Source organism: Paenibacillus sp. LT-B23 (genome assembly GCF_059417685.1).
The window spans coordinates 55,009-170,351 of record NZ_JBSQBM010000012.1 but is presented as its reverse complement, the minus strand read 5'-3'; the positions used below and the strand labels follow the sequence as shown (position 1 = coordinate 170,351).

The 115,343-nt window shown below is 47.2% G+C and carries 114 protein-coding genes and 2 riboswitches (2 of these 116 only partly in view); of the genes, 34 read left to right on the top strand and 80 right to left on the bottom strand.

Translation table 11 applies throughout. The annotated features are described in order from the left end of the window. A protein-coding gene (locus tag ACWXW9_RS16715) for a chemotaxis protein CheX (protein ID WP_137060098.1) crosses the window boundary here: on the bottom strand, window positions 1-149 show its start. The gene continues 310 nt to the left of window position 1, outside the view; only the first 149 of its 459 coding nucleotides appear in the window; its start codon is at window positions 147-149; its stop codon lies off the left edge, out of view. A gap of 427 nt (window positions 150-576) precedes the next feature. On the opposite strand from ACWXW9_RS16715, the gene ACWXW9_RS16710 reads away from it, so the two are divergent. The 3 genes from ACWXW9_RS16710 to ACWXW9_RS16700 all read left to right on the top strand — a co-directional run bounded on the left by ACWXW9_RS16710 (window position 577) and on the right by ACWXW9_RS16700 (window position 3,204). Further along, window positions 577-1,479: a LysR family transcriptional regulator gene (locus tag ACWXW9_RS16710; protein WP_014277800.1), complete on the top strand. Its 903-nt coding sequence runs from the start codon at window positions 577-579 to the stop codon at window positions 1,477-1,479. 60 nt (window positions 1,480-1,539) lie between these two features. After that, the gene (locus ACWXW9_RS16705; protein WP_494930298.1) at window positions 1,540-2,349 is read left to right on the top strand and encodes a histidinol-phosphatase; all 810 of its coding nucleotides are present in this window, start codon (window positions 1,540-1,542) and stop codon (window positions 2,347-2,349) included. 114 nt (window positions 2,350-2,463) lie between these two features. Continuing rightward, complete coding sequence (locus tag ACWXW9_RS16700; RefSeq protein WP_494930297.1) at window positions 2,464-3,204, top strand: GTP pyrophosphokinase; 741 nt, start codon at window positions 2,464-2,466, stop codon at window positions 3,202-3,204. Window positions 3,205-3,465: 261 nt separating this feature from the next. Here the strand turns inward: ACWXW9_RS16700 and ACWXW9_RS16695 are convergent, their stop codons facing one another. Then, window positions 3,466-4,125: a hypothetical protein gene (locus tag ACWXW9_RS16695; RefSeq protein WP_494930296.1), complete on the bottom strand. Its 660-nt coding sequence runs from the start codon at window positions 4,123-4,125 to the stop codon at window positions 3,466-3,468. Window positions 4,126-4,257: 132 nt separating this feature from the next. Here ACWXW9_RS16695 and ACWXW9_RS16690 point away from each other — a divergent pair, with 132 nt between their 5' ends. Continuing rightward, window positions 4,258-4,494 carry a helix-turn-helix domain-containing protein gene (locus tag ACWXW9_RS16690; protein WP_494930295.1) on the top strand — a complete coding sequence of 79 codons (237 nt, stop codon included), beginning with the start codon at window positions 4,258-4,260 and terminating at the stop codon, window positions 4,492-4,494. Between the two features lie 53 nt (window positions 4,495-4,547). Beyond that, window positions 4,548-4,763, top strand: a complete 216-nt coding sequence (locus tag ACWXW9_RS16685; protein ID WP_137060105.1) for a helix-turn-helix domain-containing protein — start codon at window positions 4,548-4,550, stop codon at window positions 4,761-4,763. A gap of 223 nt (window positions 4,764-4,986) precedes the next feature. Here ACWXW9_RS16685 and ACWXW9_RS16680 read toward each other — a convergent pair whose 3' ends face one another. Then, the gene (locus tag ACWXW9_RS16680) at window positions 4,987-5,973 is read right to left on the bottom strand and encodes an Abi family protein (RefSeq protein WP_494930294.1); all 987 of its coding nucleotides are present in this window, start codon (window positions 5,971-5,973) and stop codon (window positions 4,987-4,989) included. A gap of 196 nt (window positions 5,974-6,169) precedes the next feature. On the opposite strand from ACWXW9_RS16680, the gene ACWXW9_RS16675 reads away from it, so the two are divergent. Further along, entirely contained in the window at window positions 6,170-7,057 is an 888-nt protein-coding gene (locus tag ACWXW9_RS16675) for an NAD-dependent epimerase/dehydratase family protein (RefSeq protein ID WP_494930293.1), read from the top strand. 142 nt (window positions 7,058-7,199) lie between these two features. On the opposite strand, the gene ACWXW9_RS16670 is transcribed toward ACWXW9_RS16675, so the two are convergent. Beyond that, a complete protein-coding gene (locus ACWXW9_RS16670) occupies window positions 7,200-8,651 on the bottom strand; it encodes an MFS transporter (protein WP_494930292.1) in 1,452 nt (483 codons plus the stop codon). A gap of 481 nt (window positions 8,652-9,132) precedes the next feature. On the opposite strand from ACWXW9_RS16670, the gene ACWXW9_RS16665 reads away from it, so the two are divergent. Then, window positions 9,133-9,537 carry a VOC family protein gene (locus ACWXW9_RS16665; protein WP_053325236.1) on the top strand — a complete coding sequence of 135 codons (405 nt, stop codon included), beginning with the start codon at window positions 9,133-9,135 and terminating at the stop codon, window positions 9,535-9,537. Between the two features lie 498 nt (window positions 9,538-10,035). Here the strand turns inward: ACWXW9_RS16665 and ACWXW9_RS16660 are convergent, their stop codons facing one another. The 9 genes from ACWXW9_RS16660 to ACWXW9_RS16620 form a co-directional block, all read right to left on the bottom strand. Next, window positions 10,036-11,301 carry an IS110 family RNA-guided transposase gene (locus ACWXW9_RS16660; RefSeq protein WP_494930291.1) on the bottom strand — a complete coding sequence of 422 codons (1,266 nt, stop codon included), beginning with the start codon at window positions 11,299-11,301 and terminating at the stop codon, window positions 10,036-10,038. Window positions 11,302-11,632: 331 nt separating this feature from the next. Then, complete coding sequence (locus ACWXW9_RS16655; RefSeq protein WP_494930290.1) at window positions 11,633-12,631, bottom strand: helix-turn-helix transcriptional regulator; 999 nt, start codon at window positions 12,629-12,631, stop codon at window positions 11,633-11,635. A 179-nt stretch (window positions 12,632-12,810) separates the two neighbouring features. After that, a complete protein-coding gene (locus ACWXW9_RS16650) occupies window positions 12,811-13,437 on the bottom strand; it encodes a GNAT family N-acetyltransferase (RefSeq protein ID WP_494930289.1) in 627 nt (208 codons plus the stop codon). 52 nt (window positions 13,438-13,489) lie between these two features. After that, window positions 13,490-14,230: a metallophosphoesterase family protein gene (locus tag ACWXW9_RS16645; RefSeq protein WP_494930288.1), complete on the bottom strand. Its 741-nt coding sequence runs from the start codon at window positions 14,228-14,230 to the stop codon at window positions 13,490-13,492. 92 nt (window positions 14,231-14,322) lie between these two features. Beyond that, the gene (locus ACWXW9_RS16640; RefSeq protein ID WP_494930287.1) at window positions 14,323-15,267 is read right to left on the bottom strand and encodes a metallophosphoesterase; all 945 of its coding nucleotides are present in this window, start codon (window positions 15,265-15,267) and stop codon (window positions 14,323-14,325) included. Window positions 15,268-15,346: 79 nt separating this feature from the next. Further along, on the bottom strand, window positions 15,347-16,156 hold the full coding sequence (locus tag ACWXW9_RS16635) for an AAC(3) family N-acetyltransferase (RefSeq protein WP_494930340.1): 810 nt from the start codon (window positions 16,154-16,156) through the stop codon (window positions 15,347-15,349). Window positions 16,157-16,329: 173 nt separating this feature from the next. Next, entirely contained in the window at window positions 16,330-17,097 is a 768-nt protein-coding gene (gene sdhB / locus ACWXW9_RS16630; RefSeq protein WP_014277823.1) for a succinate dehydrogenase iron-sulfur subunit, read from the bottom strand. A gap of 30 nt (window positions 17,098-17,127) precedes the next feature. Beyond that, window positions 17,128-18,873 (bottom strand): succinate dehydrogenase flavoprotein subunit, encoded by a 1,746-nt coding sequence (sdhA, locus tag ACWXW9_RS16625; protein WP_494930286.1) that lies wholly within the window; start codon window positions 18,871-18,873, stop codon window positions 17,128-17,130. Between the two features lie 107 nt (window positions 18,874-18,980). Further along, window positions 18,981-19,655, bottom strand: coding sequence for a succinate dehydrogenase cytochrome b558 subunit (locus ACWXW9_RS16620; protein ID WP_494930285.1), 675 nt, complete (start codon window positions 19,653-19,655; stop codon window positions 18,981-18,983). A gap of 226 nt (window positions 19,656-19,881) precedes the next feature. Between ACWXW9_RS16620 and ACWXW9_RS16615 the strand changes: the two genes are divergently transcribed. After that, window positions 19,882-20,787 carry a LysR family transcriptional regulator gene (locus ACWXW9_RS16615; protein ID WP_025685430.1) on the top strand — a complete coding sequence of 302 codons (906 nt, stop codon included), beginning with the start codon at window positions 19,882-19,884 and terminating at the stop codon, window positions 20,785-20,787. 6 nt (window positions 20,788-20,793) lie between these two features. Here ACWXW9_RS16615 and ACWXW9_RS16610 read toward each other — a convergent pair whose 3' ends face one another. Next, a complete protein-coding gene (locus ACWXW9_RS16610; RefSeq protein WP_431087077.1) occupies window positions 20,794-21,471 on the bottom strand; it encodes a potassium channel family protein in 678 nt (225 codons plus the stop codon). Between the two features lie 140 nt (window positions 21,472-21,611). Further along, window positions 21,612-22,952, bottom strand: a complete 1,341-nt coding sequence (locus tag ACWXW9_RS16605; RefSeq protein WP_494930284.1) for a TrkH family potassium uptake protein — start codon at window positions 22,950-22,952, stop codon at window positions 21,612-21,614. Between the two features lie 337 nt (window positions 22,953-23,289). Then, window positions 23,290-23,439, bottom strand: a riboswitch (cyclic di-AMP (ydaO/yuaA leader). A 263-nt stretch (window positions 23,440-23,702) separates the two neighbouring features. On the opposite strand from ACWXW9_RS16605, the gene ACWXW9_RS16600 reads away from it, so the two are divergent. After that, window positions 23,703-25,433 carry a CPBP family intramembrane glutamic endopeptidase gene (locus ACWXW9_RS16600; RefSeq protein WP_494930283.1) on the top strand — a complete coding sequence of 577 codons (1,731 nt, stop codon included), beginning with the start codon at window positions 23,703-23,705 and terminating at the stop codon, window positions 25,431-25,433. Here the strand turns inward: ACWXW9_RS16600 and uvrC are convergent. The 4 genes from uvrC to ACWXW9_RS16580 form a co-directional block, all read right to left on the bottom strand. Next, window positions 25,402-27,492, bottom strand: a complete 2,091-nt coding sequence (uvrC, locus tag ACWXW9_RS16595) for an excinuclease ABC subunit UvrC (protein WP_494930282.1) — start codon at window positions 27,490-27,492, stop codon at window positions 25,402-25,404. The genes ACWXW9_RS16600 and uvrC overlap by 32 nt on opposite strands. A 156-nt stretch (window positions 27,493-27,648) precedes the next feature. Next, a complete protein-coding gene (gene trxA, locus ACWXW9_RS16590; RefSeq protein ID WP_010347861.1) occupies window positions 27,649-27,966 on the bottom strand; it encodes a thioredoxin in 318 nt (105 codons plus the stop codon). A 119-nt stretch (window positions 27,967-28,085) separates the two neighbouring features. Beyond that, a complete protein-coding gene (gene dnaI, locus ACWXW9_RS16585) occupies window positions 28,086-29,039 on the bottom strand; it encodes a primosomal protein DnaI (RefSeq protein WP_494930281.1) in 954 nt (317 codons plus the stop codon). 308 nt (window positions 29,040-29,347) lie between these two features. Next, window positions 29,348-30,865: a replication initiation and membrane attachment family protein gene (locus ACWXW9_RS16580; protein ID WP_494930280.1), complete on the bottom strand. Its 1,518-nt coding sequence runs from the start codon at window positions 30,863-30,865 to the stop codon at window positions 29,348-29,350. Between the two features lie 347 nt (window positions 30,866-31,212). Here ACWXW9_RS16580 and hemQ point away from each other — a divergent pair, with 347 nt between their 5' ends. Beyond that, on the top strand, window positions 31,213-31,992 hold the full coding sequence (gene hemQ / locus ACWXW9_RS16575; RefSeq protein ID WP_494930279.1) for a hydrogen peroxide-dependent heme synthase: 780 nt from the start codon (window positions 31,213-31,215) through the stop codon (window positions 31,990-31,992). Window positions 31,993-32,145: 153 nt separating this feature from the next. Here hemQ and ACWXW9_RS16570 read toward each other — a convergent pair whose 3' ends face one another. From ACWXW9_RS16570 to ACWXW9_RS16555, 4 genes are all read right to left on the bottom strand, one after another. Beyond that, window positions 32,146-33,312: an ABC transporter permease gene (locus ACWXW9_RS16570; protein ID WP_494930278.1), complete on the bottom strand. Its 1,167-nt coding sequence runs from the start codon at window positions 33,310-33,312 to the stop codon at window positions 32,146-32,148. Then, on the bottom strand, window positions 33,309-34,646 hold the full coding sequence (locus tag ACWXW9_RS16565) for an HlyD family secretion protein (protein WP_494930277.1): 1,338 nt from the start codon (window positions 34,644-34,646) through the stop codon (window positions 33,309-33,311). Before ACWXW9_RS16565 ends, ACWXW9_RS16570 begins: the two co-directional genes overlap by 4 nt. 114 nt (window positions 34,647-34,760) lie before the next feature. After that, window positions 34,761-35,267: a MarR family winged helix-turn-helix transcriptional regulator gene (locus tag ACWXW9_RS16560; protein WP_494930276.1), complete on the bottom strand. Its 507-nt coding sequence runs from the start codon at window positions 35,265-35,267 to the stop codon at window positions 34,761-34,763. A gap of 166 nt (window positions 35,268-35,433) precedes the next feature. Continuing rightward, on the bottom strand, window positions 35,434-36,624 hold the full coding sequence (locus ACWXW9_RS16555; protein WP_494930275.1) for an NAD(P)/FAD-dependent oxidoreductase: 1,191 nt from the start codon (window positions 36,622-36,624) through the stop codon (window positions 35,434-35,436). A gap of 244 nt (window positions 36,625-36,868) precedes the next feature. On the opposite strand from ACWXW9_RS16555, the gene ACWXW9_RS16550 reads away from it, so the two are divergent. Next, on the top strand, window positions 36,869-37,873 hold the full coding sequence (locus ACWXW9_RS16550; protein WP_494930274.1) for an NAD(P)/FAD-dependent oxidoreductase: 1,005 nt from the start codon (window positions 36,869-36,871) through the stop codon (window positions 37,871-37,873). A gap of 160 nt (window positions 37,874-38,033) precedes the next feature. Here ACWXW9_RS16550 and ACWXW9_RS16545 read toward each other — a convergent pair whose 3' ends face one another. After that, window positions 38,034-38,177: a sporulation histidine kinase inhibitor Sda gene (locus tag ACWXW9_RS16545; RefSeq protein WP_007431918.1), complete on the bottom strand. Its 144-nt coding sequence runs from the start codon at window positions 38,175-38,177 to the stop codon at window positions 38,034-38,036. Window positions 38,178-38,459: 282 nt separating this feature from the next. After that, on the bottom strand, window positions 38,460-39,116 hold the full coding sequence (locus tag ACWXW9_RS16540) for a YheC/YheD family protein (RefSeq protein WP_494930339.1): 657 nt from the start codon (window positions 39,114-39,116) through the stop codon (window positions 38,460-38,462). A gap of 221 nt (window positions 39,117-39,337) precedes the next feature. Here ACWXW9_RS16540 and ACWXW9_RS16535 point away from each other — a divergent pair, with 221 nt between their 5' ends. Further along, entirely contained in the window at window positions 39,338-40,885 is a 1,548-nt protein-coding gene (locus tag ACWXW9_RS16535; RefSeq protein WP_494930273.1) for a Ppx/GppA phosphatase family protein, read from the top strand. On the opposite strand, the gene ppk1 is transcribed toward ACWXW9_RS16535, so the two are convergent. Then, complete coding sequence (gene ppk1, locus ACWXW9_RS16530; protein WP_494930272.1) at window positions 40,845-42,959, bottom strand: polyphosphate kinase 1; 2,115 nt, start codon at window positions 42,957-42,959, stop codon at window positions 40,845-40,847. The genes ACWXW9_RS16535 and ppk1 overlap by 41 nt on opposite strands. A 308-nt stretch (window positions 42,960-43,267) precedes the next feature. Here ppk1 and ACWXW9_RS16525 point away from each other — a divergent pair, with 308 nt between their 5' ends. From ACWXW9_RS16525 to ACWXW9_RS16515, 3 genes are all read left to right on the top strand, one after another. After that, window positions 43,268-43,513 carry a hypothetical protein gene (locus tag ACWXW9_RS16525; RefSeq protein ID WP_044645463.1) on the top strand — a complete coding sequence of 82 codons (246 nt, stop codon included), beginning with the start codon at window positions 43,268-43,270 and terminating at the stop codon, window positions 43,511-43,513. Window positions 43,514-43,774: 261 nt separating this feature from the next. Beyond that, window positions 43,775-44,434 carry a futalosine hydrolase gene (locus tag ACWXW9_RS16520; RefSeq protein ID WP_494930338.1) on the top strand — a complete coding sequence of 220 codons (660 nt, stop codon included), beginning with the start codon at window positions 43,775-43,777 and terminating at the stop codon, window positions 44,432-44,434. Then, a complete protein-coding gene (locus ACWXW9_RS16515; RefSeq protein WP_494930271.1) occupies window positions 44,435-45,289 on the top strand; it encodes a 1,4-dihydroxy-6-naphtoate synthase in 855 nt (284 codons plus the stop codon). 151 nt (window positions 45,290-45,440) lie between these two features. On the opposite strand, the gene ACWXW9_RS16510 is transcribed toward ACWXW9_RS16515, so the two are convergent. The 6 genes from ACWXW9_RS16510 to ACWXW9_RS16485 all read right to left on the bottom strand — a co-directional run bounded on the left by ACWXW9_RS16510 (window position 45,441) and on the right by ACWXW9_RS16485 (window position 48,847). Then, window positions 45,441-45,761, bottom strand: a complete 321-nt coding sequence (locus ACWXW9_RS16510; protein ID WP_014277849.1) for a hypothetical protein — start codon at window positions 45,759-45,761, stop codon at window positions 45,441-45,443. A gap of 312 nt (window positions 45,762-46,073) precedes the next feature. After that, on the bottom strand, window positions 46,074-46,364 hold the full coding sequence (locus ACWXW9_RS16505; protein WP_025682160.1) for a hypothetical protein: 291 nt from the start codon (window positions 46,362-46,364) through the stop codon (window positions 46,074-46,076). Between the two features lie 6 nt (window positions 46,365-46,370). Then, window positions 46,371-46,709, bottom strand: coding sequence for a hypothetical protein (locus ACWXW9_RS16500; protein WP_494930270.1), 339 nt, complete (start codon window positions 46,707-46,709; stop codon window positions 46,371-46,373). A 30-nt stretch (window positions 46,710-46,739) separates the two neighbouring features. After that, complete coding sequence (locus tag ACWXW9_RS16495) at window positions 46,740-47,084, bottom strand: YkvA family protein (protein WP_431087059.1); 345 nt, start codon at window positions 47,082-47,084, stop codon at window positions 46,740-46,742. Window positions 47,085-47,094: 10 nt separating this feature from the next. After that, the gene (locus ACWXW9_RS16490; RefSeq protein ID WP_494930269.1) at window positions 47,095-47,709 is read right to left on the bottom strand and encodes a hypothetical protein; all 615 of its coding nucleotides are present in this window, start codon (window positions 47,707-47,709) and stop codon (window positions 47,095-47,097) included. 199 nt (window positions 47,710-47,908) lie between these two features. Next, window positions 47,909-48,847 carry a DMT family transporter gene (locus ACWXW9_RS16485; protein WP_494930268.1) on the bottom strand — a complete coding sequence of 313 codons (939 nt, stop codon included), beginning with the start codon at window positions 48,845-48,847 and terminating at the stop codon, window positions 47,909-47,911. Window positions 48,848-48,999: 152 nt separating this feature from the next. Between ACWXW9_RS16485 and ACWXW9_RS16480 the strand changes: the two genes are divergently transcribed. Beyond that, complete coding sequence (locus ACWXW9_RS16480; protein ID WP_494930267.1) at window positions 49,000-49,878, top strand: LysR family transcriptional regulator; 879 nt, start codon at window positions 49,000-49,002, stop codon at window positions 49,876-49,878. Between the two features lie 714 nt (window positions 49,879-50,592). On the opposite strand, the gene ACWXW9_RS16475 is transcribed toward ACWXW9_RS16480, so the two are convergent. From ACWXW9_RS16475 to ACWXW9_RS16465, 3 genes are all read right to left on the bottom strand, one after another. Then, window positions 50,593-50,964: a hypothetical protein gene (locus ACWXW9_RS16475; RefSeq protein WP_494930266.1), complete on the bottom strand. Its 372-nt coding sequence runs from the start codon at window positions 50,962-50,964 to the stop codon at window positions 50,593-50,595. Window positions 50,965-51,386: 422 nt separating this feature from the next. Continuing rightward, window positions 51,387-52,160: an S-layer homology domain-containing protein gene (locus ACWXW9_RS16470; RefSeq protein WP_494930265.1), complete on the bottom strand. Its 774-nt coding sequence runs from the start codon at window positions 52,158-52,160 to the stop codon at window positions 51,387-51,389. A 239-nt stretch (window positions 52,161-52,399) separates the two neighbouring features. Further along, on the bottom strand, window positions 52,400-52,759 hold the full coding sequence (locus tag ACWXW9_RS16465; RefSeq protein WP_014277861.1) for a HesB/IscA family protein: 360 nt from the start codon (window positions 52,757-52,759) through the stop codon (window positions 52,400-52,402). A 372-nt stretch (window positions 52,760-53,131) separates the two neighbouring features. On the opposite strand from ACWXW9_RS16465, the gene mqnE reads away from it, so the two are divergent. Next, on the top strand, window positions 53,132-54,238 hold the full coding sequence (gene mqnE / locus ACWXW9_RS16460; protein ID WP_014277863.1) for an aminofutalosine synthase MqnE: 1,107 nt from the start codon (window positions 53,132-53,134) through the stop codon (window positions 54,236-54,238). A gap of 269 nt (window positions 54,239-54,507) precedes the next feature. Then, window positions 54,508-55,575, top strand: a complete 1,068-nt coding sequence (locus ACWXW9_RS16455) for an NAD(P)/FAD-dependent oxidoreductase (protein WP_494930264.1) — start codon at window positions 54,508-54,510, stop codon at window positions 55,573-55,575. A 120-nt stretch (window positions 55,576-55,695) separates the two neighbouring features. On the opposite strand, the gene ACWXW9_RS16450 is transcribed toward ACWXW9_RS16455, so the two are convergent. Beyond that, window positions 55,696-55,953: a YuzB family protein gene (locus ACWXW9_RS16450; protein ID WP_044645448.1), complete on the bottom strand. Its 258-nt coding sequence runs from the start codon at window positions 55,951-55,953 to the stop codon at window positions 55,696-55,698. An 87-nt stretch (window positions 55,954-56,040) separates the two neighbouring features. Here ACWXW9_RS16450 and ACWXW9_RS16445 point away from each other — a divergent pair, with 87 nt between their 5' ends. Continuing rightward, window positions 56,041-56,286 carry a NifU family protein gene (locus ACWXW9_RS16445; RefSeq protein WP_025684715.1) on the top strand — a complete coding sequence of 82 codons (246 nt, stop codon included), beginning with the start codon at window positions 56,041-56,043 and terminating at the stop codon, window positions 56,284-56,286. A gap of 92 nt (window positions 56,287-56,378) precedes the next feature. Here ACWXW9_RS16445 and ACWXW9_RS16440 read toward each other — a convergent pair whose 3' ends face one another. The 8 genes from ACWXW9_RS16440 to ACWXW9_RS16405 all read right to left on the bottom strand — a co-directional run bounded on the left by ACWXW9_RS16440 (window position 56,379) and on the right by ACWXW9_RS16405 (window position 64,466). After that, window positions 56,379-57,143 carry an SDR family oxidoreductase gene (locus tag ACWXW9_RS16440; protein ID WP_494930263.1) on the bottom strand — a complete coding sequence of 255 codons (765 nt, stop codon included), beginning with the start codon at window positions 57,141-57,143 and terminating at the stop codon, window positions 56,379-56,381. A gap of 144 nt (window positions 57,144-57,287) precedes the next feature. Beyond that, complete coding sequence (locus tag ACWXW9_RS16435) at window positions 57,288-58,130, bottom strand: MetQ/NlpA family ABC transporter substrate-binding protein (RefSeq protein ID WP_494930262.1); 843 nt, start codon at window positions 58,128-58,130, stop codon at window positions 57,288-57,290. A gap of 75 nt (window positions 58,131-58,205) precedes the next feature. Then, window positions 58,206-58,874 (bottom strand): methionine ABC transporter permease, encoded by a 669-nt coding sequence (locus ACWXW9_RS16430; RefSeq protein WP_134912822.1) that lies wholly within the window; start codon window positions 58,872-58,874, stop codon window positions 58,206-58,208. Continuing rightward, window positions 58,871-59,893, bottom strand: a complete 1,023-nt coding sequence (locus tag ACWXW9_RS16425; RefSeq protein ID WP_494930261.1) for a methionine ABC transporter ATP-binding protein — start codon at window positions 59,891-59,893, stop codon at window positions 58,871-58,873. Before ACWXW9_RS16425 ends, ACWXW9_RS16430 begins: the two co-directional genes overlap by 4 nt. A gap of 137 nt (window positions 59,894-60,030) precedes the next feature. After that, a riboswitch (SAM riboswitch) is annotated at window positions 60,031-60,170 on the bottom strand. Between the two features lie 129 nt (window positions 60,171-60,299). Further along, on the bottom strand, window positions 60,300-61,019 hold the full coding sequence (locus ACWXW9_RS16420; RefSeq protein WP_494930260.1) for a Cthe_2314 family HEPN domain-containing protein: 720 nt from the start codon (window positions 61,017-61,019) through the stop codon (window positions 60,300-60,302). Between the two features lie 53 nt (window positions 61,020-61,072). After that, the gene (locus ACWXW9_RS16415) at window positions 61,073-62,839 is read right to left on the bottom strand and encodes a UbiD family decarboxylase (RefSeq protein ID WP_494930259.1); all 1,767 of its coding nucleotides are present in this window, start codon (window positions 62,837-62,839) and stop codon (window positions 61,073-61,075) included. Window positions 62,840-62,969: 130 nt separating this feature from the next. Then, window positions 62,970-63,902, bottom strand: coding sequence for a COX15/CtaA family protein (locus ACWXW9_RS16410; protein WP_494930258.1), 933 nt, complete (start codon window positions 63,900-63,902; stop codon window positions 62,970-62,972). 219 nt (window positions 63,903-64,121) lie between these two features. Then, a complete protein-coding gene (locus tag ACWXW9_RS16405; RefSeq protein WP_013311844.1) occupies window positions 64,122-64,466 on the bottom strand; it encodes a thioredoxin family protein in 345 nt (114 codons plus the stop codon). A 224-nt stretch (window positions 64,467-64,690) separates the two neighbouring features. On the opposite strand from ACWXW9_RS16405, the gene ACWXW9_RS16400 reads away from it, so the two are divergent. Further along, window positions 64,691-65,980 carry a DUF2515 family protein gene (locus ACWXW9_RS16400; protein WP_494930257.1) on the top strand — a complete coding sequence of 430 codons (1,290 nt, stop codon included), beginning with the start codon at window positions 64,691-64,693 and terminating at the stop codon, window positions 65,978-65,980. A gap of 28 nt (window positions 65,981-66,008) precedes the next feature. On the opposite strand, the gene ACWXW9_RS16395 is transcribed toward ACWXW9_RS16400, so the two are convergent. The 7 genes from ACWXW9_RS16395 to ACWXW9_RS16365 all read right to left on the bottom strand — a co-directional run bounded on the left by ACWXW9_RS16395 (window position 66,009) and on the right by ACWXW9_RS16365 (window position 75,154). Beyond that, a complete protein-coding gene (locus ACWXW9_RS16395; protein WP_494930256.1) occupies window positions 66,009-67,643 on the bottom strand; it encodes a putative polysaccharide biosynthesis protein in 1,635 nt (544 codons plus the stop codon). Between the two features lie 131 nt (window positions 67,644-67,774). Further along, a complete protein-coding gene (locus ACWXW9_RS16390) occupies window positions 67,775-68,254 on the bottom strand; it encodes a DUF456 domain-containing protein (RefSeq protein ID WP_025684726.1) in 480 nt (159 codons plus the stop codon). A 48-nt stretch (window positions 68,255-68,302) separates the two neighbouring features. After that, window positions 68,303-69,052, bottom strand: coding sequence for a Cof-type HAD-IIB family hydrolase (locus tag ACWXW9_RS16385; RefSeq protein ID WP_452510380.1), 750 nt, complete (start codon window positions 69,050-69,052; stop codon window positions 68,303-68,305). 82 nt (window positions 69,053-69,134) lie between these two features. Then, the gene (locus tag ACWXW9_RS16380; protein ID WP_494930255.1) at window positions 69,135-71,213 is read right to left on the bottom strand and encodes a peptidoglycan D,D-transpeptidase FtsI family protein; all 2,079 of its coding nucleotides are present in this window, start codon (window positions 71,211-71,213) and stop codon (window positions 69,135-69,137) included. A gap of 182 nt (window positions 71,214-71,395) precedes the next feature. Further along, the gene (locus ACWXW9_RS16375) at window positions 71,396-73,480 is read right to left on the bottom strand and encodes a peptidoglycan D,D-transpeptidase FtsI family protein (protein WP_494930254.1); all 2,085 of its coding nucleotides are present in this window, start codon (window positions 73,478-73,480) and stop codon (window positions 71,396-71,398) included. 20 nt (window positions 73,481-73,500) lie between these two features. Then, window positions 73,501-74,652 carry a transglutaminase domain-containing protein gene (locus ACWXW9_RS16370; protein ID WP_494930337.1) on the bottom strand — a complete coding sequence of 384 codons (1,152 nt, stop codon included), beginning with the start codon at window positions 74,650-74,652 and terminating at the stop codon, window positions 73,501-73,503. Between the two features lie 16 nt (window positions 74,653-74,668). Then, a complete protein-coding gene (locus tag ACWXW9_RS16365; protein WP_476126070.1) occupies window positions 74,669-75,154 on the bottom strand; it encodes a hypothetical protein in 486 nt (161 codons plus the stop codon). Window positions 75,155-75,367: 213 nt separating this feature from the next. On the opposite strand from ACWXW9_RS16365, the gene ACWXW9_RS16360 reads away from it, so the two are divergent. The 3 genes from ACWXW9_RS16360 to ACWXW9_RS16350 all read left to right on the top strand — a co-directional run bounded on the left by ACWXW9_RS16360 (window position 75,368) and on the right by ACWXW9_RS16350 (window position 77,289). Beyond that, entirely contained in the window at window positions 75,368-76,537 is a 1,170-nt protein-coding gene (locus tag ACWXW9_RS16360) for an MFS transporter (protein ID WP_494930253.1), read from the top strand. A gap of 145 nt (window positions 76,538-76,682) precedes the next feature. Then, window positions 76,683-76,781, top strand: coding sequence for a sporulation protein YjcZ (locus ACWXW9_RS16355; RefSeq protein ID WP_494930336.1), 99 nt, complete (start codon window positions 76,683-76,685; stop codon window positions 76,779-76,781). Window positions 76,782-76,947: 166 nt separating this feature from the next. Next, window positions 76,948-77,289 carry a toprim domain-containing protein gene (locus ACWXW9_RS16350; RefSeq protein WP_494930252.1) on the top strand — a complete coding sequence of 114 codons (342 nt, stop codon included), beginning with the start codon at window positions 76,948-76,950 and terminating at the stop codon, window positions 77,287-77,289. Between the two features lie 102 nt (window positions 77,290-77,391). On the opposite strand, the gene cyoE is transcribed toward ACWXW9_RS16350, so the two are convergent. Continuing rightward, entirely contained in the window at window positions 77,392-78,336 is a 945-nt protein-coding gene (gene cyoE / locus ACWXW9_RS16345; protein ID WP_149094658.1) for a heme o synthase, read from the bottom strand. A 204-nt stretch (window positions 78,337-78,540) separates the two neighbouring features. Here cyoE and ACWXW9_RS16340 point away from each other — a divergent pair, with 204 nt between their 5' ends. Continuing rightward, window positions 78,541-79,524 (top strand): metal-dependent hydrolase, encoded by a 984-nt coding sequence (locus tag ACWXW9_RS16340; protein ID WP_494930251.1) that lies wholly within the window; start codon window positions 78,541-78,543, stop codon window positions 79,522-79,524. A gap of 263 nt (window positions 79,525-79,787) precedes the next feature. On the opposite strand, the gene ACWXW9_RS16335 is transcribed toward ACWXW9_RS16340, so the two are convergent. Continuing rightward, complete coding sequence (locus ACWXW9_RS16335) at window positions 79,788-80,009, bottom strand: alpha/beta-type small acid-soluble spore protein (protein ID WP_134912799.1); 222 nt, start codon at window positions 80,007-80,009, stop codon at window positions 79,788-79,790. Window positions 80,010-80,129: 120 nt separating this feature from the next. On the opposite strand from ACWXW9_RS16335, the gene ACWXW9_RS16330 reads away from it, so the two are divergent. Continuing rightward, a complete protein-coding gene (locus tag ACWXW9_RS16330; protein WP_014277888.1) occupies window positions 80,130-80,297 on the top strand; it encodes a hypothetical protein in 168 nt (55 codons plus the stop codon). 46 nt (window positions 80,298-80,343) lie between these two features. On the opposite strand, the gene trpS is transcribed toward ACWXW9_RS16330, so the two are convergent. Then, window positions 80,344-81,333 (bottom strand): tryptophan--tRNA ligase, encoded by a 990-nt coding sequence (trpS, locus tag ACWXW9_RS16325; RefSeq protein ID WP_134912797.1) that lies wholly within the window; start codon window positions 81,331-81,333, stop codon window positions 80,344-80,346. Between the two features lie 458 nt (window positions 81,334-81,791). Between trpS and ACWXW9_RS16320 the strand changes: the two genes are divergently transcribed. Next, the gene (locus ACWXW9_RS16320; protein ID WP_494930250.1) at window positions 81,792-82,757 is read left to right on the top strand and encodes an aldose 1-epimerase; all 966 of its coding nucleotides are present in this window, start codon (window positions 81,792-81,794) and stop codon (window positions 82,755-82,757) included. Between the two features lie 90 nt (window positions 82,758-82,847). Further along, complete coding sequence (locus tag ACWXW9_RS16315; protein WP_044645425.1) at window positions 82,848-83,087, top strand: alpha/beta-type small acid-soluble spore protein; 240 nt, start codon at window positions 82,848-82,850, stop codon at window positions 83,085-83,087. Window positions 83,088-83,211: 124 nt separating this feature from the next. Here the strand turns inward: ACWXW9_RS16315 and ACWXW9_RS16310 are convergent, their stop codons facing one another. Together ACWXW9_RS16310 and ACWXW9_RS16305 are read right to left on the bottom strand one after the other, a co-directional pair. Further along, the gene (locus ACWXW9_RS16310) at window positions 83,212-83,613 is read right to left on the bottom strand and encodes an O-methyltransferase (protein WP_044645424.1); all 402 of its coding nucleotides are present in this window, start codon (window positions 83,611-83,613) and stop codon (window positions 83,212-83,214) included. A gap of 259 nt (window positions 83,614-83,872) precedes the next feature. After that, window positions 83,873-85,660, bottom strand: a complete 1,788-nt coding sequence (locus ACWXW9_RS16305; RefSeq protein WP_494930249.1) for a M3 family oligoendopeptidase — start codon at window positions 85,658-85,660, stop codon at window positions 83,873-83,875. A gap of 96 nt (window positions 85,661-85,756) precedes the next feature. Here ACWXW9_RS16305 and ACWXW9_RS16300 point away from each other — a divergent pair, with 96 nt between their 5' ends. Then, a complete protein-coding gene (locus ACWXW9_RS16300; protein WP_014277894.1) occupies window positions 85,757-85,927 on the top strand; it encodes a YycC family protein in 171 nt (56 codons plus the stop codon). Further along, a complete protein-coding gene (locus tag ACWXW9_RS16295) occupies window positions 85,924-86,160 on the top strand; it encodes a hypothetical protein (protein WP_082067120.1) in 237 nt (78 codons plus the stop codon). Before ACWXW9_RS16300 ends, ACWXW9_RS16295 begins: the two co-directional genes overlap by 4 nt. 90 nt (window positions 86,161-86,250) lie before the next feature. Here the strand turns inward: ACWXW9_RS16295 and ACWXW9_RS16290 are convergent, their stop codons facing one another. Together ACWXW9_RS16290 and ACWXW9_RS16285 are read right to left on the bottom strand one after the other, a co-directional pair. Then, window positions 86,251-86,961 carry a DUF2225 domain-containing protein gene (locus tag ACWXW9_RS16290; protein ID WP_494930335.1) on the bottom strand — a complete coding sequence of 237 codons (711 nt, stop codon included), beginning with the start codon at window positions 86,959-86,961 and terminating at the stop codon, window positions 86,251-86,253. A 42-nt stretch (window positions 86,962-87,003) separates the two neighbouring features. Continuing rightward, window positions 87,004-87,381, bottom strand: a complete 378-nt coding sequence (locus ACWXW9_RS16285) for a globin domain-containing protein (RefSeq protein ID WP_494930248.1) — start codon at window positions 87,379-87,381, stop codon at window positions 87,004-87,006. Between the two features lie 412 nt (window positions 87,382-87,793). Between ACWXW9_RS16285 and ylbJ the strand changes: the two genes are divergently transcribed. Together ylbJ and ACWXW9_RS16275 are read left to right on the top strand one after the other, a co-directional pair. Then, the gene (gene ylbJ / locus ACWXW9_RS16280) at window positions 87,794-89,131 is read left to right on the top strand and encodes a sporulation integral membrane protein YlbJ (protein ID WP_494930247.1); all 1,338 of its coding nucleotides are present in this window, start codon (window positions 87,794-87,796) and stop codon (window positions 89,129-89,131) included. Window positions 89,132-89,197: 66 nt separating this feature from the next. Continuing rightward, the gene (locus ACWXW9_RS16275; RefSeq protein WP_134912782.1) at window positions 89,198-90,001 is read left to right on the top strand and encodes an NAD kinase; all 804 of its coding nucleotides are present in this window, start codon (window positions 89,198-89,200) and stop codon (window positions 89,999-90,001) included. A gap of 137 nt (window positions 90,002-90,138) precedes the next feature. Here ACWXW9_RS16275 and ACWXW9_RS16270 read toward each other — a convergent pair whose 3' ends face one another. Both ACWXW9_RS16270 and lipA read right to left on the bottom strand, forming a co-directional pair. After that, complete coding sequence (locus ACWXW9_RS16270; RefSeq protein WP_494930246.1) at window positions 90,139-91,023, bottom strand: YutD family protein; 885 nt, start codon at window positions 91,021-91,023, stop codon at window positions 90,139-90,141. 24 nt (window positions 91,024-91,047) lie between these two features. Then, entirely contained in the window at window positions 91,048-91,950 is a 903-nt protein-coding gene (lipA, locus tag ACWXW9_RS16265) for a lipoyl synthase (RefSeq protein WP_283653212.1), read from the bottom strand. A 249-nt stretch (window positions 91,951-92,199) separates the two neighbouring features. Between lipA and ACWXW9_RS16260 the strand changes: the two genes are divergently transcribed. Further along, entirely contained in the window at window positions 92,200-93,303 is a 1,104-nt protein-coding gene (locus ACWXW9_RS16260; protein ID WP_494930245.1) for a M23 family metallopeptidase, read from the top strand. A gap of 28 nt (window positions 93,304-93,331) precedes the next feature. On the opposite strand, the gene yunB is transcribed toward ACWXW9_RS16260, so the two are convergent. The 13 genes from yunB to ACWXW9_RS16195 all read right to left on the bottom strand — a co-directional run bounded on the left by yunB (window position 93,332) and on the right by ACWXW9_RS16195 (window position 106,914). Then, entirely contained in the window at window positions 93,332-94,138 is an 807-nt protein-coding gene (gene yunB, locus ACWXW9_RS16255) for a sporulation protein YunB (RefSeq protein WP_494930244.1), read from the bottom strand. A gap of 143 nt (window positions 94,139-94,281) precedes the next feature. Continuing rightward, window positions 94,282-95,214: an aldo/keto reductase gene (locus tag ACWXW9_RS16250; RefSeq protein WP_494930243.1), complete on the bottom strand. Its 933-nt coding sequence runs from the start codon at window positions 95,212-95,214 to the stop codon at window positions 94,282-94,284. Window positions 95,215-95,322: 108 nt separating this feature from the next. Next, window positions 95,323-96,012, bottom strand: a complete 690-nt coding sequence (locus tag ACWXW9_RS16245; protein ID WP_494930242.1) for a DNA alkylation repair protein — start codon at window positions 96,010-96,012, stop codon at window positions 95,323-95,325. A 19-nt stretch (window positions 96,013-96,031) separates the two neighbouring features. Next, window positions 96,032-96,649, bottom strand: coding sequence for a DNA-3-methyladenine glycosylase family protein (locus ACWXW9_RS16240; protein WP_494930241.1), 618 nt, complete (start codon window positions 96,647-96,649; stop codon window positions 96,032-96,034). A gap of 71 nt (window positions 96,650-96,720) precedes the next feature. After that, the gene (locus tag ACWXW9_RS16235; RefSeq protein WP_494930240.1) at window positions 96,721-97,539 is read right to left on the bottom strand and encodes an SPL family radical SAM protein; all 819 of its coding nucleotides are present in this window, start codon (window positions 97,537-97,539) and stop codon (window positions 96,721-96,723) included. A gap of 2 nt (window positions 97,540-97,541) precedes the next feature. Then, entirely contained in the window at window positions 97,542-98,057 is a 516-nt protein-coding gene (locus ACWXW9_RS16230) for a methylated-DNA--[protein]-cysteine S-methyltransferase (RefSeq protein WP_494930239.1), read from the bottom strand. Next, window positions 98,038-98,643: a bifunctional transcriptional activator/DNA repair enzyme AdaA gene (locus tag ACWXW9_RS16225; RefSeq protein WP_494930238.1), complete on the bottom strand. Its 606-nt coding sequence runs from the start codon at window positions 98,641-98,643 to the stop codon at window positions 98,038-98,040. Before ACWXW9_RS16225 ends, ACWXW9_RS16230 begins: the two co-directional genes overlap by 20 nt. Before the next feature lie 160 nt (window positions 98,644-98,803). Then, window positions 98,804-100,294, bottom strand: a complete 1,491-nt coding sequence (locus tag ACWXW9_RS16220) for an alanine/glycine:cation symporter family protein (RefSeq protein ID WP_494930237.1) — start codon at window positions 100,292-100,294, stop codon at window positions 98,804-98,806. Window positions 100,295-100,509: 215 nt separating this feature from the next. Beyond that, a complete protein-coding gene (locus ACWXW9_RS16215; protein WP_494930236.1) occupies window positions 100,510-102,399 on the bottom strand; it encodes a beta-glucoside-specific PTS transporter subunit IIABC in 1,890 nt (629 codons plus the stop codon). Window positions 102,400-102,649: 250 nt separating this feature from the next. Continuing rightward, a complete protein-coding gene (gene licT, locus ACWXW9_RS16210) occupies window positions 102,650-103,480 on the bottom strand; it encodes a BglG family transcription antiterminator LicT (protein WP_149094648.1) in 831 nt (276 codons plus the stop codon). Window positions 103,481-103,754: 274 nt separating this feature from the next. Then, the gene (locus ACWXW9_RS16205) at window positions 103,755-105,194 is read right to left on the bottom strand and encodes a 6-phospho-beta-glucosidase (protein ID WP_494930235.1); all 1,440 of its coding nucleotides are present in this window, start codon (window positions 105,192-105,194) and stop codon (window positions 103,755-103,757) included. A gap of 228 nt (window positions 105,195-105,422) precedes the next feature. Further along, window positions 105,423-106,211, bottom strand: coding sequence for a TrmH family RNA methyltransferase (locus ACWXW9_RS16200; RefSeq protein ID WP_494930234.1), 789 nt, complete (start codon window positions 106,209-106,211; stop codon window positions 105,423-105,425). A 40-nt stretch (window positions 106,212-106,251) separates the two neighbouring features. After that, window positions 106,252-106,914, bottom strand: coding sequence for a potassium channel family protein (locus ACWXW9_RS16195; protein ID WP_494930233.1), 663 nt, complete (start codon window positions 106,912-106,914; stop codon window positions 106,252-106,254). A 164-nt stretch (window positions 106,915-107,078) separates the two neighbouring features. Here ACWXW9_RS16195 and ACWXW9_RS16190 point away from each other — a divergent pair, with 164 nt between their 5' ends. After that, a complete protein-coding gene (locus ACWXW9_RS16190; protein ID WP_044648543.1) occupies window positions 107,079-107,312 on the top strand; it encodes a small acid-soluble spore protein SspI in 234 nt (77 codons plus the stop codon). Between the two features lie 146 nt (window positions 107,313-107,458). Here ACWXW9_RS16190 and ACWXW9_RS16185 read toward each other — a convergent pair whose 3' ends face one another. The 3 genes from ACWXW9_RS16185 to ACWXW9_RS16175 form a co-directional block, all read right to left on the bottom strand. Further along, window positions 107,459-109,039: a peptide chain release factor 3 gene (locus ACWXW9_RS16185; RefSeq protein ID WP_014277971.1), complete on the bottom strand. Its 1,581-nt coding sequence runs from the start codon at window positions 109,037-109,039 to the stop codon at window positions 107,459-107,461. A gap of 309 nt (window positions 109,040-109,348) precedes the next feature. Beyond that, a complete protein-coding gene (gene zwf, locus ACWXW9_RS16180; protein WP_494930232.1) occupies window positions 109,349-110,905 on the bottom strand; it encodes a glucose-6-phosphate dehydrogenase in 1,557 nt (518 codons plus the stop codon). A 186-nt stretch (window positions 110,906-111,091) separates the two neighbouring features. Beyond that, window positions 111,092-111,862, bottom strand: a complete 771-nt coding sequence (locus tag ACWXW9_RS16175; protein ID WP_494930231.1) for a YwmB family TATA-box binding protein — start codon at window positions 111,860-111,862, stop codon at window positions 111,092-111,094. Between the two features lie 67 nt (window positions 111,863-111,929). On the opposite strand from ACWXW9_RS16175, the gene ACWXW9_RS16170 reads away from it, so the two are divergent. After that, window positions 111,930-112,580, top strand: a complete 651-nt coding sequence (locus ACWXW9_RS16170; protein ID WP_494930230.1) for a hypothetical protein — start codon at window positions 111,930-111,932, stop codon at window positions 112,578-112,580. 146 nt (window positions 112,581-112,726) lie between these two features. Here ACWXW9_RS16170 and ACWXW9_RS16165 read toward each other — a convergent pair whose 3' ends face one another. The 4 genes from ACWXW9_RS16165 to ACWXW9_RS16150 all read right to left on the bottom strand — a co-directional run. Continuing rightward, on the bottom strand, window positions 112,727-113,377 hold the full coding sequence (locus ACWXW9_RS16165) for a response regulator (protein WP_025686553.1): 651 nt from the start codon (window positions 113,375-113,377) through the stop codon (window positions 112,727-112,729). Next, window positions 113,355-114,434, bottom strand: coding sequence for a sensor histidine kinase (locus ACWXW9_RS16160; protein WP_494930229.1), 1,080 nt, complete (start codon window positions 114,432-114,434; stop codon window positions 113,355-113,357). The genes ACWXW9_RS16165 and ACWXW9_RS16160 overlap by 23 nt, the downstream gene beginning before the upstream one ends. Before the next feature lie 15 nt (window positions 114,435-114,449). After that, a complete protein-coding gene (liaF, locus tag ACWXW9_RS16155; RefSeq protein ID WP_494930228.1) occupies window positions 114,450-115,097 on the bottom strand; it encodes a cell wall-active antibiotics response protein LiaF in 648 nt (215 codons plus the stop codon). A 147-nt stretch (window positions 115,098-115,244) separates the two neighbouring features. Next, window positions 115,245-115,343: the 3' portion of a PspA/IM30 family protein gene (locus ACWXW9_RS16150; protein WP_494930227.1), read on the bottom strand. 606 nt of this gene lie beyond the right edge of the window; 99 of the gene's 705 nt are visible here — the last part of the coding sequence; its start codon lies beyond the right edge, outside the window; the stop codon is at window positions 115,245-115,247.

The following is a 115,343-nucleotide window of genomic DNA, read 5'->3' as shown; positions in this document are numbered from 1 at the left end:
CCGGTCATCCCGATCATTATCCAAATATGGTCGTCTACCAGCTCGACATTTTTCACACCGAGATCGCCGGGTGAGGGAGAGATTTGGATCAATTGTTCAATGACCCGCCGCGCCGACTCCAAAAAAGGATTTATCACTTCTGCCTTCACGATCATTGCGCCCCTTTACGATGGGCTTTTAGACACACAACAAAAGTCCCATTTTAATTAGAATTTTATTTTTCAAAATGATGCATAACGAATCAACCTTCAGTAAAATACTCTCTCTATCACTTATCGACAGCTATCCAGCAATTTTTTATAGCCGAATCACAAAAAATGTGAATAATGTCCTATTCCATCGCTTTCCATCGAATTCAAATGGGTTACTTTTGATGTATAGCAGGACTTTAGTCTTTATTTTCCAATATACCATACTTTACGGTGTTCTGCTTCGATTCATTGCCCTTCCCGCTCGAATAACCTATAATTTAATGAAATAAGCATAACGATGGTTTTACATATGCACATGTGGATTTGTGAAAAATCCTCAGGCTGTACTGCTGCGACAGAATTAAGAAAAGAGAGGAGGAACTTCATGAACATCAGTCAACTTGAAACACTTATCATGATTTCCAAAACGATGAGCTTCCGCAAAGCCGGAGAACTTCTCAATTTGACGCAGCCGGCGGTATCCGCCCAAATCAAAAGTCTGGAGGACGAGTTCAAGACCATTCTGATCGACCGCAACCAACCCGTCACCCTGACCGACCGAGGGGCTGTTTTTTTGGAACATGCAGAGCGGATCTTGAGTGTTGTCGAGGAACTACGGCAAAAATTGTACGATCTGAACGAAACGCCGCAGGGTCATATTGCGCTGGGCACTACGACGTCCATCGCCATTCAAATTTTACCGCGTGTACTTTCCTACTTTCAGGATCAATTCCCGCTCATCAAAACCTCCATTCAATCCATGGCTTCCTCCATGATTTATCAGCAGGTGGAAAACGGGCTTATTGATGTTGGCATCGGTTACTTGATCGAACGTAATCCAAATTTGAGCACTTCGATTTTGTATTACGATTCCTTTGAGCTTGTCGTATCGCCCACTCATCCGCTGGCCTCCCAACCGCATGCTACCATTGAAGCCCTTCGGGAAATTCCACTTATTCTGCTCTCACCCGATACGGTAGGACGAAAATTCGTGGACGATGTATTTAAAAAACACCAAATTGTGCCTCATGTCGTGATCGAATTGTCCAGCAGCGAGGAAGTCAAACGGATGGTCGAGATCAATCTGGGCGCTGCCATTATATCCAGGCTGTCGGTCACTCCCGAGCTACGTGCGGGTACATTGAAAATGATCCAGATTACCGAGCTGGAGGTTAGCCATCCGGTAGGGGTCATTTATAAATCCGGCCGATATCTGAACTCCGCTATGCAGCAGTTTCTAAGCGATCTAAAGGGTATGCCGGAAACCAATTTTATCAGTTCTGAATAGCGCACTCCGCTAGGAACACCATACGAAATACAAACGTTAAATACGAGAGGACGACATCCTATGAAATTTGATCTGCACACCCATCATTTCCGCTGCGGTCATGCAGACGGCAATATTCGGGACTATATCGAAGCAGGCATTCAGTCCGGTTTACAGGCAATTGGTATTTCAGACCACTCCCCCTTCTTATGCAGCGAGCAGGATCAGGCTTTTCCGAAAATTTATATGGCGAAATCACAGCTTGCCGAGTACGTAGAAGAGGTACAGCAGCTACAGAAGGAATACGAAGGCCGTATTGACGTGCTGCTCGGATTGGAAACGGATTATTTCCCTGATTTTGCAGAACTGTACCGTTCCACCCTGGCCCCTTATCCGTTCGACTACCTCATTGGTTCGATCCACAACGTTGAGGAAGACAGCATTTTTAATCGCAGCCGTTGGAATGACGTAAGTGATGCACGAAAAATCGAGGTCAAACAAGCTTACTATGCGCTCATTCAGGAATCTGCGCGGAGCGGTATGTTTCAGATTTTGGGTCATATCGACGCGATGAAGGGGAATTTCCCGGCTTTCTCAGATATTCCTGCCGATGAAGCGATTGATGAAACCTTGAAAGTGATTGCAGAATCCGGTGTTGCCATTGAAATTAACACATCAGGCAAAACCAAGCTCAGTGGCGGATGGTATCCATCAGTCTCCATTTTGGAAAGAGCGCATCATTTTGGCGTAGAGGTCACTTTTGGTTCAGATGCCCATAAACCTGCTCGGGTAGGAGATGATTGGGACGAAGTGAAGGCGATGCTGAAGGATATTGGCTTCCGCGAATGGGTTTATTTTAAACAAAAACGTAAAATTTCGGTGCCGCTTTAAAATTTGTTTAGGGTGGGAATTGCCGCTTCGCTGCCAACCACCTTAAACCGCACGGCTCCATTATTTTAAATATTATTTACATTTTACGACATCTATGTGTGAGGAGAATTACATATGTATCCGGAAGACCCGATGGACAAGATCAAAAAGCTAAAACATGATATCACGCGTTTTATGCTGATCTATAAATTTGCGCTCGACGAGATGGAAACCAAGATTGAAATACTAAAGCAGGAATTTCAGGCGTTGCACGATTATAGCCCTATTGAGCATACCAAATCGCGCCTCAAATCCCCTGAGAGCATCATGAACAAAATGTTTCGTAAAAATAGCGAGCTTTCTCTTGCTGCCGTCAAGGATCACATTAAGGATATCGCGGGACTACGCATTACCTGCTCTTTTATTTCGGACATTTATGATGTAAGTGACATGTTACAGAGACAAAGTGATTTGAAGGTGCTGGAGGTCAAAGATTACATCAAAAATCCCAAACCAAACGGCTACCAAAGTCTGCATCTGTTGATCCAGGTTCCTGTATTCATGTCCGACTGCCAGGAGCTGGTCTGCGTAGAGGTACAAATTCGGACAATTGCGATGGATTTCTGGGCCAGTCTGGAGCATAAAATCTTTTATAAATACAACCAGTCCGTACCTGAAAGCCTGACACGCGAATTAAAAAATGCGGCAGATTCAGCCAATGCGCTTGACCTCCAAATGGAACGTCTCCACCGAGAAATCAAGGAGATTAAAGACGCCCAAGGTGAAGAAGACTCTATTGAAGAGATTCGGAAGATTATCATTAATGATCAGCAATTTTCGGTGCCAGCCAACTTTTTGAAGCTGCTTGGGGAGTAAGATTAGGTAGTGATCCACCGCTACGCAAATGATTTGATCTTACGTTCGCTGTTGCAACGGGATTCTCAGGATGGTATAAACCCTTTAAAGGGTAGAATCCCATTGCAAAGGCGAACGCTTACGCATATTCGACACCTCTATAAAATTGATTATCAATGAGCATCTGTAGGCTGATCCAATCACCTCCAAGTGTCTTTAGAAACAGTTTGCCGTTAATTAATCTTCCTGTTCTGTACATACACACTCCTCCTTAGTAAACAGTTAATAACCGGATACATAGCGGTCGACTTCGTCCTCAGCCCTCTCAATCGCTTGAATCAAAGTTATTTCAGGTTCCTCCTGTTTATATTGAATAGCCTTCTCACACGTACCTCCTACCCCTGCCCACTCCCAATACAGATGGATGTCTACGGACTCCAGAAAATATACAGATAAGGCTTCAACAGGATTTGCAACATACAAGTCCATAAATTCCTCGTCTGTAAGCTGATGATACCGAAGATATTCACCCTTCATATTGCAGAGTAGATTAAAAGTGTCTTGTTCGTTAATATAAATAGAACGGGCAATGAATTCATTGCGCCTTTCAACCGAGTTCAGTATGATTTGCATAGCGTTACGGATGTGCTCATCTTCGGGGCTGATATGAAACATTTGAATGAGATCGTTCGTGCTCATTTTGGGGTTAAACGGGGCTGGCTTTATGATTCGTGTCCACATATCAGTCTTTCCTGTCTCAAACACTTCAATAGCGTCCGAGACATTATAGCCAATCGTTTGCCATTTACGGTTCAGAGCATCAGTGATGTGATAATAATGTATCTCTTGGTCATCGCTTCCCACTTCTTGCGGCCAAACTGGTTCCATGCGAACAATGTCCAGAATGTGCTGTTTGTTGAGTTTGTTGCCTAGTGTAGTCATATGTATTTCCCCCGATTCTTTTTGGTAAAATGGCAATAGCAAAGGCAAGGATATGATGCATATCTCCTTGTTAAGATAAATAGTATGTAAATCATTATTATACTATCCTTAGTATATACTAAGGATAGTATAATGTCAATGGAGGTTTTAGGTTTGCTGAAGGTTAAATTGAAGCTACATATCGTTATGAAAAATAAAGGAATTACTCAGACAAAGCTGTCTCAGTTAACAGGAATTCGCCAAGCTACGATTTCTGATATGTGTCGTAATGCAAGACAGGAAATTAGCTTTCCTGTAATCGAAAAAATCGCCCATGCTTTAGAGATTACTGATTTATCGGAGTTGATCCAGTTAGAAGAAGAGAACTGATTTCAACTTTTGAAAAATAATATTTGCAACAAAATCCCGGAGGCATCTATTTAATGTTGAAAATCAAAATTAAGCTAAAGGAAGTATTAAAAACAAAAGGAATCACTCAAAAAAACTTAGAAGCTATGACAGGAATACCCCAATCCAGAATATCTACTCTTTGTAGCGGTAATCGACAAGAAGTTAACCTACTCATGCTAGAGAAAATCGCTCATGCTTTGGAGATTACAGACTTATCCGAATTAATTCAGTTAGAAGAAGAGAACTGAAAAGAGAAAGATATTGGGGTGGGTATTATCAGGAATTGATTAAGGAAATAGGGGTGAGAAAAGGCTTTGGAGACAGTCCATCACATCTGAAATGAGGAGGTTAGTTTATAAATATAAAAAAGGAACCGGACGCATCCGATTCCTTTAGGTGGTAGTCCGAAGACAGCCACCGCTATTCGATATATATATTATACACTTAAACAGCATTGTAAACAAGAATTTTTCATTTAATAAAATCCTTCAGCAATTGCAATTTATTTTTTGTATCGGTCAGAAAAATTTGATTGTATATAGTGATAGGAATCTGAGCCCTGATTTGATTAGTTGATGCTTCAAATTTAGCTATTATTTTTCCGAGTTCTGTTTTTGATAGATGAAAGTTTTTAAGCAAATAAATGACTAATATAAAGTAATCTGCAATAGTATTAAAGGTTATGTTAGGAATCTTCGTGTCTAATTGTAAACAACTTATTAAGGAATTGTTGGGCTTACCACTCTTAAAACGGGTATCAAAGATAACGTCATTGTGAGCAATGGAGTTCCTAAGGTCTTTTAAGATGTATATTATGCTCTCAGTCAGCTTTCCATTCGCATCACATGACTGATTCAAATTGAGAGACTTGGACGTGTCTCTTTTGATATTACCATTAGCTGCTGCGACAAAATTCCCAAATTCACCAAGCGTAATAACTTCAAAAATTGCCCAAATAGGTACATGCTCATCTTTCTGATAGAAATGTTGAACCACCTTTTTATTATTCGTAAAACTTCGTGTCAGCGTATTATAAAATTTCTCCCTTACGCCAAGTCTTTTACTGAGTGCAACCTTGTAATTTTGAGAGCCCACTTGAAATGTCTTATAATTAGTTAAAACTGCATCAAAAATCACATTAAAATTGTCCGTTTTACTTTGATCAAGAACGATTTCGAGAACATAATTTTTCAGTGCTGTTTCGATGAACATGATATGGGGATAAAAAATTGATTTTAGTTCCATATCAAAAGAGTTAATAGCTAAAATTTGATTGAAATCAGTATAGAGAATTGGCTTTACTGTATTTCCCGGTGTAGATATGTATCGGTAGCCTTTAAAGCCATGATAATAACCAATATTACGAAGTCTTCTTTTTTGTACACTCCCTTCTATCGCTATATTGTGTGTATTTCTTAGATGTCTCATTAGTGAATCAATATTTTTCACCTCTGACACTATGACACCTCCTCTCGGGCATTATATCATGTATTTTAGACAAATTACGATTGCTCCTGATGAATTTAGACTTTTTACTACATTGTGTGTACATTGGAATGCATATGCTAAAATAATCCTTTCATCGTTCCGTATCCTTTGAGATCGTTATTCCGTTTACCCTAATAAAACCAATCCCTTAAGGAGTGATTAACAAATGAGAGAGATACTTGTATTAGGTGGAACGCGCTTTTTTGGAAAAAAGCTGGTGGAACGTCTCTTGGAGGCTTCCGAGAACAATGTTACGATCCTCACGAGAGGTCAAACAAGCGATTCGTTTGGTGACCGCGTCCAACGGATTATTACAGATCGTAACGATGCGGAAGCGTTGGCTGAGGCGGTAGGTGAGCAGGTTTGGGATATTGTCTACGACAATATTTGCTTTTCTCCAGATGAAGCCAGAGAAGCCTGTCGCATTTTTGATACTAAAGCCAAACGGTATATTCTGACCTCCAGTCTATCCGTTTATGATCCAAGTCCGGAAGTGCTGACCGAGAGTGTCTTCGACCCCCAGGCTTACCTGGTTCGCAAAGGCAGACAGAACGATTTTACATATCAGGAGGCTAAACGGCAGGCAGAAGCGGTTTTCATGCAACAAGCTACGTTCCCGGTTGCCGCTGTTCGTTTTCCGATTGTATTAGGAACAGATGATTATACGAGAAGACTTCATTTTCATATTGAGCATATTCGCAATGGAATAGAAATCGGCATACCGAATCCGGCAGCGCACATCTCGTTTATCCGTTCTGACGAAGCCGCAGATTTTCTGCTTTGGCTTGGTCAATCTCATTTGACAGGACCCGTAAATGCTTGCTCGGATGGTACTGTGAAGATTGGAGAACTCGTTTCCACCATTGAACAGGTAACTGGAAAACAAGCCGCGATTCAAGAAAAAACAGCCGACGAGCATATGTCTCCATTCGGTATTACACAATCGTGGTACATGGATACAACTAAAGCCCGATCAGAGGGGTACTCCTTTCTTTCCCTGACCGAATGGCTTCCTGAGCTGATAAGTGACCTGAACCGTACCTATGAATCTTAATAGTAACTTGTAAATCGCACGTAGCTACAATAAAACAAGACAAAAAAAAGAGGACCCGAAGCTTCGGGTCCCAGCAATATATATGAATCAAAAGGGGGTCATGTCTATCTTTTACCCGTCCTATGTTAGAGTTATTTTACAGTTATGTTTCATCTTTGTAACAAAATAAAATACAAACAAAACCAACCAAGTCAAGAAGTCCACTCGCTGCAACAGAAATCGAAAATGCCCTGATATAATCCGACAGATGCGCTTCTGAAAGTGTATGCCTGAGCGAAGAAGAGAACAAAATACCGATTGAAGCAACGCCCAACGAATTAGCCAAATACATAGAGGTCGTGAACAAGCCTGAGCCTGTCCCTGCATCTTCAGCCGCTACTGTACCAAGTACAACTTTGGCCAGAGGTGTTGTAGCCATCCCCAGACCCAGACCATATATGCCTAATATCATGATGTTTTGAATATGAAAGAAATGAATAGCATCCATATGCAACGATCCAATAAGTAAAAAGCTGCTAACCCCCATCGTCAGCGTACCTGATTTCAGCACCGCGTTCCCCCATCTTTTAACCAATCTGGATGACAACAGTGAGGTAAGAAAAAATCCAACACCCAGCGGTAAAAAGACCATACTCGTGGATTGAACACTGTAGTGCAAACCGGATTGTACATAGTAATTCAATATAAAGAAGAATGAGAACATACTAAGATAAATCACGATAACCGTCACCATACCTGCGCTGAATGAACGCTTTTTAAAAATAGACAGACGAATGAATGGCGAGCCACCCTTCTTTTGCCTCCCCATTTGTACAACGATAAAAGCTACCAACACCAGAATGGATATCAGCAGACACCCCCATGTCCATAAGGCCCAGCCCTGCTTTTGTCCGGCTGTTAACGGATAGACAAACAGTAATAAACCAAGGGCCAATAGAAAAGCACCTGTCCAGTCCATGTGGGGTACCGACTTGCCATAAGATTCTGAAATAATAGGAGAAAAGAGAAGTACCAACAGCCCAAAGGGCACGTTAAAAAAGAAAATGATACGCCAGCTCAGGCCAAAAAGATTCCAGTCTACCAAAAATCCGCCCAGGATTAAGCCAAGTGTAAATCCAACGCCAATGACCGCTCCGTAAATAGCAAATACCATCCCTTTTTCCCGGGGAAGAAAGCTGCTCTGCATCATAGTTAAAACCTGCGGTTGAATCATGGCAGCAGATAACCCTTGAACCACACGGATCATAATAAGTAACGTAGGCTGCGATATGATTCCCCCTAGCAAAGCCATCAATGTAAACCCCATGACCCCGATAAATAACATCCGTCTTCTACCATACATATCTCCAAGTTTGCCGCCCACGATCAAGGCCACAGCCAACCCCAGAGAATACCCCGTAAATATGAGCTGCGCCTCGGAAAAACTGGCATGCAGGTCCGCTTGCATCATGGGAAGAGCCACCTGCATCATATAATTGTTCAATGAAATCAACAGCGTAGGAAGCAAAATAAGAGCTAATGCATACCAGCGACGCGGGTCTACCTGCTGCACTGCTTGTTGATTAGTAGTGGATATAGCCATACGAGCATTCATTCTATTTTCTCCAACTCCTTAGCTGTCATCATGGGTGCTTTCTTTATTTCTCACCTCAACTGATCCTAATTATCATCTATCAAGAAAATGGGCTCTACCTGCGAAGGTATTTTCTTTCCCTATAGAAGGAGCACAAATCAAAAAATCCTCCAAAACATGATTTATGTCAGAAGAAAATAAAGTATTAGACTGAAAAATAAAGTGTTAGACTCGGAAAATAAAGTTGTAGACTGAGAAAATAAAGTTGTAGACTGAGAAAATAAAGAATTAGACTGGCGGGTGCTTCATTACGCTAACGGGCAGAATATATAAACGGGTATCAACTTTAGCAGAGAGAATACCCGAAAATGTTAAAATGCTACTGACATAACGTTGTCAGTAGCGTTAGTTTATTATCGATTAGGTAAACATAATGGGGTGGATAGCTTGTTCTTGCCCTGATAAGATACTGTATCATTTATTATAGGAAGGATGGTATTTTATGAATTTTGCTTCTGTACGTATCATTACCGACGATGTGGATCGTCTTGTTGAGTTCTATGAGAGAGTCATGGGTGTTTCAGCGGAACGTCCCGCGGCAGCCTTTGCCGAACTCGTTGTGCCATCGTGCACCCTGGCGATCGGTCACTCCCATACTGTGCCGCTGTTCGGCATTGGTTCCGCAGTGGCGGCCGACAATCGCACTGTCATACTCGAGTTCCTCGTCCATGATGTCGATGCCGAATACGAGCGCTTGAAGCCGTTTGTCGACGAGTGGGTAAAGGAACCGACCACGATGCCGTGGGGGAACCGTGCTGTGTTGTTCCGTGATCCCGACGGCAACCTCATTAACCTCTTCAAGCCGGTGACCGAGGAAGCGATCAAAAGGTTCAGTGGTAGGGGGTGACTCATGGGGAAACAGTTTTGCCTCTCCTTATAGCCTCACTCACTGTGAAATTGAGACTGGCCCTTGTAGCGCGGTACCTAGAAAGGTTATCTGTTTAGAAGGGAGGAGGTTCCTTTGATTCACTAAACTCCCTCAATATGATTTAGTTTTCTCCCTCTGGCTCATGAATTCGCAGGATTTCACCCTTAATTAAGTGTGAGAGGAGAAGGTTCACAGAGGGGCCGGTGGCTTGGAGTAGTACAAAGGGCATGCGGGAACAAGGGTGAGGAGTATTCACCCAGTTTATCCCATATTATGCACGTCTCCAAGTCGCCCCTAGCGATTCTCACTCCCATGTCTCAACGGGTCTAAGCCCTTTCATTCCTTCGTCACATCTAACTAAGGGGTGGAGTTCGGTTTTTCTAACGGAACGGGTCCGAGCCCTTTTGTTTAATGCCTCCCGATACTCCGTGCTTCTTGTCCATCCTGCGAATGCATGAGCTGGTGAGAGAATGCTGCTTAAGCTGCTTGCGGAGACACTTTAGTCGAATCGTAAGCTTCGCTGCTCTTGGCCAGACTGACAAGCATTCGGGCGACTTTACCGCACAATTTCATAATAGATTTCATTTTCTTCAATTTTTTCACGTTGACATTGTGGTGGTGCAGGGCTCGAATATCTGGATTGGTCATGACCATGCACATCGTTATGAGATAGAGAAAACGCCGGAGACGGGGGCGCCCGCGCTTGCTGAGCACCATTTTTCCACGCCACTTCCCCGAGCAGGCCTCAGCCAGATTTAAACCCGCATGTCGTAGTAATGCGTTTCCGTGCGCGTAGCCGCTCAGATCACCGGCTTCGCCTAGAACCCCAGCTAAACTCGTTGCATTTACGCCCCGAATGGTAAGCATTTTCTGAGCGTATGGAATACGCTCCAGGATGTGATGAAGCTCGTGTTCAATCTGCTCAAGCTGTCGCTGCGCCAAGTCGTATTCTTCAAGCAGTTGACCCAAGTGCAGCTTGTAGGCATGCAGCGCCTGCGTAACGCCCACGCTGCGTTTAGCCAGTGCAATAAGCTGCTCAGCCCGCTGCAAACCCGCATGACGCTTCACATATTGCTTCCAGCCAGCAATGACTTGCTCTGTCGTTAATCGGCTAATTTCCTTCGGGAGAGGAAACAGCCTTAACGTGGCAATGGCACTGGTACAAGTGAGGATTTTAAAGACATGCCGAAGTTCTGGGAAAACAATATCTACCCAGCGATGAATCTGGTTAACAGCGCTGTTAAGCCGTTTGGCAACCGTGTCGCGATTAGCCATGAGAATCCGAAGTTCCTCGTAGACTTCCGGATTAAAGCGTACAGGGGAATAGTATCCGTTTTTGACCATATCCGCGATGACAAGTGCATCTTTACGATCACTTTTGGATGGGGTATTATCTCGGTTTTCCTTGTTCTTTTTGACGAGATGAGGATTTACGAGAACAGCCTCAATTCCTTTGGCTGAAAGCCAACGAGCCAGGCTTAGCCAGTAGTGGCCGGTTGGTTCCATGCCAACGATGATTTTGTTCAGCTTGTACAACTTAAGCAGATCTTGAATCCAGCGGCTGAACAACTGAAAACCCTCGTCATGGCTGCCAAACTCGAGTGGAGATCCGAGAGCAATTCCTCGGTAGCTAACCGCACGAGCTACGTGAGCTTCCTGGGCAATATCTACACCAACAACAAGGTGGGATGGGGAAATGTTTTCAATGAGTTGATTTTGTTTGTCCTGGGCTTTAAACTTCATAGTAGAGCGACCTCCTGGATGGGCTTTTTGAGGCTATGACCTCGTGCGTAACCCCATCGTACCGAGGCGCTCGTTTTTATGCAAAGAGCAAATTATTTGTTTTACAGGAATTCTAACGGGGAACGTTAGTTCAATGAAATAGCGACAGTCTAGGACTTTATTTTCTCGTCCTTGGCTGTCGCTGTTCCAATTTTTAAGGTCAGTCTAAAACTTATTTTATGAAGTCTGGGGGGGTAACAATTCGAAAAGTCGCATGGAATACGGACACCCAGTCTAGTACTATATTTTCTTTTGACAATTTACACGCTTGAAGGATTTTTTGGATTAAGACTCAATTCGGAAATGTATCCCGATTCCGTATTCTTTTGATATATTCACTAGGATTGCAGCCATAATGCTTCCGAAAGGTTGTCGTAAAATTACTGGCATTGCTATACCCTAGGGAAAAGGCAGTCTCTCCGATATTTAATTGTTCAGCTTCCAGATGCCAGAGTGCTTTTTCCATTCTTTTCTTACGCACCAGCTCAAAAACGGTCATTCCGAATAACTCGGTAAATCCTTTCTTTAGCTTGAATTCATTAAGCCCGACCTTGCGGGCTAACGCTTGAATGGACAGTGGCTGTTCAATATGATGAATAACGAATTCACGAGCCATATTCAGCTTTGAAATATCTTCACGACTTATAAAATGACTTGCTCCCATCGGTTCATGTCCGTCCATCTCTCCAAATAGAGCAATAAACTCCATAGCCTTGCTTTCCATGTATAACCGCTTCATCGTCCCATTATAGGTGCAATTTATCATGTCAAAAACACATTTGTGCATCGCTGACGTAGCTGCGCATGAATGAATACTCCCTCTGTGACGCTGTAGCCATGTTTCCATCCTGTGCTTTTCTGTGATATCTCCGGCATAATGAAAAAGCTCTTGTGGCGATAACCGTATTTCCAGCATTTGATGGCGAATACCAGCCTTCTTTTCCTCATAAACCAGTTCATCCTCAAAAAACAAAACATTCCCGGTCCATGGATCGGTATGACTTTCTTTGCCGTTCCACTCACAATATATTTCGCCGTTTAAGCAATAGCTGAGTTCAAATAACGGACATGCCTCCTGAATATGAAGCTTCATATTCTGTTCAAAGGTTACATCTGTAACCACGATCTCCATGCCCGTGCGAATCCGTGTACGAGTCATATTTCCCTTACCTATATGTGAAGGAATAGCGAATTGTTGTTCCCATTCTTTATGATGGACACGACCACCCACAAGTTCATTGAATTGGTCAAACAGATGATGAATCTCGGTACTACATATATTCAAAGCCAATATCAGCCCTTCTTTCCTGTCCGGTCCCTATATGATAACAAAAAAAGAGGACCCGAATCATCGGGTCCCAGCAACATATATTATTCAAAAGGGGGTCATGTCTGTATTGTACCCGTCCTGTGTTAGAGTTGTTTTGCAGTTATATTTCATCTCTGTAACAAAATATTCCACTGTCGTTTCTACGCATAATCCCCTTGGGTAATCGAGAACACCAATACACTCGGCACTTCTCCTGAATGATCATAGGCACTGATTGTGCGCAGCAGGCGCATCTTATTTTTGATCAGCACACGCACGGAAGCCTGATTATCCTCTTGGCAACGACCTTCGATCCGCTTGAGCTTTAAAGCACCAAAACCAAATCTCAGCATTTCCTCCACGACCTCTGTAGCCAGCCCCTGTCCCCAGAAAGGACGGTCCAAAATATAGCCTAGCTGCGCCTCACCCGCTTTTTCATTCCATTGCTGAAAAGAAGCGATACCCAGCAGCGGCGAGTGGCTGCGTTCATTATGTTCATGGAGTTCGTTGAGTTGGCCGGGTTCGTTGTTTGCTGCTGTATTTCCCCCATGCCATTCCACCGCAAAATGCAGGGAATCCAGAGAATCCGCAGCTACTCTGATTTGCGCTACCAGACGCCGCATCCGCGCATCGACTGGCTTGCGAATCCGGTTCACATACCGGATAACCAATGGATCGGACAGCATCCGTTCCAGCGCGGGGTAATCCCCCGCTTGTAGCTGGCGCAACCGGACACGGTTAGTATAAAGCTCCGGCAGCCCTGAACGAAGCATTTCTCTGGTCAGCACAATGATCCCTCCTGCGGATGGATTAGCTTTTTGCAGCGAATAGGTTGCACAATCAATCCAGGTCCTGAATTCCCCGGTAAATGCCTGTGCGCAGCTCACGGATATAATACGGCAAAGAAGGTACGCCGGCTTCCTCTGCCTGTTTTACCGCCAGTTCTATATCGTAAGGCACACGTACAAATTGAATGGAAAAAGGTGCAGGCGTATCTTCTCCCAGGTTTCCCTCCAAAATGCAGTAAGAAGCCTGCGTTACATCCAGCGGATTCCCCACACTGCCGACATTAAAAAGCGTCTTGCCCTGGAAATGCTGAATAAAGGCATTATGCACATCTCCATACCCTACAACATCCGGGGCAAAAGCGGCCTTGCCATTTTCCTCAGCCAACGGGTCGAACATGGCGAGTCTTTTCTCCGGCTCATCCCATGGCTGCACGCGATGATATACACTTTGCGGCGAAGCATGCACCAGCCGGATACGGCGTCCGCTCATCCTGAAATCATAATGAAACGGCAACTGTGCCAAATATTGTAGCCGTTCTGTGCCCAAGCGCTCGGCTTGCCAGCTAAAATTGAGATCATCCGTAATGCTAACCAGCTCATCCCAATTGCCCCGCACGACCACCTCGCAACGTTGACGGACAGCCTCCAGAACCTCGCAAGGGCTAGGCCCTTTGCCGATCAGATCACCCAAACAAAACAAACGACTAATTCCTCGGGAAGCAATATCCTCCAGCACCGCCTCGCAGGCAGGCCAGTTGCCATGTATATCTGAAATGACAGCAATACGATCCATCTGAATATCACTCCTTTGTCCGAAACAGCTACACACTACACTAAACCCTTTTTATGTAGTTACAAGCCCATGCTGATGAAACATATAATAGCCTATTGACCGGATTTCAGTGTAATGACACTCAGCTCCGGCCTGCACAGCACACGAATCGGCAGCTTGGTCATACCAATGCCTCTGCTGACATACAGCGGCATTCTGTCGGTCCCTACATGAAATAATCCCTGAATGTACTTGCGTCCACCCGGAGGCGGCATCGGCGCTCCCATGACAGGCAAGCGCACCTGTCCTCCATGCGTATGCCCCGACAGCTGAAGATCAAAGGACATTCTCGCCGCCACATCCGCATAATCCGGCTCATGCATAAGCAGCAGCTTGCACATTTCATCAGACAGTCCGTGTATGGCACGCCGCGGATTGGGTTTGCCCATAATGTCATCCTCTAACCCAACAATCGCCACACGCTGCCCGGCTCGCTCTACAATCGCGTGTTCATTTCTCAGCAACGTAAACCCGGTTTTCGGATATAGCTCCTGTACTCCGGCTGGTAAACCCCGATAATCGTGATTGCCGAGAATGGCGAATTTACCGATTGTGGCGTGCATCGAAGCCATGACCGGAACAGCGGCTTTCATAGATACGGCATAATCATCTACAATATCACCTGTAAAACAAAGCAAATCCGGTTCCAGTCCTGCAATCCGGTCGGCAAGCTTCCGCAGGTCCTGCTCATCCATGTGAAAGCCCAAGTGTACATCACTAAAATGTACGACTCTGATACCGTCAAAAGCCGACGGCAGACGGGGCAAAGATAGCGTAAAACGTGTAATCTCCAAATGATTAGGCTCCCATAAGGAAGCGTACCCTCCGGTTAAAAGCGCGGTTCCAGCTGTCGCTAAAGCGGCTTTTTTCAAAAAACGGCGGCGCGAAGGATTGGCTGGCTCATTTGAAATGGAACGCCGCGAAGAACCGGGAGGGATAGCGGCCTCATCGTGTGGGCCATCCTGACTCTCGCGGCGGATTTGCGGCGTCTTCTCCATATGCGTGCCTCCTTGCTATCTATTCACTATTGTACAGTTTAGATATCTCATGGTTCAAATACCTCATGCTTTTAGCCCTCTAACGGTTGGTGGCTAACCATCGTTCTGCATAGTCTACCAAATCACGCTGCCTCGCTAAAAAACACGATGCATCCCCGATGTTCACCCGCGTAAAGGCTGCGGGACAATCCCGTTCAAAATCAAGCCCAAGCTTGTCAAAATCATCCGAGGATATATTAAAATCCTGAAAAGATACCCATGCTTTCTCCCCGTTCACCATCATCGCGGCCTGATGGGTCGTTTCTTCACGTCCATTGTACGCTGTGCGGTGTTCCGCCAAATGAAAGGACGTGTTGCTGTGATGTCCGCAGCCCAGCAACAGCACATAGGCATCTGCCTCATACAGCTTCGCCAGTGGCGATTGTTCACCCAGCCCGAAATCAAGCTCATGCCCTTCCAGCAAGCGTGAGGCCGCAGGTCCACGGGCCGCAAATGAAACATGCGGGTGTCCACTGCGCAGTGTTCCCGGCAGGCCACGAAACGTTTCCACAATAATACCCATCCCTCCGGTCAGCGTCCAGGCCGGATCATAGGCGGGCATTTCCTCGCGTACAAGTTCCCACCATGACTCATCCAGAGGCGGGTTCATCCATGTCGACGGATCGGTCAGATCATGGGACTGCGTCGGCGTGACCAGCGTTCCTTCCGGGCCAATCGCATCGGTTAATGCCAAAAGAATCGCAGAGGCCCCGCCCGGAACAAAACTGCCAAAGCTGCGCATCGACGAGTGCACAAGCAACGTCATGCCTTTTTGAACCCCCAGCTCCTTTAATCCTTTCAGCACATCCGACCCGGTAACGGGCCGACGCGTCATCGGTTGTACAGTCACCTGTCCAGCCTCCTTTTCTCCAAAAACGATACACAATACCATAATTATACCATAACCGCTGCCCCACTCTCCTCCCTCCATGGTAACTCCTATCTGTCCTGAGCACAAAAAAACAGGCTTTCTCCAGTTCAGGAAAAAAGCCTGTTTTAGTATAAAGCATTCACTGTCTAGTGCTATACGGTCAACCAGCGCTTGAACATATGCTTGGTCGTTTGCTTGTTCATTTCAGCAATGGAGGTTGTCAACGGAATGCCTTTCGGGCAGGAACGTACGCAGTTTTGCGAGTTACCACAGCCTTCCAGCCCGTCGTCCGTCATCAACGCATCCAGTCGCTCCTCCTGATTCATTTCCCCAGTTGGATGACTATTGAACAGGCGAACCTGAGATATCGCCGCAGGTCCGATGAACGTCGTCTTCTCATTGACATTCGGACAAGCCTCCAGGCAGACACCGCAGGTCATGCACTTGGACAGCTCATACGCCCATTGACGCTTCTTCTCTGCCATTCTGGGGCCGGGGCCCAGATCGTAGGTGCCGTCAATCGGAATCCACGCTTTGACCTTCTTGAGCGCGTTAAACATCCGGCTGCGGTCGATGACCAAATCCCGTACAACTGGGAACGTGCTCATCGGCGCAATGGTAATCGGTTGCTCCAGCTTATCGACGAGCGCTGCACAAGCCTGACGCGGCTTGCCGTTAATCACCATGGAGCATGCTCCACACACTTCCTCCAGACAGTTCGACTCCCAGCATACCGGGGCCGTCTCTTTACCATGACTGTCCACCGGGTTACGCTGAATCTCCATCAACGCACTGATTACATTCATCCCCGGTCGATAAGCCAACTCAAATTCTTCCGTATATGGATTCGCATTAGGTTCATCCTGACGGGTCACAACGAACTTTACGGTTTTATCCGATTTCACTGCTTGCTCCGACATCTCATACACTCCCTTCTGTATCTTCCTTAATTACTTGTTCTTGGAGTAATCCCGAATACGCGGCTTGATCAGCGAAACGTCCACCGCTTCGTAGGAGATTTGCGGTCCTTCCGGTGTCCAGTCCGCAATCGTTGTTTTCAGGAAATCCTCATCGTTACGGTCCGGGAAGTCCGGTTTGTAGTGGGCTCCACGGCTTTCGTTACGCAACAGCGCCCCTTTGGTCATCGCTTCGGCCAACTCCATCATATTCCACAACTGACGTGTGAACACCGCACCCGCATTGTTCCAGCGCGAAGCATCATTGATGTTAATGTTGGAATAACGCTCCTTCAGCTCCTTGATCTTGTGGATCGTAGCTTCCAGCTTGTCATTATAACGAACCACGGTCATGTTGTTCGTCATCCACTCGCCCAGCTCTTTGTGAAGGACATAGGCATTTTCTTTCCCGTCCATATGCAAAATACGCTCATACTTCTCTGTCTGCTGGTTGACCGCCGCATCGAACACGGAGGAAGCTATATCCTGTGCGGATTTTTTCAAGCCTTTGATATATTCCACAGCCTTCGGTCCAGCCACCATACCGCCATAAATGGCTGACAGCAGCGAGTTGGCACCCAAACGGTTCGCACCGTGATACTGGAATTCACATTCCCCGGCGGCGAACAGCCCCGGAATATTCGTCATCTGATTGTAATCGACCCACATGCCGCCCATCGAATAATGTACAGCCGGGAAGATTTTCATCGGTATTTTACGCGGATCGTCACCGACGAATTTTTCATAAATTTCAATAATACCGCCCAGCTTCACGTCCAGCTCTTTCGGGTCCTTATGGGACAGATCGAGGTACACCATGTTCTCGCCATTAATGCCGAGCCCATCATCGACGCATACACTGAATATTTCACGTGTCGCAATATCACGAGGGACCAGATTTCCATAAGCCGGATACTTTTCTTCGAGGAAATACCACGGCTTGCCGTCCTTGTACGTCCAAATACGACCGCCCTCTCCCCGTGCAGACTCGGACATCAGACGCAGCTTGTCATCCCCCGGAATAGCCGTCGGATGAATTTGGATAAACTCGCCGTTGGCATAGCGTACGCCCTGCTGATATACCGCCCCGGCAGCCGTACCGGTATTAATCACGGAATTCGTGGTTTTACCGAAAATAATGCCAGGTCCGCCCGATGCCAAAATAACTGCATCCGCTGCAAAAGTCTTCACTTCCATCGTGCGCAAATCCTGCGCACAGATGCCGCGACAGATACTCTCATCATCCAGTACAGCCTGTAAAAACTCCCAGTTTTCATACTTGGTCACCAAACCTTCGGATTCCCAGCGTCGTACCTGCTCATCAAGTGCGTACAGAAGCTGCTGCCCTGTCGTCGCTCCGGCAAAGGCTGTCCGATGATGCTGCGTACCGCCGAAGCGGCGGAAATCGAGCAGTCCTTCCGGTGTCCGGTTAAACATGACCCCCATGCGGTCCATGAGATGGATAATGCCCGGAGCCGCTTCGCACATCGCTTTTACCGGAGGCTGGTTGGCCAGAAAGTCACCGCCATAGACCGAATCGTCAAAGTGAATCCAGGGCGAGTCGCCTTCACCCTTCGTATTCACCGCGCCATTGATGCCGCCTTGAGCACAAACGGAGTGGGACCTTTTGACCGGAACCAAAGAAAATAAATGAACGTGAACTCCTGCCTCTGCCGCCTTGATCGTAGCCATTAGACCCGCAAGACCGCCGCCCACGACAATAATGTTGGATGCTGCCATTTCTGCTCACTCCTTTTTTTCAGGATTTTAGACAAATCCCCTTTTACCATAAGAAATAGAATCTGCAAACGATGTATTGCAAACACGTAAAGTGTGCATTGATTTTTTTACAGTAGCTGTTGAATAGCGTTGTATTGTACCCATGCGGTTGCTGTTTCCTGAAATTCCGCGCTGCGGAATGCCAACAGGGAAGCGATGAAGCCGATGGATACAACCACGAACAAGGTCATGCAGATATAGGAAGATACTTTTTGCGCACGTGGTCCCACCGTAATCCCCCAACTGACCATAAATGCCCATAGTCCGTTAGCAAAGTGAAAGGATGCCGAAACGACACTGATTAAATAAAGGATAAAATAGACTGGATTCGTCACAATGCCATGCATCACGCCGCCTAGCTGCTCATGTGTTACATGACCCAGAGCCACCTGAAAACGTGTATCGTATACGTGCCAGATAATGAACACGAACGTAATCACACCGGAAATGCGCTGAAACAGAAAGCGCCAGTTACGCGAATAGCCAAAATTTTTGACATTCGGATCAGCCTGGTAAGCGATATACAAGCCATAGATTCCATGGAACAGCAATGGCAAGTAAATAAATAACGTTTCAAGCACAATAACAAGCGGCAGACCATTCAGGAAGGCCACGCTGCGATTGAATCCTTCCTTGCCGCCCTCCACCGCTGTGAAGTTGGTCACCAAATGCTCTACAAAAAACAGAGCCAGCGGGATGACGCCAAGAAGCGAGTGCAGCTTTCTGGAATAAAATCCTCTCATCTAGGTAATGCTCCCTTCTCCCAATAATAGCGTTTTCAATAGTAATATAACATATAAAATGACAGTTTCCGACAGGAAATGTCCAACAAGGTGTTCCTTAAAAGGGAAAACAAAGGTGTGAACATCTTGTGTCGCTTTCATGTTACTCCTTTTCGGCTTATAATGGAATTGCAATATACGTATTAATTGTTATGTCTTTTTTGCATATAGAGAGGAAGTGGATGATTTGTTTGAGGATTTGAACGCTTTTGCCGTCATTGTCGAGCAATCCAGCCTGAATAAAGCCTCCAAGCTGCTTAATCTGTCCCAGCCCGCCCTGTCCCGCAAAATCGCCAAGCTGGAGGAGGATCTGGGCGTAAACCTCTTTGATCGACGGGGCAAACGACTCGAAATTACGTCGACAGGCCGATTTGTATATACCTTCGCACTGGAACAGCGGCAGCGCCAGCTTCGCTTTTTACAAAAGCTGTCCCAGCACAAAAATGAAGCCCAGAGTATGCTCACCCTTGGTGCAAGTCTGACGACACTCCAAACGACACTGCCTACTCTCGTCGAAGCTTTCATGAGCAAGCATCCCCAAACCGAGCTGAAACTGCTCACAGGCAAAACCCATGAAATCGTCGCTTTTGTACGCGACAAAAAAGCAGACGCCGGTATTGTCGGGTCTGCCATTCATGAGGCCGGCTTGCGTTGCATTCCACTGTTTGACGATCATTTGGAGCTAGTCGTTCCGATCGGACATGAATTAACGATGAAGACGGGAACGGCTTCGATGAAAGACCTGCAAGGATTGCCAATGATTATTTTTTCCAAAGGAACCTGGTACCGCAGTCTGACCGATGACCTGTTCCAGCGCAGCGGCATCATGCCAGATATCCGTATGGAAATTGACTCGTTCGAGGCGATTGTGCGCCTGCTGCCAACCTGCAAGGCTTCCGCATTGCTGCCCAAATCCTACTTGCGCAGCGAGCTGCTGCGGGATAATGGGCTAACGGCGCTGTACTTGCCTGATTTGAAGGAGACACGGCGCACCACCTCCCTTATCTACTCGGAGACGACCGATCTGGGGCCGACAGCACGGCGCTGGATCAGCGAGACACGTGCATCGTTTGCGGGCTATCGTATGGTGTAGAGGAGATCAGCCTTCCTCGTTCACGTTAACAACCTCGTCCTCGAAGCGGCCGATATTGTCATTGGAGCCGATGATAACCATAATATCGTCCGCTTTTAGCCGATCCATCGCTGTGGGTGCAATCAGGATACCATTCGCCGTATGAAGCGCTACGATGCTGCAACCAAAGCGAGTGCGGGCATTCAGCTCAGATAACGTTTTGCCATGCAGACATGCAGGAACGTTGAGTTCCACAATACTGTATTCCTTGGACAGCTCCAAATAATCAAGCAAGTTAGGCGTAACCAGTTGGTGCGCAACCCGTATCCCCATATCCCGCTCGGGATAAATGACCCGGTCCACACCGAGCTTTTCCAACGCCCGTCCGTGCAGCACAGAAATCGCTTTGGCAACGACTTTGCTCACACCCAGTTCTTTTAGCAAAATGGCAGCCAGGATGCTAACCTGAATATCATTCCCAATCGCAACAATGCCGCAATCGAAATTGCGAATGCCTAGCGATCGTAACGAATCCTCGTCTGTAGCGTCCGCTACGACGGTATGCGTCAACAGCTCACTCATACTATCCACAATATCCTCATTCTGGTCAATGCCAAGCACCTCGCATCCCATATCCACCAATTGCAAAGCCAGGTTTGAGCCAAAGCGTCCCAAACCAATAACCACAAACTGCTGCGTTTTCATATCTACTCGAAAACTCCCTTATCTGAATCAATTTCACAAATGATTAAGCCAACAAAATGTATACTACATATAGACAAATCAAACCATTTTGATCTATATGTACTCTTTATTAAAGCTACTGAGGGTATTATGAAATTGATTCATCCTATAATCATTTTGCCTTCCGGATGACGATATAATTCCTTACCCTTTTTCGGAGTCAGTGCATAAGCCAGTGTGAGCGGACCCAATCTGCCGGCAAACATCGTCAGGGTAATGACCAGCTTGCCTATAACCGTTAAATCAGGTGTAAGCCCCATAGACAATCCCACCGTACCAAATGCAGACACCGTCTCGAACAATATCATCAGAAAATGATGATCCTCGGTTGCTGACAAAATCATCGTCACCCCAATGACAAACAGCAGTCCCAGCAATGTAATGGTCAAAGCCTTGTAAATTCGCCCCTGCGCAAGCCGGTATTTGAACAGCACAATATCCTCCCTGCCCCGCAGCATCGAAATCACGGCTCCAATGAGCAACGCAAACGTTGTCGTCTTAATCCCGCCTCCCGTAGAGCCAGGAGAAGCACCAATAAACATCAATATAATAATGAAAAACTGCGTGGCCTGTCGCAAGCCAGCGATATCTAACGTATTGGCACCTGCGGTGCGGGGCGTTACGGATTGGAATAAAGATCCCAGCAGCTTCCCCCCCCAATCCAGCGAGCCCAGTGTCTTCGGATTAGTAAACTCGAATACAAAGATGACAAGCGTGCCGACTACAATCAGGGCAGCCGTCATACTGAGTACCACCTTGGTATGCAAGGAAAGTCTCCCGCGCTTGCGGTATTCTACCAGGTCCGACATCACCACAAAGCCGATGCCACCCGAAATAATTAGAAACATAGCTGTAAAATTAACAATAGGATCATACACATAACCTGTCAGGCTGCGAAAGTGACCGAATAAATCAAAGCCTGCATTGTTAAACATCGAAATCGCATGCCAGATCCCAAAATAAATCGCCCTGCCCATGGGCATATCAAAGGACCAGCGAATGGCGAATATCGTGGCGCACACGCCCTCAATGATTAGCGAGTACAGCAACACTCTGCGGATCAATCCGACAATTCCCTCAACAGAAGTCTGATTCATCGCTTCCTGCAAAATCAGGCGCTCCCGCAAGGAAATGCGGCGCTTGAACACCAGCGCAATCAAGGTAGCCATCGCCATAAAGCCGAGACCACCAATCTGAATCAGCGCAGCGATAACCACCTGACCAAAGGTGGTAAAGAAGATACCCGTATCCTTAACAACAAGACCTGTAACACAGGTTGCGGAGGCGGCTGTAAACAAAGCATCTATAAATGCAAGCGGCTTTCCCGTTGTATTGGAAATCGGCAGCATTAACAACAAGCTGCCTATAAGAATGATAATGGCAAAGCCCACAACGAATATCTGCGGTGGAGAAAGCCGAAGCCATCTTGCATTGGGATTCATCTATTTATCACTGCTCCTACTTGGTGAATTATGAGCATGGAGACGCTCCGGGTGCAGATTGTTCTTCCGATTGCTGTTACCCCCGGATTTTTTTCTGATTTTATAAGCCCTTTTAATGGTTAAAATCCGGTTATAAAGGCAAACGCTTCGCTTCTTCAGAACAATTCTGCCCCTCCGCTACTGCCAGCTCATAAAATCACCAATCTCTTTTCAGTTTCTTTAGTCCGTTTCTTTTAGAGACAACAGCGATCGGAAGATCAAATGGATCGCGAAGCGGACTTAACTCAGCTACGTTTTAATAACACAAAAAAAGACACCGGAAATCCGAGTGCCTGACTTGGTTCCTGCTCACAGCCTACGAGGTTAGCTGACGGATTCGGGCTGCACAGTATGCCCTATTCACACTTCCGGTCCGGGACCGGCTGTAAAATTCACCCCAGTAACATGGTTCCCCCGTTTTCCTATGGAAATTCGGCTCAAATGTATATCGTTACCTATATATTTCATATGCATTGTCTCAACAGATTATAATCCTTCTATATACAGAGCACAAAACCGATTTCTTCGAAATAACGTTAAATTAGCGGTAATTTGAGAATAGTCCACCTTTAATCGCAGCTTATCTTATTTTATTGAAACTTTATAGTGCTTTCACTCCATTTTCATGAATATCCTAGGTCTGTTGGCGGGAACCTGTGCAGTATGATATCTTTAATGGATGTTCTTATTTACAGATTAAGGAGGAAACTCATGAATCCTATCGGGAAACCGGTCGTGCTCACGGCCAACTTCAAAAGATTAGGCTTGCTGGGCGGGATTGGCCTGATTTGCTTTTTTGTCTTTCAATTGCTTATTCCCTCGTTTAGTAATCCGAATCCGGAAGCACTGACGAATGCCAAGGTCATCAGCAAGCAGGAAGCAGTCATACACGCGCTGGACTTCGCCCGCTCCGAGCTGGGCTATACCGAATCGCAGCCGGAAAAGCCTGTCGTGACCTATCAGGCCGAAACGGACCTGTACGGTTATTTATCCAGAGAAAAGCTGCTTCAACAGTATGACCGTACATGGAAAAAAAGTTATCCTTACGAAACCTTCCGGGTCGATTTACCGGAACCTTCTTCCAAAAGCAAAGTGCAAGTTCATGTGGATTTGTCCACAGGCAAAGTCGTCAGCTTTAAACGAATTACCTCCAGCACCAGTTACACACAAGCTGATATTTCTACGGATGAGCAAGCACGTAGCAGGCTTGTACGTGCAGCCGAGGGAGACATGACGCTGGAAGCAAAGGAGCAGGCAGCGGCAACCTGGGTAAAACGCTTTGGCTTTAAACCATCGGACTTGAAGCTTGCGACATCCGAAGGCGAGGGCGGATTGAAGTACACCGTAAACGACAAAAAAATTGGCTCCTCTGTGCTTACGCTGGCGTTTACGTTTGAAGACGGAAATGTTCGCTCGTTTACACAGAGCTTTTCCGCCCCATCGTCCTATACGGATTATGTCAAAAAGCAAACGTACTGGGCTAACTGGATGACCTACGCAGGCTATGCCTTATTTAGCTTGGTATTAGGCATACTTGCCATCGTATACGCCTCACTCACACGACGCCACACTTCCTTTGTACGTGGCATTGTGCTGTCCATTGTATATTTTGCTGCCAGTATGGCAGGGACATTTAACATACTGCCTATACTGCAAGCAGAAGCAGGCGGTCGGGGAGCACTTATATTTCTTATGATTTTGCAAGTTGTGGTTTCCTTCGTAATGGCTGTAGCGATCTACTTCTCCTTGGTCGGCGGTGACGGGCTGATGAGCAGGGTTGGACTGAATGCCTGGCCACGCGCCAAAGAGCCGGGCTACGGGCTGTATGTGCTTCGCAGTATGTATGTGGGCTACTTGTGGGCCTTTATTTTACTCGGTGTACAATCCATTTTGTTCTTTGTGCTGGAGCGTACGTTTAATACGTTCTCCACAACAGATGCCACACAATCTCCTTACAATATGGCCTATCCATGGTTACTGCCGATTATGGCATGGATGGCAGGCATTGGAGAGGAAGCCGTATACCGTCTGTTTGGTATCCCGATGGTGAAAAAGATGGTGAGAAATACTTTTGTTGCCTGTCTGATTACCACGCTGATTTGGGCATTGGGACACACACTGTATCCAATCTATCCGGTCATTTCCAGACCTATCGAGCTGACCTTCCTTGGATTGCTGTTCAGTTTTGTGTTTCTGCGTTACGGCTTTATTGCCGCCATGTTCAGCCACGTTATTTTTGACAGCATTCTGATGGGTCTTAGCGTGATGAGTCTGGGAGACATGGTAAACCTGACCGCAGGTTTGTTCTGGATCGTATTGCCGGCTATTGTGGGCTACATCATTTACTGGTTTAGTCCAAAGAAGCCAAATCGAGTCATGTTTGAGCCCATAAAAAAAGAAGAGCCGTATTCTACGACTCCTCCTCCCGAAGGGCAGCTATAATCTGACGCGCAAGCTTATCACCAATAGAGAGAGGCCGGAAGTCTTCGACGCTGGCCTCTCTTATTTTTTTAAGCGAACCAAAATGCTTAAGCAGCAGCTTACGCCGCTTCTCGCCAATTCCCGGAATCGAGTCCAAACGAGAGGTTACCATGGATTTGCCCCGTTGCTCACGATGGAATGTAATGGCGAATCGGTGAACCTCATCCTGAATCCGTTGCAGCAGGTAAAATTCTTCACTGTTGCGGGCCAGTGTCACGCCCTCGGGAGAATCCCCCACCAGTAGTTGAGAGGTTCTGTGCTTGGCATCCTTCACCAGACCACACACAGGAATGAACAAACCCAGTTCATTCTCCAACACATCCACAGCAGCTTTAATCTGTCCGCGTCCACCATCGACGACGATCAAGTTCGGACGCTCCAGATTTTCCTTGAGCACACGTTCATATCGACGCCGAATGACCTCACGCATCGTTTCATAATCATCCGGCCCTTGCACCGAACGAATTTTATATTTACGGTATTCCTTCTTGGCAGGCTTGCCATCAATGAACACAATCATTGCCGAGACTGGATCGGAGCCCTGTATGTTGGAGTTATCAAACGCCTCCACCCGATGCAGGCTATCCAGCCCAATCGCACGCCCCAGATTGCTTGCAGCCTTGGATGTCCGTTCCTCGTCCCGTTCAATCAGCTTAAACTTCTCATCCAAAGCGACCCGTGCATTTTCCGTAGCCATACCCGTCATTTGCTTTTTCAGTCCACGCTGAGGCACCAGTACCTTTACATCCAGCCATTCAGCCAGTGCGAGTGCCGCCGTAGCTGGTTCCTCCAGCCCGCCGGACAGTTGGGCTTCTGTCTGGTCCTGATCCGTTGCTTCTCCATAAGAAGCACGCTCTTCGGCCACCAGCAGTGCATCCGCGGAACGCTCGAACGGCTGCTCTTCATTTGGCACATCCGATAATGTCCCTGCTTCTTGTACAGCATTGTTACTAGTCTGTGCAGCTTCCTCGGTTGTTGAAGTGTGAGAAACAGCTTCCGTCACAGCCGATTGACCGACATCACCCTGTTCCGCCTGCTTCATCAGCTTCGGTGTATCCGGCAGCAATATTTCCTGCGGCACCGCCGGGTTATCACTATAATATTGCGTCACATAGGACATAAAGTCGCTGTAGGCCTCGCCGTAAAAAGGAAACGTAGACATATGCCGCTCGATCATTTTACCTTTACGAACATATAGGATCTGTACACACATCCAGCCCTTGTCTACCGAAAATCCGAATACATCGCGGTCCTTCGCATCGGCTGTCGTGATCTTCTGCTTTTCCATCATCGCGTCAATGCTGATAATCTGGTCGCGTAGCTCCTTGGCACGCTCAAAGTACAGTTCCTCTGCGGCCTCCTGCATTTTGCGTTGAAGATCCTTTTTGATTTCCTCATGCCCGCCACTCAAAAAAGAACCGATCTCCTGACCAATCTGTTCATACGTTTCCTTCGCAACCTCTTTCACACAAGGCCCCAAGCATTGATGCATATGATAATAAAGGCACACTTCCTTCGGCATCACACCGCACTTGCGTAACGGATACATGCGGTCCAGCAGCTTCTTCGTCTGATGTGCCGCGTAGGAATTAGGATAAGGGCCAAAATATTTTGCTTTATCTTTCAGAACGCGCCGGGTCACCTCTAACTTGGGGTGCTCCTCGTTCGTAATTTTCAAATACGGAAAAGTTTTGTCATCCTTCAACAGCACGTTATAGCGCGGCTGATGCTTTTTAATCAGGTTGCACTCCAGAATGAGCGCCTCCATATTACTGCCCGTAACGATATATTCAAAATCACGGATATCGGAAACCAGTCTTTGCGTCTTGCCGTTATGGCTACCTGTAAAATAGGAACGGACCCGGTTTTTCAGCACTTTGGCCTTGCCGACATAAATGATGGTGCCCTCGCTGTTCTTCATCAAGTAACAGCCCGATGCATCCGGCAGCAACGCTAATTTGTGCCGTATGTTCTCCAGCGCCTTCTCCTGATTCCGCAAGTCCTCCGCATAAGATTCCATTCGCCAGGTTCCTCCTTCCATTCTTAAATGACTTCGACTACTATATAATATGCAGGAATAATACACAAAAACGCCCCCGGTATTTACAACCGGAGGCATTGACCGTTCATGGCCGCTCCCCAAGCCCCCCGCAGGAGCATGGGTCACATGCGATGATTACTGGTGTTTGGTAAGCATGCTTTTCAGCGCTTCTTTGGAGTTCAGACCCACCACTTTATCAACGGGCTGTCCGTCTTTGAAGACGATCAGGGTAGGAATGCTCATAACGCCGAAACGGGAAGCAGACTCTGGATTTTCATCCACGTTCACTTTCGCGATTTTGACGCTGTCGCCAACTTCTGTGGAGAGATCCTCCAGAATAGGAGCGATCATTTTGCAAGGCCCGCACCATGGCGCCCAAAAATCAACTAAAACGGTTCCTGTACCTTCGACTTCTGCGTTGAAGGATTGGTCGGACACGTTAACAATTGCCATTGTATGTTCCTCCTTTATAGAAAAGTCAAGATTATTATAACCTGTAATTTCTTTTTTGACACCTTTTAATTATATCACAATAGTTTTTTAATTGTAAGATATCAAAATAGCAAATTGATTTACAATGATCCTCGCTGATTTTTCCCTTTAACGGTAATAACATCTACAAAAGGGCGAATCCGGTCCATCAAACGCTGTCCCTTGTACAATTCCTCACCGTCCTTGCTCGTAAAGCTCAGATGCTTCTCCAGTCCTTGCAACGAGTAATTCGAAGTATAAAAGGTAGGCTTGCGGTTCATTCGATAATTTAAAATCGAGCCCATCACATGATCCCGTACCCATGGACTCAAATTTTCGGCTCCAATGTCGTCAAATACGAGCAGATCACAATTTTTAAGCATTTCAGTCGTTTCCTTCAGCTTCTGCCCTTCCTGAATCATGGACTTTAAGTCCTCCACAAAATCAGGCATATACACAATCACACCGTTCAGTCCAGACAAGGCCAGCTCGTGCAGCAGATATCCCATTAAAAAGGTCTTACCCGTACCAAACGTACCTTCCAGGTAGAGTCCTTTTTTGGATAGGCCCTGGCTTTTCGTTTCTTCGATGTAACGGAATAGCTGTGTGACTGCGGGCATACGTTGTGCATCCTTACGTGCAATCTCAAGGGCATTATAGCCTTCCAAGAGCGCACGCTCATCCACATAAAAGCTTTTAATCCGCTGACGCACCCGCTGTTCGTGCTGTGAAGCTACCAGTTTGGCACAAGGGGTACGGATGTCCACCATTTCGGCTGTACCATTTGGGTATTCTACGCCCAGCTTGCAAAAATGTCCCTGAAAATCGTTAGGACACTGTTCGAGTCCCGGACAATTGTCGCAATTTCGACGATCCCGGGCATACTGAAAAAGCATACTCATGTTTAATCGCAGTTGTGTTTCGTCAATATCGGGATGCGCAGCACAAAATTCCTGCACCAGCGGATCATTGAGAACCTGATCGGCCACATTGCGCGTGCGCTGGCGAAACGAAGGGTTCTGCATCTGCTGTAGCAAATCGCCCAGTGATTCCAAGAACGCTCCTCCTTTCTAAAATGTGCAGAGTTATGGGGGAGAGACGCTTCGCGTGCAGATTGTTCTTCCGATTGCTGTTATCCCCGGATTTTTCCTATTGAAATAAGGATTTAAAGGTTAAAATCCGGGGATAAAGGCAAACGCTTCGCTTCTTCAGAACAATTCTGCCCGCTCCGCTGCCGACCGCCATTAAGTCGACACATATTTGAATTGGCTTCGCTTAATATTCTTTTATAGTACCTAATTAGTTTTGGCTTAAAACCAAAGTGTTGGTTTCATTTAAAACAATTTGAGCGTAGAGCTATCCACTACACCTTTTTTTGCTTGCCGGATTGCATCCGTTCGGCCAGGCGCAGCAATTCATCCAGTTCTTCCTCGGATACGGATTCCTCGGAGGGGTGATCCTGTACGATGGGAATGGATGGCTTGGATGGGCCGCTGTTTTTGGCATACGAACGGGAACGGCCTCCGGAAGGAGAAGCGGCGGACTGCTTGCCTTTTACCTTGGCTTGATCACGTATATATTGAACAGCCTTTTCGTAGGTACTTACCTGCTTTAACAGCATATTGGAAGCGACAGCCTCGACAAAGTTGCGGTTAATCCGCTGATCGCTTCCTGATACCAGCAGGGACATTAAATAATGGATAAGTACATTGATGACTTCACCGGGCAGCTTGTAGCTGATATCAATCTTTTCGAATATATCCAGCAGGTTACCGGGAACCGTGCCGGGGAAAAAGGTTTGCAACAAACGACGATAAGGCTCGTTGCGCAGCATCATATTATATTGGTGAATGTCGCATTTGGCTGTGAACTGTGGGGGAACCTCCACATAGAACTCCATCTCCACGGCCTGCTCCGCAGGAGGCTCTTCCGGAGTGGCAGCTTCTCTCTGACGCAGGGCAACCACTTTGGCGGCCTGCACCTGCTGTTCCTCCTGTCGCTTCCGATCCTGTCTGGAATGCTGGCTTGCCCGAAGCTGAAGCTCGTCCAGCAACAAATCGCCTGCTTCGGTAAAAATGCCGTCCTCATCCAGCAGGCGGCTGATGTCCTGTACAGATAAGTCGAATTTGCGAACAACGTAATTGACCATGCCTAGCTGCTCGTGCTCAAAACGCAGACGCTCCACATGCTTGCGGTTGACGGATTCGCGCGGAAAACGGAGAATGATGTCCGCATAATTCAGCCCTTCCTCCGACTCTGCGGCCAAAGCCCCATTGTGACGGCCCGAAGACACCTCGGACAGCGCCTGCTCCAACTCGTAATCAATAACATGGGTGTTCAGCTCAAATAACTCGTAAAACGGAATAGATATATTCTCTTTATTATAGGAAGATTGCGACCATTCCGCAGATTCGCTGCTCCACAGCGATTCTCGCAGAGAAAGCACCGCAAACTTGCCAATTTTGTCTCTCAACAAAAGAGTAAGATGCTGCGTCCTAAAAAAATCGGCAGGCGCAAGCGGTGGCTGCATCTCATATTCATACATATAGTCGTCCGTTTCCGGTGCATACAGCCTGGACGTCTGCAACAGACCGACAGCCTCCAGCTTGGAGGTCTGTTCAATTAGATACTTGCGTCCCTTCTCACTTGGCTCCAGCCCTAGTGTCAGAAAAAGACGACGCTGCTGCTCCAGCGGCGAATAACCGATCTGTCCGGCTGGCACATGCTGGAACAATAGCCGATACAGGCTAACCGCAAATGCGCCTACCATCGGCTGATAGACGCTTCCCAGCATCAATTCATCCAGTGCGCTTAAGCCGAATTCCCGATAAACGCAGTAGCGGTGGTTCTCAGTATAGTGCAGCAGGTTTTTCATCCGCATTCCAACATTCTTCCTTTCCTGACATAACGGTCTCCAAGATGTTTTTCTATTCTATCATACTTGACCCCAACTGAGACCAGCAAAATAAGTCCAATTGTCCTCCTTTTTGGCAGCCTCATTCGTCCGTGTTCCCCTTTTTTCGAGAATACTAACTATTTTACGACTTGTGACCTGCATCACGGAAAAAATAAAATTCTTCACATTTCTTTCATTGGTGAAAATCCTTTATTTGGGCTACAATATAATAGTTAAGCATTACACATTTTTCATTCGCAGGACATACTTACAACGCACATGTTTCGGCCATGCCGATGATTATTTACAGATTTGAAAAAGGAGTGACCATTGTGAACCAACATCAACCTCAACAACCCCCATCAACGCCAAATGAAGTAGCATCCACGCTGGAAGGCTGGTTTGCACTTCACGATTTCCGATCCATCAATTGGACGGCATGGAAAACAGCAGACGATGAAGAACGCGCCGGGGCGCTGGACGAGCTTCAAGAGTTTATGAAGGAATGGAGCGTTACCGAGGAAGCGGGTCTGGGCAGCTCTGCCGTATATACTGTAATCGGACAAAAGGCTGATTTTGTGATGTTACATCTACGCGAAACGCTGGAAGACCTCAACAAACTCGAAAATGAGTTTAACAAAACCACCTTTGCCAAATATACGACTAAAACCTACTCTTACGTGAGTGTGGTCGAGCTGAGCAACTATTTGAGCAAAGAAGAAGATCCGATGCAAAATCCGCAAATTGTTGCACGTCTGAAGCCTGTTTTGAACAAGGCTCGTTATATTTGCTTCTATCCAATGAACAAAAAACGCGATCTGGACGACAACTGGTACATGCTTTCGATGGATGAGCGCCGCACTCTGATGCGCAGTCACGGTTTGATCGGACGCAGCTACGCCGGCAAAGTGAAGCAAATCATTTCCGGCTCCGTCGGCTTTGACGATTGGGAATGGGGCGTAACACTGTTCTCCGATGATGCCCTTCAATTCAAGAAGCTCATCTACGAAATGCGTTTTGACGAAGTTAGTGCCCGTTACGGTGAATTCGGCTCCTTCTATGTCGGCAGCGTGTTGAACGAAGAAACATTTGAAGACATGTTAAAGCTGTAAAACGCAAATCACCAGAACCCTTTTAAAATAAGACTACCAAGGATTTCGTGACTCCCGCTTTAGGGAATGCGGAATCCTTTTTATATGCTGCAAAGCCGCACAAGATGAGAAAAGGCCCCCTCACAGGCGCCTGAAAAATCATATTCTTTGATATTAGTGTAACACAGGTTCAACCATTACAGCTGCACCCTCGCTTTTTGCCAGCTTTCTTTTCTCCAGAGCAATCAGAATAAAGATCAGAAGCAACAAAGCACTTAACAGGATCAAAAATCCTCCAACCTCAGGAATGAAATACTTCAAGCTTCCGCCCTTGAATCCCATCCCTCTCAAAAACTTGAAATGCCAGGTTAATGGAAGAATGTTACTTACATACTGCAACGATGGGGGTAGCATAGCTACCGGCAATTGAGCACCACTCAGCATAAACGAAGGCAATATAAGCAGCATGAGACGCGGGGAAGCTTTTCCCGGATTAGCCGCACTCCATCCCAGAACCATTGCAAACAAACCCAAAGTAATCGTATACATTAGAAACGGAATACTCATCTGCCATACATTGGCTTCAAAACGGAGTCCGCCAATCTGCTTGAGCAAACCAATGGATAGAAAAAAGGATACACATCCTACTACCGCATACGGTATCACCCTCAAAATCAGACCGTATGAATGCTGCAGCTCATCTTTTAATCGTCCTTCCTCCCGTAAGCGAGGAACAATCGTCATCGCAGCAGCACCAATCAGCGAAATCATGATTGTATTCATGAACCCCATAACCGAGGTCATCAGCGTAACGTTGGTGGGATTATACAATAGCCGCTGCTGGAGCAGCATATTGGAGGTAAGCCCTGTAACCTGGCTGTCACTCATTCCCATCCCCTTTAGTCCACCACCAGCCAGCATCGCATTTTCCGTGGCAATGATCTCCGTCACCGCCGACCGCAGATTCCCTGTAGCCAGCCCGACCGTGTTATCTACATAAAAGCCGATGTTGCTCTGGACTCCCTTAACTCTATTCTCCTCCAGACCTGCCGGAAGATAAATCACTGCAAAAAACTTTTCATTATATAAGAGTAAATTCGGATCGGTTTCATTCTCTTGCACATAACGTACATCAATATACTGGGATGCATTTAATTTATTAATAAGCTGTCGGCTATAATTGCTATGATCTAAATCGACTACAGCGACAGAGGCATCATTAAGCTGATTGTTTTTAAAAACAAACCCTAAAGATGCCGATACGACAATCGGGACGAGCAGCATAACGAATACCAGCTTGCCGCTGATCAATAGCTTCCATTCTTCTATAAACGCCTTCATTTCGTCACAACCTCTATCGTCATTCCAGGTAATAATTCAGGTGCTCGCTGAACATCTACCCTTACCTGGAAGGAGCTTATATCCGACAAACCCTTATCCCGGCTCATTCTCATGTTGGTATACTGCGGAGCAGAGGTAACGTATCTCACCTTGCCCTGGATATTTTTGTCTAAAGCTACGACATGTGAAGCCACATTCCCCCCTGCTTTAAACTGTGAGATGGAATCCTCATCCACATAAATATCATAGTATAGCTGGTTGGTTTCAATAACGACGCCTATTGCCCCCGTAGCAACGATTTCTCCCATCTTGGGAACAATGCGGGACACTTTACCGTCTGCGGATGCCTTCAGCACCGTACGTCCGCGCTGCAATTCCAAGGTTTTGAGCTGAACGGTTAATGCCTGCTTTTGTTGAGCCAGAAGATCCACGTTGTATTCACTATTTTTAACATCTTTACGTGTTTGGGAGGTCTGGGTAAGTGCTTCCTTGGCCTTTTCTGTTTTGATGCGGGCCTGTTCGCGTTCCTCTGCGGTTGCGCCTGCCTCCATTTTTTCCAGAGCGGTTTGCTGCTGGGCGATACTATTTTTAGCAATGTCGGATTGTTTGCTGGCCGCAGTAATCTGGTTATTGGCAATCTCCACCTGATCCCGGGCTGTATCTAGCGCAATTTGTGCAGAATCCAGTTGGTTTTTAGCGTTATCCAGCTCCGCCTTGGTTCCAGCCCCAGCATCGTACAAAGCTTTGATACGGTTGTAATTGACTTTAGCCAGTTCCAGCGCCTGTTGTCTGGAGGTCACTGTCTTTTGCGCGATCTCTGCATTTCTCTTGGATGTCTCCACTCCTGTCAGAGATGCGTCCAACGATTGCTGCGCTGCTTCAATAGCCAGCTTTTGCTTCTGGATATCCTCCACACGTGTGCCTTGGTTCAACAGGGATTCTCCCGCTTGCGCAGCCTGAATATCGAGTTGCCCCTGTTTTTCTGAAGTCGAAATTTTCTCCGACTGATTTTGCAGTCCGTCTTTAGCCTGCTTTATTTTTACATCAGCCTGCGCGATATCCGTTTTTAATTTCTCAATTTGCAGGTCGAGGTCCACAGGATCGAGGGTCATGAGCACATCCCCTTTTTTCACCTGTTGTTCCTCCTTCACCTCAATGGTGTTCACTCTTCCCCCAACGCCCTGAAAGGCAGCATTTACGGTATCTGCCGTAAGCAGCGTGTTTTTTTGTGTGGCAGCCATACTTACAGCATCCTTGCCGCTCATAGCCATCAGCGTACCTCCAGTACCTAACGCGGCAACAAGTATAACGTACACAATGATCTTTTTATTCATTGCTATGAACTCTCCTTCATGATGATTTAGCCAATAATAAGCGGAAAATGATTGTTCAAAAACAAGTACGCAATCTGATAGTACGACGTCTAACTATTAGTCTTGGGAAAGGTATTATTCCCGTTTTATTCGCTCCAGACCTGTGGAAAGCTTCTGTAGCATCCCAGCGAAGTGGACATGATCTTCCTTCGTAAATTCCTTCAATAAATCCGAAAAAAGCTGAATGAACATCGGAATTCTTTCCGTCATTAACTGTCTTCCTTCCTCAGTCAAGTAAATCGCAGTCATACGGCGATCTACCAGCGTACTTCTTCGGATGATACCGTCACGTTCCAGCTTGTCGATTACACTGGTTACGGTTGAACGTGTAACTCCTGAATATTCGGCCAGTTCAGATGGAGTCAACGCACGTTCATGCAGATACAGCGGAATTAAAATTTTCAGACTTCCAATCGATAGTCCATATTCGGACAGTCTGGAGCACACACCATTGTATACTTCATGAGCTGTCTGCATGAAAAGCGCTAGCGTACTCAACGATTGGGGGTCCACATGGGGAAATTTTTCTGCCAATAAATTTATCTTTTTGGGATCACCCTTGAAGTTAAAATCAGAATACAACGTGAAGGCCCCCCTCTGTAATTAATATCCACACTATACGTCGCCGTATAGTTATGTGTCAATACCCTTTTTAGGGGTACATTAATAAAAAAGGTTTCCAAGCTCCCTGGCCAGGAATCATGGAAACCTTCTCAATGCATAAGATTTTTTGATGTCATGCTCAAGCTTAGAAAAACCGTCCCTTTTTCAGCACCAGCGGAATCCCACCAATGATGAACAGATAGCGGATATCCACAATTTTTTTCAGCTGTGCGGCAATCCAGCCCTTTATTTTGCGATTGCCCACGACTGCGACAGCCTCCCCTTTTCCAAGAGAAGCAACCGTTCCTTTATTGGAAAATACGAACTTGTGCAGCTCCTTTTTCCGTAGCGTAGCTGCTAAATTCTTCGCACAGAGTACCCCTTGCTGCATCGCAATTTGGGCGGTCGGCGGATACGGACGTCCTTCGGGATTAAACATTAAAGAACTGTCCCCGATAATGAAAATGTCCTCATGACCCGGTGCACGCAGAAAATCGTCGATCTTCACACGTCCGCGCATCACTTCAAATCCGGCTTTCTCGATCAGACCGTTACCACGAATACCTCCAGTCCACACGACCGTGCAAGCTTCGATTTTCTCACCCTCACCGACAATGACGCCATCCTCAAGACATTCCTTAATGGGAACACCGATACGGAAGGTGACGCCCTTGCGCTTGAGAACATCCATCGCGTATTCTACCAGCTCCGGATCGAAGCCCGGCAATGCCGTAGGAGCCGCCTCGACGTTAATAATTTGAATCCGGTTAAAATCAATATCATAGGCTCTTGCCAATTGCGGCAGACGATCCGCCAGCTCCGCTACGAATTCAATCCCGCTAAAGCCCGCACCTCCGACTACAAAATTTAGCCGTCCGGGGTTCCCGTCATTTTTATACAGGGCAAGCTGGTATTCGACATGCTCACGGATCAAGCGGACCGAGTTAATACTTCGAATCGTAAGCGCGAACTTATCCATCCCCTGAATACCGAAGGTTTCCGGTTCCCCGCCCAATCCGATTACCAGATAATCGTAGGATAGCGATCCATCCTCCAACACGATTTTTTTCTCCTTCGGTATGATTTCCTTAACCGTCCCTTTGATTAGATCCACCTTGAACTCATCGATCAGCTGCGAAATCGGAATCCGTGAATGCTCGATCGTATCCGTACCCGCCGCAGGCATGTGGAGATGCGTTGTTATATAGTGGTAATCATGGCGGTTAACCAGCATGACATCCGCCTCGTTGTGCTTGAGCTCCTTTTGCAATTGCTGAGCCGTCAAAATACCGCCATACCCGGCGCCCACAATGACAATTTTGGGAATACTGCTCATGCTTCTACCCCTTCCGGTTTACGTAATCAGTGATTATTCACAGCTTTGCTCTCAATATGACTAATTTATACACGCCGGATAACCTTCATCAAAATATTAATCACTTAAACTTTCCAAGCGGAACCCGGCAGTTTATAATGATAAACAGTGAATCATGCGTTCGGCGGCTTTCTTAACCTCTATGCGGCTGATTCTACATTCAATATCCATTATCCATACTATCCCTTTCGGAGGTGTTTTTAGAGTGACAGCTCAATCCACAGGTGCGGAACTCCGCGATCTGATTATCATCGGAGGCGGTCCAGCCGGTATTTTCGCTGCTTTCTACGGGGGAATGCGTCAGGCATCCGTCACCTTAATTGAAAGTATGCCCCAACTCGGGGGCCAGCTTGCAGCCCTTTATCCTGAAAAATATATTTACGATGTCGCTGGCTTTCCTAAAGTGACTGCACAGGAACTAGTCAACAATCTGGTTCAGCAGATGAACCACTTTAATCCAGAAGTACAGTTAGAAGAGAAGGTCGTATCATTAGAGAAAAAGGAAGAACACCACTTCATCGTCAAAACAGATAAAGGCGGCGAGTATCACGGAAAAGCGGTCATTATTACCGCTGGCGTGGGTGCTTTCGAGCCGCGCAGACTGGAACTGCCGGGCGCAGATCGTTTTGAAAAAACGAACCTGCATTACTTTGTCAGCGACCTGAGCAAATTTGCAGGCCGGAAAGTGCTGATCAGCGGCGGCGGCGACTCTGCGGTAGACTGGGCGCTCATGCTGGAACCGATTGCAGAACAGGTTACATTGATTCACCGCCGCGACAAGTTCCGTGCGCATGAACACAGTGTAGAAAACCTCCTCGCTTCCAAAGTAAACGTCGTTACACCGACTGAAATTACAGAGCTGCACGGGGAAGACTCGATTACGAAGGTTACCCTTGCTCATGTAAAAACCAAAGAAACTCAGGAAATCGAAGTGGACGATGTGATCGTTAACTTTGGATTTGTATCAACTCTCGGCCCGATTGCCGAATGGGGAATCGAAATCGAAAGTAACTCCATCGTGGTCGATTCCCGTCAGGAAACGAATATTCCCGGCATTTTCGCCGCAGGGGACATTACGACTTATCCAGGCAAGCTCAAGCTGATTGCTGTCGGCTTCGGTGAAGCGCCTACAGCCGTCAACAACGCCAAGGTTTATGTTGATCCGGACGCCAAGCTGTCCCCGGGGCACAGTAGTAACATGAAACTGTAGTCTATTCTAGACTATGACAAAAAAGGGTATTTTACTCCAAATTTGAATTATTGGAGTGAAATACCCTTTTCTACGGTGTGCCTATTCGTTGCAGTGATTGTCCGTAAAGTCATTCGAACCCTGAATGACTTCACAGTCGCAGTACGAGAGCTTGTCCGGTCTAATGAAGGACTACGGCTGTATTCATCTCTAAGTTTCTTTTGTGAATCTCAGCCAGCAACAGTGCAATGAAGTCACATTCAAGTTTAAGCTCGATTGCCATCTGATAGGAATCCAAAAGCATTTCATCCGTCAGCATAGCCATCCTCGACACAACCTTTCCTTTTATTTCAAAATCTATTCTATCAAAATACCAAAAACGGAACAAGCGTTCTGTTATCCACAGCATGTTGTGGAAATCCTGTGTATAAATTGTTGGTAAGTGTCGTTAACCCATATATGTGACAGGGGATAATGTGGACAATACTTATACACAGGGTTTTGACGCTTCTAAATAAAAAAAATATTTTTATAATTTACACATATATATTATATTTACAATCTAATAAATTGAATTTCATGGAAGTTAATTTAAGTAATTCAACAATTATTGGGGTCTTGTGTTTACCTCCAAAATCCATATCCGTCCATTCGGATCAAGCCCATAATCAAATCCCAATTGTCCAATCCCCGGAAATCTGCCCTCCAGTACAGGAATACACCGCTGGGTAAGATTAACGATTTCACGTCGCTTTCGGGCAGCTACCCGACGGGGATAAATTATCCGAAGCGCATTCATTCCCTTCATCAGAGTTCCCCCTTTGCAGAGGTTCGTAATAACCAGTCCAGGGCGAGCATGACGTGCGACCACCGACCGGAAACCCCATCTCTGGCCCACCTTCACCACTTTTACCCGATAGTCAACCGGTCTGCCCTGAATAGTGGCCAACCTAATACCCTGCTGAATCAAATACGGACGCTGGAGCCGGAGCTTTCCGATTCCGACAGCAAGCGCTCGAAAGCTACTGAACCGGTATATGCGTTCCATGCGCGTGCAGGTGTATTCCCTGCGTTCCTTAGCCACTCGCATAACTCCGATTCCACCGCCGCCCTTCACGGGCTTTATGAATACAAAGCCATACCGTCTTAGCATCATGCGCAACTGTTCCTCGTTATAAAGACTGGTTTCCGGTATATAAACGGCGGTATGTGGATGGTGCAGCAGCGCCTTCGTCTTTAACCATTTGCTTGCAAGTTGTCTCATCATACCCTTTCTCCTTTCGCCGTCAGGTATACTTATACATACTCAGCAGCAACTAACTATTCTTGGATGATAGTCCAAGGTTCAAGTCCATTTCGGCAAGATCCCTGCCAACGGTAGCATGCACCTGATATCACTGGTACAATGACAATAATCTGACTACCATTTGCACGGAGTAGCGAAATTTACGGGCAAATCGTTTTTTTCGACAAGGAGGTCATACCATGAACAGCAAAATCGGCATCATGGACATTGGATCAAACTCCATTCGTCTAGTAATTTATGAAATGACAGAGACAGGCGCCTACCGGATTGTGCAGGAATGTAAGGAAGCCGCACGCCTGAGCGAGAAGGTTGGGGCGAATGGTCGTATGGAACGGGAAGCCGTTCGGAGCATCGCTCCATTGCTGAATCAATTTTTGGCGGTATGCCGTATGCACGGGGTCATTCGTATGCGGGCAGCAGCTACAGCCGCCATCCGCAATGCGGCAAATTCAGATGAAATTGTCCAATGGATCGCTGAGGATACGGGCTTAACGCTGGAAATACTGAGCGGAGACCAGGAGGGCTATGCGGGCTTTCTGGGCGTGGTAAATACAATGAATGTGAGCGATGGGATTATTATAGATATTGGGGGCGGCAGCACCGAAATTACACTGTTCCGTGAGCGGCAGCGGCTTCATACCGTATCGTTTCCTTTTGGCGCGGTCAACATGAATTGGCGCTTTGGTCGGGAAGTCAGGAACGGCGAATGGTCTCCTCAACAGATTGAGGAGATGGAGAGCTTCGTCCGTTCTTCGCTGCAAAACCATGATTGGATCTTTTCCAATCCGGGCCTGCCGTTCATCGGTCTGGGCGGTACCTTGCGTACCTTGGCTAAAATCAATCAGAAGCGGCAGGATTACTCGTTGCCCGTGACGCACCATTACGAAATGACGACAGAAGATGTCGATTATTTTTATGTCAGTCTGCCCCATCTTCCCTATGAAAAACGCAAAAAAACAGCCGGCCTGTCCAAAGACAGAGCCGACATTATTGTACCGGGGCTAATTATCTTGAAAACGATATTCGAGGCCGCTCAAGGCTCCACCTATTTGGTCAGCGGAGCGGGCTTGCGTGACGGACTGTTTCATGAGCTGGTCAATTCCGAACAGCCCGTGGTCGACAATCCACTCATCGCGTCGATCCGCAATATACTTTCATTCGCTGTTCCGGTTAGCGAAGCACACGTCAAACGGGTTAACGAGTACGCTGTCCGACTTTATGACGAACTCGTTGGCGTATGGGCTGACGTGTCATCCTCAGCGATGGACAAACGTTTGCTGCTGACCGCCGCAACACTGTACAAAACCGGAGCTGCCTTGAACTACTACCATTTCCGACAGCATTCCGTGTTCTGGATTCTACATGCAGGCATCGGCGGTCTGTCCCATCGGGAAACGGTGCTGGCCGCGCTGATTGCGGACTACCATCCCAAGAATCGGACGCCTCGCCTGTTGCGCACACATGCCGACATTCTGGAGTCTTCCGACGAGGCGCGTGTACATCGACTCGGCTCGTTGCTCCAGCTTGCGATTGGCATGGATCGGAGCGAATCCGGCATTATCACCAGCATCAATCCCGCCACAGGAGACGATGCACTGCATCTTCGTCTGGAAAGCACGGGTGAACCAATTCTGGAACAGCGAGAACTGGAGGCTGTCGCCAAAGATTTTCAAAAAGCATGGAACCTTACGTTGTCATGGTCCATTCTTCCTTCTTCCAATTTCTAACCTTCATCGCTTCGGATTGGCTCCGCATAGGGGCCTCTTCGTCGTTTCTGGACACAAACTGATAGCTTCCGTTAGGCAAAAGCTGCCGCGCCTTCACATTATCCCTCAAGGACAAATGCAAAATATCCGACAGCATCCCCTTGATCCGGTCATCATAAATCGGGCACATTAGTTCAATCCGACGTGTCAGGTTGCGAGTCATCCAGTCCGCGCTGGACAGGAACAACTCTGCAGCCCCTGCATTTTCAAAATAGAACAGCCTGGAATGCTCCAGAAAGCGATCCACAATACTGATGACGCTGATATTCTCACTGAATCCTTCCACACCGGGACGCAAGCAACAAACCCCTCTAATGATCAGATCAATCTTTACACCCGCCTGAGAAGCTGCATATAGTTCATCAATCATCTCCTGACTGGATAAGGAGTTGATTTTGGCGATAATCCGGGCGGGCTTGCCTGCCAAAGCTTGCTCTGCTTCCCTGCGGATCAGCTCGAACAGCTTGTTCTTCATCCCTGTTGGAGCCACCGTGAAAGCCTGCAAGGTCTTGAGCGCGGAAAAGCCTGTAATTTCATTAAACAGCTCGGAAGCATCCTCGCCAAGCACCGGGTCGGATGTGAACAGACCGATATCCGTATACACCCGTGCTGTGCTTTCATTGTAATTGCCTGTGCCCACATGCACGTAGCGCTTGAGCGCGTTACGCTCGTGGCGTACCACGAGAATAATTTTGGCATGCGTCTTCAAGCCGACCAGACCGTACACTACATGACAGCCTGCTTTTTCAAGCTTGCGTGCCCAGGCAATATTACGTTCCTCGTCAAAGCGGGCTTTCAGCTCCACGACCACCGTTACCTGCTTGCCCGATTCAGCCGCACGAGCTAATGCCGGGATCAACTTGGATTCACCGTTGACACGGTACAAAGTCATTTTGATCGCCATCACATCCGGGTCCTCGGACGCTTCAATCACAAAATCAGTCACCGCATCAAACGATTCATACGGATGGTACACCAGCACGTCCCGTTTGCGGAGTACGTTGAAAATATCCTCCTGCGGAGGCAGCTCTTCCGGGTACAACGGCTTGATCGACGGAAACTTCAAATGCGAATACCCTTCCAATTGATCGGCAAAGGACGACAAAAACGTCAAATCCAGCGGCCCGTCCATCTCAAACACATGATCGAACAGTTTGAATTCGCGCTGAAGCTCCATCAAAGCAAAGGGATGAATCCCTTTTTCCACTTCCAGCCTTACCGGCGCACCGCGTCTTCTTCGACGCAGTTCTTTTTCAATCTCTTCGAGCAAATCTTCGATTTCTTCTTCATTAATGGACAAATCGGAATTGCGCGTGACACGAAAGGCTTGAACCGATTCCGGCACATAACCCGTGAACAGCGTTTGAATATGATGCTTGATCAACTCTTCAATTAAAATGAATGATTTCTTCTTGCTATTAGAACGTAGCGGCACAGACACGACACGCGGAATATTGGAAGGCACCTGCACGATGGCAAAAAACGGCTTATCCTCCTCCGTATCCCCTTGACGTCTCAATACAACTGCCAAATATACGTATTTATTATGAACCAGTGGAAAAGGACGGCTCTGATCGACCGCCATCGGCGTCAGCACCGGAAATATAATTTCATGAAAGTAGGTATCCAGAGACTTGCGCTGTGTCGCATTCAAGCCCTCATATTCAAGCAGCAAAATCCCCTTTTTCGTCAACAGGCGAGAAATTTCGCGGTAGGTTCGATACTGCTCCGATACCATCGAGACCGTGCGCTTGATCAGCCGTTTGTATAAACCGGAGGGGGTATATCCGGTGAAGTCCTTTTGCATAAAACCGGCCTTGATCTTCTCCCGCGTCTCTGCCACCCGAACAGCCATAAATTCATCCAGATTGCTGGACACAATCGCCAAAAATTTGGCTCTCTCCAGCAAAGGTGTATCTGTATCCTGCGCTTCCTGAAGCACACGGCGGTTAAATTCAATCCAGCTTAAATCCCGATTAAAGTAGCGCTCTGACCCAGCTTTATCTTTATCCTTATTCTGACTCTCTATCAACATATGGCCTCCATCAATCATGCAGTATAGTTATGTTTCATTGTACTATTAGATGAAACGCACTAGCATCACGGCTGTGTAAACGCAATGTAAAATGTGTGTAAAACGCAGCCTGATGTTGAAAAGGTCAATCGGATACTTTACAAAAATAGTATTAAAGGGTACAGTGTTTACGTCTGTTTCATTGAGGTAAATTGTCGAACCGTACTTTTTTTATTGTTTTTTATGTTTATCATGTTGTTACTTGCCACATAGCAGCCACATTCAATTGCTTTATTTTCAAATGGCATCATATAGGGAGGATTTACGTTATGGAACCCAAGAAAACGCCACGCGTACTGCAAAAAAACATCGAATTTTTCACCGCGGCGCTGTCTCAACATCTCGTTTCAGTCTGGCAGGAGGACCCGACGGGCGTATACTGCGAGATTGGCAGCGGATATATCGAATTGTTCAGCAGCGAGATGATTCGGGTACGCAATCAGGATGGGACCCAAAGCCATTATGACCGCAATATCACGATGTTTCAGTTGATCACCAAGGATCAGCCGATATAATTATTATATGCTATACCTGTACTGTTCTTCCAGATTAGAATTGCTTTTTTACCTTGAAAATAACTGATGTCCAACTCTTACCACAGGGTAATCGTTATTATTTAAGGCAGCGATGCTGCTGGCTTTCGATTTGTGAAAATATTGCAGGTTTATACAAAAAGCGCCACAGAGCGCTTTTTTTTGTCGTTATTTTTTGAACATCGTTTCAAAAAGCAGTATGATGAAGTAGCATATGATCTAAATTTAAAGGGGAATCAACCGATGGAGCCTACAACAGCAGACGGACGCATCCTGATCATGACCGCGGTTGAGGGCGAACGGGAAGCCGTGCTGCGCGGGCTGAAAGGCGACAGCCGCTTTGCGGTTGAGCTTGCTGGTGTGGGCGCTCCGTCCGCAGCAGCTTCGACCGCGTTGGCACTGGCTGGCGGTGGCTACCGCCTGGTCATCAGCGCCGGAATCGGCGGCGGCTTCATGGATGTAGCCGCACTGGAGAGCGTCGTCGTCGCTGACGCGATCATCGCCGCCGACCTCGGGGCCGAGACGGCGGAGGGCTTCAGCAGCGTGGACGAGCTGGGCTTCGGCTCCAGCCGAATCGCCGTGAACGGCGCAACCACGCAGCGGCTCGTTCAGACGCTGCGCGCCGCCGGACAGACAGCCGTCGCCGGGCCGATCCTGACCGTCACGACGGCGACAGGTACAGCGGCAACCGCAGAACGGCTGGCTGCGCGCGTTCCCGGGGCTGCTGCCGAAGCGATGGAAGGCTACGGGGTAGCCGTAGCGGCGAACAGGCTGGAGCTGCCTGTGATGGAAATCCGCACGATTTCCAATGCAGTTGGCGCACGTGACCGCGCAGCCTGGCGGATTAAAGAGGCTTTGCAAGCGTTGGAAGCCGCATTTTCTACATTAACGGAGGTTATATAGATGCAAATTGCTTTTTCACCTTGTCCCAATGACACCTTTGTCTTCCATGCCCTGGCGCATGGATTAATTCCGGGCGCACCCGCGCTGGACATCACATTCGCCGATATTGACATCACCAACAATTTGGCGGTAACGCCAAACGGGCTGGATGTTATGAAAATCTCGTATGCTGCGCTCCCTTGGGTGCTGGATGAATACGCCCTGCTGCCTTGCGGCGGCGCACTCGGCCGGGGCTGCGGGCCGCTCGTGCTGACCAAGGAAGGCACCACGGCGCAAGGGCCGGAAGCCCTGTCCGGCAAGCGCGTAGCTGTGCCGAGCGAACGCTCCACGGCCTATCTGCTATTCCGCCTGTGGGCGGCCAAGCATGTGCCGGGAGGAGTCGGCGAAATAGTCGTGATGCCATTCGACCAGATCATGCCTGCTGTCCGTGACGGACATATGGATGCCGGGCTGGTTATTCACGAGGCACGTTTCACGTATCCGTCCTACGGTCTCAGCAAGCAAGTGGACCTGGGCAACTGGTGGGAAGAAGATACGGGTCTCCCGATTCCGCTTGGAGCCATTATTGCCCGCCGTTCTCTGGACCTCGATGCGATCGCAGGCTGGATACACGCCTCTGTCGAGTACGCCTGGAAGCATCCCGAGGCTTCGCGCGAATATGTATTGTCCCATGCGCAGGAGCTGTCACCGGATGTCGCCCAATCACATATCGACCTGTACGTGAACGACTTTACCGCCAATCTGGGCGACAGTGGATACGCAGCCATCGAAGCACTGCTCGGACGCGCCGCACAGGAAGGACTTGTGCCTTCGTTTGATTTAGCCAAGCTGCGCCTTGCGTCCGCCACCCGCTAACGGACCGACATTGCATGTTTTCCTGCTGAATAGAGCAGTTTAAACATATAAAACCTCCCGAACGAGCACATTGCCTAGCCATGCGCCCCATTCGGGAGGTTTTATGATTTCATATTGCGAATCATCATTCAGACTCGCCTGATCCTTGTCCTTAGTTCTGTTCCTGCTCCACGACCTCGGTCTTAAACACGTTATCCAATTTGGTACCCAATCTTTTGACCAGTGGCACCTTAATATCCCGGCTCAGCTCCTTGAAAAAAGCGTCCATGTCACAATTAATCTTATCCAACACGACCTTTACGGTGCCCTCTGCCAAGATCTGCTCATTCAGATCTTCCGGTACGGTAACCGAGATATCATACTTCTTGCTTAACGTTTTAATGTAGCGGGTAAAGATTTCGATAAGCTCCTCATTATTGAACTTCTCGACTGCAACTTGCCCTTTGTTCGTAAATTTCAAATTCACTCTCACGTTAGCATTTCCCCTTTTCCTTTTGACCATTTATTTTGGATAAACGTTGAACCTTACGAGGCTCTTCAAAGAAAGGGCCTTACCGGTCGTTTTAGACTCTTGTCCTTTGATATACTAAGTATAACACATTAAGTCCGTTTTCATTTCCCAACTTGTCGTTTTATGATAAAAAATGATACAATTTGCGCATTTTCAGCATTAATTCTTTCTTTTCATGCCAATCATTAGGAAGATTTTATACATAAATACACAAAAAAACGCCTATCTCGCAAAAGAAAGACGTTTCCGTATAGATGCTTATACAGTATGGATTTACAAAGGTTTTGTACATTCCCAACCATGTGAACGATACTCACGTACCGCATCCCGCACATCCTCAATATCATCGGTGTGCAGCAGAACTGCAGGTAAAATCACCCAGTATTCATTCTCTGCCAGATCAATAAATACATCCTCGACGTCATAATATTGCATATCGCCAAAAGCCGTATCCCTAATTTTCTGTCCAACTAAAGGTGTAAAATGGGAATCAAATGTTTTGATCACCTTCGTATATTCCTTCACGCCCGTTGCTGATATCTGCTGTGAAATAATGACGCTCAATGCTGTTTACCTCCCTGACTGATAATGCTCATTATAACCTCTAATCAGGCCTTCTACAAAACCTTGTGCTGCAAAAATAATAAAAATCAACAACCCGATGCCGATCCCAACGGAGCTTAAAACGATAATCAGGATGCCCTGTGTATTACGTTGCTCTATCCGTTTCGTCAAAATGCCGAAGACTAAACCCAGAATAGCCGATAGATTACCAATGACTAAAATACTTAATAGTAGCCCCAATCCTGCAAAAATCCAGCCAAACAAAGCAAGCACCCAGCCCTGCGACTTCGGCTCACTCTGTCTCATCTGCCAGCGTTCCCTCGCTGTAGACGTGTATCTATCCATTCCCTGGCTCCCCCGTTCTTCAAGCAATCCTCAAGAAAGAAATTCGTTCGCCTTCTCCCGGTGGGCAGGCTTGATATGCATGTCCAGCACTTTTAAGGCCGCCAGCACGACACCCGCATCATCCGTGAATCCCAGCACCGGAATGACATCCGATATCGCATCCAATGGAGAAATAAAATACGCCAAGGCCCCGAAGGCCACCCCTTTGGCATAAAGAGGCGTTTCAGGATCTATCGCACAATAGTACATGGCCACCGCATCCTTCACAAAAGGAACCTTCCCGGCCGTGGATTTCACCTTTTTGAAAAATCCCTTTTTCACCTGTTCTTCCTGCTTCGGATCATACTTGGCTTTAGTTACATCAAAATCCTTCATAAGGTACCTCCTATTTCTGACTGGCAAGCTTGAAAATTCCACCTTCCCGCTTTCCAAGTTCATAATTTTGTACCGTCATTTCCACCTTCGTATTTTTATCCCATACCGGAAGCTTGTCCGACGTACCATATTGTTTCATAGCTATGTTTATGACTTCCTCCGCCTTCTTCGTCAAAGTAGAAGAAGCCATATTATATTTACCATAACCTTGATAAGCACCATCGAAACCAAGATTCGGTTGATTGTTCACATTTAAAAGCACACCCTTCAACGTACCATTCTCTGCTACATCAAAGGTCACTTTTTCCAATACAAAATCATCAGTAACGACGGAAGTCTGCTCCAATACATGCGATATGGACGACAGGTTGGCTGCTAATCTAACCTGTTGCAGCAGCGCCTCTGTATCCTTTTGTTGCTTTGTCAATGCTTGCGTTGTCTTGTTGAGTGAAGCATTCGCTGTAGTTAAAGTATTTACCTTTGCCGTCAGATTATAATTCCATAACGCCAAGGTAATACATCCGAGTACAGCTATTCCTGAAATGACCGTGGCTACAACTGCGAGCTTACGAACAGCCTGTGGTTGCGGCTCCACAGACTGAGTATGACTGCTTAATTCCCCCATAGCAAACTTCCTCTCTATTTTACATAGTCATATTTTACTATGACCCCCTTTTATAATCTAGTATATTTTTCCTACTTTCTCATTCTCTATTCATTTGAATCCATTTCATAAATGATTAAGCCAACGAAATGTATACTGCATATAGACAAACTAAACCATTTTGATCTATATGTACTCTTTATTAAAGCTACTGAGGGTATTATGAAATGGATTTATTGGTGCAGGTTTTCGTTTCATTGGCCCTTGAGCTTCGGTTGCCTCGTTTTCCCGGTAAAGCCGTATTCACCAGATACACACTGCCCGCGATCAGCACCAATCCCACCACGAACGTCAGGGTAAGCGATTCCTTGAGCATCACCATACTAAAGATCGTAGACAGCACCGGAATCATAAACGTATAGGAACCAACCGTTCCTGCTTCTCCGTTATCAATCAGTTTAAAATAAATCATCCAGCCCATCGCAATCACGAATACGGATATAAACAGCAAGATACCGATAAAGGAAGGGCTCCAATGAATATCGCTCCATTTCTCCGTGGTAAGTCCAATCCCATTGAGTAGAATTCCCCCAAAAATGAGCTGCATCGTCACCGCCCAAATGGAGTCCAACTGCTTGCTTTTTTTCTTCATATAAATCGTTCCGAGTGCCCAGCACAGCCCAGAGGCCAGCCCCAGCACGATACCCAAGACGGACAAATGCCCGGCCATCCCTCCGGAGCTAATCACGATCACCCCGCCAAAGCCAAGAACCAGTCCAATGACCTTCATCGGAAACATGCGCTCACCCAACCACAACCAGGAGAACAATCCAAGCAAGATCGGCTGGAGGAATACTAAAGCGGAAAATAACCCGGCAGGCAAATATCGTAGCCCCACCGTCTGCAAGCCATAGTAGCCTGTAATATTAAATATCGCCAGAACGAGATACGTCCACGCATTCTGCCTCAAACGCAAAGTCTCCCTGTGACGCATAGCAAACATAAGCAGGATTAGCCCGCCCAGCAACGTACGTATGCCTGAAAATAAAATCGGCGGTGTATCCGGCAGAGCCAGCTTGGTCAACGGCCAGTTAATTCCCCACACCATCACTAATATCATTACAAGCCACAGCGTAGCTTTAGGTGTTAATGTTTTCATAAATACCTTCCTCTCCCCTAGCGATGATCATCGCGCATTTCATACGGCTATAGTCATTTACAGCCATTTGCATAGCTTCACTTTACTAGCGTATACTGTGGGCACTAATAAATAAAATGAATGTTTTCGATAAGGGAGATAACTTTTCGCTTATGACCATTACCCAAATCATGATCTTTGTCCGCGTAGCTGAAACGCTAAACTTTACCCAAACTGCCCATGAACTGCATATGACACAACCCGCAGTCAGCCACGCCATCGCCAGTATTGAGAGTGAGCTTGATGTCCAGCTATTGCTGCGTGACCGAAAAAAAGGCGTGCTGCTGACGGATATCGGGCAAAAGGTACTGCTGCAATTCCGCATGATACTGCAAAGCATGGAAAAGGTGGAGCAGCAGGTCGCCGCCGAAAAAGGGCTGGACGTTGGCACCATCACCATCGGAGCCTTCCCTTCGGCATCCGCCTATTTTCTGCCTCCAATCATACATCATATTCGCCAGCATTACCCGAATCTCATATTCGATCTGCATGAAGGCTCCACGAATGAGGTTAAGGAATGGCTGCATAACCGAGAGATTGAAGCAGGCATCATTCTGCTGCCAGACCCGCAGGTGGATATCATCCCTTTATGTCAGGATAATATGGTTATCCTCCTGCCGGACGGTCACCCTTTGCAATCACAAAGCAAAATCGCCATTCGGGACTTGAACCAGCAGGATATGATCTTCTGTAAAGGCGGACATGAGGTTGCCATTATGGAAGGCTTCGAGCGTGAGCAAAGCCAGTTGCAGGCACGTTTCACTACTCACAATGTCAGCACCCTGGTCAGCATGGTTCGACAAGGACTAGGCATGGGGATCGTCTCATCCCTCTCCTTGTCCACATTCCCCCATGATCTGACTGTCAAGGAAACCACCCCTCTGATTACGCGCCAGATTGGTATCGCTGTGCCATCCCTGCACAATGCTTCTCTGGCTGTACAGTTATTTGTGCGCACCGCGCAGGAGTTATTTACCGATTTGGAGAAGTAAAAGCTACGGATATGCAAGTGTTGGACCAAAAGGTGATTCCGCTGGATGGTACTGCGGTAACTGTGACGCGAGTTTCTTTACGAGGAACGGTAGGTAATGAACCCATTGAAGATGAAATGTGCTACACCCGTGTTTGGCACGATATGGATGGGGCGTTAAAGATCATTTCAGGACATTGTAGCGTGGTAAAATAGTCATTTTAGCCAAGCCTGCTTGCACGTTGAACGAATCAAAATAATGTGTACGACTATTCATAGCCGTTGTAGAAAAAAGAACAACGCTATGCTATACTAAACGAACAAGCAGTGACACGCAATACGTGTCATATAGCCTATGACACTTGGGTAAAATAAGAATAGCCGCGATGGTTGCACATCGCGACTTTCTGACAAAGGCCGGTGGGCGACCACGGCGAGAATTTCATACTGCGTACGAAAAACCACCGGATAGCTAGGCGCCTAACCTATTCCCGGTGGTTTTTCTTGTCTTTACGTGATTGTTTCCAGGCTTGAACTAAAGCCTTCAGGCCAGTAGTAATACTGACCAACTTTAGCACAACGTCAAGAACCTTCACGATTAGATCAAATGACACGGCGTCACCCCCTCTCGGGCTAGCTTCGCCGCATCTTCCCCACCGGTAATTTTGTCCAAATCATTATAGCATAAATGGGATAATTGAAATATAGAAGGAACCATAAGAAAAACAATACTGGCTTACAGATTTCCCTTTGTTTTCACGAGGTTAAGCTCAACATGATTTCGACCATGTAGCCATAGCAGTTCATCCAGTAAAAACGTCAATCCATCCTTACTACGCAAACGCTCGATCAGCTCTGTAGCAACCTCCATGATCTCACGTTGTACATTCTCCGCTAATTGTAGCCCACCACTTTCCCCATCCACATAAAGATGTGGATGATTCGGTTGTTCTACCTTTCGTACATGTCGCAGATACAATATTCCATGTTCAAGATAAAAGAAATAGCTACGCTCATACAAAACTCCCTCAAATAGTTCAAACATATGAGGATCATCATCAAGTCCATATGTCATGGTAACTCGCTTTAAGTCAACTGGGTTGCTCATATATACTTCTACTCCCTCCGCATTCAATTCAAATATAAGCTCCTATACTGAAATTTTAGTGAAGTAAAACTCTAATTAAAATAATGTGAACTTTTTATTCGATAAGTGCTAGATGTTTGTATGCAATACTGTAATTTATGTATAAAAAATCGTACATTAAGTACATCTGTATATATTTTCTTTCAAAAATTATTTATGATACGGTATACCCAATAAACTTCTACTTGTAGTGATAATGATCATTAAACACATTCAAAAAGGCCTCTATAGCAATATAGTACGCAACTATACCGCTATAGAGGCCTTCATTTATAGTTGAATCTTTTCTTTGCTTTCGTCTGATTTATACGTGCATGCATGTGATATATCGTAGCGCCCTACAGACAAATGGAAGTATTCAACAATAACATAAGGACTATTCATCACTTCGATTGCTTTGTCGCTTCGTACAAACGCTGTAAAATGGTAACCGCTTCAGCCCGTGTGACTAGCGCTTTGGGGTGAAGGTATCCATCATTGGCGGTAAGGACGCCCATATTAGTCAGGGTGTAGAATGCTTCTCCTTTTTGATCTTGGGAATCTCCATCATAATAGGGCTCCTCTTGAGTCGTGTCGATGTATATTACTGGATAGCTGAACGAGTAATTGTCATTGTAATTCGCCTGACGAATTTTTATATCCTTATACTGCGCAGCTGCAGAGATTACTTCCTTGATCTCAGGATGAAGAGTCTGATTCGTATAATCCGTCCGAACGGAAGCAATCATCATAACATCCCAGCGGGTCAGCGGTTTGTCGGGATTGATATAGAATTGATAGTTTGGATATTTGCCCCCTACTCTTTCAGTGAAGCCCCAAACATAATCCCCATTGAATAATGCTGCAAAATCTTTATTCGCCCAGTGCTTACGCGCATCAACAAATTCTGAAGCTTTTCCGGACGAATGATTGATCTCTGGAAAAAGCTTGTGAAACATATTTACAAATTCCGCTTTCGTTATGGTTTTGCCTGGCTTGAAGGTCCCATCCTCATAGCCCTTGACAACACCTTTGTCGACCATCAAACGAATAGATTCAGCAGCCCATTCATATTTTGTCCCGTTCACATCAGTAAACGTATTTGCCGCGAATGCGGATTGACTAAAAAACAGTGCCACCGCAACCAGCGGAGTGATAAGCCATTTCTTTTTCAACATCTCTTTCCACTTCCTTCACGTAAAATTTATGTAGAAAATAGTTCTCCAGAACTCCATGTTATATCGGCATCTCAAAAGCAAATGATGATAATAAACAGAAAAAAACAACACAAAAAAGACCTCTGCAACGAGTAAACCCCGTCACAAAGGCCGTTATCCACAACCTAAACGCATGTTTTTAGGGAACCATCCTGACATTTAGGCTTCTATAATTCAGATCACCACTCGAAAAACATTAATTAACAAGGCTCTTCGTTCGGCTTCCCTGCATCCGTAGCTGTACGGAAGCTTGAACCGCAACCACAGGTAGCGATTGCATTCGGATTATGAATGGTAAAACCGCCTGACATACCAGACTCTTCAAAGTCGATTTCCAGACCGTCCAGGTAGCGGATGCTTTCCTTTTCCACTACAATCTTCATATCCTGTACGTTCATATATATATCCTGATCCGTCTCGTTGTCGTCAAAGCCCATGGCATACGAGAATCCGGTGCAACCGCCCGGCGTAACACCCAGACGCAAAAACATATTCGGCGTTTCCTGCTGCTCCAGCATATCTTTCAAGCGCTCGGCAGCGGAATCGGTGATGTTAATCATGACTCCATCCTCCTCTTTTACTTCATGTACTCCTTCAGTATACTCCACTATTTGCGGGTGCTCAAGTCATGGAATGTCCTTCCCTAACAGGCTAAAAGACCTGTTTTTCTGTTCGTTTGTATTGAACACCTGTGAGGTGAGGTTTATAATAGGTGAAGAGCGTGTAAAAGAAACTGTCGGAAATTTGTCATTTCATAGATGAAGTTCTGAGACATTCATCATTGTAGCTTGGCATTGTAACATTTTTCACATATCACATATCCGCGCTGCCGGATTCGTACCGACGGAACGGGACATCCTGTGTGCATCAAGCGCTTGTGCCGCTTATAGGGCGGACAGCCTCGCACAGAGCAACTTGAAGGAGGAATAGGCATGTCCACATTAGTTACACCCTTTACAGACCGTAGAATGGCGGAGATTGTAGAAAAGGTACAGAACGGCATCCGTTTGAACCTTGAAGATGGTATATATTTGTACGAAACTGACGATATTCTCACACTGGGTCAGTTAGCTAACGAAGCGAATTTACGCAAGAACGGAAAAAAGGTTTATTTTATCGAGAACATGAGCCTGTACTTCACCAATGTATGCGAAGCGCGCTGCGCGTTCTGTAATTTCCGCAAGGATCAGGGGGAAGACGGCTCTTATACGTTGTCCGGGCAGGAAATGATTGATTATGTTGAGCAGCATATCCATCCGGGGGTCAGAGAATTCCATATCGTCGGCGGTCATAATAATCATGTGCCTTTCCAATACTATGTAGACTCATTGAAGGCGCTAAATGAAAAGTACCCCAACGTTACACTCAAAGCTTATACTGCGGCGGAAATTGACTTTTTCACACGCATTAGCGGCTTGAGTATCAAAGAAGTGCTTCAGGAGCTGCAAAAGGCAGGGCTGCAAACACTGACCGGCGGTGGCGCAGAAATTTTATCAGATGAGTATCGCCAAAAAATGCGTGTCACCAAAGCGAATGTAGATCGCTATCTTGAGGTTCATCGCACGGCTCACAATCTCGGTATGAGAACCCATACGACAATGCTGTACGGTTCGGTTGAATCCTACGAGGATCGTATTGAACATATGCTGCAAATCCGTGCATTGCAGGACGAAACGAACGGATTTATGGTATTTATTCCACTGTCCATGCAGCCGAAAAGCAAAAATGCCAACATCATGCGCCGCAACTCCGCTTACGAGGATCTCAAAACGATTGCGATCAGCCGCCTGATGCTGGACAATATCGACCATGTCAAAGCTTACTTCATTAATATTGGCCCGCAATTGACGCAGGTTGCTCTGACCTTTGGCGCATCGGACGTCCATGGCACGATTGTGCGTGAGCAAATCAGCCATGCCGCAGGTGCACTGACCCCGGCCGGATTGACCCGTAAAGAGCTGATCTGGCTGGTCAAAGGTGCCGGACGCATCCCGGTTGAACGGGACACCTTCTATAACGAAATCGAAGTTTTCGAATAAAAGCCATATCGGATTCGTATTTTCCCGCGTGCATTTCATCCCCATACCTCACACCATGCAGCATCAAGCTGCCCCGGAATTTTCTGGTCTGCTTGCCTACAGGCGGGCCGGGAAGCCGGGTTTTATAACAACAAAAAACCTGTGTCTGATCGGAAACATTGAATTTGCATGTCGCCGGGATAAGACGTAATTTGAAGGCGAACAAGGTTTCCTGATGAGGCACCAGACCATTTGCCGGGGACACGGCAGCGAAAGGACGGCGGATTTTGATGAAAAATTTCGTTATTCTGGGAGGCGGCTACGGTGGCCTTACCATTGCCAAGGAATTACTCAATAAATATATTCCCGACGATGTTCAAGTCATTTTAGTGGATCGGATGCCCTTTCAGGGATTGAAAACAGAATACTACGCCCTTGCGGCCGGGACGGTATCTGATTTTGATTTACGTGTGCATTTTCCCGATGAACAACGGCTCATTCGCAAATACGGAGAAGTCACCTCGATGGATTTGGAAAATAAAATTGTACATTTTCAGGACGGCGAGCCTTTGCCCTATGAACAGCTTGTGATTGCACTGGGCTGTACTGACCGTTTTCACAATACACCGGGGGCTGAAGAACATAGCTGTACCATCCAGTCCTTTAACAATACACGTCAAACGTATCTGCGCCTGAATGAAATCAAGCCTTATGGACATGTGCATATTGTAGGTGGCGGTCTGAGCGGTGTTGAGATTGCGGCGGAATTGCGCGAAAGCCGCACGGATTTGAATATTACCATTATGGATCGGGGCGAGCGGGTGCTGTCGGCATTCCCGCAGCGTTTGTCTGCCTATGTGCATGCCTGGTTTAAGGAGCATCAAGTCGATGCGTTAAATCATGTGGGGGTTTGCCGCATTGAGCCGGGCGCTATTTACAACCATGATGAAGAAATTGTGACGGATGCGGTTGTATGGACTGCCGGGATTCAACCCGTGAAAATCGTGCAGGATTTAGCTGTGCCCAAAGATCCTCAGGGCCGCATTGTGCTAAATGAATATTACCAAATTCCGGATCATCCCGAGGTGTATGTAGTTGGAGACTGCGCCAGTCTCCCCTACTCCCCAAGTGCTCAGGCGGCCGAGGTGCAAGGTGAGCAGATTGCACACATTGTACATGACTTGTGGAAAGGCCACACGCCTCACCCGCATCCTTTGAAGCTGCGTGGCACATTGGGTGCGCTTGGCAAGAAAGCCGGATTCGGCTATGGTTTTATGGGCAGCACCTCGCTGCGTGGTCGTGTACCCCGCCTGCTCAAAAGCGGCGTGCTCTGGAAATCCAAACGCCATTTTGGCTAATCTGTTGGTACAACACACAAAAAAGACCTGCTCTGGGGGCGGGTCTTCTTTGTTTTAAACATGTATGGACGGTGCGTATATCATAGACAGAAACAAGCAGGCTGACGAATGATTAACATCTTAGTCTAGATCAAGGTTATCCCACGCCTCGGCTTCCTTGATTTTGTTCATAATCACTTCGTACAGCAGCTCGGCTGAATCGGCAGATACAATCTCGCCGTTGACCATCGCATACGGTTCTGCGTTACACTGACCACAATTGCTGAGACAGCCGTATTCAATGACGTCGTAATCCGGATTTTGCTCCAGTCTGGACATCAATTCATCGGTGCCAAAATGCATATTGCTGGTGCAAAATTCAATGATGGGTCTTAACATTTTTTCACCTGCTTTGGACGACGGGCATTTTAATTTGGCCCGCTTTGTAATATAATAAATAGGGTATAGGAAAGGAGTTGAATTCTAATGAGCGAAACACAAAGCATTCCAATGTATGATGAAGTATCCGAAGTATTGGATAAGCTTCGTCCGTTCCTGCAACGCGATGGTGGCGACGTTGAGCTGGTTGATGTAGAAGACGGCATCGTTAAGCTGAAGCTGGTAGGCGCTTGCGGCAGTTGCCCAAGTTCCACAATCACGCTGAAAGCAGGGATTGAACGCGCTCTTCTCGAAGAAGTCGACGGCGTCCAAGAAGTGGTACAAGTATTCTAATGCTTGATGCATAATGATCATGAGAGTCTTGACTTCGGTAACGAAGCTCAAGACTCTTTTTTGTGTATCGGGGTCTACTGGATCTTAATCCCTTATATGGTCGGTCGAATCGGATCCAGCCCTCCCGACACATCCATAATATTGCCTGTGATAAAATCCGAATCCTCATCACACAAATAAGCAATCACTCGCGCAATGTCCTCTCCACTCCCCGGCCGTCCGCGCGGTGTCTCTTTATCCTGCAAGCCGATGACGTCGGCAATTGACTTTTCCTTGTTCGCCCCCCGGATATCCCCGGGACAAATCATATTGACCGTGATACCATAGGGAGCTTCCTCCACAGCCAGTGACTTCGTAAAAGACACCAGCCCCACCTTGGCGGCTGCGTACACCGCGCGATGCGGCCAAGCTCGTGCTTCTCCAGCATGACCAAAGCCAAAATGAATAATACGTCCCCATTGCTGGTTCCGCATATGAGGTAGTACCAGATGATCCAGCAGCATCGTACCGACCAGATTCCCCTGAATCATGGCATGAATCTCGGCTACACTGTAATCCGCAAACAAGCGACGTTCCCGGATGAACGGTCCCGCGTTATTTACCATAATATCTACGCCACCCAGCCGATTCTGTACTTCGCCGATCAACCTTGTAATATCTTCCTGAATCGAAATATCTCCTTGCAAAGACAGACAGCGTACTCCCTTGGCTTCAATCACCTGCCTAAGCTCTTCGGCTTCGGTTTGGCTATGCACATAATTCAGAGCAATATCACAGCCTTCATCAGCCAGACGCAGAGCGGTCATTTTACCTAATCCTTTGGCACTGCCTGTTATGAGTGCGACTTTGTGTCTCAACAGTTTTCCTCCTCTTCACAGAGAACGGTCACTCCCAAGTATAAAATATTTAGGCTTCGCCTACAACTCCAGCAAAAAAGAAACCCCAAATCCTCTTGTTCAAGAGAATTAGGGGTTGGGGTTCAACGCGTTCTCGTGTCCAGCTTAAAATGCCGGGATAATCGCGCCTTGGTATTTGTCTTCGATGAATTTTTTAGTTTCCGGGGATTGCAAAGCTTTGATCAGCTTTTGAATCGCTTCGGAATCTTTATTATCCGGACGCGCTACCAGAACGTTAGCATATGGAGAATCCTTGTCTTCCAGTGCCAGTGCATCCTTTGTAGGGTTCAGCTTCGCTTCCAGAGCGTAGTTTGTGTTGATCAGTGCAATGTCCACTTCAGGCAACTGACGTGGCAGCATAGCCGCTTCCAGCTCCTTGAATTTCAGGTTTTTCGGGTTTTCTGTAATATCTTTTACGGTTGCTTCGATGTTGCTTGCGTCTTTCAGCTTGATCAGACCTTGTTTCTCCAACAACAACAATGCACGACCTCCATTGGTTGCATCGTTCGGGATGGCTACGGTAGCACCGTCTGGAATTTCATCAAGCTTTTTATATTTTTGGGAGTAGATACCGAATGGCTCCAAATGAACCGCGCCCACAGAAACCAGGTCCATTTTGCGCTCTTTGTTCATAACATCCATGTAAGGTACATGTTGATAGAAGTTAGCATCCAGTTGCTTGTCGAACAATTGTACGTTCGGTTGTACGTAGTCGTTAAACTGAACGACTTGAAGACGAACGCCCTCTTTTTCCAACTGAGGCTTGATCGCTTCCAAAATTTCCGCGTGCGGCACAGGAGAAGCGCCAACTTTCAGCTCGACTTCACGTGGTGACCCGCCTGTGTTTTGGGTCGCATTGTTTGTATCGGATGTCGTGCTTTTTGTACCGCAAGCAGCCAGCACCGCAATTAATGTCAAGCTTAATACGACCAATACCCATTTTTTCATGTGATTACCCCTCCAATAAATTGTAGTGTTCAGGATTCAGACGTCCTGATCAATAAGGATATCTATATGGTTTCCCTATTTTCGAGTATAATGCCGAACCAGACGGTCTCCCGCCATTTGCAGCAGTTGCACCAGTACGACCATTAGTACGACCGCAACGATCATTACAGCCGTTTCATAACGGTAGTATCCGTAGTTGATAGCCAGTGTACCCAGACCACCGCCCCCGATCATACCGGACATCGCTGTATAGGATACGAGCGTAACAACGGTAATCGTTAATGCGGCGAGCAGACCCGGCAGTGCCTCACGCAACAGCACCCGACGGATAATCTGCCCTGTAGAGGCGCCCATGGCTTGTGCAGCCTCGATGACACCCTTGTCCACTTCGCGCAATGACGTCTCTACGAGACGGGCGAAGAATGGCGCAGCACCAATGACCAGCGGTGGAATCGTACCCAGCACTCCCGTGGAAGTCCCCACCAGCGACCGTGTAAAAGGAATCAGTGCAACAATCAAAATAATAAACGGTACGGAACGCAAAATGTTTACGATAAAGGAAAGTACAACGTATATCACCTTCATCAGATTCCATGAAGAGCGGCTTGCCAAAAACAATAAAATCCCAAGAGGCAGACCAATAATAAGGGTGAACAACGCAGATGCACCAAGCATCTGAAGTGTCTCTAATGTAGAGTTACCTAGTTCTTCCCAACTCACTTGTGAAAAATCAAGTTCACTCATTGTCCGATCACCTCCACATCAAGTCCCTGACCGGACACTTCACGCAGCGTATGCTCAATATCCTCCTGATTTCCTTCAAAACGGACGATAAGCTGTCCATACGGTACGTTTTTAATTGTGGAGATGGTTCCCTGCAAGATCGCAAAATCAACGCCGGTACTACGAGCCGTTCGTGACAGAATCGCATCGTATGTCTTGCTGCCCAAAAATGAAATCCGTACAACATGCGCAGATTCGCCGCCTCCTGCTGCTGTAATCGCTGCTTGTAGCTCCTCGGGATGCTCAGACTCCCGCTGGATAAAGTCCTTGGTCACCTGATGCTGCGGCTTCAGGAATACTTCTGCCACCGGACCTTGCTCCACGATGTCGCCCTGATGAATGACGCCGACACGATCACAGATGCTTTGAATGACATGCATTTCATGCGTAATCAGCACGATGGTCAAATTAAAGCGCTGGTTAATGTCTAAAAGCAATTTCAGGATGGACCCTGTCGTCTGCGGATCAAGCGCCGAAGTTGCCTCGTCGCACAGCAGTACATGAGGATCACTGGCAAGCGCTCGTGCAATACCTACCCGCTGCTTTTGTCCACCCGAGAGCTGTGATGGATATTTAGCGCTGTGTTCTTCCAGACCGACCAGTTCCAGCAATTCACGAACCTTCTGGTCCAACTTCTCCTTCGGCGTATTTACCAAGCGCAACGGAAAGGCAATATTGTCATATACCGTCGCCGAGGATAACAAATTAAAATGCTGAAAGATCATTCCGATTTTACGACGCTGTTTCTGTAACTGGGATTGGCTTACCGTGGCGAGATTCACGCCATCTACCCATACCTCGCCCGAGGTCGGACGTTCCAATAAATTAATACAGCGGATCAGCGTACTTTTCCCCGCTCCGGAATGACCGATAACTCCAAATATTTCACCACGCTCTATGGAAAGATTCAAACCGGACAGCGCACTAACGCGTCGGCTGCCTTTGCCATAATGCTTGGTTAATTGCTTAAGCTCTATCAACGTGCTGCGACCCCCTTCACTCTTCCTTACCCTTTTAAGCGACGTTCATCTCTCCGGAATTATAAAATTCCTTCTCTATGATTATACAAAAAGAGCCCCTTTCACAGAAATGAAAAGGGCCCCACCATGCGAACCTTTTCTCATCTGTCAAAACCGTTATAAGTCTAGCGGTTTTGTAGGAATTAGCACCATAATGTTCCCTTCCGGTGTTTCACACCGGAAAAGAACGGGTTGCCGGGCTTCATCGGGCCAGTCCCTCCACCTCTCTGGATAAGAAAATATGTTAAACTCCAGCTTTAGCTGTCCGTTAAATTAATTTATAAAATCATAATTCAAGCATTTTCTGAAACTAGATTTCAGTATAGATAGTTTACATAGCTTTGTCAAAGGATATTTTCCGACTTAATTATGGATGAGCTTCCCGGTTCTCCCACTGTTTCGCCGTATAACGAAAAGCAGTCGCCAGGGAACGATTCACCATCTCCAGACCTTGCTTCAAATCATCTAGGTGATGATCCAAATCCTCCAGTTGTATCTTGCCGTACAAAGCACGATGCCGCTGCCAGAGATCATCCTGCATTTCCGTATTCATATAGTGTATTTCCGTGTTACGCCGCTTGCGCAGCCGATTGATCGCGTCAGTGTATGAGTCCTTGATATCATTTAAGCTGTCCGTCATTACAGGATGCATCTTCAAATACCTGAATTGCCGTAGCACGGTAAAATAAGAATAATGCGGCTTATACTCGCCTGTTTTCAGATCATACAGATCATTGAGCCAGTTCCCGAGCTTATCCAAAATGGAAAATACCCTCACAAACCCATCCTTATAAAAGAATACGTACAACGCATAATCCGATTTCTCATCCACGCTCATATCCTCGGCATATCCTGCTTTAACTTTCGTTCGGAAAAAGGCGGCAGCATGATGGCTCTGCTCCAGCTCATCCAAAGATGACATCAGGCCCCGCGTCAAAATATCCGCCTTGCGAAAAGCATGAGTCGGATCTCCACTGGCCTGAATTTGCCGCTCCAGCAATTTCAGCATGTCTGACATGCTGTTCATAGCATCCAGCAGAATGCCCTTGTTCACACGTGGCGGCTCGCCTAGCAGCTTGCGTATCATGCTCACGCCTCCTTTTATGAATGTAAAATCCGGTTGTTGGGTTGGCTAGAGCGTCAAGCGAAATAACTCGTCCACCGTTGATCTACAAGCTTAACAATATCCTCGCGCGGCAGCACTTCATCCGGATAGCCGGGCTTCATGCGTGCATCCACCACAATTGGCAGCTTGTAGTTCAAATGATGCAAACGGACCTCGCTGTCTGCATACATATCCGTAGCCGGGTTAAACCGCGTAAACACCGTCCACAGGAATGATGCTTGTGAGCGAACGACTTCCTTGGCATCATCTACAATAAAGACAAGCGGCCATTCCTGCTCACCCGCAGACAAACGCTCCAGTACCCGCGCTGCCAGCTCAGGCTCCTGCTCAAAGGTCGCACCGGATACGACGAGACATCCTCCGCAATACGGCTCAATTTCGCGAATACCCGGCAGGTCGCCTCCTTCATAGGCACGATGCAGTTCACGTATAGGCTCACCTACACCCATCAGGATCGCTTTACTGCCGTGATTCAGCTTACGGCCTGTATAATCAAGTGTATCGTGAGACGTATGATTGAAAATAAATAAATCCGTCGCTGGATTAAATCTCTCCAGAATGGTTTCCAGCAGCAGGTTAAAATCAGATAAATCGATGACCCGATCCGTTAGCATCAGGAATTTGGTCAATGACAATTGGCCCTGTCCCAAAATGGTAAAGCCTGATACCAGCGCTTCGCGGGAATAGCTTTCACGCACAACTGCCGCTGCCAATGCATGTACACCCGTTTCTGCGTAAGCCCACAGAGACTTAACGGAAGGCATCACAAGCGGATAGGCAGGTGACAGTAGACGTTGTAAAAATTCACCGAGATAATAATCCTCCTGCCGTGGTTTACCTACAATGGTTGCTGGATAAATGGCATCCTTACGGTGGTACATATGCTTGACATGAAATACAGGGAAATCATGCTGTAAGGAGTAGTAGCCAAAATGATCACCAAACGGTCCTTCCGGACGACGTTCGTGAGGCGGCACATAGCCGCTGATCGCAAATTCGGCCTCTGCCGGAATCCGGTGACCGCCGAGTGGGTCTTCTGTCATTGGCAGCTTGCCGCCCATAATGAGCGAGGCAAGTAGCAGCTCAGGCAGATTTTCCGGTGCCGGAGCAATTGCGGATGCAATCAGAGCAGGTGGCCCGCCAATGATAACTGTCGTAGGCAACGGCTCATTACGCAGCTCAGCTTCATGATAATGAAAGCCGCCGCCTTTATGGATTTGCCAGTGAATCCCGGTGGTCTGATCATCATAAATCTGGATGCGGTACATGCCCAAATTATGATCCTTGGACTGACCCGGCTTCTCGGTATATACGAGCGGAAGCGTGATAAACGGCCCCCCGTCATCCTGCCAGCTCGTCACTCTTGGAAGTGGAGCCAGCGGAGCATCCGTACGGCGAACTCCCAGTACAGGAGCCTCGCTATGGGATACCGTTTTCAGCCCTACTTTTAGCATGTCCTTAATCAGTCCACGTTCATTCCACAATGCCTTGGGGGTAGGTGGAAGCAATGTTTTGGTCGCCCCTACAATTGCATCCATCAGTTGTTCCGGGCGAGGCCCAAAGGCCATATCCACACGACGGTTTGTGCCAAACAGATTACTGGCTACAGGGAACGGAGTACCTTTTACATTGGTGAACAGCAATGCCGGGCCTTCTTCCTCAATAACTCTCCGATGAATTTCGGCCAGTTCCAAATAAGGATCGACAGGTGCTTCTATAATTTGAAGATTATTTTCTTTACGTAGCGCTTCAATAAATTGGCGTAAATTCTGGTAGATCAACTGGACGATTCCTCCTAAGCAAATCAAGCCCTCGAGAAACTCGCGGGCCTGGTTTGTTTCTTATATGCTATTATACGTGCTTCAACGCCACTTGGGCAAAATATCCGTTTCACCAACCATACATGACTACTTAAGTGCGCTGTGTGTGCGTCCGAACGATGTTGCGATCCGGCGACAACTGCCATACCCGATAGCTCAAGTAGCACAAAATGGAGAACAGCGTTGCAATAACCAGCATATGTCCGAGTACGACGAACATGTAAATTTCCGGTCTGGTAACGTACAGCAGACTGATCCCAATAATCACCTGAAGTAAAATTAACACCACCGAAACAACGCCCAGGACACGAATATCCCGATGATTCGGGTGATAGCGATAGGAGTAATGTCCCACGGCTAAAATGATCACGAACAATAGCCCGGCCGAAAGCTGGTGAAGCAATAGCGGAGATATCACACCGCCGAGATCCACAATTTTCCGAATTTCCGAGTGACTGAGCAGTGCGCCTGAATACACAGCAATATACGTATAAATCGTCGACAGCCATATGAAATTACGATAGCCCCTGTTGACAGGCGTGGTCGCTAGACGCGGAGTAAACCGTGAATCCGCATGTTCCTTCCAGGCTCCCAGCGTCATCATGGTTGCACTGGCGAAGGCGATAAGGGCAAATCCAAAATGCAGCGCCATGACCGCAGCCGATTGGGAAAAGACGACAGCCAGAGCCCCCATCGCTCCTTGTATTATGACAAACATTAACGTCAGCAACGAGAATAACTGTAAATCCTTACGATGCTTCATAAACAGCAAAAAGCCAACAAAAGAGGCAATGGAGAGTATGCCAGCCATGGCACTAACAGAGCGATGCGTAAACTCAATAACAGATGCAATCGTATGCGCCGGAACCAGCTTGCCATTACAAAGCGGAAATTCACGTCCGCAACCCAGCCCCGAATCCGTCCGCGTCACGACGCCTCCACCGAAGGTAGCCAGAAACATGACAATACATGTTACGAGTGCAAGCCACTTTAATATTCTGATTTTGTTATTCAAAGAATTCACCCGTATCCTTCCAAATATAATATTTATTCACTTCATAATGTTGTGAAATGATCACTTAAAATAATTATAACTGATATATCGTTCCTTGACATACGTGCTTTGTTGACAAAATGTGAACGTGTCCCGTGAGAAAGCCGCCCCCTTTGGAAGGAAGCGGCTTTCTGAATGCCCTAATAAATAGAATTCCCCTCGGAATCCTTATGCCATGCACAACATCAATTATTTAGCCAAGCTGGCGTGTACTTCCACAGCCCGATCCAAAAACTGCTCGATTTCTTCGCGGGATTTACGCAATCTGTTCACCAGACGAACCAACTCGCGGCCTTCACTGTAAGCGATAAAGCTGGGAATACCCAGTACGTTTTGCTCCTGGCTAACGCTTTCCGCCTGCTCTACATCAATCTCAATTAGTGTAAGCTTGTCTGCATATTGCTGTTCCACATCAGGCATGAACGGATCAATGAAATGACAATCTCCGCACCAGTCCGCCTTAAACACAGCTACTGTTACGCCAGAAGTGGATATTGCCTTATTAAAGTCTTCATGAGAGACGATCTTTTGCATGGATGATTCCTCCTTGAATTCTGTTTGTAAAAAAGAACTTGTGCTTTCTATCTATTGTAACGCCAAGTGGCGCTTTTGCACACTCCCCTATTATTCCCGAATCACCGATTGGAAGCACTGCCATCGAGACATACTAACAATATACTTCAGAACACACTTAGAACATCCCTGCATACTTAGCGGAATACGGAGTGTTCTCAGACTTTGAAAGGAGGTTATCCAGTATGTCTTTCACCGAATGGTTCCATGTGGCATCACGCCAGCTTCAGGGGGGGCTAAAGCTGCTCGGTTCCGTACCACGTGCTGCGGAGGAAGCGTGGGAAGGCAAGCGGGCGGCCTGGACCGAGTCCCGCAAGCTGCGCTATCCACTGCGTGAGCTGCCGTGGGATGACCAAGCCGCACAGGCCGCCATGGATGAAGTCGAAGCACTCATGATGGTGAATGGACCCGCTACCCGTCCCTCTACTCTGAATATGCCCTTATGCGAAACGGACTGTGAGCTGGTCGAACGGATCAAGAACGATACGGCACAGGAAAATCGCAGTAACATCACCCGGACAGCCGCTTATCTTGAGTGCTATCACGGCTACCCCGAGTTACATTGGGCGCTGCTGGCCCATCTGGTTTCTCGCAATGGTGGCTATAACATGACTGATTTGAAGGGCGGTCTGATCGACAATCTGTTCGGCGAACAGGAAAAGGAATGGTTATATCGGTTGCTGGAGCGCTGCAATGCCCTTATTTTTCAGGACGCCTACCCGCAGCTGCAATTATACATGCATAGCCGTCATCTGGGCCGAAGCTGCTTTCATTTGCTCCCCCATTTTCATGTATCACCATTCATGAGACCCTTCTGGGAACGTTTCTGGGCTTGGCGGGACAGTTCTCTCATAAGCATAGCCCTGATTATCAATGAACAAAACTATATTGAGGGCCGGGTGGTGAAAGATCCGTATTTCCAAAAATTTGTGACGCACAAGCCGGGCTTTTATTTGCACGATTGGCTCCAGTTGAATCAGGTCATATTTCCGCTTGGGCTAAACGGCGGCCTCGCCGGACTTGTGATGGAGCGATTCGGCCATCTGGATGAGCGGATCGGCTTCGGTAAAAGTCTGTATGCCATGCTGTTCGGTCACCAGCAGGTGCTGGATCAAGTAACATCATTCGCTACCAGCGTGCCTCACACTGGCTCACGCAGCGACTATTGGCCGGGACTGTTCACTCCGGACAAAGAAAAAGCGCTGCGCTCTCCTGAAGAGAGTGCAGCGCTACTGGCACATGAATGGCTGCCGCCGGGACAACGCCTGTACAGCCCCGAGCTGAACGCCGTCTGGTCGGATACGTCTTATGATCCGATCCCCCGTTACGACTGGTTTCAGGACGGCTCCACGCTCGGGCATTTCACCGAACCAAGGCGACCGCTGTTATTTGCCATGCGGCATGAGCATCGCCACGGCATCCAAAAAACAGCGATGGCCCATGACGCGCATGCCAGCCTGCGGCCTTTCCACTGAAAAAGCCGGAGAGCTGCCTATGCATCTTTTAGCCTCGTTGCCCTGTGGACTCACGCTGGAGACGCATCAGTGGACGCAGTACCTTTTGCAACACACGCGGGTAGTTACCCAACTCGTCCCTGCGCAGTACGCGCAGCACAACCAGCAGCACCAAATAGCATACCAGTACAGCCGCCCCGGCAATACAGCACGCGATGAAGAAGGCCACACGTGCAGGCATAATATGAATCAGCAGAATACAAGCCTCATTCACACCGTATCCAATGGCTCCCGAAAGCACGACTGCGGTCAGAAAGCCTGCCCAGCGACGGCCCATGATGGAGAAGGATACGATGCCTTTGAGCACATGCAAATTCAGCAGCGTAATCACAAGGAAACATAATCCGGTTGCGGCAATGATGCCGTAAATCCCGAGCCAACCAGCCAGCAACCAGCTCGCAGCCAGCTTAACAACGATACCGACCAAGACATTAACCATTGAAATACGCGGTTTGCCCATACCGATCAAAATCGAGTTAGAGGTCATCATCGTGATCTGGAATATCGTTCCAAGTGTCAGAACAGCGATAATCCCGCTGCCTCCAAGCGAACTGAACAGTAAGCCATTGATGGAATAGGCGGTTACACACAAGGCCAGCACAATCGGCATTCCAGTCAAAATAGAGATCCGCAAGGCCAGCGTCATCTGATTTTGCAAATGCTGTTCATCCTTGCGGGCAAAAGCCGCCGAAATGATCGGAATGAGCGATTGACTGAGCGCGATAGCCAAAATCGGCGGAATCCCCGCCACACTCTGCGCACGTGCTCCCAAATAACCCAACTGGGTCGTTGCCTGATCCAAGCCGATTTGGACGGACAGTAGTCTAACCACAATCGACGTATCAATAAAGTTAACGGCTGGAACTGTTAAAGAAGACAATACAATTGGAATAGACAGCGTAAAAATATCTTTGTAAATGCGCATCAACGGTAGTGCGGAGCTTTCCTCCTGGAATTGCTCTTGTCGATCCTGACGCTCCTGGCGACGCATTTTCACCGTGTAATACAGCATGACCGCCAGTGCGCCAATGCTTCCCATGACACCCCCGAACGATGCCCCGGCCGCAACCTCGCGATCTCCATAACCGAGCTTCAGAATAATAAATGCGAGCAAAATAGCAGTAGCCACCCGTGCGACCTGCTCCACAATTTGTGAAATACCGCCTGCGGTCATGTTACCGCGCCCTTGGAAGTACCCGCGCATCATGGCAATGGCGGGAAACAGCAGCAAGGCAGGTGCCAATGCCTGAATAGCCAAGGCCGACTGAGGAACTCCCGCCACATGCTCGGCAAAATAAGGCGCGCCAAAATACAGCACCACCGTAATGATAATTCCAGCCGCCGCCGCAAACAGCAACGCCGCATGGTACACACGTCGTGCTTCTGAAGGCCGATTCAGCGCATAACGCTCGGAGACCATTTTGCTCAACGTGCTTGGAATACCTGCTGTCGCCACCGTGAGCAACATCAAATAAGCATTGTTCGCAATCGTAAACGAGGCGTTCCCTACGGAACCAAGCAAATGCTCTAACGGAACTCGCTGCACCAGACCCAGCACTCTCGCCACCAAGGCGGCTGCGGCTAAAATAAGCGTGCCTCTAAGAAATGTTTCTTTATTGGACAAAATGCGTTCCCTTCTTTCTTGCTGTTGACACGCATGCAAAAGCTCCGCAAAGCAGTCATAGCCTGAGCCATCACCGGTGCGGAGCCGCATGTCGATTCCGTCTCTGCAAATCACAAACATAGGATGTTAAGCTAAAACACCCAAATCAAGAATACAAGAATCATGACAAGCTGTAAAATTACTTTCATCACGGTGCTGGTAAACAGCCCTAATACAGAACCAAAGCCCACTTTAATCGCTCGATCCAGCGGGGCCTTGCTAATTAGTTCACCCAGCACAGCGCCAATAAAAGGCCCTAAAATCAGACCAAACGCCGGAATAACAAAAGGGCCAATAATAATCCCGATGGTACTAAGGATCGTGGACAGACGCGAGCCGCCAAATCGTTTGACCCCCCACGCAGTGACGGCATAATCTGCAACAAATAGTGCAACTACTATTAGTGTCTGTATGATCCAAAACCATACATTATATGGAGCAAACGAGAAAAACCAGCCGTACACAAAAAATGCAAAATAGATGGCGAGCGCCCCTGGCAATACGGGATATACTGCCCCGGCCATGCCAACAATGAACAGCGCAACGATAATAATCCAGCCTACAATGTCCATTGGCTCCCTCCTTCTCGTCCAATCCCAGATGTTTTAATATTCGTTTTCCTAGACAAGTACATAATCACGGATAACTTCTACGATGCCGTCTTCATTATTCGAAGCTACGACCAGATCGGCCGCTTCTTTTAGCGTATCCTGTGCGTTGCCCATCGCAACACCCAGTCCAACGGCTTGAATTACAGCCAAATCATTCAGACTGTCACCTACTGCAACTACCTGCTCCATTGTAATCCCGAGCAAATCGCATACTTCTGCAATCCCACTGGCTTTCGATATGCCAGCCGGGTTGATTTCCAGATTCGTCATGGAAGAGTTGGAAATTTCAAGTCCACCCATGTCCTGAAGCTTGAGCAAAATTTGATTCCGAATTTCGTCATTTTCCGTATTATAACCGAATTTGAGCCATTCCTGTGTATCCAATGTATCCGGCCAACGATCTCTATTATATAATTCCTCCGTCGAGTAAGCCCAGAACCAGGAATCTGTTTCTACAGCAATCTGGTGCATTTTCCGAACTAGCTCCTTATCAAGCAAATAACGGCGCCACAGCTCATGAGGGGATTTCCATACCTCGCTGCCGTTTACCGTCACCATAGGTGTATCCAGGCCGAGCTGCTGCCCGTAGGGCAAGGCATGCATCGCTGCTCGTCCGGTAGACAAGCACACGTGAATCCCTTCTTGTATCGCCTTGTTAATCCAGTTGATCGTTTCCAGCGTAATTTCCTGATTGTCGTTCAATAAAGTTCCATCCATATCGAGCGCAAGCAGTTTGTATTTATATTGGTTTTCTCCCATGGGTTCTCTTCCTCCTGTATGTCCCTTATGTCCAACGACATTTTACCATGAAAAAGAGTAGCCCACAAAAGAATTCAAGTCCTCACTTTGCGGTCTGCCGCTTTTTAGGGATACCATCCAGCCCGTAAACCTCGTCATATGCGTCAAATATTTTACGCGCCACAGGTCCAGCGCTCGTCGCGCCAAAGCCCCCTTCAGGAATAATGACCGCGACGGCCAGCTTCGGATTTTGACGCGGAGCAAAAGCAATGAACACCCCGTTATCTTTAACCGCACGTCCCACTACCTGCTGGGAAGTCCCCGTTTTACGGGCATAATCATACGGAAACCCGTTAAATGCTTTAACATCCGTAGCCATACCGCGAATCACCGTATTCCAGTACGTATCTGAAAAAGCAACCTCATTCAGCACCTTGGGCTTGAACTCACGCACGAGGTTGCCTTGATCATCCACAATTTTACTGGCCAAATGCGGCTGCATACGCTTGCCTTTCGTTGCCAGCACGGTCGTATACTGGGCAAGCTGCATCGTCGTATATTTCCCCTGTTGACCAAAGGATGCCTGTACCAAGCGTGTCAGCGCACTTTCATGCTTGCTCGTATACTCAAGTCTGCCTGCCCACTCGCCCGGCAGATCGACTTCAGTCGGTACGCCTAATCCAAATTCCTTCATATACTTGTCCCATACATCAATTCCCTGATGCACCCCTGCATTACTTCCATATTTGGCATATAGCGGCTTGCCGATCATATCCACCATGAAAGTATTCGATGAGACTTCAATTGCCCTGCTGGGGGTAAGAGGACCATACACGTGGCCACTCGAATTACCAACCCGGCTGGAACGATTTTTACCATAGTACGCGCTCCCCGTATCCAGATAAGTTTGTCCGGGAGAAAATAAGTTTTCCTTCAACCCGATCAGCACAGTTAGGGGTTTAATGGTTGAACCCAGCAGCACTGAGGATTCCGGGTGCGGACCCGCTTTTCCGCTAGGGACAGATTTAATCGTTCCGTTCCCCATTTTATGCTGAATTTCGTTATATACCGAAGGGGATGTACTTCCCGTCTTCCATACATTGGAGTCATAATCCGGCATACTTGCCATCGCTACGACATTCCCTGTCTCGACCTCCATCGCTACAGCGAAGCCAGTGGTGGCATCGCCGTGGAGTTTACCCGATACCGGATAGGTATGAAGCCAACGAAGCTGGTCCACAATCGCTTGTTCCGTCTTTTGCTGAATTTCCTTGTTGATGGTGGAATACAGATGGTATCCCTTTTCCGGCGGAGTAATGGATTCAATGCCTTCCGGCATGCTACGCGGATTTACCTCTACGGTTTTATAGCCGTTTTTCCCTCTCAGCTCATTCTGATACTGAAGTTCCAAGCCATCATATCCGACGGTCTCACTTTCCGAGTAAACCTGTTCGGGTCTTAGGACCTCCGAATTGGCTTGATATACCTCCTTGTATTTTGGGCGATTGGTCCGCGCTCCTTTGAACTTATACATATATCCAATCGTTTGTACCGCCACCCGATCCGGGTCATAATGGCGTACACTTTCTTCTACAATCTCAATTCCAGGAAACTCCTGACGATGCTCCAGAAAATAAGCAATTTCGTCCTGATTCAGGTCGGATTTGACCAGGCGCGGAGTAAAGCCCCTGTATTGAGTATAGTCCTTGTCCAGCCGTTCCTTAATTTTCTCCACATCAAGCTGCTCGCCCTCTGTACTCCCTAACTCATTCAGCTTGGCAGCAAGCTTTTCAGCAAAAGCATTAAACTCAGGAAGCAGCTTTTTTCCCGGCTTACGGTCTTTTTCTGCAAGTTTGCTATAATCTTTGGGTAAGGTCACATACAGCGACTGTACCGGAGTTGAATACGCCAGCTTGACGAGACCTGTTGCATCATAAATCGTGCCACGACTCGGGGCTAACGGAACATTTTTCGTATTTACAGACTGCTGCTGCTCCTTCAGCTCTGCCGATTGCACAAACTGTAAGACCGCCAGTCTGGTAATGATAATAGCAAATAACACAAAAACACTGAAAAAAAGAAGATTGGTCCGATAAACCGTCCGCTTTTTTTGTGTCTCCTCATTTTCTTCATAGCTTTTCTTTTTGAATGAAAACTTCTTATCCAAACTTCCTCTGTCCATATTAGCAGGTCATTCTCCTTTCACCGGGGTTATCATATCCCTGATCCTACCATAATAGGCGTACATAACGATGAATTTGATGGTGACAATTTTGTAAGAAAACGTATAAAGATCATAAAAAAAAGCTCCTCTCAGCACAAAGGCCAAGAAAAGCTTTTTTTGAAATGCTACGTAGTACATTATTATGGCTGTTTGACTGCATTGGAATCGGATGCTGTAGCATCCTTTTTCTTAGGCACTCCGTCCAAACCATACACCTCATCATAGGCGTCAAAGATTTTGCGTGCCACAGGTCCAGCGCTCCAGGCCCCAAAGCCACCTTCCGGAATGACAACCGCTACAGCAAGCTTGGGATTCTTGCGTGGCGCAAAGGCGATAAATACCCCGTTATCCTTCAGTGTTCCGCCTACGCTTTGCTGTGATGTCCCCGTTTTACGTGCATAGTCATACGGGAAACCACTAAATGCGCTGACATCTGTAGCCATCCCGCGTATGACTTCATTCCAGTAAGCATCCGGGAATTTCACTTCATTCAGCACCTTCGGTTTAATCGTTTGGACAACATTGCCGTTGGTATCTTTAATTTGGCTGACCAAATGCGGCTCCATCCGTTTGCCCTTGGTAGCCAACACCACTGTATATTGTGCAAGCTGGAGTGCTGTATACTTCCCTTGCTGACCAAAAGAAGCATACGCCAACTTGGACAGTGACGACTCCTTGCTTCTAGGTCCATACTCTCTTAACCCAGGATATTCCATTGGCAAATCTACCCCCGTAGACACGCCTAGTCCAAACTCCTTCATGTAACGATCCCATACATTCACACCTTGATCTTCCTTGGCATTATTAATGTATTTGTTGTATAGTCTTTTGCCTACCATGTCGACCATGAATGCATTCGAAGAATGTCGAATGGCAGATGCCGGGTCCAGCCCGCCATACACATGTCCTGAAGAGTTCTGAACCCGTGACGAATTATTACGTCCAAAATAAGCCGCTCCGGTATCCTGGTAATAGGAAGAAGTACTGAATAGACCTTCCTCTAAGCCCACCAACACAGATAGCGGTTTGATGGTGGAACCGAGCAGTACAACTGACTCTGGATGTTGACCCGATTGACCGGAGCCGAAGGAGCGAATAGTACCATTCAAATATACATTTTGTATTTTCTTATAATTATCAGATGATATATTTCCGGTTTGCCAATAGTTCGCATCATAATCCGGCATACTGGCCATCGCGACTACATTCCCTGTATCCACTTCCATGGCTACAGCAAAGCCTGTTTTGGCATAAGGATGAGTCTTGCCAGATACAGCATGGGAATGCAACCATCTCAATTGATCCATAATGGCGTTTTCTGCTTTAACCTGAATCTCTTTGTTAATGGTGGAATAAATGTTGTTTCCCTTTTGCGGAGGAGTAACGGAATCTACACCCTCCGGCATGTTGCGAGGATCAATCGGGACCGTTTTGTAGCCATTTTTCCCTCGTAACTGCTCCTGATATTGAAATTCCAATCCATCAAAGCCAACAGATTCGTTATCCATATAGATGAGTCCCGGATCATTTTCCGCTGACATGGATTTTTGAATGTCTTTATATTTATCCAGGTTTTCACGCGCACTTTTATAACTTTTAATATAACCGACCGTTTGAACAGCTACTGTATCAGGATCGTAATGACGTACCGTTTCTTCAACGACATCTACGCCTGGAAACTCACTTTTATGCTGCATAAAATAGGCAACTTCATCTTTACTAAGATTCGTTTTGATCAGACGCGGCGTAAAACCGCTAAATCGCTGATAGTTCCGGTCCATAGCGTCCATAATTTGCTCTGCCGTCAATTTCGGCTCATCTTTATTGCCATATTGAGCAAATCGATTTGCCAGCTTTTGTGTCATCTTTTCCAGCTCAGGCAACAGCTTTTTATCTGGATTACGCTTTTTTTCCACGCTATCACTATAATTCTTGGAGAGCGTGATATACAGCGATTGTACAGGTGTAGAATACGCCAGTCTGTTCTGACCGGTTGAATCATAAATTGTTCCGCGAATCGGCGTAAGCGGTACATTTTTGGTAACATTACTGGCCTCCTGCTGCTTAAACTGAGGGCCCTCCACAAATTGAAGTATCGCCAGTCTTACAATAATGACCGTAAATATAATGAACGAGCTGAAAAAGAACAGATTGATCCGGAAGCTAAATCTTTTTCGGTCGGACGTCTCGTTGTCTTTTCCTTGCTCGTTGTCCATCTTTCTCATGTGCCCTTTTCCACTCCTTTTTAAATCACTTTATCCTTGATATGTGTCTGGGCAAAACCAGGCGGATTAAACCAGTCTCCACTCTGTGCCCAGGTCGGGTCTAACGGTACCCACTGATTTTGCCCGCTCAAATAAACTTCATTCCAGGCATGTGAACCATAGCCCCCCTGTCCGTTGTATCCCAGTCCGGTCACCACCTTGACCTGAAGTCCCTGAGATCGGGCCATCATTGCATATAGACGGGCATAATCGATGCAAACTCCCTTACGTGTTTCAAACGTGTCTCTGGGAGTCTGCTCATGCCAGTCGCCACGCTGTTCATAGGCTTCTACTTTACCGTAATCATAGCTGATGCGGGTGCCTACCCACTCATACAGCGCTTTGGCCTTTTGCTCGTCACCGCTAGCCCCCTGTGTTATCTTAGCCGCAGCTTGATTGATATCGTTCGGAATCTCACGGTCGATTATTTCGTATTTACGCTGCATGATGCCGTTTAATTCCTTGGTAACGGCCTGCGTAAATACGGGCAGCTTATCCTTAATCAGAGTACCGGATAACGGTTCAATGACCGATTGCGCTCCCTGCTTATAAATCGGTGAAGCCTGCACATAGCTGCTGAATCCGCTGTCCGGGTATAAGCTTACACCTATGAATAACAAGGCTATCACCATGATGGCGCGTGCTCCGCCGATCACCGTACCAATCCCGGCCCCGGCCATCCTGCTGAAAAAGCCTGATTTTTTTTGCTGCTCACGAACAGGGGAATCCGACCTGCCACCTACTACCAGTACATAAATCGCACGCAGTACAAATTGAGCGATCGCATAACTGAGCATAAATAATACGGCAAACCGCAGTAGCGGAAAACCCTCTAAACCTGCCACAAGCGTATAATAAAATTGCTCGATCCCGCTTAGTCCTCGCTGCGGCAAGTGCTCCATATATGTTGCCAGCCATTGCTGCACCTTCGGTGAAAGCCACATAGCTAACCCAAGCGAACACAAAATACCCGCCACAGTGAGTATGCCGTCCACGATGAGACTAAACAGCGCACCTACAGATCTGGAAGCTCCTCGCCGCCAGCCCTGTATTAACGACAAAAGAACGATAGCGATCAAAAACACCGTCACGCCATTCCAATGAAGGACAGACTCCAGCCAGGATGGTTTCATCATGCTCCCCCTGTCTTTACGGCGACTGCGGCGACTGTTGTGTTACAGTCGAGTCTTTCGCACTTTCGATATATTTCTTGACGGTGTCGCTCATGCTCCACTCGCCCAGCGGCATGCCCTGAAACCATACCTTGACCTTATCGCCATCGAACGGACCTTTTACCTCCAGATTGGAGCTGGTTACCGAAAATGTACCGTCTCCGTTAGAGGTGTATTTCGCATCCCGTCCTTCCTTGATCATCATGTTCAGGGCCTCGCTCTGAAACTTGTTAATCGCATCATCCTTCGCTTGGGTAACCACCTTACCGACCTGATCAAAGGAAATACCGCTGTAGATCAGCAGGCCTACAACCACCACTATGACAATCAGCCATTTAACAAGGGTTCTCACAACCTTCAATATGACAAGCAATAGGACAAGCCCGATTAATATATACAGCCAGTTATCCTGAACGATCTGCCAATTTTGTTTTAAAAACTCTGTCCAGACGCTCTTATCCATTTCACTACACTCCCGTTTTCAACTGCATCTTTTGAATTGTAAAATCGTCTCTGTAATTATACATGATTACATAACTCCCTGTCAGCTTAGCTCTTTTCTGCCCCTTGTCCGCACAAAAAGGGTCTATGTTCGTCCACTCCAGCGTACAACTTAGAAAGAGCTAATGCCACATAGCAGCATAGAAAGTCCATTTAAGGAAAGGGGGTCATCCACTTGAAAACAGCCCTCTGGCTGTATCTGTTTTTGTTCATCGCTTTTTTTGATCTGCATGCACAATATCCTATTCTGACACCATTCGCCATCTCTCTGGGCGCAGCGCCCACCTTTATCGGCTGGATGCTGGGCATATACTCCCTGACTCATCTGCCCGGTAACTTAATGGCGGGGCCAAGAGTAGATAAACACGGCAGCCGCCGATATATTATGTTCAGCCTGACAGCCGCAGGGATCATCCTGATCATTCAGGCATACATTCATACGCCATGGGAGCTGCTTTTTCTTCGTGCCATCAGCGGCTTTGTGCTGGCCTTTTTGTCCCCTGCTTGCATGACTATGCTCGCGCAGCTATCCGATCATCCGGTTACGCAGGGCAAATATATGTCAGGACATGGCGTCGTTCACACGCTGGCCTCCGTCCTGTCTCCAGCGGCAGGCGCGTTCATCGTAGCCAGCTTTGGGTTTAGCGAAACCTTCCGTTCTCTGGGCATCATTCTCGTGGTCACAGGACTGATGGCTTATTTTACCTTGCCTAAAAAGGCACCTGCTCTCCAGGCTCAACTGTCTGATGGGCAAGTAGCACCCGCTCCATTGACCGGGGCGCAGCCGCTTTTACCATTCAATTGGCGCTACCTGCTTGTGCCTTTTGTTTTGGCGTGCGCACAAGGCATTTTATTTTATGAAATCCCGTTACGCAACAATGGCACTGCGTCCATGATGTCCACGGGACTGCTCTTTTCCATTATCAGTCTGGGAGCGCTTTGCACACTTAGTCTGCTTTTTCTGAACAAGTATTCACCGATGATCCGGCTGATTTGCGGCATCATACTGATGTCTCTGAGCTTCTATGCCCTTGCCACCTTACCCGAATCCGTGATTGGAGTCGTACTCTTTATACTCGGAACAGCCAAAGGCATTACGTTTCCAGCCTTGGCCTCACTCTTTATCCGGCTTGGAGGAGAAAGGTTGGGCAAAACCTTTGCACTGCAATCCATTGCAACATCTATCGGCTCCTTTGCCGGACCGGTGCTGGCTGGCCAGCTCCCCGTTCATTTTTCACCTTTTTTTATCGCTTTTCTGATTTTAATGACCGGCTTGCTGTTCATTCCCATTCAGCGGTTATTCCCGACACCGCCGCTGTCTGCCTCAGGGCCGTATCATTCCTAGATCGCTTGATATGCTCCCCCTTTAACGCCCAAAGTACCTTACAAGAAGGCGAATGCACAGTACCTAAAGCCCTCATCAACATAGACTGGTTTGACTGAATATTTATGCATGAAGGGAGGTGCATTCCGTGAGCCACTGTCATCCTGTGAGCCCTGTTTCTTGTGGTGGTTTTGGGACTTCGACTGGCACCATTCTGGTTCTTTATATTCTGCTCGTCATTATTCTCCGTACTTGCTGGATTTAATGTCTGAATTGCCCTAACATGCCGCCCTTGTACCCATGCCTGCCACTTCTGGCAGGCTGTTTTGTTGCTTTTTTGCATGAGAACCCTGTTTGGAGCTACACTATACACATATTCTTTCATTTCCCGGGGAATTTCGAGCACAGGCTTTAAGCAGGGGGTGAGCAAGATGACGATTACCGTTATCGTTGAAGGGAAAAATGACCGCAGTAAACTTCGTCGTTTACTTGATCCCGAGGTTCATATCTTATGCACCTTCGGTACGCTAAACTCAGTAAAACTGGAATCCCTCCGCAAGCAGGTCAAGCATGACGAAATATACTTGTTTATGGACAATGACAGCTCAGGCAAAAAAATACGTGGTGTGCTTGCCGACTCTTTTCCAGATGCGCATCATATGTATACTCGCAAAGGATACGCAGGAGTCGAAGGTACTCCAGATGAATATGTCATCGCACAATTGGAAAAAGCAGGACTGGAAGAATATGTTTTATACCCGCCTGTTCCCTAGTTATGAAAACCATTCACAAAAAAAGCTGTCCGCCAGGCCGCTTTATGCCTGATGGACAGCTAAATGTTACACGTAACAAATTTTATTGAAAATGTCTTGGTCTTAGAACTTATGAACCGTATCCACGATCATCAGCAGAAAGCTGAGCGTCAGATGGTTAATGGAAAAGAAAAATACTTTTTTAGCCCATGAATCCGTCTCTTCTTCTTTAATGGTAAAACCTTTAAAGGCATAAAATGCCCAGAGCACAGACAGTAGCACAGAAACAATCATGAAAATCATGCCAGCATAACCATAAGCATACATCAGGATCGGTACCGGAATCAGCAGCACGATATAAGGAATCATTTGAATTTTAGTACGCTGAATGCCTTTCACAACAGGCAACAACGGAAATCCTGCTGCGCGGTATTCTTCGACCCTGCGGATTGCAAGTGCCCAAAAATGAGGCGGCTGCCATAGGAACAAAAGAGCGAATAAGAGCCATGCGCCCATATCAATACGACCCGAAGCGGCCACATAGCCGATCACAGGAGGCATTGCGCCCGAAATACCGCCAATGGATGTACTCCATGTGGATGAGCGTTTCAGCCAAAGCGTGTAAATACCGACGTATACGAACATGCCAAGTATACCGAGTAATCCTGCCTTGACACCAGAGAAAGAGAACAAAACAGCCAGCCCGACAACACCCAAAATAATAGCGTATGACAACACCGTTGTGGGAGTCAAACGCCCTGTTGGCAGTGAGCGATTGCGTGTACGCTCCATTTTCAAATCCAGTTCACGATCAAAATAGTTGTTAAAAACACAAGAAGACGCCATAACCAGCATTGTACCTACCAAGGTCAGAATCAGCTTTATATAGTCAACGTCCCATTGTGAAGCCAACCAAAAACCGCCAAATGCCGCAACCAGATTGGTGCGCAGAATACCTGGCTTGGTGACCGTTATAAAATCTTTCCATGTCCCAGCCTTACCGGGTGGTTTGGATTTAACCGAATAGGTAGCCGTATCTGAAGTAGCCTTATAACTAATATTATCCATTGTGAGTAACTCCCCCTTAGAGATGTATGAATTCGGGAGTAAGTTGAACTCCGATATAAATTTTATCATATAGTACCCGTAAAAAGTTTGACAGAAAACGCACAAAACGTTCACAATTCCGATGACGAATCGACCCTGCTGATCGTTTACAGTAAATTTGGGTAGTAATAAGTACAGGATTTAATACAAAAAGGAGCGACAAATATGGATACAGCCACACACTTTGTCATGGGGATCGGATTGGCCGGGCTGGCCTACACCGATCCTGCTGTCGCCGCAGATCCAAAGTTGGCGGCAGTCATACTGCTGGCCACGGTCGTAGGGTCACAAGCACCGGATTTTGACACCTTGCTGCGATTAAGAAACAATGCAGCCTACATCCGCAATCATCGTGGACTGTCGCACTCCATTCCCTTCTGGTTGATATGGATCTTGTCCATCACGGGATTAATTGCTCTTATTTTCAGGGATGTACCTGTCGGTCATGTCACCCTGTGGGTCACGATTGCTGTCTGTCTGCACGTGTTTACAGATTTGTTCAATACGTACGGGACACAGGCATTTCGGCCGTTTACGCCCAAGTGGATATCATGGAATATTATCCACATCTTTGATCCCTTTATATTCGGCACCCATGTTGCTGCTATTCTACTGTGGGTCACTGGACTGGTTTTACCAGCTCCCTTATTTATTACGTTGTACATCATTACAGGCCTGTACTATATTTGGCGTACCTGGAGTCATTTCCGTACCAGAAACGCGGTACGAGATATGGACCCCGAGCGCCAACCGGACGATATCTATTATATCATTCCCACGGTTTCATGGAACCGGTGGCATGTGGTAAAAGCTCATCAGAATGGAAGTTATGACATTGGCGGACTGAACGGGAATCATCTTTTTTGGACAAAACATGCGGTTCCGTCCACACATCCGGCTGTAGAAGCATCGAAATCCTACCGTGATGTGCAGGCATTCCGCTATTTTTCTTCCTTTGCTGTTGCGGAAGTGGAAGAGCTGGAATGGGGCTACATTGTTCGTTGGGCGGATGTCCGGTATCGGCACAGGAGACAATATCCGTTCGTGGCCGTGGTCGCCATGGATAAGCAGTTTGGACTGATCAACAGCTATATCGGCTGGCTCAGCCATGAAAAGATGCAGAAACGCCTCTCTCTGCATACGAATTAAAAAAGCCTATCAGCAAGCAACGCGAACGACAAAAAACAGCAAGTCTCCCCTGACCCCCGGAGCTTGCTGTTTTTTTGTCGTTCATAGCAAAATCCATCCCTCCATGAAATATCTACATGAAAGCGCCCTCTTGACGAAGCGGACCGGTGTGATTCACAATGGTCATAAGCCATGCACGCAAAAAATCCGGAGCATGATTGCTCCGGATTTTCTTCATCACAGTTGCTCATAATACAGCTTCCAAGATGGAGGGTTTATGTGTATTACTGCAAACGGCCACTGCCCGACAAGGATTGCTCTGCTTGTTGGACGAGCTTTTTCGTGATGTATCCCCCGAGAGAGCCTGTTTCGCGGGAAACGACGTTACCGAAGTAACCGTCTTGAGGGATTGTGATGCCGAGTTCTTGAGCGGCCTCATATTTTAATTGTTGTAAAGCGGCGTTGGCCTGCGGTACTTGCAGGTTGTTTGAACGACGTCTGCTCATATTTGAATCTCCTTTCAGTTCTTTGTGAGTGAGGTTCATTGCAAGCTTGCAAGATTATTATGGCTCGCTTACACCTGCTTATTCCTAAAATTCAACATTCGAACGCTGGAGGTTTTTCCCATGAGCAAAGGTCTATCATTGTGGTTCGCCGTTTCTTCCATTGTCCTGCTGACGGCAGCCGCCATATCCATCAGTTATTCTGCTTGGCTTGCCATTTTACTGGGCCTTCTCTCTGTCGGCAACATCGGCTGGGGCTTTGTTATCAAGGCCAAACAACGTCGCTCCTGAGACATTCACATTCCTGTCAAACGCCTGATTGCGTTGGCCTGCGTTCTTATCGCTTGCGGGGCAGAAACCCCATACGTTCTTTGACCGCAGCCAGCGTGATTTCAGCCGCTTCTTGCGCCCGCTCTGCGGATTGGGCCAAAATGCGTCCAATTTCACCGGACTCCCGAATGTCACGATAACGCTGTTGAATAGGCTCCAGGGTGGCTACAACCGCCTCTGCCAGCTCTTTTTTGAACGTACCGTACATTTGACCTTCATAACGATTCTGCACTTCCTGAAGCGACAGACCCGTACACTGGCTGTAAATTCCCATCAGATTGCTGATCTCCGGTTTGCCTGCCGGATCATATTTAACCTCACTGCCAGAATCAGTGGTAGCGCGACTGATTTTCTTGCGAATGACTTTCGGTTCATCCAGCAGAGCAATATAGCTGCCCGCATTCGGATTGCTTTTGCTCATTTTTTTGGAGGCATCATCCAATGACATAATTCGTGCGCCCACCTCAGGGATATACGGCTCGGGAACAGTGAAATAATCTCCATAACGATGATTGAAACGACCTGCCAAATCGCGCGTCAGCTCCAGATGCTGCTTCTGATCGTCACCTACAGGAACCAAATCCGCATTGTAAAGCAAAATGTCAGCTGCCATCAGCGCTGGATATACGAACAATCCCGCACCTACTGAGTCCTTACCCTCCGATTTGTCCTTGAACTGGGTCATGCGTTCCAGCTCTCCCATATTGGTCAGGGTTGTCATCAACCATCCCAGTTCCGCATGCTGAGGTACATGGGACTGTAAAAAGACGTTGGATTGCTCGGGGTTAATACCTGCTGCAATAAATAATGCCGCCACGGCCTCCGACTGTTCACGTAATTGAGCCGGTTCCTGGGGCACCGTAATGGCATGAAGGTCTACAACCATAAAGTAACAGCGATGATCCTCTTGCAACTTGACAAAGTTTTTCATTGCACCAATATAATTGCCTAAAGTAAGCTGTCCGCTGGGCTGAATGCCTGAAAGTACCGTTTTCATATTCATCATTCCTCCTGAAATTTATTTAAATAATTGAACGCAAAAAGGCCCCGCATCCTCAAGGGACGCGAGACCGTGGTACCACCCTTATTCATTGCCTTCAGCCTGTTACTTGTCGGAGTCATGCTCCGTGGCTGCCTGCAATCTTATGGCTCCGTTAACGGGGAGCAATCGGCCGTCATACTGAGGAAGAATGCTTCCTGTTCTGTGCGGCACTCCAAGGTCCATTCAGCAGTGCAGGCTCACCGGTTCGCATCTACCACCGGCTTTCTGAAGAGCGTATGCGTAGGCTTACTTGTCCTTATCATCGCGTTATCCATGTCATTACATTGTAAACTACATTTATGATAATTCCGCATCCTGTTATTGTCAAATGTCGATTGTGCCCTGCGGTCGAAAATCTGTTATCATAATGACACGAAGCTTCAACCGATTATAGTGGACAAAGGAGCATGGATATGAAACAAGTGACCAAAGAACATTGGAATGGTTACGACACGTATGTTTTACATAGCCCTGAGCTGGAAGTTACAATGATCCCCCGTCTCGGGAATAATATTATCTCGGTGCGTGATCTGAAGCTGGATCGGGATATCTTACGGCGTCCTGGCGAGGAAGAACTGGCCTTTTACTTGCAAAAGCCGTATCATTTTGGCTTGCCGATTCTGATCCCTCCCGGCCGAATCCGCAAAGGACAATTCGAGTTTGACGGTGTTCCCTATCAGTTTGATCGGAATACGGCCAACGACAATCATATACATGGGCTGCATCGTAATCAATCCTGGCGTTGCAGTGATATTGAAGAAGATGAGGAAGGTTGCAGCGTGACCACCGAGCTGTTGACGGAAAGTGATCCGCACTGGATCGAGCAGTTTCCTATTCCTCTGCGTCTGGAGATGACTTACCGCTTGCAGGGACCCGTATTGAGTCAAACGCTGCGTGTAACGAATCTGGGTGACAAAGCAGCCCCGTTCGGCTTGGGATATCACACCTGGTTTATGGTGGACGGAGAGCCTGAACGCTGGCACCTGAAGCTGCCTGTGAACGGGGTATATGAGCAAGACGCTGAACAGCTCCCAACAGGTACAATTACCCCTTTGAATGACTTGGAGCCGCTCTCTACGGGACTTTCCCTGAAAGGAACGAATCTGGATACGCTGCTGCGAGCATCAGAAGGACCTGCTGAGGCCCTGTTGACCCGTGATGACGGTTATCAGATTCGCTACACGGCGGATGAACAATACTTTAAGTATTGGGTGTTGTATACAAAGGGTGAATGCGATCAGTATCTTTGCATTGAGCCTTATACCTGGCTGTCTGATGCACCCAATTTACACGATCCTGTGGGGACAGGCGGACTGATTCGTCTGGAGCCTCAGCAATCCATTAACCTGAAAACTCAGATTCATATGATATATCCGTAATTTCCCTCTATTCATTTTCCTTCCTTCGGCGCATATTTTCATAACTCTGTCGCATAATAACCTCATCACAGCCGAAGGAGGTGACTACACATGGCTAATGGAGCTAATCAAGGCAGAGGACGCCGCAGTAACAACCTGGTCGTACCTCAAGCCACCAACGCACTGCAACAATTGAAATATGAAGCAGCACAAGAACTGGGTATCACCATTCCGGCAGACGGTTATTATGGTGACATGCCATCCCGTGAGGCTGGTTCTCTGGGAGGTTATATCACTAAACGCTTGGTACAGCTGGCCGAACAGCAATTATCAGGACGTTCAGGTCAATAAGCGTCATTATTCCACATGTTGCATTCCGTTCATCGCATTTAACCAAAATGCGGTAGGGCGGGCATATAACAAAGGCGGTCTTCCCCAGGAAGGCCGCCCTTTCTTTACCCTTTTCTATGGATGATTATTCCGATTTAGCCGCTCGGTATGTAGGCTTGTTATAACGGATCATGAGATTCGCCATGTTATAGTTCGATTCCAGCGTAGCATCCACCAGAATGGTTCCCTGTCTGACGGCAAAATCGAAAGCAATTTCGCCATGAGTCCAACTCCGCTTGTGATTTAGTGTATCCAGCGCCATACGACGGAAGTCCGCCCGATGATCTACAGACAGTCCCGGCTCCACCGCTCCAAATGTACCTCCTTTACCTGCAATCGGATTATGACGGATACCAAATTTCCCAACCACGTTGTTACGTATTTGTACAAATACAGTTCCTGACGACAAACCCGCCAGTTCATCATCCAGCTCTTTAAAAACGATATCCATCTGCCTTGCTAACGACAATTGACCTACTTCATCCATTACAAAAATCCCCCTATATACCTGTTTCAAAACCATTAATAGGTCTTATGGCTCAATTATATGCGAAACTTTTTAACGTTACAATCATAAACAACATAAATGGGCATTTATAACTAATTTCTAAGTATATCCATCAATTTAAATTTCGCCAACAGGTAATACCAACGCTTTTTCGACACATTACGACTTTATTCCTCATCTTCTGCAAGAATTGCAAAAAAGGCCTCCTTCGTGGGAGACCTGATTTGGAGTATATACGTTATTCCGTCATTTGCAAAAATTGCTCAATATCCTGAATGGTGACTTGCGCGGCATTACGCCAGAAGTCTGCCTGTGTTAAATCGGTTCCCAGATGCTTGGAGGCCAACTCTTCCACCGTCATGCGACCTGTATCACGCAACAAAGCATCATATTGATCGGCAAAGCCGTCGGCATTTTTCTTCGCAAAAGCGTAAATCCCGGCACTGAACATGTACCCAAATGTATATGGGAAGTTGTAGAATGGAGTGTTCGTAATATAGAAATGCAGCTTGGAGGCCCAAAAATGAGGGTGAGCCTCATCCAAAACACCGCTGAACGCTTCACGCTGTGCTTGTTCCATCAATTCGCCCAGTTGATGTGCTCCTACGACCCCTTTTTTCCGCAGCTCGTAAAAACGGGTTTCAAACAGGAAGCGGGCATGGATATTCATGAAAAAGGCTACGCCGCGCTGAATTTTATCCTCCAGCAATGCTACCTTCTCCTGACCCTCGGCAGCCTCCAGCAAAGCATCCGATACAATTAGTTCTGCCAGCGTGGAAGCCGTCTCGGCTACATTCATCGCATAATTTTGATTCAATGGATGCATTTCATTCATCACATGCTGATGATAACCGTGTCCAAGCTCATGGGCCAGTGTCGAAACGTTGGAAGGCGATCCGGCATAGGTCATGAAAATACGGGTCTCTTTGCTAAGACGTAGGGAAGTACAGAATCCACCAGGACGTTTCCCTGGACGATCCTCTGCTTCGATCCAGCTTTTCTCAAAAGCCATTTGAGCAAAATCAGCCATTCTTGGACTGAATTTACCGAATTGCTCAACAATGGTGACGGCTGCATCGTCGTATGGGATTTTAGTAGTAGACGTTCCCAGCGGGGCTTCAACGTCATGCCAAGACAGTTTCTCCAAGCCCAGTAGCTTCGCCTTCCGCTCCAGATATTTAACCAGTACAGGCTTCGTTTCGTTAATGACCTGCCACATCGTATCCAGTGTCTGTGCCGACATGCGGCTGATTTCCAGCGGCTCCTTGAGAACATCCGTCCAGCCCCGGTTTTCATACAGCTTGAGGCGAAAGCCAGCCAGATGGTTCAGCGTGTCCGCACAATAGTCCTCCACCTTGGTCCATGCTTCTTCCCAACGTGTGAACACTTCTTGACGCACACTACGATCTGGTTCATCCAGCTTGTTGGCAGCCTGCCCTACGGACAGATTTACGATTTCTCCATTCTCAGGAACAGGGATCGTCATATTTTTGACAATCGTGTCATAAAAATCCCCCCAACCGTGGTAGCCGTCCACAGCCAAATCCAATGCGAGACTTTCCAGCTCAGGTGCCATTTTCTCACGAGCTTCGTTCCGGTATTCATTCAGGACAAAAGAGATCGGCTTAATCGCTTCCCGGTCCATCCACTTCTGCCAAATGTCTTCACTCGTTTGTGCCAGCAAGTTTTGGAAGGATACCAAAGTACCTTTCCCCTGTGCATACAGCGTATTTATGCGTGCGCCCAGTTCAACAGCCTGCTTGTCATGCTGGTTTTGAGCAGTTAGACAGGAAACAAAAGAACCGGCTTGCGATGCTCCGTTAAACAGCTCCTGTATAGCATTCAGCACACTATCCAGACGCTCGGTATCCAATACCGTTTGCGGTACTTTGGCTGATTTAAGCTGGGACTGCAATTGTTGAACCTTGCCCTCCAGTTCCTCCAAAAATGCTTTAAATGAGGGAGAGGAAGACCCCCCACTAAATATGGATTCCAAATCCCATGTTTGCTTCAATGGTGTTTTCATAGCAGTTCCACCTTTCTTTTTGGCGAATCATGTGGTTTCATATACAATAAAGCTACATCGTGATGGTAAAATCACTACAATTGGGAGGAATACAGGATGAGACCTTTACAAATTTCGCCGGAAACGGCTGTGAAATTATCCGAAAAGCTCGGCATTCCGCTGGAACATCTCATGCATACACCCCAGCATATTCTGATGCAAAAGCTGGCCGAACTGGCCAAAGAAGAAACCGCTGACCCGAACGGCGGTGAATCGGACAAATCATGATACCTTTTCACAAAACCTGGCCTTATGACATTGTCATGGGAGACGTTTATGTACAATATTGTCCGTTTTGCGACCATGAGAACGTCCTGCTACCCCTAAAGCCCAAAGAGCTTAAGCTCATACATGAAGGTATGAAAAAGCTGCTTGTGTTTCCATGCTGCCACAGCAGGATTACTTTGGTGGATTGTGACAACGATTATCTGCTGTCAGATACCACCCTGCGCCATCATTAATTCATGAGGCAGTGTTGAGAAAGGTAACCTTTTTTATAAACAAGGTGTGAACCATGAGCCTGAATCGGCCATAGTGCACACCTTTTTTTATCAGGAGGAGCTTGCGTCCTGCATTTCCTCCGGCAGTTGAATATCCTTAGCCAGCATTTGTTCTCTCAATACAGCCCATTGTTCACGGGAAGCCCTGATCATAGCCGCATCCACAATCTTCTTGTCATTAATGACACGTGAAAACCAGCGTACCGCTTCGTTAAAGTTGCCTGTACGTCGATGCAGTTCTCCAATCAGATAGAGAAGCTTGGCGTTATTCGCCCCGACACCCTCCAGCTCATAGACCCGAATATAGGAGTCCAGACTAAACTTGAGAAACCGAAGCTCCTGCTCCTCATTCCCCTGGTATCGGTACATCCACGCGATATGCTGCAACAGGCTGGCTATCACCCGTTCCTTTTCCCCGATGACCTGCGCACACAGTAAACCCAGCTTATACGTTTCCAACGCCTCTTCCCAGTTGCGATGTCCGTCATATTCGCGGGATTGCCACCGATTACCAATTTTGTCCTTAAACAGCTTGTTCTGCTGATCGCTTAACTGAACGGTAGAATGCTCTGTCGAGGTAAATCCGCAATGAGGACAAACCCGTACGACATAAAAATCAGGATTTTCATTCTTGTAATACGCGCAGAAGTCTGAATCCGTACGAATTGCCTTCTTTAGGCTCGGTCTGACACGAGATGTCTGAAATTCTTCTTCACAAAGCGGACAAGAGATTTTAATCTGATATAACGGTTCAAGTTCCAATGTTTTTACAACCCTCTCCAAAATTCGGCAATCCCCGCAAGCTTACGGGGTATTTACAAAATGATGCGCAGGACCGGACAAACGATTAAGTATAAATGAACGAAGCGGCTCCTCAATGCCTGCATCCGTTAACGCACTCGCCATACAGGACAGCCACGCCTCAGCTCTTTCTTCCGTTACGGGAAACTTCATATGTCGGGCACGTAACATCGGATGACCATAAGCATCTGAAAACAGGGACGGTCCGCCAAAAAACTGGCTCAGGAACATATACTGTCTTTCCTTCACCGACTCTATGTCTTCAGGAAACAGCGGACTTAACAACGGATCTTTATAAACTCTCGGGTAGAAGGCCTCAATAATAGCACGAACACCCCCCGCACCCCCAAGATTGTCATAAATGCTCAGGCTAGGATTCACTTTTCCCCCAACTTTCTGTGCTATGGTAATAAATATACACCCGTATTATAACAAAAAACAAAAAATGACGCTAAGAATAAGCGTCATTTCATCATTTCACGTATGAGGACAGGCTTGCACGACTTGCAAACAGCCTGCCATTCTACAAATACAGCTAATAACTCCGCCAATCCTCTTCACCGGGATGGACGAGAGAGGCACGAATGACATACACAAAAGCACACACGAGTAGACCGGCAACGATGCTCATCCTGATCACTCCATCCTTAAGGTTATGGATCGTTGTTTTTTTAATTTTAACATAATCTTTACAAAAATACAGCATTTCATGCAAACGCTTTCTTGTTTTTTTGGTACTCTTTGTCCATCCTCGTCATAGGAATAGTAGTAGAACTCCAAAGGAGGGGCCTCTATGCCGCTGTACCGCCGTTACTTACTCCCTTTTCTCATTCTTATGCTGATATTCCTATTTATACTTATGGCGGCGCACCCGCAATCTTCTCTAAATGCTGGACTTCGTGGTCTGGCCATTTGGTGGGACGTGCTGTTCCCGTCCTTATTCCCGTTTTTCGTTATTTCCGAGCTGCTGCTCGGTTTTGGCATCGTCCATTTTATAGGTGCGCTGCTGGACCCGCTCATGCAGCCTTTGTTCCGTGTACCCGGTTGTGGAGGCTTTGTCGCCGCTGTCAGTTGTGCATCAGGCTACCCGATTGGAGCCAAATTAACGGCCAAGCTGTGGGAGCAAAAATGGATCACTCGCATCGAAGGAGAACGGCTGGTCGCCTTTACAACCTCTTCTGATCCGATATTCCTGATCGGTGCCGTTTCCGTCGGGTTCTTTCATCAGCCTGAAATTGCAGTCGTGCTGGGTGCTGCCCATTATGGTGGCGTGCTGATCATCGGCCTGCTCATGCGCTTCCACGGCTCCCATTCGGGGAACGCTGATACTCACGACAAGCGTCCCCAGTCTGCTGCAACCGAAGCAGGCGGCCACACCGGGCAGCCTACACCAACATCCCTCACTGTCATTCCAAATGCCAAGTCAGACACGTCCTCTGTGCAGCAACGCGGACGACTGCGCCAAGCGATATATGCCATGCATACAGCGCGCCTGGAAGATGGCCGTCCATTTGGCGAGTTGCTGCGTCAAGCTATTGCTTCCTCCCTCCGTCTTATTATTGTCGTAGGAGGACTGGTTGTATTCTTCTGCGTCATTCTGGAAGCTTTAACGAACTCCGGTTTAATGAGCGGGCTTCGCCTGCTTACAGCAAGCTTATTGTCCGCCTGCGGCCTTCCTCCTACGTTAACAGATTCCATTGTAGGCGGTATCTTCGAAGTCACTTTAGGGGCACAAGCTGCTGGTGAAGCCACAGGAGCTGCTTTGCCGTTCAAGGTAGCCGCAGCAGCCTTTGTTCTCTCCTGGGGCGGACTATCGGTTCATGCGCAGGTCGCGAGTATTTTGAATACAACGAATCTCCGGTATCTGCCTTTTTTGCTAGCCCGCGCTGCGCACGGCATCATCTCTGCTCTGCTGGCTCTCGTGCTATGGCGTCCGCTCATGGGACAGGGAAGCTCGCCAGTCTTTTCTCCGATACACGATATCACCTGGTCTCCCGGCTTCTCATCCACTGTGTTGTGGCAAAGCCTGCTATTCCTCACTTGCCTGCTGATAGCCATGCTCTGTCTCTCTTGGTTGACTGCAGGCACAAGCCGCTTATTCGCACATCTAAGGGGAGCGTCCAGGCAATGAACGATTGTGTTCTTGCTCATAATTGATTATGATCGGTATATACCCATGACAAAGGAGCTTTTCATCTTGAGATATTATGTTCTGGATCGCGGGGATCAGCACTCCATGGACTTGAGTCAGCAGTTTCACCGTCTTGCCCAAGAAAAGAATTTCAAGCTGGATGCCGAATCGCCGGAAATCGTCGTGTCAATTGGAGGCGACGGTACTATGCTTCATGCGTTTCATACCTTCATCGATCGACTTTCGGATATAGCCTTTGTTGGTGTACATACCGGTCATCTGGGCTTTTATGCCGATTGGCGTGCGGACGAGCTGGAGGAGCTAATCCACCTGATGAGCCAAAGCGGATCTGAGGGACCCCTTAAACCGAGAATCGTCAAGTATCCATTGATCGAGCTGGAGATTCACAAGAAGTCGGGAAATGCTTCTTTTATTGCGTTGAATGAATTTACGTTAAAAGGGGTCGATGGCACGGTCGTTGCACAAGTGGATATTAACGATGTCACGTTCGAAATGTTCCGTGGAGACGGAATATGCGTTTCTACCCCTTCAGGTACGACTGCCTATAACAAAGCACTCGGCGGAGCTATGGTTCACCCCACCATTGAAGCGTTGCAATTAACCGAGATCGCTTCCATTAACAACCGGGTGTATCGGACACTTGGATCGCCATTGTTGCTGCCCAAGCACCATCATTGTGATATTTTTTCGAGAAAAGATCAGCGTCTTCTGTTGACGGTAGATCATCTGAACTTCCCTGTGGATGATTTGATTTCCGTTCGCTGTCAGGTTTCCAGTCACAAAATTAGCTTCGCTCGTTATCGTCCCTTCCCATTTTGGGATCGGGTACGCATTGCTTTTCTTAATTAGACAAGCACTTTGGAATACACATAGAACCGAAAAGCACTAGTACATGCAAAAGAGCCAATCTTGGCTCTTTTTTGTATGATAGGGCCAACTCAACCATGGTTGATCCTTTTGCCATAAATAAAAACGGCTCCTGAAATTCAGGAACCGTTTTGTTGTGGATCTGTAAATGTTTTATTCTTTTTGCTTCCCTCAGCTCTTTCGACTTTGGCAGCAGGCTGCGCCTGACGCTGGCCTCCGGAATCACGTGAGACGCGGACTTGCCGTCCCTCCCGGTTTTCCTTCGGTTGACGCTCATAGCGTGGGCCACGGGATTCCTTTTTATCGAAATTCCCTTGCTGATTGCGCTGTTTCCGTGGTTCCCGGGCTTGCTGTCCTTCACCGGAAATTCGCCCGTCCTTCGCCTCACGCGGTTCTCTCGGCGGGCGCGAATCACGTGCTTCCCGTGGCTCACGCTGCCGATTCCCTTCACGCCCTTCTCTGGACGGACGGTTTTCACGGAATTCCCTTGGTTCCCGTCGTTGCAACTCCTGAATTTCCTGAGCTTCACGCGGCTGCTCCACTCGCGGCTCCTCGGCTTCCCTTGACTCACGCTGTGGCTCCGGCCATTCCCGTTCTTCTCCGTCTGCGCGTTGCAGCACTTCTTGCGGCTCTCCGGCTTCAACCGTTTCCGTTGGTTCCGCTTGAGGTTCTTCCAACTGTTGATGATCCGGCGTAACGGATTCATCATTGTTTTCAATCTTGCTGATCACTTCGCGGCTCTTAAGCAGCACAAAATAAGCACAACCGAAATTACAATATTCATTAATGTAATCGTCCAATACCGCTATGGATGTATCCTTATTGGCTTTGGGATGCCCGTCACGATAAAAACCCTTTAGACGTAGCTGGTTGTAACCCCAATCACCAATAATATAATCATAGCGCTCCAGCACTTCACTATACCGGTCACGAAAAGCTTCGGGATTCCACCCGTTCTTGTGATCCTGCAACACTTCATAGTTTTTACCACCGATATGAAACAAGCTAATCTGACCGCCTTTCCCGGATCAAGCCTGCGAAAGGGCGCCTTCTTCCTTATGCTGAGCGGCAGACTTCACCTGCTCATGCGCTTGGTAGGAGCTGCGGACCAACGGACCGGATTCGACGTGGCTGAACCCCCGTTGTAATCCCTCTTCCTTTAACTTCGCAAAATCTTCCGGTGGGTAATATTTTTGCACATATAAATGTTTCTCGGATGGCTGCAAATATTGTCCAATTGTCATAATATCGCAATCGACTTTACGCAGATCATCCATGGTTTGTAAGATCTCGTCCCACTCTTCTCCGACACCCAGCATGATACTGGATTTGGTAGGGATGGACGGATTTAATTGCTTTGCACGTTGAAGAAGCTCCAGGGAGCGACGGTATTTGGCCTTGGCCCGAACTTTATCGGACATCCGCTCCACCGTTTCAATATTATGATTCAAAATATCTGGTTTGGCATCCATGACAATACGCAGCGATTCGATATCGCCCATAAAATCGGGAATTAACACTTCTACGCTGCAAAAAGGCAAACGACGACGAATCGCCCGCACCGTTTCTGCAAATATAGTGGCTCCCCCATCCTTCAAATCATCGCGGGCCACACTGGTTACGACACAGTGTTTCAAGTTCATGTTTTCAGCCGCTTCCGCGACGCGTTCAGGCTCCTGTAAGTCCAGTTCCGTAGGCATTCCCGTATTCACTGCGCAAAAACGGCACGCACGCGTACAAATATCACCCAAAATCATAAATGTAGCTGTCCTGTTGGCCCAGCATTCATATATATTAGGGCATCGCGCCTCCTCACATACGGTATGTAATGTCTTGGAACGCATCATGCTCTTGATTTCCTGATAGTTATCGCCTGTCGTGAGTTTAATACGAATCCAGTCGGGCTTGGCTTCCTTCACTTTTCTAGACAATGGCATAGACCTTCTTTCTGATAAGCTTGGGCTGTCATTGCCATACATTATAACATGAAAGCCATGGAAAAACCTCCATTCATTGTTCCCTTTTTGATATGACTTTGATGCCGGAAAAGTAAAATCCTTATATGGATAAAAGCGACGGATATGGCTCAATCTAAACCAAAGCGCCCGTACCGATTCCGTTGGATGCGGGCCTGTAATCTACGGGGGCTGTCAAGCTCCCTTATGAGGAGGTTGGTTCACGTGCCTTACCCTAAACGTACAGCCCGCGCTGTTCGCCTGTTGCCGCTGCTGTTATGCAGTACTACACTGACAATGGCCTGTCCGCTTCCTGCTCAGGCCTTGGCCAAACCTTTACAAACATCATCCCAAAGCATTCAGCAAGCACATGTCGCTACTCCAAATTCCCAGTCATCATTGTATACGTCCAGGCTTGCTCTATATCGTTCCGTCGAAGCCTTGACAGGGATTCCCTGGTACAGGCTGGCCGCTATCGACCAGTATGAACGTACGCTTACGATTGCGCATCCCAAGGATCGCAAGCATAAGGAACGAGTCACAGGTATCTTTGTCACCGCCCCCGTCTGGTCGGGTCTGATGAACCCTGATTCCGAGGATCGGTATCCACGTTCCATTTCTTTTTTTTCCGGATTGGGACAGGACGGTTCGGGTGACGGAATTGCTGACCGTGATGATGACAGGGACTTGCTGTTCAGCATCGCCTCTTATCTCGGCAAATATGGAAGCACAGAGGATGAGTTTTCCATTGCGGTATGGGAATATTACCACAACAGCCGCGCCGTTCAAAGGGTACAGCAGTTTGCCAAGCTGTATCGGACCTATGGAAAGCTGGAGCTTGGCAAACAAGCCTTCCCGCTTCCCTTGGGTAGCATTTATAGCTACCGCAGCACTTGGGGCAGTCGTCGAAGCTGGGGCGGTTACCGCATTCATGAAGGAACAGACCTGTTCGCTGGCTATGGCGTTCCGGTTCGAAGTACCTGCTACGGCGTAGTGGAAATGAAAGGCTGGAATCCGTTCGGTGGATGGCGAATCGGGATTCGGGATCTCAGCAACCGCTATCACTACTATGCGCACCTCTCTGGCTTTGACAAGACCGTTCACAACGGGGACATTGTCAAGCCAGGTCAGATTGTCGGCTGGGTCGGAAGCTCGGGTTACGGCAAGCCCGGTACCCAGGGTAAATTCCCGCCACATCTGCACTATGGCATATACCGGGACAGCGGTTGGATGGACTGGTCCTTTGACCCGTATCCGTTATTAAGACAATGGGAGCAAACGGAGCGCAAAGCGCTCAAAACCAGTAAAGTAAAAGGGACCTCCACATAAGGTCCCTTCACATTCCACTTGCCTTCGCTTATGGCGTTGGGGATGAAGTGGTGGGTTCATCTTCCTGCATTTGTGGAACACTCTCTATGCCGGAATCCGCAACGCCGCCTGTCTCTATCGAATGGGGTGGCAGCGCCAAATTGGGGGCGACAGCTCCATTTTTACCAACGGGCTTACCCTGATTATCATAGTAGTACATTGGGACATTGCCTACCACGAGCAAATAAGACACCGGAATTTCCGTCTCCACAACCTGAGGCTGCATTTCAAAAGGAATCACGACGGACACCTCCGTCGTAATCCGAATATACACTTCCACCAAAATCATGTTGATGCCCGCATCCTGCTGGCGTGTATTTAAATCTACCTTGATAGCTCCATGCGGCTCCACCTTGAGTGGAACCTTCGGCCCATAAGCAGCCAACAGCGGACTACCCAATGCCTGACCGATCGGAACGCTCTCATCAAAATGGCTCATGCTGTCCATCGTTGCCTTGACTGCCTTGAGCGTATCCGAAGTAATTCTCATATGCTCCGCATAATTCAGAACAAAGCCGGAGGTTTTCCCTTGCGCATCCGTTCTCCATTCAATCAGTTTATCAGCGGTCTCGCCCTGCTCTACCTGCGCAGTAATCGCTGAATTAATGGCCTCCGTCGCCATTTGCTTAACCCGCACTTTTGCCAAATGCATCATAGGCGGCTTCAAATGCTGCTCTACATAAGACGCAACCTGTACGATTCCTACCAGCAGTATCAGCCCCACAATGAGCCATACTCTGTGTCTTCCGTGTCGCCTTCTGTTAGGCCTGCTGTGCCAATGCGGTCTTCTCTTCATCCCGATCCCTCCGCAGCGATGAGCTTACCCTACAAGGATATGCGGCGGGTATACGAAAAAGAAGCCGCCCGTCCGGCAGCTCCTTTTAGTGTGCTAAAAATATATAATCCCACGATGTGACTCTTAAGTATTATTTGAAAAAATTATTTAAAAATATGGTCAATCTTTTCAATATCTGCCTGACTCAGCTTAACATCCAGCGTTTTCAGATTCGCCAGCACCTGCTCCGGCCCCTTCGCCCCTGGAATGAGGGCATCAATCGAATCGCGGGTCAAATACCATGCGAGCACAATATGAGCGACCTCTGCATTCAACGCATTGGCAATTTGCCGTACCTGCTCCACTTTGTCCAAATTACGAGCAAATGCTTCTCCCTGAAATAATGGACTTTTCGCTCTGTTGTCTGTGAAGGTTGTGTCTTTCGTATACTTACCGCCCAGCAATCCGGAAGCCAGCGGGAAATAAGGCACAAACGAAATGCCATTGGCTTTGGTGTAAGGCAGCAGTTCCTTTTCCGCTTCCCGTTGGAGCAAATTATATTCGGATTGAAGCACATCTACATAGCCGTCACTATTCGCATCCTTAAGTTGTTCAATGGAAAAGTTAGATACGCCAATGGCCTTGATTTTGCCTTCGTCCTTGAGCTTCTTCAATTCTCCGACAGCCTCTGCCTTCGGCGTAGCTTCATCCGGAAAATGGATATAGAACAGATCAATATAATCGGTCTGCAATCTTTTCAGACTAGATTCGACAGATTCACGTAAAAAAGCAGGCGAGTTGTCAATAACAACCTCTCCGTTCACAAATTTGTGTGCCCCCTTGGTCGCAATGACAGCTTCCTCACGTTTGCCGCGCTCCTTCAGCACCTCACCGATCAACCGCTCTGAGTGCTCAGGTCCGTAAATAAAAGCCGTATCTAGAAAATTGATGCCGTTGTCCAAAGCGGTGCGAACGACTTCTTTGCCCGTTTCATCGTTCAAGCCGGAAAAAAGATTATGTCCTCCCACCTTATTTGCACCCAAACCGATAGGTTTTACATATAGATCTGTTTTGCCAATACGCACTTGCTCTGCCAATTCACGTCATCTCCTTTTTTAAGTTAGTTCCATTTTAATATTGGATTCCAAAAAAAGCAAAGCTAATATATTTAAAATCCAATAAGAATAATAAGAAATAAACTGATACTAATTTCTTTTTCGCTTCATACTACGAATAATTGTTTTCGTTGCCTGATCCACCCGGTATGATTCTGTGATCTTTTGCAGAGCTTTGTTGAACGTAAAATCATCCAGTGTATTGTTTTTTAAGTAACTCATCGTAATCTCAGGCAGCTTGATATAGCAAATAGATATCGCCCATGCGACTGCCATTTGTACATAATAATCCACACGGTGGGTTTGATCCAGCCATTGCAGCACCCGGATGATATACTCTTCCTCAATATAAAAATTCAGAAGCATAACCACTCCAAACCGAATTTCATATTCTTTCCTGGATGACAGATACGGCTGGATAAAGTCCCATACTCGTTCCTTATGATTTTTCGTACATTTTAATCCGGCACAAAAGCTGTCACAAACTGACCAGTTATCAATTTTAGGAACAAACCTGGCGACGTTGCCCAAAACTTCCTCTATATCTGCTTTCACATAGCCAATCACCATGCCTTGCAGCATTACTTCCTCGAAATGTTCACTTTCAGCGGTTTCAAGGTAGAGACGCCAATCGCCCTTGGCAATATCCTGAGCCAGCTTACGCAGCACCGGCAGGCGTACCCCCAGTACATTATCAATATTCGGAAGCAACGCCGCCGTAAATTTTTGAAAATCTACATCGACATGTGCCAGAATTTGTTCTCTAATTGTTGTTTTCACCGTTCCCACTCCCTGATCCTTAACGAAATGAAATGCTCCATAAATAAATAGAAGCCACCGAGCCATAAGGCGAATAGACTCGGCGGTACTCCTCGAATTGTTTCTTGGTAAGTGTATCCAGACTGTACAGCTTCATCATCCCCCGTCGAATAGCTATATCGCCCCAACTGACGACATCTGGACGTTCCATGGAATTAATCAGCATCATTTCAGCCGTCCACGGGCCGATCCCATGCAGCGAGGACAATTTTTGAATCACTTGTATATCGGAGAGCTCATATAGTTCCTGCAAATCCAACATGCCCTGCTCTATCGTTTGGGCTATATTCAGGATACAAGCCGCCTTTTTCATCGTGATACCACAGCTCTGAATAACTTCAACCGACTGGGTCGCTATATTTTCCGGTGTCATCGCACCCAGCTTCTCCTGCATTCTTGCCCATATCGTTTGAACCGCCTTCGCAGAAATAAGCTGTCCCACAATCGCATGAACAAGCGCAGCGAACAGATCGGGAATAATCACTCGTTCGACCCTGCCCATTTGCGTCATTGCTGTACCGAGTACGGTATCCACGCTTTTCAGGTAGTTGATTTCCTTCTCTCCATAGTCAAAATTTTTCGTGATCACGGTTTGCACACTCCGCTTCCTCCTCTGCAACCCTTATGCAGTTCTACCCACATACCATTTGAATGCAGTCTACACCAAAATCAGGGCTCAAATCCTTCACGGCTTACATAAAGCTGTTCTTCAGGAAAAACGTTACGAAACTGTTTGTAGACTGCCTTGTAGGCAGCCGGATGATACCAATCCTCCAGACCTAACAGCTCGTAAAGCGCACCGATATTTAAGCTTCGTGTACGCCTTCCTCCACTGCCGTCTCCCATAAAATAATCATCAATACAGATACGGTTGACCAGTGGCAAAAGCTTGTCCGCAAATTGCTCGCTGCTTGGAAGCATCGGAGCGATTGTGGCTTGCGTTGGTACTCCTGCCTCTTTTAACAGTTGCAGCGTCTTGAAACGGGCCTGAATAGGGGGCGCATCCGGCGTAAAATGTTTGCGTATATCTTCGCGGTCTGTTTCTACCGTCATGCTCACCCGTACGCGATCCTCTAATCGGAGTAACAAGTCGATATCCCGCCGTACAAGCGGACTGCGAGTCTGTACAAACAGGAAATCCGGCGGATCTTCCACCATCACCTCCAGCAGTGAACGGGTCACCTCTTCCTTGTACTCGGCAGGTTGATAAGGATCTGTGCTGGACGACATAAAAATAGTGACTTTGCCCTTGGATTTGGCCCGCCGAAGCTCCTTGCGAAGAAGATCTGCCGCCTGCTTTTTAATATCAACCCATGTGCCCCATTCCACGCCGCGAAACGTCGAAACCGGCATTTGGCGTACATAGCAATACGAGCAACCAAAGGTACAGCCTGTATACGGGTTTAGCGAATGCGTATACCCCGACAAGAAACCTGTTCCTTTATTCAGAAGGGTCTTGGGGTATTTGTATATATGATGTGCTTCCATGGTTAACCTCTTTCGAGCTGCAAAAGCTTTACCTTCATATCCAAACCACCACGGTATCCGGTTAAAGCGCCATTTTTGCTGATAACCCGATGGCATGGGACGGTGACCAGAATCGGGTTAGCACCGATTGCAGCTCCCACCGCACGAACAGACGCGGGCTTCTGAATCGCGTTCGCAATGTCTGAGTAGGATTGTGTCTCTCCATACGGAATGTCACACAGTGCGTTCCAGACCGCCATTTGAAACGCAGTCCCCCGAAAGTCAAAAGGAACGGTAAAACTTGTGCGCTTCCCTTGAAAGTATTCAATAAGCTCTGTGGCATAGGGCTGTAAAACCTTATCCTCTTCAACTAATGGACTGCCGGGAAATCGACTCCCTGCCCACGAAGCCAATTCCTCTATAGGTTTATCGGGTGAGCCTACGTAACATAATCCATCCGATGTAGCTGCAATATATAAATTCCAATCCTCGTGGGTTAATAATGACCAATAGATTGTTTTAGGGGGTTGGGTTAACATGATGTATACCTCCATTTTGTAATTGTTCTGATTTAAGGTGGCGATATTGCAAAGGGGTGTAGCCTGTATTCTTTTTAAATAACGTAATAAAGTAAGGGGTATTGAACAAACCTACGCTCTCCCCTACTGCCGCAACGGACTTATCCGAGTCCATTAGCTGTTGCTTGGCATGCTCCAATCTGGTTTGCTGTATATATTCCATCGGGGTTATATCCATGACCCGCTTGAAGGTACGATGCAGATGGTACGGGCTCCCATGACTCATCTCTGCAAGCAGATGCAGCGTTAAATTTTCCTTATAGTTAGCATCCACATACTCTGTAACCAGCGCGATCCATTCATGATCAGGCAAGCGTTCCCCCGTCGGTTTACACCTTTTGCATGGTCGAAAATGCTCTGCTAAAGCCTGTTCTGCTGTTTTGAATAAGCGGATATTTTCTCTTTTGGGAGGACGGGATTTGCAGGAGGGGCGACAAAAAATTCCTGTTGTCTTCACAGCATAAAAAAATTCACCATCATAAGACTTGTCGTTCTCCACAATAGCTCTCCACTTCTCGTCAGTGATGGACAACTCAGATTTCTTCATTATATTCACCTCTCATTTGCAATGTGGCCTCCCACCTATCTATGTCTAAATTATAAACCAAACAGTGAACATATGTACCCCTCTTGGAATGTAAAGGCAAGATAACGAAAAAAAAATGACTCCATCGGAGCCACCTTTGATCTTACATGCCCATCTTCTTTTATGCTTGAAGCTTGTTCAGTTTAACTTTGATTTCCAACTCATCTGAGGGGTCTTTATATTCCTTTGACCAATAATCAGCATTTTTGATACCCGCCCTCTCTGGAACGAACACCGGGTCTAGCCCTTGCTTCCGCTGACGCTCGTAATCCTTGAGAAGAAGCAGAGCAGGCTTGGCCAGCAGGATCATGGCGATTAGATTCACCCAGAGCATAATACCGACCCCCATATCTCCCAGGGTCCAAGCCAGAGCCGACTCCTTGACGGCCGTTCCATAGAACGACGAAGCCAGAATAACCAACTTTAGCATGAACATTGGCCATTTGGCTTTTTTTTCGGCAACCAGATAGGCCATATTCGTTTCTGCGATGTAATAATAAGCAATAATGGTCGTAAACGCGAAAAAGAACAGCGTAATCGACAGCAAACTTGAACCAAAGCCCGGAAATACAGATTCGATAGCTGCCTGCGTATATTGGGTTCCCTCTTCAACACCGGGGAGATGTTGTACAATAAAATCGCCACCAGGTCCCTTCACGTTATACATACCTGTGAACAACACCATGAAAGCCGTAGACGTACAGACCAAAAAAGTATCTACATATACGGAAAATGCCTGTACCAGTCCTTGCTTTGCTGGATGGGAAACTTCTGCGGCAGCCGCCGGATGCGCACCCGACCCTTGTCCGGCTTCGTTGGAGTAAATGCCCCGTTTTACCCCCCAGGCAATCGCCGTCCCTGCCATACCGCCAAACACAGAATCCATGCCAAAGGCACTGCGAAAGATCAGTGAAAACACGCCCGGAAGCGCAGTAATGTTCGTAATCATAATATAGAAAGCGACAAGAATGTATCCAAGCGCCATAAACGGAATAACAACCTGAGCCACATTTGCAATCCTTTTGACACCACCAAAAATAATAAGCGCCAGCAGCACAACAACCAAGATCCCGGAAACCTTCATATCCATACCAAACGAACTGTGAAAAGCTACCGCAATCGAATTCGATTGGGTTCCCGGCATAAGCAGGCACATGGCAACCAACGCCGCGACAGCAAAAATAACGGCAAACCATTTTAAGCCCGTCCCTTTTTCGATATAAAAGGCAGGACCGCCCCGGTACTGACCATCACGTTTTACTTTATATACCTGAGCCAGTGCGGATTCAACAAACGCCGTAGCCGACCCAATAAAGGCCATCACCCACATCCAGAAAATCGCACCCGGTCCACCCATGCCAACGGCTAAGGCAATACCTGCAATATTCCCAGTCCCTACGCGCCCTGATAGCGCCATGGTAAAAGCCTGAAAGGAGGATACACCTGCCTCTGAGCTTTTACCTTTAAACACCAACCGAATCATCTCTTTAAAATGCCTGATTTGTAAAAATCGAGTCATAATCGAAAATAAAAGTCCCACTCCCAAACAGACATATACCACTGGACTGCTCCAAATGACACTACTTACGGCCTCGGCCCACTTATCCAACATCCTTGCATTTCCCCCTGGTAAATCGAATGATTTTATAGCCTGCGTTTTCAGAAATTTTGCATAATTACAAAAAAATTATAGAGTAGTTTTTATTACCGTACAAGTTAATTTAATTGACATATTGTCAATTAAATTAACTTTTTAGGCAGTATAAAACAAGAAAAAAGCTCTAAGGATCCGGGAAGGTGGACCCTCAGAGCTTATTTTTATGTCATTCAGGCAATGCCCTCTTTCTCATTGGTACCGCCGAACAGTTTTAAGAGCGGTTCCTGCACCCTTACCTGTCCTTTGGTGGTTGGAAGGATATCTGTATAATCGGAAGAATTCGTAACGATAATCGGTGTAATCGTAGGGTAGCCTGCTGCCCTGATCTGCTCAACGTCAAATTCGAGAAGCAGGTCCCCTGCTTTTACCTGGTCGCCTTCTTTGATATGGGAGGTAAAATGTTTACCGTCCAGCTTAACCGTATCTACTCCGACATGAATCAGAATTTCTGCGCCTTTGGGCGAAACAATCGCAAGCGCATGTTTTTTCTTGAACGCCACAGTAATCGTTCCGTCGAACGGGGCAACAACTCTGCCTGATGTCGGTTCGATGGCGAGGCCTTTACCCATAGCTTCCGACGCAAATGCAGGATCGGGAACTTCCGAGAGGGAGACAACGGTTCCTTCAATCGGACTAAATACCTCTTCGTTAGAAACATCTGTTGTATGAACTGTTTCTTTAGTCGAATTTTCGGGTGATTCTTCCGCTTCAACCGGATCTTCAAACCCTAAAATATAAGTCAGAATGGCCGAAACCAGAAACGATACCGAAATTCCTAAAATCAGTCCCGGGAAGCCTTGTCCGCCGGGGCCGTAGAAGATGGGCAAGGTTAGCAGTCCCGGCGCGCCGGAAGCGAATGCTTGCGTTCCAGCTTGGCCGATAATTGCACCACCGATAGCACCGCCGATAATACCTGCAATAAACGGACGTTTCAGCGGAAGCGTGACTCCATAGACGGCTGGTTCTGTGATACCGAACAATGCGGTAAGCGTAGCGGAACCCGCCAAGGTCTTCAACTTTTTATTTTTGGTTTTCAGCATAACACCGAACGCAGCGCCGGTTTGAGCGAAGATGGAAGCCGCAGCGGACGGCTTGATTCCGTCTCTACCGTTAACAGCAATGTTGTTAATAAACACAGGTACAAGGCCCCAGTGAACACCGAAAATAACGAGCAACTGCCAACAAGCACCGAGGACTGCTCCAGCCAGCAGCGGACTAAAGCTGAACGCAGCAACGAGCCCAGCAGCAATCCCGTTACCTACGTACACCCCGACTGGACCAAACACGATCAAGGTCAGAGGAAGCATAATTACAAGTAGAATCAAAGGTGTAATAAAGTTTTTGACGCTCTCATGGATCACTCGATTGCACCATTTTTCCAGCTTACTCATGACGATGACGGCTAAAATGATCGGAATAACGGTAGATGAATAACTCATCATAACAATAGGAATACCGAAAAAGTCCGTAGGTGTACTTTCCGTTTTTAGCGTGACGATGGACGGGTAAAGCAATCCCCCAGCAATAGTCAGGGCAACAAAGATGTTGCCTCCAAATTTCCGGGCTGTTGTAACCGCTAACAAGAGGGGGAGAAAATAAAACAAGCTGTCAGCTGCAGCATACAAAATCATGTAGGTAGTTTCTTTCGGCTGCAGCCAGCCAAGGTTGCTGGCGATCAGCAGCAGACCTTTCAGAATACCGGACCCAGCCATAACTCCGAGCAAAGGTGCAAAAATGCTGGAAATTACGTCGATTACGGCGCCAAATCCTTTGTTGCCCTTAGCTGGATGATCTTCTTTTCCAGTTTCATTCAAAATGTTGGATACTTTGCCGATTGCATTATATACCTCTGGTACTTTGTTGCCGACTACGACCTGGAACTGACCACCGCTCTGCTTCACCGTAATAATCCCGTCGGTTTTTTCCAGTTTTTCTTTGTCCGCTTTCGCCTCGTCCTTTAGCACAAAACGCAAGCGGGTGGCGCAGTGAACGAGTGATACCACATTTTTTTCACCACCTACCAGGTCAACAATTTCCTTAGCCAATTTTTCATAACTCATGCTAGACACCTCCATGTTTGAATGGGCATTTTACGTATTTAGGCGCACAAAAAACCTAAGCCTTGAAAAATGGTGGGCGCTTTTTGTCCCGCAATTTTTCATGACTTAGGTTTTGCCTGCATAACCAGTAACAATCCCAGTTAAAGCTTATTAAATTCCTGTTGTTCTCATAATATAATTAATCAACCATATCTGTCAATAAAAATATTTAGTCGTATGTTCTCTATCCTGTTTGCAGGAAAAGTCCAGCTTATCTGTTAACCACCCGCTCAATATGCACGGTCAGATACAGCTTTTCTTCGTTCGTCAATTCGTGGTTGTATTCTTTTTCCACAAAAGCTCCGATTTTCTCCGTGCAAGCAGCCGCATCTCTGTGCTTTTCCTTGATCATGTCATACAAATGATCGTAGTTGTTTTCGTAGTGATTCCCCTTAAACACACGCTGGGCGAAAAATTTCAGATGCGTAATAAAGCGGAAATAACTCAGAGAATCCTCGTCAAAATCGACCTTAAAATGATATTTCGCTATATTGATAATTTGCTGCATGAATTTTGTAATACTCATAGTGGTGATAACTTCCTCGTTCATTTCGGCATTCACGATGTGAATCGCGATAAAAGCCGCTTCGTCCACAGGCAGTTCAATATCGAGCTTTTGTTTAATTTGTTCCAGCGTTTTCAGACCGATCGCAAATTCTTCTTTGTACAACTGCTTGACTTCCCACAATAACGCGTTTTTGATCTCCAATCCTTCCTGGTATCTTTCAACGGCGAAATTGATGTGGTCAGTCAAGGAAACATAAATATTTTCGTTCAGCTTTTTATTCAAATTGTGCTTGGCGTCATTGATAATCTCTTCCACAATCACAATCAGTTCCAGTGGAACCTCACGCAGCAGCATTTTGAAGTTGTCGGACGTCTGCTTGTTTTTCAGGGCAAATACTTTCTGAATTCTGGTTTCGTCTACTTTATCTCCGGGCTTTTTCTTAAAAGCAACCCCACGGCCCATCACCACGAGCTCTGTACCGTCCGTCTGGTAGACGCTGATTACATTGTTGTTGATGACCTTTGCTATTTTCATCTAAATCCCCCCATATGCCAGCAAGAGCCACACTCCTATTCCATCCTGTTTATGGCAAACAAAAAAACCGAAGCTCAACAAATAAACAAGACTGTAAAATCCGCTTATTGGTGGCTTAGGTTTTGCCTGCCTTTGCAGTAACAATCCTAAAAAATGATGGAATTGCGTCAAGTATAGCCCGAAGACGAGAGATTGTCAACGCTTTCAACCAAGAAACAGAGACCGGAAATCCCCTTTACAATCGGGATATCCGATCTATTTTCTTATGAGATTCTTACTCGCCCAGATTCTCGCCATCGGAATGAATTACGTTTTTGTACCAGTGGAAGCTTTTCTTTTTAATCCGGTTCAGCGAGCCGTTGCCTTCGTTGTCCCGATCCACATAAATATAGCCGTAGCGTTTTTTCATCTCTCCAGAGGAAGCGCTGACGATGTCAATAGGACCCCAACTCGTATAACCGATAATCTCAACCCCATCCTGAAGAGCCTCGCCCATTTCCGCAATATGCCGCTTCAAATAGTCGATCCGGTAATCGTCGTTGACTTCTCCTTCAGGAGAAACCACGTCGTTGGCACCAAAGCCGTTTTCCACTACAAACAGAGGCTTTTGGTAGCGGTCGTGCAATTGGTTTGCCGTGATACGGAACCCCTTCGGATCAATCGTCCAGCCCCAATCGGACTTGTCCAGATACGGGTTGGATACGGAGCCAAACACATTGCCGCTCGTCATGTTTTTAACAACTTCCGGGTCTGTGCTGGTGGTTCGGCTGGAATAGTAGCTGAATCCGATATAGTCGACGGTATGATGCTTCAAAATTTCCGTGTCGTCAGACTCCATCTCGATTGTTAGTCCATGATCCTTGAAGAACCGCTTCGCATAACCTGGATATTCACCGCGTGACTGCACGTCGATGAAGAAGTAGGACTCGCGGTCTTTTTCCATTCCTTGATAAACATCTTCGGGATTGCACGTATACGGATAGAAGCTGCCGGCAGCCAGCATACAGCCAATTTTGGCATCTGGAATGATCTCGTGGCACGCTTTTACAGCCAGTGCACTTGCAACAAGCTGGTGATGTGTAGCCTGGTACTGAATTTGTTTGACGTTTTCACCTTTCTGGAAAACAAGCCCGGCTCCAATAAACGGCAAATGGAGCAGCATGTTAATTTCGTTGAACGTCATCCAGTATTTCACTTTATCCTTGTAACGGGCGAATACTGTTTTGGCATATGTTTCAAATAAAGCTACCAGTTTTCGGCTTCGCCAGCTTCCATATTTATCAATCAGATTTACCGGTACGTCAAAATGAGCGAGGGTAACCACTGGCTGGATGCCATGTTTAAGCAATTCGTCGAACAGATCATCGTAAAATTGTAACCCGGCTTCATTCGGCGTGGCGTCTTCTCCCGTTGGAAAAATACGGGCCCATGCAATGGAAACACGCAGCGCCTTGAAACCCATTTCCACAAATAACGCAATATCCTCGCGATAGCGATGGTAAAAATCAATCGCTTCGTGGGAAGGATAGAATTCGCCTTCCAGCGGAGTAAGCGAGGGAACATTCCCCTGCATGATACTTCTTCTCTTCTCTCCAGCCGGCAACAGATCCACCAGACTCAATCCTTTGCCGTCTTCCAGATAAGCACCCTCTGCCTGATTGGCAGCAAGAGCACCACCCCATAAAAAGTCTTTCGGAAAAATAAAGCTGGACATAAACGTTCTCCTTCCAAATGTGTGATGGGGAAAGCCGAAAGGGTTAAATGAAATAAAAAAACCCAAACTGGCCCAGATACACGCGTAGTGTAAACAAGCCGGTTCAGGTTATGCCCTAACGGTAACATCCCATGAAAAGGTTATACGTATTTGATGAAACTCTAACAAAGATTTGGGAACCTGTCAAATTGATTTGATGCTACAATCCATAAATAATAGTTATTTCCACTAGCTTCGCTGTCTCATCGCCTCAAAAAGCAGCACCGTGGAGGCCATCGCTGCGTTCAGCGATTCCGCCTGTCCCTGCATCGGAATGAACACCGATTCATCAACCATACGTGCGGTGGATGCAGAAATACCCTGCCCCTCGTTCCCAATGACGAGCCAAGCGGAAACACGCAAATTAACGGCATAGCATGACAGGCTTGCGTCCAGCGAAGTGCTGATCAGTCGGGCACCTTTGTTTTTGGCCTGTGGCAAAAGCTCCTCCAAACTGCCCTCAATCACGGGCAGGTGAAAAAGCGATCCCATCGTAGAGCGGATCGTCTTCGGATTGTACAGGTCGGCGCAGCCATGACCCAGAATGACGCCTGCGGCTCCCGCGGCGTCCGCACTACGGATGATGGTGCCTACATTGCCGGGGTCCTGTACCCCGTCCAGCACCATCACCAGCGCATCCGGCTGCTCCAGCAACGCCGGGAATGCGTCGCGCTCCTCCTTGCGCACGATAGCAAAGACGGACTGCGGTGTCTTCGTATCGGTGCATTTGGCAATGACCGCCGCCGACACGGGAACCCATTCCACCGGCTGGTCTGCTTGGTCCAGGCCATTTAGCTCGGCAGGAATGCCCTTGTCCAAATCATAGGCAACGCTTTCGACAACCGCGTTCGAACGCAATGCTTCCTGCACCAGATGAATGCCCTCGACGATATATTTATGCTGCCTGGTGCGATGCTTTTTTTCCAGCAGTTGTGCCCATTCCTTTACACGTGTATTGTTCGGTGAAATGATTTCCATTCGTTATCCGTCCGTTCCTTTATAAATAAATGATTTATCATCATACTGCAAAAGCCAGCTCTAGCTTGGTTAAATCATCCTTGTGGCCTACAATAACAAGTACATCCCCCGTCTCCAGCCGATCTTCAGCATAAGGGGAGATATTCATTTCCTGATCTCGGCGAATCGCCATCACATTACAGCCAAAACGAGCGCGTATATCAAGTTCCTTCAGATTTTTTCCTATCATGGAATCTGCGGCTTTTATCTCCAAAATACTATAATCCTTGGACAGCTCAATATAATCCAGAATATTCGGGGACGTCAAATGATGGGCTACTCGCAGCCCCATGTCCCGCTCAGGATAAACCACCTTATCCGCGCCTATCTTTTGCAGCACTTTCCCATGCAACTCATTTTGTGCTTTTACGATCAGAGCTGGCACGCCCATATCCTTGAGTATTAATGTGGTCAATATGCTTGCCTGTATATCTTCGCCAATTGCCACCACGATGACATCAAAATTGCGAATACCGAGCGCACGCAGCGCTTCCTCATCCGTTGAATCGGCAGATACCGCGTGGGTCACAATATTCGACATTTCCTGTGTGCGCTGCTCGTCCGAATCGATCGCCAGCACATCAAAGCCCATTTCGCTCAATGAAGTGGCAACACTGGAGCCAAAACGCCCCATACCAATTACTGCATACTGCTTCTTTGCCATTACTTCCTTACCTCCCGATCACCGTACTGTCCGTCATAGTATAGCATAACACGCCAAAAACATAAATTTGGTATGCTTATGCCAAATGCTTCTTCATGTATACCGGACAGCAGCCCAAGCCATAATACACCCGACAACAATTACAAACATACGGGAGGTACCACATGCCCATTACACTGGATTTACGACAAGCCATTGTTCACAAAGTTCACGGCAAATCAGAAGCTGATCTTACCGATATGATTATCGGGTCAGTGGATGGACCAGAGGCCGCTTTGCCCGGATTGGGTGTCATTCTTGAGGTGGCATGGAAGCACATGAACCAGACCCAGCAACAAGAGTTTGTCCACCTGGCACATGAGCAGCTTGATAAAATCAAGCCCGTCCCGCTAACCTAAGTCCTATCTTCAAACTTTTGTTCAACCCTGCTTCATCCTACCGCCCGTATACGAAAATAGTCCACTCGCCGTAACACTGAGTGGACTATTCGTTGTACAGATCAAATAACAGTTTTCATTCCTGTCCTGCTTATCAAATCCAAATCTTATGGAGCCATCTCCAAAAACTTGGCTGTAGGATTTTTCTCTATAGCGGTCCGCATCGCATACTCGTTTTCGAACAAGGCGACATAATTGCCCTTCTTGTCCTTCACCAGCGTAGAGTTAATACGGAATTTGCTTGGATCAATCTGATCATCCACAATCCAGCGTGCAAATTGGAACGGCATACGCTGAAGCTGTACATCAACTCCATATTCACCCTTCATGCGGTACTCAAATACTTCAAATTGCAGTTGGCCGACAACGCCCAGCAGCGTATCGTCAAAGCTTACCGTACGGAACACCTGGATCATACCTTCCTCGGTCAACTGGTCAATACCCTTTAGATACTGCTTGTGCTTCAAGGCATTTTTCACCGTTACCTTGGCAAAAATCTCAGGCGAGAAAGTCGGCAACTCATCAAATACAACCTCTCCACCTTGACTAAGTGAATCCCCAATACGGAAAATACCCGGATCAAACAAGCCGATAATATCGCCCGGGAAAGCTTCCTCCACAATATCGCGGTCCTGTGCGAGAAACTGCTGTGGTTGGGACAGCTTAATCTCCTTGCCCATCCGTACATGCTTAACACTCATCCCCCGTTGGAACTTTCCAGACACAATACGCAGGAATGCGATGCGGTCACGGTGAGCCGGGTTCATATTTGCTTGAATTTTAAATACGTAGCCGGTAAATTTCTCGTTCGTCGGCTCGATTTCCCCCGCTGTACTGCGACGCGGCTCCGGCTTGGGAGCAAGCTGAAGAAAGTTTTCCAGAAACGTTTGAACTCCAAAATTATTAATCGCACTACCGAAGAATACAGGCGTTAATTCCCCGCGCTGTACTTTCTCCATGTCAAAAGGGTCACCCGCAACATCGAGTAACTCCAGATCCTGACATAATTGGTCATGCAAATATTCACCCGCCATTTCGCGAATGATTGGATCATTGTAATCCTCCACTTTTTGTACCTTGATCGTGGAATGGTCATCTCCCTGAAACAGCTCGACCTGATTTTTGACACGGTCATAGACACCGCACAACTCACGTCCTGTACCAATTGGCCAGTTCATAGGCACCGAACGGATGCCGAGCACCTGCTCCAGCTCCTCCATCAGATCAAAAGGACTGCGTCCCTCACGGTCCAGCTTGTTAATGAAGGTGAAAATCGGAATTCCACGCTTGGCACACACCTGAAACAGCTTAATCGTTTGCGCTTCCACACCTTTCGCTACGTCAATCAGCATGACTGCACTATCCGCTGCTGTTAACGTACGATAAGTGTCTTCACTGAAATCCTGGTGACCCGGGGTGTCCAGAATGTTAATACGGTGCCCATTATAGTCAAATTGCATAACTGAGGATGTAACCGAAATCCCACGCTGCTTTTCAATCTCCATCCAGTCACTCGTCGCATGCTTGCTTGCTTTACGCGCTTTAACTGAACCGGCAAGACGAATCGCGCCCCCGAACAGCAGCAGCTTCTCCGTCAGTGTCGTTTTCCCCGCATCCGGGTGAGAAATAATCGCAAACGTGCGCCGTTTGTCGACTTCCTGTTGAAGTATATCCAGTGTTTTACTCATTTCACATATCCCTTCATGATCAAATCCATTGCGTTCCTGCTCAAGCTATTCATAAAAAGGCCATGATGCACGCCTGTTAACGTAAATTCATCGGTGCTATCGGTTTCTTTACCGTTAGATCCAGTATTCGGCGTACTCCGTTACCATATTCATTATAAATACGATCTATTTACATGTTTTATCCTGCCTTTAACGTATAATCAGTTGCAAACTGAAAACCTGAGACTAAGTTATTATAGCACACTCCGAACGCAAAGCATCCCCTTACATCCTGAACAGGACGTAGGGGGATGCTGAACAATATCAGGATTACTGAGTGCCGCCTACCCGCCAGATGACATTATCTTCATCCTGACCGCTGACCGGCCACCATTTGAAGCCATCTTGCTCCAGCAGCTTGTGAGCGCCTTCCGGTCCCCATGAGCCTGCAGGATAGGTTTCCAGCGTATCCGGGGCTTTTTGCCAAGCTTTGGCGATCCGATCCACAAATCTCCATGCTGTCGCAACCTCATCCCAACGCGTGAAGTACGTAGAGTCACCCTCAATTGCGTCCATCAACAACCGTTCATAAGCCTCCGGTGAGTTGATGCCGACCATACAGCTTTGACAGAAATCCATAGCCAGCGGTTCAATATCCGATTCCGAACCCGGCTTCTTGGCATTAATTTTAATGTAAATGCCCTCCATCGGATTCACCCGGATCACGAGCAAGTTCGGCTCCAGCTTATGCTTTTGACCAAGATACACGTTCGTAGGCATGCTCTTAAATTCCACAACGATCTCGGTTGTCTTTACAGGAAGACGTTTGCCGGTACGAATGTAGAACGGAACCCCTGCCCAACGGAAATTATCCACAAATACGCGTGAAGCAAAATAAGTCTCTGTGCTCGACTGTGGATCAACCTTGTCCTCTTCACGATACCCCGGCAACTGCTGACCGCGATAGCTTCCTTCCGTGTATTGACCGCGTACCACATTAGTCAGCACATCCTCTGCTGATTCAAAAGGACGCAGCGAACGCAGCACTTTCACCTTTTCATCACGGATATCCTCAGGTAGCAAACGGCTCGGTGGTTCCATTGCAATCATCGTCAGCATTTGCAGCATATGGTTCTGTCCCATATCCCGCAGAGCACCGGAATGATCGTAATAACCTCCGCGTTCCTCCACGCCCACGGTTTCACTAAGCGTAATTTGCACATTGGAAATATGCTTATTATTCCACAATGGTTCAAAGAAGGCGTTTGCGAAGCGGATCACTTCGATATTTTGCACCATTTCCTTACCAAGATAGTGATCAATCCGATAAATTTCTTCCTCTTCAAATACTTCGCGTATTTCAACATTCAGCTCTTGCGCAGATTCCAGGTTATAACCGAACGGCTTCTCAATGACAAGACGGTTCCAGCCCTTGCCATCCATCATACCGCCTTCTTTGAGACTCTTCGATACACTTCCAAATAGTTCAGGGGCCAAGGCCAAATAAAACAAACGGTTCCCCGGAATACTGAATTTCGTCTCTATGGTCTCCGTCTGCTGTCTCAGTTCATGAAATCCTTCGACATTGTTGATATCCAGTGATTTATATTCAAAATGCTCGGCAAATGCCTGCCATTCTTGATCATTTTCTGCCTTGTAGCGGCTAAACTCCTGTATCGAAGCGTACAGGTCATTACGGAATTCTACCTCTGTGCGAGGGCGTCTCGCTACGCCAATAACGGCAAAATCCTCACCAAGCTTCCCTTCGCGGTACAAGCTGTAGATCGCAGGAAAAAGCTTGCGGCGAGCCAAATCGCCCGTAGCACCAAAAATAAATAACACTGCGCCTTGCGTCACAACAGATTCATTATTAGGTATGTCAGCCATGAAGTACCTCATTCTTCCCATGACAAGATTCCGCTTCCACAACCCTCGAAATCCGCATGTAGTATTGTGTATATTTATACAAGATCATACTTGATTTTCGACAAACATGAAACTGAAGATTTGATGACATTTTAGCATATTCCGCATGGATAAGCTATCCGATGAATCATAAATTTACCTTATAAGTCAGTATTCTATCGTAATCAGCGGAAAACCGATCGTAATACGTGTATCCTGATGCTCCTCGTCTTCATGCACAGCCATCTGCATATGCACCAGATGCTCACCACTTTGAACCGCCAGAGGCAGCTTCGGTGCTTCATAGGATACAGCTACCGTCGTCGCATCTGTATATCTTTCTTTTGCCTTCATGGACAAGCTTTCTGCTACCTGTGTCTCTGTCAGCTTCATCAGTTGGTTAACGGGCTCATTTGAATGCAGCGAATGCTGAATGGACGTATTCCATACTGCTTTTACTCCCACAGTCGCCAATTGTGCAGCACAAAGCTTATGCAGCCGGATTAACTGCTCACGTCCTGCATTGTTACTCTCCAGTTGAACAACCGTATACCATTGACCAGCTAGCTGCTCCATCACGTTTAAGCGGATTTTCAGTTCTCCGCTACTGCCAACAGATCGATACACCGTGTGTCCATTTTCCTCAATCTTGCTTACGGCGGGAATATTCAGTTGATCGGCTATCCGGGCCGCCATGGCTGCCGGATCATCACCGTAAGAAGTCCAGTCACCTTGCCATTTCACAACCAGCTTATCCAGTGTACCAGGAGCCTGATCCGAGACGGTCAATACAGAGCGCAAATCCGTTTCTGCCTTGCGGGAATACGAGTCATATTCAATCGTTTGAAACGTCCCATAACGCCAGCCTACGAGTAACAGCACCGTTCCGAACACTGCAATAGCTACCATCCCTTTTTTTATAACCTCTGCTTTTAACATCGTCGTTCCTCCCGCTCCACAAGCATCCGATTCTTACAGGCACATTCTTGGCGCTTTTTCGGCTGGCTTGGAATCTATTAATCTATCAATAGCTTTCCCGTTGCCGGAGGTTTTATACACGCAAAACGCAGAAACCCACGTTTTAAAAATTATCGTTTACCTGCTGGGTGTTCGACCATACGTTATAGGCATCGTGAGAATAGACTATGATCACAACGTATCTTATACAGAAAGAGGTGAAATCATGTTTCCCATATATCCTGTAAATGAAGCCAATGTGGCACCTCATGGTGGACGATTGGTCTGTGCTGTTCTGCATGACGGAACACGACATGTTGGTATTCTCAGCGGGTGTGGCAAAGGCAAATTGATGTTAAACGGATATCCATCCTCCTTCTCCAACAGTCCCAATGCCGGAAACTATAATAACAAGGGAAAACAAGAAGCCAAGAAGATATCCTCTAAAAAGAAAAAACGAAACTCTAAAAACAAAGCACGATCCTCTGCCAAAATAAACAGCTTAATCAAACCTCGCAGTGAGCCCTTAAGTCCGTCCTTTCCCTATGACACAGGTGGATTTGCCGGAAATAGCTACGGTGGATATGGAAATGGTGGACCAGGCTATGGCCGCGGATATGGTAGTTATGGCGGATATGGATACGGAGCTGGACTTGTGCTGGATTTGGCCTTAATCGCCTTTCTGTTCTTACTTATTTAAATACCGTTTTCAAGAGCACAAAAAAACCGGAGAACTAATACAAGTCTCCGGTTCGTTGTATTCACCTATTTAAATGGTGGAACCTGTTCAACAGCGTAGAAGTGCTCCACTCTTTGGTATCCCATAGTATCAGTCCGTTTTGCACGCTACTCTGCTAATCCGTTTTTGTAGGCATAGATTGCCGCCTGTGTACGGTCCTCCACTCCCAGCTTGGCGAGAAGATTGGTGACATGGAATTTAACTGTCTTAATCCCGATGATCAGCTCATCCGCAATATCTTGATTGGATTTACCTTGTGCTAACAGCCGAAGCACTTCCATTTCACGATCCGTCAGTTCCGCATGCGCAGGCGCTTCAGCCTGTGGCTGTCGAAATCGGTTCATCATCTTGGAAGCAACCTGCGACTCCAGCACGGATTGTCCGCGTGCCGCTGCACGAATCGCATCCGCAACCTCGGATGCACGGGACGTTTTGAGCAGATAGCTGAACGCACCCGCTTCAATAACCGGATACATTTTCTCATCGTCCAAATAACTCGTCAGTACGATGACCTTCGTCTCTGGAAGCAGGCGTGTCACTTGGCGAGTCGTTTCGATTCCATCCATCCCGTCCATAACCAGATCCATTAAAATTACGTCCGGCTTGTACTCTGTAGCCAGTCGTATGCCTTCTTCCCCGCTCCCGGCCTCGCCTACCACTTCAATGCCATCTTCCGTGCCCAGCACCGCCGCCAGACCAATTCGTACCATTTCATGGTCGTCTACCAGCAGTACGCTAATCGGTAATTCCGTTTCCATGATCATCGTTCCTTCCGCTTTCATCATTTAAAACCGGCACCGATACCTCAATTCGTGTCCCTTTCCCCAGGGCCGTTATATATTGGATAGCTCCCCCAATCTCGCTGACACGCTCCTGCATCGTGGACAATCCATACGAAGTCTGCTTTTTCTCATCCAGCTCGAATCCAATTCCGTTATCCCTAATCGTTAACCGAACGGAATCCGTGCGTTGCACGATACGAATCTCCATACGGCTTGCTTTGGCATGACGCAACGTGTTGGACATCGCTTCCTGAACAATGCGAAACAAATGATTCTCAATGCCTTTAACCAACTGTACTCCGCTCTCCATCTCAAAATCAATCTCCATGGGAACCTTGGCCTGCAATTCCTGTATCAAATCACGTAATCCCTGCTCCAGCCGCTTGCCTTCCAGATAAACAGGCCGTAGATGAAGCAGCAACGCTCGCATTTCGGATTGCGCCACCGAGGACATTTCTTCAATCAATGCAACCTGACGCTGCGCCTTATCAAAATCCTTATCCAGCGTCCTGCCTACAGCCGTTGCCGTCATCGAAATCGCAAACAATTGCTGTGACACTGCATCATGTAGCTCCCTCGCCAATCGTTGTCTTTCCTCTACAATCGCGGTCACTCTGGCCTGTTCTGCCAGCTGTGCATTGTTGGTGGACAAGCGTTGTAAAGAAGTAACCTGCTCTTGCCATTTGTGCCCGATTCGCTCCAGTTGCTCACCCAGCCTGCCCAACTCATCATGACCCAGTGGCGGCAGCTCCCGAGCAGGGGTCCCCTTTTCCCACATCAGTAGTGTCTCCCGCAGCTTTTCCAGCCTGCTTTTGAAGCGGTAGCTCTCATAAAAACCGTATATTGCCCCGGTGCCAATTAGTACCATGACAACGGCTCCCGCAAATTTCAGTATCATTCCCCAGGTCGGGAACGACTTCACATAACCATATGTATACAGCATATAAATGACGACCGCGCCTACAATAACACACAGGAGGATACCTTCACCCATACTGCGGGTTACCATGTTGGACGTTTTTTTATGATTCATCCCGGCTCCTCCTGATCAATAAAATCGGACGCGCACATCGCCCGCCAAATACGAAACGACAAACTTCACTTTATATTCACTCTGCGCATAATTGGGTGACTTCCAAACCAGACGATTGAGCATACCCGCCTCATGATCACGGTCAAATTGAATCTGCCCGAACAACACGAACATTTCCACCTCTACACCGTAATTATCCGGTAGCGTGATATCGATATCACCGAAGATTCCCTGCAAAAATATAACGGGTTCACGTTCTTCCGGAAGTGCCAACGTTAAATCAGCATCTACATCCCCAACCACATGCCATATACTTGTGCTGCGCAGGCTCCACGGAACTTCGTCCCATTTATGATTGGATATAAAATTGTGCTTGAATAGAGAGCTTTGACCCTTATGCAGCTTTCTTGAACGTGAATAAAATGCAGCTAGCGACCCTATGGTTACTAGCACAAAAAGGAATAAATGATCAAGCACGAGTAGCCCTGCCCCGATTGCGAGCATTCTATAGCCTTTTTTGATTTTGGAATTACGAATCTTATATATTCCGGCCAACATCAGGATGAGTGCAATCACGGAGAGGAAGCCAATCCACTGACCGAATAAAATAATAATCCCGATTGCGATAACTGCCAATGCCAAGACTGATTTCCTTTTCTCCATGCTGCACCCCCTTTATTTATACAGGAAGGAAAAGCCATAGTGGCGCGACATTCCGCCATATGGCTTTTCCGAACCATACAGATTGAGCACTATAATTGACCAGTGTCCATTCCATACAGCATATCACAATGTCCTATTTTCGAGTAGTCAGTCCTTCTTTATATCTACTGGTTTAGCACCCGTTTGAATTTTGGATTTAAGCTGTTGAAGCTGCTCATCCACTTTGAACTGCTTTTCAGCCTCAGC

What these genes read in the sequence shown, in the direction of transcription:
- yunB (WP_494930244.1), bottom strand. Translation starts at nt 94,138, where the DNA reads ATGAAGAGAAGACCGCATTGGCACAGCAGGCCTAACAGAAGGCGACAC.
- ACWXW9_RS16305 (WP_494930249.1), bottom strand. Translation starts at nt 85,660, where the DNA reads ATGAAAACACCATTGAAGCAAACATGGGATTTGGAATCCATATTTAGT.
- ACWXW9_RS16665 (WP_053325236.1), top strand. Translation starts at nt 9,133, where the DNA reads ATGAATTTTGCTTCTGTACGTATCATTACCGACGATGTGGATCGTCTT.
- ACWXW9_RS16470 (WP_494930265.1), bottom strand. Translation starts at nt 52,160, where the DNA reads ATGTTGAAAAAGAAATGGCTTATCACTCCGCTGGTTGCGGTGGCACTG.
- ACWXW9_RS16185 (WP_014277971.1), bottom strand. Translation starts at nt 109,039, where the DNA reads ATGAGTAAAACACTGGATATACTTCAACAGGAAGTCGACAAACGGCGC.
- ACWXW9_RS16220 (WP_494930237.1), bottom strand. Translation starts at nt 100,294, where the DNA reads ATGTTGGATAAGTGGGCCGAGGCCGTAAGTAGTGTCATTTGGAGCAGT.
- licT (WP_149094648.1), bottom strand. Translation starts at nt 103,480, where the DNA reads ATGAAAATAGCAAAGGTCATCAACAACAATGTAATCAGCGTCTACCAG.
- ACWXW9_RS16370 (WP_494930337.1), bottom strand. Translation starts at nt 74,652, where the DNA reads ATGAAACCATCCTGGCTGGAGTCTGTCCTTCATTGGAATGGCGTGACG.
- ACWXW9_RS16430 (WP_134912822.1), bottom strand. Translation starts at nt 58,874, where the DNA reads ATGAGTGAACTTGATTTTTCACAAGTGAGTTGGGAAGAACTAGGTAAC.
- zwf (WP_494930232.1), bottom strand. Translation starts at nt 110,905, where the DNA reads ATGGCTGACATACCTAATAATGAATCTGTTGTGACGCAAGGCGCAGTG.
- ACWXW9_RS16350 (WP_494930252.1), top strand. Translation starts at nt 76,948, where the DNA reads ATGACGATTACCGTTATCGTTGAAGGGAAAAATGACCGCAGTAAACTT.
- cyoE (WP_149094658.1), bottom strand. Translation starts at nt 78,336, where the DNA reads ATGGATAATATTAGTTATAAGGCTACTTCAGATACGGCTACCTATTCG.
- ACWXW9_RS16455 (WP_494930264.1), top strand. Translation starts at nt 54,508, where the DNA reads ATGAAAAATTTCGTTATTCTGGGAGGCGGCTACGGTGGCCTTACCATT.
- ACWXW9_RS16685 (WP_137060105.1), top strand. Translation starts at nt 4,548, where the DNA reads ATGTTGAAAATCAAAATTAAGCTAAAGGAAGTATTAAAAACAAAAGGA.
- ACWXW9_RS16555 (WP_494930275.1), bottom strand. Translation starts at nt 36,624, where the DNA reads ATGAGCAGTATTCCCAAAATTGTCATTGTGGGCGCCGGGTATGGCGGT.
- ACWXW9_RS16695 (WP_494930296.1), bottom strand. Translation starts at nt 4,125, where the DNA reads ATGACTACACTAGGCAACAAACTCAACAAACAGCACATTCTGGACATT.
- ACWXW9_RS16520 (WP_494930338.1), top strand. Translation starts at nt 43,775, where the DNA reads ATGGAGCCTACAACAGCAGACGGACGCATCCTGATCATGACCGCGGTT.
- trpS (WP_134912797.1), bottom strand. Translation starts at nt 81,333, where the DNA reads ATGAAAACGGTACTTTCAGGCATTCAGCCCAGCGGACAGCTTACTTTA.
- sdhB (WP_014277823.1), bottom strand. Translation starts at nt 17,097, where the DNA reads ATGTCGGAGCAAGCAGTGAAATCGGATAAAACCGTAAAGTTCGTTGTG.
- ACWXW9_RS16525 (WP_044645463.1), top strand. Translation starts at nt 43,268, where the DNA reads ATGGAACCCAAGAAAACGCCACGCGTACTGCAAAAAAACATCGAATTT.
- ACWXW9_RS16230 (WP_494930239.1), bottom strand. Translation starts at nt 98,057, where the DNA reads ATGTTAACCCAACCCCCTAAAACAATCTATTGGTCATTATTAACCCAC.
- ACWXW9_RS16215 (WP_494930236.1), bottom strand. Translation starts at nt 102,399, where the DNA reads ATGAGTTATGAAAAATTGGCTAAGGAAATTGTTGACCTGGTAGGTGGT.
- ACWXW9_RS16580 (WP_494930280.1), bottom strand. Translation starts at nt 30,865, where the DNA reads ATGCGGATGAAAAACCTGCTGCACTATACTGAGAACCACCGCTACTGC.
- ACWXW9_RS16515 (WP_494930271.1), top strand. Translation starts at nt 44,435, where the DNA reads ATGCAAATTGCTTTTTCACCTTGTCCCAATGACACCTTTGTCTTCCAT.
- ACWXW9_RS16160 (WP_494930229.1), bottom strand. Translation starts at nt 114,434, where the DNA reads ATGAATCATAAAAAAACGTCCAACATGGTAACCCGCAGTATGGGTGAA.
- ACWXW9_RS16330 (WP_014277888.1), top strand. Translation starts at nt 80,130, where the DNA reads ATGAGCAAAGGTCTATCATTGTGGTTCGCCGTTTCTTCCATTGTCCTG.
- ACWXW9_RS16400 (WP_494930257.1), top strand. Translation starts at nt 64,691, where the DNA reads ATGTCTTTCACCGAATGGTTCCATGTGGCATCACGCCAGCTTCAGGGG.
- ACWXW9_RS16565 (WP_494930277.1), bottom strand. Translation starts at nt 34,646, where the DNA reads ATGAATAAAAAGATCATTGTGTACGTTATACTTGTTGCCGCGTTAGGT.
- ACWXW9_RS16190 (WP_044648543.1), top strand. Translation starts at nt 107,079, where the DNA reads ATGCCCATTACACTGGATTTACGACAAGCCATTGTTCACAAAGTTCAC.
- ACWXW9_RS16675 (WP_494930293.1), top strand. Translation starts at nt 6,170, where the DNA reads ATGAGAGAGATACTTGTATTAGGTGGAACGCGCTTTTTTGGAAAAAAG.
- ACWXW9_RS16175 (WP_494930231.1), bottom strand. Translation starts at nt 111,862, where the DNA reads ATGTTAAAAGCAGAGGTTATAAAAAAAGGGATGGTAGCTATTGCAGTG.
- ylbJ (WP_494930247.1), top strand. Translation starts at nt 87,794, where the DNA reads ATGCCGCTGTACCGCCGTTACTTACTCCCTTTTCTCATTCTTATGCTG.
- ACWXW9_RS16605 (WP_494930284.1), bottom strand. Translation starts at nt 22,952, where the DNA reads ATGAATCCCAATGCAAGATGGCTTCGGCTTTCTCCACCGCAGATATTC.
- ACWXW9_RS16600 (WP_494930283.1), top strand. Translation starts at nt 23,703, where the DNA reads ATGAATCCTATCGGGAAACCGGTCGTGCTCACGGCCAACTTCAAAAGA.
- ppk1 (WP_494930272.1), bottom strand. Translation starts at nt 42,959, where the DNA reads ATGTTGATAGAGAGTCAGAATAAGGATAAAGATAAAGCTGGGTCAGAG.
- ACWXW9_RS16365 (WP_476126070.1), bottom strand. Translation starts at nt 75,154, where the DNA reads ATGGATAAGAGCGTCTGGACAGAGTTTTTAAAACAAAATTGGCAGATC.
- sdhA (WP_494930286.1), bottom strand. Translation starts at nt 18,873, where the DNA reads ATGGCAGCATCCAACATTATTGTCGTGGGCGGCGGTCTTGCGGGTCTA.
- ACWXW9_RS16405 (WP_013311844.1), bottom strand. Translation starts at nt 64,466, where the DNA reads ATGCAAAAGATCGTCTCTCATGAAGACTTTAATAAGGCAATATCCACT.
- ACWXW9_RS16385 (WP_452510380.1), bottom strand. Translation starts at nt 69,052, where the DNA reads ATGGGAGAAAACCAATATAAATACAAACTGCTTGCGCTCGATATGGAT.
- ACWXW9_RS16195 (WP_494930233.1), bottom strand. Translation starts at nt 106,914, where the DNA reads ATGGCAAAGAAGCAGTATGCAGTAATTGGTATGGGGCGTTTTGGCTCC.
- ACWXW9_RS16235 (WP_494930240.1), bottom strand. Translation starts at nt 97,539, where the DNA reads ATGGAAGCACATCATATATACAAATACCCCAAGACCCTTCTGAATAAA.
- ACWXW9_RS16165 (WP_025686553.1), bottom strand. Translation starts at nt 113,377, where the DNA reads ATGGAAACGGAATTACCGATTAGCGTACTGCTGGTAGACGACCATGAA.
- ACWXW9_RS16670 (WP_494930292.1), bottom strand. Translation starts at nt 8,651, where the DNA reads ATGAATGCTCGTATGGCTATATCCACTACTAATCAACAAGCAGTGCAG.
- ACWXW9_RS16540 (WP_494930339.1), bottom strand. Translation starts at nt 39,116, where the DNA reads ATGAGACAACTTGCAAGCAAATGGTTAAAGACGAAGGCGCTGCTGCAC.
- ACWXW9_RS16660 (WP_494930291.1), bottom strand. Translation starts at nt 11,301, where the DNA reads ATGAAGTTTAAAGCCCAGGACAAACAAAATCAACTCATTGAAAACATT.
- trxA (WP_010347861.1), bottom strand. Translation starts at nt 27,966, where the DNA reads ATGGCAATTGTTAACGTGTCCGACCAATCCTTCAACGCAGAAGTCGAA.
- liaF (WP_494930228.1), bottom strand. Translation starts at nt 115,097, where the DNA reads ATGGAGAAAAGGAAATCAGTCTTGGCATTGGCAGTTATCGCAATCGGG.
- ACWXW9_RS16310 (WP_044645424.1), bottom strand. Translation starts at nt 83,613, where the DNA reads ATGGATGAAGTAGGTCAATTGTCGTTAGCAAGGCAGATGGATATCGTT.
- mqnE (WP_014277863.1), top strand. Translation starts at nt 53,132, where the DNA reads ATGTCCACATTAGTTACACCCTTTACAGACCGTAGAATGGCGGAGATT.
- ACWXW9_RS16380 (WP_494930255.1), bottom strand. Translation starts at nt 71,213, where the DNA reads ATGGACAGAGGAAGTTTGGATAAGAAGTTTTCATTCAAAAAGAAAAGC.
- ACWXW9_RS16610 (WP_431087077.1), bottom strand. Translation starts at nt 21,471, where the DNA reads ATGAAAACGCAGCAGTTTGTGGTTATTGGTTTGGGACGCTTTGGCTCA.
- ACWXW9_RS16465 (WP_014277861.1), bottom strand. Translation starts at nt 52,759, where the DNA reads ATGATTAACATCACCGATTCCGCTGCCGAGCGCTTGAAAGATATGCTG.
- ACWXW9_RS16645 (WP_494930288.1), bottom strand. Translation starts at nt 14,230, where the DNA reads ATGGATCGTATTGCTGTCATTTCAGATATACATGGCAACTGGCCTGCC.
- ACWXW9_RS16435 (WP_494930262.1), bottom strand. Translation starts at nt 58,130, where the DNA reads ATGAAAAAATGGGTATTGGTCGTATTAAGCTTGACATTAATTGCGGTG.
- ACWXW9_RS16315 (WP_044645425.1), top strand. Translation starts at nt 82,848, where the DNA reads ATGGCTAATGGAGCTAATCAAGGCAGAGGACGCCGCAGTAACAACCTG.
- ACWXW9_RS16570 (WP_494930278.1), bottom strand. Translation starts at nt 33,312, where the DNA reads ATGAAGGCGTTTATAGAAGAATGGAAGCTATTGATCAGCGGCAAGCTG.
- uvrC (WP_494930282.1), bottom strand. Translation starts at nt 27,492, where the DNA reads ATGGAATCTTATGCGGAGGACTTGCGGAATCAGGAGAAGGCGCTGGAG.
- ACWXW9_RS16690 (WP_494930295.1), top strand. Translation starts at nt 4,258, where the DNA reads ATGTCAATGGAGGTTTTAGGTTTGCTGAAGGTTAAATTGAAGCTACAT.
- ACWXW9_RS16705 (WP_494930298.1), top strand. Translation starts at nt 1,540, where the DNA reads ATGAAATTTGATCTGCACACCCATCATTTCCGCTGCGGTCATGCAGAC.
- ACWXW9_RS16320 (WP_494930250.1), top strand. Translation starts at nt 81,792, where the DNA reads ATGAAACAAGTGACCAAAGAACATTGGAATGGTTACGACACGTATGTT.
- ACWXW9_RS16485 (WP_494930268.1), bottom strand. Translation starts at nt 48,847, where the DNA reads ATGAAAACATTAACACCTAAAGCTACGCTGTGGCTTGTAATGATATTA.
- ACWXW9_RS16700 (WP_494930297.1), top strand. Translation starts at nt 2,464, where the DNA reads ATGTATCCGGAAGACCCGATGGACAAGATCAAAAAGCTAAAACATGAT.
- ACWXW9_RS16225 (WP_494930238.1), bottom strand. Translation starts at nt 98,643, where the DNA reads ATGAAGAAATCTGAGTTGTCCATCACTGACGAGAAGTGGAGAGCTATT.
- ACWXW9_RS16490 (WP_494930269.1), bottom strand. Translation starts at nt 47,709, where the DNA reads ATGGGGGAATTAAGCAGTCATACTCAGTCTGTGGAGCCGCAACCACAG.
- ACWXW9_RS16450 (WP_044645448.1), bottom strand. Translation starts at nt 55,953, where the DNA reads ATGTTAAGACCCATCATTGAATTTTGCACCAGCAATATGCATTTTGGC.
- ACWXW9_RS16420 (WP_494930260.1), bottom strand. Translation starts at nt 61,019, where the DNA reads ATGATACGCAAGCTGCTAGGCGAGCCGCCACGTGTGAACAAGGGCATT.
- ACWXW9_RS16390 (WP_025684726.1), bottom strand. Translation starts at nt 68,254, where the DNA reads ATGGACATTGTAGGCTGGATTATTATCGTTGCGCTGTTCATTGTTGGC.
- ACWXW9_RS16475 (WP_494930266.1), bottom strand. Translation starts at nt 50,964, where the DNA reads ATGAGCAACCCAGTTGACTTAAAGCGAGTTACCATGACATATGGACTT.
- ACWXW9_RS16200 (WP_494930234.1), bottom strand. Translation starts at nt 106,211, where the DNA reads ATGGAAATCATTTCACCGAACAATACACGTGTAAAGGAATGGGCACAA.
- ACWXW9_RS16300 (WP_014277894.1), top strand. Translation starts at nt 85,757, where the DNA reads ATGAGACCTTTACAAATTTCGCCGGAAACGGCTGTGAAATTATCCGAA.
- ACWXW9_RS16500 (WP_494930270.1), bottom strand. Translation starts at nt 46,709, where the DNA reads ATGGATAGATACACGTCTACAGCGAGGGAACGCTGGCAGATGAGACAG.
- ACWXW9_RS16495 (WP_431087059.1), bottom strand. Translation starts at nt 47,084, where the DNA reads ATGAAGGATTTTGATGTAACTAAAGCCAAGTATGATCCGAAGCAGGAA.
- ACWXW9_RS16295 (WP_082067120.1), top strand. Translation starts at nt 85,924, where the DNA reads ATGATACCTTTTCACAAAACCTGGCCTTATGACATTGTCATGGGAGAC.
- ACWXW9_RS16375 (WP_494930254.1), bottom strand. Translation starts at nt 73,480, where the DNA reads ATGAGAAAGATGGACAACGAGCAAGGAAAAGACAACGAGACGTCCGAC.
- ACWXW9_RS16205 (WP_494930235.1), bottom strand. Translation starts at nt 105,194, where the DNA reads ATGTCCAGCTTTATTTTTCCGAAAGACTTTTTATGGGGTGGTGCTCTT.
- ACWXW9_RS16340 (WP_494930251.1), top strand. Translation starts at nt 78,541, where the DNA reads ATGGATACAGCCACACACTTTGTCATGGGGATCGGATTGGCCGGGCTG.
- ACWXW9_RS16535 (WP_494930273.1), top strand. Translation starts at nt 39,338, where the DNA reads ATGAACAGCAAAATCGGCATCATGGACATTGGATCAAACTCCATTCGT.
- ACWXW9_RS16620 (WP_494930285.1), bottom strand. Translation starts at nt 19,655, where the DNA reads ATGAGAGGATTTTATTCCAGAAAGCTGCACTCGCTTCTTGGCGTCATC.
- ACWXW9_RS16545 (WP_007431918.1), bottom strand. Translation starts at nt 38,177, where the DNA reads ATGGCTATGCTGACGGATGAAATGCTTTTGGATTCCTATCAGATGGCA.
- ACWXW9_RS16710 (WP_014277800.1), top strand. Translation starts at nt 577, where the DNA reads ATGAACATCAGTCAACTTGAAACACTTATCATGATTTCCAAAACGATG.
- ACWXW9_RS16335 (WP_134912799.1), bottom strand. Translation starts at nt 80,009, where the DNA reads ATGAGCAGACGTCGTTCAAACAACCTGCAAGTACCGCAGGCCAACGCC.
- ACWXW9_RS16445 (WP_025684715.1), top strand. Translation starts at nt 56,041, where the DNA reads ATGAGCGAAACACAAAGCATTCCAATGTATGATGAAGTATCCGAAGTA.
- ACWXW9_RS16640 (WP_494930287.1), bottom strand. Translation starts at nt 15,267, where the DNA reads ATGGAGAAGACGCCGCAAATCCGCCGCGAGAGTCAGGATGGCCCACAC.
- ACWXW9_RS16480 (WP_494930267.1), top strand. Translation starts at nt 49,000, where the DNA reads ATGACCATTACCCAAATCATGATCTTTGTCCGCGTAGCTGAAACGCTA.